This is a genomic window from Blautia sp. AM29-29, assembly GCF_003480555.1.
Classification (GTDB): domain Bacteria; phylum Bacillota; class Clostridia; order Lachnospirales; family Lachnospiraceae; genus Fusicatenibacter; species Fusicatenibacter saccharivorans.
Window position 1 is genome coordinate 405 of record NZ_QUJD01000015.1, and the last position, 96,165, is coordinate 96,569.

The following is a 96,165-nucleotide window of genomic DNA, read 5'->3' on the forward strand; positions in this document are numbered from 1 at the left end:
TCGAACTTCTTTGCTGTTCTCTCGATCAGCAACTCGTTTATTTTATCAAACTCGTTTGCTTTTGTCAAGAACTTTTTTCAGGTTTTTTTGAAGCAGTTTTTCCAACCCGCGGCAGCCACCCGGCTCCGAACTAGGTTTTTCTGTTTCAAAGAAACTCATTCGCATCAGCTCTCGCTGACAGCTTAGTTATAATAACACCGCCCAAAGCAAAAGTCAACACCTTTTTTCGAATTTTCTTATTTTTAGAAAAATATAGTTAATTCTGCATATTTTATATTTTATCTGACTATTTGCAATCTATTCGAAACCGTCCAAAAGAAAAGGCGCCTTCCGGCGCCCTTTCCCTTTCAACTCTTATTTCTCACGTTTACGATAAACAACTGCTCCGACCACTGCTGCTGCAGAAACGCCGAGCAGGATCACCCACAGCATCACCTGTGTGCGGTCTCCCGTGTCCGGACTTTTTGTTGCTTTCTTCAGATAGAATACGGTATCCGCCTGGCCCTTGCTTGAAACGATCGAAATCGTATGCTTGCCTTCTGCCAGACTCTTTGTATACTCTGCCTTCAGCGTAACCTGCGTATTCTCTTTTCCAGCCGTCACATAATTCTTCGCATCAACCTCTTTCTGGTCGATGAGAACCTTTTTGAGATCCTTTGCTTCAAAATCTGCGGTGAAGGAAAGCTCCTTGCCCTGCATACCTGACTGATTGACTCCTTTGGTAATCTTCGGAAGATTCTGCGCAGTCATCGGTTTCTGTTTCAGGCCGGCAATCGCTTTTTCCAGCGCTGCCGCATAACCATCCACCGTCTTCTGCTCCGTGATATTCTTTCCGCGTACAATCGCTGCTTTTGCATCATTGACTGCTTTTACGCTCTCGTCCGTGTATTTCTTCAGATCGTTTGGAATCTTCTTCACTGCGGCATCTACTTTGCTGTAGTCCGCATCTTTATACGTAAGGCCGGCAATCGCTGCCTCGATCTTTTTTGCGTAACCGTCTACGCTCTCCTGCTCTGTGACCGGCCGCTCGGTTACGACGCTGTTCTTTGCATCTTCCAGTGCTTTTACAGACGCATCGGTATACAGACTGAGGTCCGCCGGAATCTTTTTGATGGCTTCCTCTACTTTGGAATAATCTGCTTTCCGAACCTGCAGTCCTGCCAGTGCATTTTCAATTGCTGCTGCCCAGCCGTCTACTTCTGCCTGATCCAGAATGGTTTTTCCGCTTTCTACGCTGTTGATCGCTGTCTGAAGCGGCTGAATGCTTTCTTCCGTATAAATACTCAGATCATTCGAAACTTTGGCAAGAGCCGCGTCTACGGAGCTGTAGTCCGCCGGTTTCAGGGTCAGTCCGTCAAGAGCTGCTTTCAGGTTTTCTGCAGACTGATCGACTTCCTCCTGTCTGCTGTCATCCAGATCCCATACAATGGCTTCTTTTGCCGCATTCAGTGCTTTTACACTCTTTTCGGTATAAATGGATAAGTCTTTCGGAATCTTTCCCAGGAGTTCTTCCACTCCCTGATAATCTGCCGGAACCGGTTTGCGTACCAGTGCTGCAATTGCATTCTCCAGTGCTTCCGCATAAGCATCAACTGCCTGCTGCTCTTCTACCGTTTTGGTGCGGTCGATGGATGCGATGACTGCATTCAGTGCTTCCACGCTTTCTTCCGTATAGATAGAAAGATCTCCCGGAACTTTGGCAAGTACTGCATCAACTTCTGTGTAATCTGCGCCAAGAAGCGTCAGTGCGTTTACTGCTGTCTGAATGGCTGCCGCATAACCATTTACGGTTTCCTGTTCAGCTGATGGCAGGTTCTCTTTTACCGCATCTTTTGCTTTCTGAACAGCTGCCGCGCTTTCTTCTGTATACCGGCCCATGTCCTCCGGGATCAGCGCCAGCGCTTCTGTTACTTTGGTGTAATCTGCGGCTTTTACAATCACAGTGAATTCCTGTGTGAAGTCAACGCCGGTTTTCTTTCCGTCTTTGATTGTCGCCAGAAGTTTTACGGTTCCGGCATTCGTTACTTTCAGGTTTGTGCCGTCTAAAACAGCACCTGTCATTCCGGCATCCGTGATTTCCCATGTGATCTGTTTCTGATCTGCATTTTCTGGAACTGCTTTGCCCGTCAGTGCGGTGATTCCCGGGATTTCTTTCGGTATGCCCTGGATTTCTGTTACAGCTACGTACTCATAGGTTCTTATCTGGATTTCAATGGCATCTTTTGTTTCCGTTTCTGCGATCTTTGTTACAATCCAGCTTCCGTTCCAGCTGTCTGCCTTTTTAAGCAGATAATCTGCCGGAGCCTTTTTGGCCTTTTCCGTAAGATCCTTCAGATTCCAGGAAGCCGCCGCTGCGATCACAGCCTCTTTTTCTGTTTTTATTCTTTCTTTGTCATCTTTCTTTTCATCCAGATTTGTTTTTTCTGAAAGTATTCGGATTTCTCTGTTCTCTGCATCATTTTTAATCTCCGTATCTTTGCCGAGAACGTCGCCTGCTTTCAGCGAAAGCTCTCCGAACTTCCACGTTTTGGCTTCCTCTTTTGCGAATGCCATGGTTGGGAACATCGTCACGATCAGAAGCATGGACAGTACAAACGAAAGCATTTTTTTCGTTTTCTTCATAACACAAATCCTCCTTTCCTTTTGATTGTTTTGCAGCCGCCAGGGGCCGCAGTTTCTCTTGTTACTTTCATTATACGTGTGTCAGAAAAAGAGTCAACGGGCCGTAAAAATTCGTAAGAATTCTTGTGCATTTCCGCTAAAATACTTTCAACGTTTTTTCACAATACTTCCATGAATTTTTACGGCCCGTCAGATTTTCTTAAGATATTCCTTTATTTGTGATGAAGCACATATTTCACATACGCAATTCTACGGCTGTCCGGTGCCCAGGAGTTGACGTTGATACTGCCCTGGCCGCCGAAAAGATCCAGCAGTTTTTTCTTATTCTGTCCGTCATAATCCATCATTCCAAGCGATACATACATGTTCGGCAGATGCTCATTCGGTTCCAGCTCACCTTTAGCGAAGGTCAGGTAAATGACGTGTTTTCCATCCGGCGAAACGTGGCCGAACCAGTTGTTGGCATCGGAATCGGTCATCTGGGTGAGACCGCTGCCGTCACGGTTCATCCGCCATACCTGCATCAGACCGCTTCTGGTGCTGTTGAACCAGATGTGCTTTCCGTCCGGTGAATACTCCGGACCGTCGTTGTAGCCTTTGCCGTCCGTCAGGCAGGTTTCCTCGCCGCCGTCTGATGGAATCGTACAGATCTCAATGCGCATAGTCTCCTCCTCCGGCTTTTTGCGGAAGGCACAGTACGCAAGCTCTTTTCCGTCCGGCGACCAGCCGTGCAGATAGCTGAGACCCGGTCCGGTGAGGTCTTTTGGTTCACCGCCTGTCATCGGGAGCACGTAGATGTGGGATTCATACGTTCCATCTGTGAGTTCCGGCGGCATGCAGCTTACCGCCAGCAGCTGGTTGTCCGGTGACGGAACGTGGTCATTGTTGCACTGCACGCAGAAACCGGTATCAACCTGCTCCACATGGTCTTTGTCGATCTCATAGCGGTAGATTTTTCCATCCGCATTATAAAGCAGGGTGTTTCCATCGTTCAGCCAGTTCGGTGCCTCGATGATTCCCGGAAACTCATGCAGCACGGTTTCTTCTCCGGTCTCAACATCCATCGTGCAGAGAATGCTGTCGGTGTTGTCTCTGTCTCCTGTCCATCCGGAGAGCATTTTTCCGGCGCGGCAGGTATCCTCCAGTGTTGCCGCATCCATATCCACAATCTGCAGTGCACCGTTTGCGCGGGCGAACTGGAAGCAGGCTTTCAGATCAACCATGCCTTTTCCAAGCGGCGCTTCCTGGCCGGTGATTTTCATATCTTTATAATGAACGGCTTTGACTCGGTCCGCATGCGCCCAGAGGAACTCTTCCGGGTCGACGCCGCCGCAGTACATCCAGCCGGCATCTACTTCTGCTCCGACTTTTTCACCGCAGGCTTCCAGGAGATATTCGTACGCTGTTTTTCCATTCACGCGGATACAGATATCTTCTTTTTCGTTGTGGATCAGAAGACCTGCTCCGGCTTTTTCCAGTTCTTCTGCCAGTTCGCGGTATCTTGCAGCGGTTTCATCCAGAACATCTTTTGTCAGGCGTTCCGGGCTCTTTACGACAAACCAGGAAATATGGTATTTCTGCGCCAGTTCTGTAAGAATGGCAAGTTCTCTTTCATAGTGGTATTCATCCAGGAAAATGTGGACCGTATGAACCTCAATGTGGTATTTCGCAAGCAGCGGCATTGCCTGCTCCAGATCCTCCGGGATCCAGAAACCGTAGTCCCTGGCATCAACACGGAATCCGAGACACGGCTCGATCTGGCGGTAGCCTGCCTCATAGATTTTCTTTAAAAATCCTTCGGGATCCTGTTTCCATTCTTTGGATACCCCATACATTTGTACACCAAAATACATATTTGTTTCCTCCTTCTCCAGATCCGCTGTTTCCCCATTTTCAGCGGATTTTCTTTTCCTCCATTTTACCACATTTCTTCTATTATAGATATGATTTTTCCTGTCAGTTATAAGAAACACGCTTTGCGTAAAAAAGGCGCCCCGTATGTGTTTTTTCCACATACGGAACGCCTTTTTCCGCCATTTTTTTCAGGGCCTGGTTATTCTTATACAAACTGGTTCGTTTTCTCATCGTACTCATAGTCGATGAGCGCCAGTTTTTCCCGCAGATCGGATTCCTCTGTCTGCATGGCCGCGCAGAATTCTGCGAGCGACGGGTAAAAATCTCTTAACTGCGTATTGACATAGCTCAGCAGCATTACGGGATCTTTCGGCATCATTCGTCTACTACCTCCACACCTGGTTTGATCATTGCCTTCAGGCCGCCGTTTTCCACATCCAGAAGGATCGTATCGCCCTCGCTGACCTGACCGCCAAGGATCAGTTTTGCGGTGCTGGTTTCTACCTCTTTCTGTACGAAACGTTTCAATGGACGGGCGCCGTAAACAGGGTCGTAGCCGCCCTCAATGACAAACTGTTTTGCAGCCGGGCTCAGTTCGACGGTAAGCTCCTGGTCTGCCAGACGTTTGTTCAGTCCTTTCAGCAACAGATCTACGATATGACCAATGTTGTCTTTTGTCAATGGTTTGAACATAATTGTTTCATCCAGACGGTTCAGGAACTCCGGACGGAAGTGTGCACGCAGATCCTGCATGACCAGGTTTCTCGCCTCTTCGGAGATGCTGCCGTCGTCCTGAATGCCGTCCAGCAGATACTGGGATCCGATATTGGAGGTCATGATCAGGATCGTATTTTTAAAGTCTACGGTACGGCCCTGGGAGTCGGTGATACGGCCGTCATCGAGTACCTGCAACAGAACGTTGAAGACGTCCGGATGCGCTTTCTCGATCTCATCGAACAGAACAACAGAATATGGTTTTCTGCGCACTGCCTCGGTCAGCTGGCCGCCCTCCTCGTAGCCTACATATCCCGGAGGCGCTCCGATCAGACGGGAGACGGAGTATTTCTCCATGTATTCACTCATATCGATTCGAACCATGTTGTTCTCATCATCAAACAGCTTTTCTGCCAACGTTTTCGCAAGCTCTGTTTTACCGACACCGGTAGGTCCAAGGAACAGGAACGAACCGATCGGTTTTGTCGGATCCTTGATTCCGGCTTTGGAACGGATGATCGCATCCGAAACCTTGGTGACTGCTTCATTCTGGCCGATAACTCTCGTGTGAAGTTCATCTTCCAGGCCGAGGATCTTAGTTCTCTCACCTTCGGTCAGTTTTGCAACCGGGATTCCGGTCCAGCGGGAGACAATTCTGGCAATCTCTTCATCCGTTACACTCTCGTGTACCAGGGAGAGATCTTCATTTTTAACTTTTTTCTCTTCTGCTTCCAGCATCTGCTGTAATTTCGGGAGTTCACCGTACTGCAGTTCAGCGGCGCGGTTCAGATCGTAATCATTCTTTGCTTTCTGGATCTGGCGGTTCATGTCCTCGATCTGCTCACGCAGTTTGGACAGTTTCTCAACGGAACTCTTTTCATTTTCCCACTGTGCCTTTGCAGAATTGAAGGTATCCTTTAACTCAGCCAGCTCTTTCTGCAGTGTTTCCAGACGCTCGCGGCTCAGATTGTCGGTCTCTTTTTTCAGTGCGGCTTCCTCGATCTGCATCTGCAGAATCTTACGGCGCTGCTCATCCAGCTCGGCCGGCATGGAATCCAGTTCTGTCTTGATCAGGGCGCATGCCTCGTCGACCAGGTCGATTGCTTTATCCGGCAGGAAACGGTCGCTGATGTAACGGTTCGAAAGGGTTGCGGCTGCAACGAGGGCACCGTCGGTGATTTTTACGCCGTGATAAACTTCGTAGCGCTCTTTTAAGCCACGCAGGATGGAAATCGTATCCTCTACGGTCGGCTCATCAACCTGAACCGGCTGGAAACGGCGCTCCAGGGCGGCATCTTTTTCGATGTACTGGCGGTACTCATCCAGCGTTGTGGCACCGATGCAGTGCAGTTCGCCTCGTGCCAGCATAGGTTTCAGCATGTTTCCGGCATCCATCGCGCCGTCGGTCTTTCCGGCGCCGACGATCAGGTGCAGCTCATCGATGAACAGAATGATTTTTCCGTCGCTCTTTCTGACTTCCTCCAGAACGGCTTTCAGACGCTCCTCGAATTCGCCGCGGTATTTTGCACCGGCTACCAAGGCTCCCATATCGAGGGAGAAAATGGTTTTATCTTTCAGGCTCTCCGGTACATCGCCGTTGGCGATTCGCTGGGCCAGGCCTTCTACGACTGCGGTTTTACCAACACCAGGCTCACCGATCAGAACCGGATTGTTTTTTGTCTTACGGGACAGGATACGGACAACGTTCCGAATTTCGGTATCACGGCCGATAACCGGGTCCATTTTCTGGTTTCTGGCTTTTTCTACGATATCCTGGCCATATTTTTCCAGGGTGTCGTATGTTGCCTCCGGGTTGTCGGTGGTAACTCTCTGGTTTCCGCGCACGGTGCTTAATGCCTGCAGGAAACGTTCTCTTGTGATGCCGTACTCCTGAAACAGTTTTTTCATGGACGGGCTTGGGTTTTTCAGCATTGCCAGGAAGAGGTGTTCTACGGAAACATACTCGTCTCCCATGGCTTTCGCCTCATCCTCAGCATTTATCAGTGCTTTATTCAGATACTGACCGATATACGGCTGACCGCCGGATACTTTGACGCGGTCGTTCAGCGCCGTCTCGACACGGTTCAGAAAATGATCTTTGTTGATTTCCATCTTTTCGATCATTTTCAGAATCAGGCTGTCGTCCTGATGCAGGAGGTTATACAACAGATGCTCCTGCTCTATTTCCTGGTTGCCGAAATCGTATGCGGTCTTTTCCAGGTCCTGTACAGCCTGCAGCGATTTTTGTGTGAATTTACTAATATTCATAATCGGCTTCCTCCTTATCTATTTGGGTGCTAACATTCGCTCCGAACAAAAAGAGCGTTGATGTGAATTTTCTTTTCTTTCTTTGTTCTAGTCGTACTATAACACTAGTTGTTAGCACTGTCAAGAGGTGAGTGCTAATTTTTTTTTATTTTTCCCGACGCTCCTTTTCTCCCTCCCCCCTAAAAGATTTTTATTCATCGCCGTACACAGCAATAAAATGAATCAGTGCCTCTGTTTCGGAACTGGCATACTTTTTGGCAGATGCTTCCAGCGGCTGTGATTGATATGCTTCAAACGAATCGCCCTCGTCGCGTCCAGATATGTAGCGATTATCATTTAGTTTCCACTTCCTCATTTCTTCAAAATAAGCAGTATTCGCCATTTCCGAATTCCAGTCCATTCGCTCCAGCAGATAATACTCCATTCCATGATAACATTCTTCGCAAATTCCCGTAAAAAATTCTTCTGCTGTCTGAGATGTTAAATGCTCTGGAGCATACCATATTTCGTTCTCTTCATTATTATATAATGCAACGCAATTCGATGATCCTGTCTCTTTCACATACAGCGGAATTTCGGGAATTCCAAGTCGTTCTGTTTCAAGCCGTACCATCTTCTGCGCTGCAATTGTTCTTTCTTCCAGTGTTTTTTGCCTCCATTCGCTCTCCTTTAAGCTCAGCAGAAATTCTTTATTTTCCTGAAAAATGTTCTCCTGATTCTGGACGAGATTATAGTCCTTTTTTCGTTCGTAAAGTTCTGCCACTCCGGACGGAGACTCAAGCTTCCAATATATCATCATACAAGTCGGTACCATACTCACGCATACTGAAACAAACAGAAATGCGTTTAAGTCACTTCTTTTTAATCTCCAGAATTTTTTCGGAGAATATTTTCGTTTTTTTCTATGTAAATCTCTTAAAACCGTAACAAGAAATATCCCATCCAGCACTGCAAGAAACAACACAATTTTCAGTGAATATTGGGCAAATAAAAACAGCATCAGTATGCTCGGCGGAAATGTATAGAATAAAACTTCATTTGCAGTTCCATCTGCGCAGTAGCTTCGAATGGGTGAGGCCAGCCACAAAATCAGGCACAGCGCATAGGCAAAAAGCATTGTCCCCGACGAAATATGGACGGAACATTCTGTAATATATACCTCAACCTGTTTCACATACATCACATACAAGATACAGATCGGATATAAAATCGAGCTTTTGCTCAACCAGTATGCCGCTGATTTTCTTTCCCGTCTTCTTTTCTGTTCCTCCATATCAGATCCCCCCTGATTTTTCTTTTGTTTTATTTGAAATACTTGTATGTTTATTTTAGCGTAATTTTTCGTTTTTGCCTATCCTTCGTTTTTCAGTTGAATCTTTCTGTAAAAACCAAAATTGCGAAACCCTGTTTTGGCAGGACTCCGCAATCTCTTTTTCCTATTTACTTTATGATACATGACGGGCAGCATATTTCATTTTCTGGTTTCCGGCGCATTTCTTAAAATACTGCCGGATCGCATCTTCGTTCATATCGTTTCCGATAAACACAGCCTGGCCGGCGTTTTTCTGTTCTGTGCCGGTGATGCTGTAGCGGTGATCGGCGACATCAAATTGGAGAAACTGGTCTCCGGCTGCGAACTGTCCTTTTGCACGGATGATATTTCCAAACGCTCCGCGAATGATCTGTTCCAGAAAACACCACAGGGTTTCCGGTGCCTCCATTCGGATATTTTCGAAGGAGAAGGTCTCCGGCATCTTTTCGCCGCTCTGCGTATCCTGTACTTCTTTCTCATATCGGCCGCCCAGCAGCAGGCTCTGGTAATCTTCCCATGTCATCGTGGATGCATAATCCGTGATGATTTTTGCCTGCGGGTTAATTTCCTGCAGAAATTTCTGGATGCGCTGTTTTTCTTCCGCCTGGCATGCTTCTGTTTTGGAAACAATGATCGTATCCGCGCTTCGGATCTGATCCTGATACAGCTCGGGATATTCCGCCATATAGCGGCGGTAACTGTAAACATCCACAATAGTGACCGGCGAGAGAAGCTGAATTCTCTCGTACTCGATCTGACGCAGATTTTCTATAATCCGGGCGAGACTTCCGACGCCTGTCGGTTCTACGATCAGGTATTCCGGGTCTACCACATTGGCAATGGTCAGCACGGATGCTGCAAAATCCTTTTTCCCGATGCAGCAGATGCACTGCTCTGTCATTTCCCATACATTTTTCTGCGTTCCTTGCCGGTTCTGGCCAAGACGTGCGCCGTCGATTCCTGCGGCTCCATATTCATTTTCCAGTATGGCAAACCGCTGATCGACGTTCCTGGCCAGCCGTTTGATAAATGTTGTTTTTCCCGCGCCCAAAAAGCCGGATACGATCAATATTTTCATACGTTTCCTTTTTCAGTCAAATTTTCAAATCATCAGTCAGCCAATTTAACGACTGGTTTGATTAAATCCTTCGGTTTATCTCTCATGAGGAACAGTGCTTCTTCCAGATGATCCCATCCATCAAACACATGTGTGGACAGCGGGCTGACATCCAGCTTGCCTGCCGAAACAAGAGCTCCCAGTTTTTCCATGCGGAGTCTTCCGCCAGGCATCAGGCCTCCGTTAATCTGTTTGTGACCCATTCCAACGCCCCACTCTACACGCGGAATATCAATGTTGTCACCGGATCCAAGATAGTTTACATTTCCGATCTTTCCGCCCGGTTTCAGGCATTTTACTGCTTCTGCAAAGGTTTCTACACCACCGCCGGCGATGACTACTTTATCAACACCTTTTCCATCTGTCATATCAAGTACCTGCTGGAAAATCGGTCCGTTCTTGTAGCTGACAAAATCCGTTGCGCCGTATTTTTTTGCCGCTTCTACGCAGACCGGTCTCGTTCCGACAGCAATGATTCTCGATGCGCCGCGCATATTCGTTCCGGCTACCGACATCAGACCAACTGGTCCGATTCCGATGACAAGAACTGTATCACCAAACTGTACATCGGCAAGCTCTACGCCGTGGAATCCGGTCGGCACCATATCGGAAAGCATGCACGCGTCGACAACATTGATGTTTTTCGGAAGCAGCGCAAGGTTTCCATCGGCATCATTTACATGAAAGAATTCAGAAAAGACACCATCTTTGAAGTTGGAGAATTTCCAGCCTGCCAGCATTCCGCCGGAGTGCATGGAATAACCAGCCTGTGCTTCCAGAGAATTCCAGTCCGGAGTGATGGCCGGCACAAGAACCCGGTCTCCCGGTTTGAAATCTTTTACGAGCTCTCCGACTTCCACAACCTCTGCACAGCACTCATGGCCCAGAATCATGTTATGACGGTCACCGATGGCCCCTTCCCATAAAGTGTGGACATCTGATGTGCAGATGGCAACTGCCAGTGGACGGCAAATGGCATCCATCGGCCCGCATTTCGGGCGTTCTTTCTCGATCCATCCGGATTCACCGATTTTCAGCATTGCATAACCTTTCATATCTTTTGCTCTCCTTTCAGATTGTTAATGATTTATCGATTCCTATGATTCGAATATATCACTAATAGGTTACTAATTCAACAGAAAAGTCACGGAATATCGTAGAATATTCCGTGACTTTTTTATAGCTTTTGCACAATAGATTACTTATAGATACTTTTTATCAAATTCTGTACCGACCGCATTCCCATACCGAAACGGCTACAGCCGGCTTTCTGCATTTCCTGTATAGTTTCCAGACTGCGGATTCCACCGGCGGCCTTGATCTGAATGCGACCGGCGGCTTCACGGCTCATGATTCGAACCTGCTCCACGGTGGAAGGACAGCCGGGATACCATCCGGTGCTCGTCTTTACATAATCCGCACGGCCTTCCACACACAGATCCACTGCCTGGCAGATTTCCTGCTCCGTCAGCTGCGGTGCCTCGATGATCACCTTAAAAATCGCCGAAGGCACCTGCTCCCGGATGGCCAGAAGTTCTTCTTTTACATAAGAAAATTCGTGGCTTCTGAATGCCGTAAGATTCATCACCATGTCGATTTCCCGGCAGCCAGCCTCCCACAGTTCTTTTGCCTGCCGCTTCTTCTGTCCGGTCGTATCTCCGCCGCCCGGAAAGCTTACCACGCCTCCCGCATGGATTTCTCTGGTGTCCTGCAGCCGTTCTGCCACATGGGCGCTGAACGCCGGCAAGGTAAACACAGCAGCCAGACGATATTTCTTTGCCAGCTCCACCATCGCATCAATTTCATCCATTGTATGAAATGCCTGTACACAGCTGATATCAATCTGCCGCATCAGTTTCTTCTGTTCTTCTGTCTCATCGCTCATTTACTCCGTCCTTTTCCCGAAATCTCCACCTCGTACTTGCTTCCGATGATCCGCACGTGGTCAATGCTCACCGGCCGGTTCTGCCAGTAGGTGACTCTGTGCACCACAAGAAGCGCATCCTTCGGCTCCGTTTTCAGAACCTGGGCTTCCATAAAGGTCGCGGATTTCGCTGAAATTCTGTCTCGTGTCTCATCAATCTGCAAGCCGAATTTCTCCTCCAGAAACTGATACAGCGCTACAAACTGATTCTCATACGCCTCGATGCCAGGGACTTTCGCATATTCGATATAATTTTCCATCAGCGTAACAGGCTCTTCATCCGCAAGCTGCAGCCGCTGAATCCTCGCCACGCTGGTTCCCTCCGGAATTTCCAGTTCATCGGCGAGCTGTTTGTCCGCCGAAATGATGTCGATCATCATATCTGACGTCGTTACCCGATATCCTTTTTTCATCAGGGATTCCGTGACCGATGTGACCTTGTTATAATTCTGAATTGCCTTATGATTCAGCACCCTCGTTCCAGAACCCTGGCGAACCTCAACCAGTCCCTCCTGCACCAGCATCTTTACTGCATTCCGTACCGTAGTACGGCTGACCTGATAGATTTTCTCCAGTTCACACTCCTTCGGCAGAAATCCCCCGACAAGATATGTTCCCTTATTGATCTCGTTTTTCAGTCTGCTGTAAACCTTCACATAAGCCGGTGCATTTTTCATCTTCTTCCCCTCCCGTGAAATATCAATATCCGCTTTTTGATCCTTTTTGCAGTATACCATATTTTGACGGCACAATCGAGTCCCAAAGAAGAGTTCCTGTTTTCTGCTTTGTCACCGACACATACTCTGCCAGACGCACAGAAAAAAGGCAGACGCATGTCATTTCTTTATGACTCACATCTGCTCTGCATGAATCTTCTTTTTTCTGCTGTCTGCGAAATACTTCCATTCTCCAGAAGCAAATCTCTCTTTCTGCGGTGTAAATTTTTGTTACAAATTTTTTATTGTTCTTTTCTATTTTTTCGTATCAAACCGCATCACCGCCATGTGCACCACGTACGGCACCAAGATGACCGGGATTGCCAGGTATGCCAGGATGCTGTACACCTTCTGGATCAGCGTCAGCAGACCAAACTGTGCGATAAGGAAGTCCGCGATGCAGCAGACAAGCGCGGCAAGGATCTGGGTGCGGCTGATTTTGCCTGCGGTTTCTGTTCTGCTGCTTCGTTCAGCGAGACCGGCGTGGATTCGTTTGACCATGGCGGCAACCATGTTGACGGCTGTGGATACGGCACCGAGGATGATCAGTACGGAAATCAGCGGTGTCATGAATTTACTGCCGACGCCCTGCTGAACCATAAATAATGTCGGGACGCTCTGCTGGATCATTTCCGGGTTCTGGTATACGGTCATGATTCCGAGGACGACCATGATCATCAGAAGGGCATTTAATACGGCACCGACTGCCATGCTCTTTCCGGCATCCTGCGGTTTTTCGAAGGATTTGGCATGCTGGACGAAGACTGCGACATTGGCAAGCTGGAAGGTTCCGTAGAGGAATGCGGCGTACAGGGCTTTGCCGAATGGGAGGTCTGCGGTTTTCATGGCGTTTACAGTATCGCCGATCTTTCCGGCTCCGGCGATGATGTTCGGGACGTAGACGATCAGCAGACCGGCGATAATGCAGATGGACAGCACTGACGCTACTTTCCGCACCAGATCCGTTCCGAATACCGAAACGACGAAAATAATTTTCCAGTTTCATAACGATTCTCCCTTCTTCCTAACAAGCAAAAGGGCATACTGACCTTCTGTTGGTCAATACGCCCTTGTATCTCCGATGTGCTTTAGTATATCACAGTTTTAACGCGAATGCACTCAATTTTAAGCAAAACGCAAAAGATCCCGGGATTTTTCTCTCCCGGGATCTGAAAATTCTTACTATGTAATTCTTTTTTAAACCACACGTCTTACCGCAAGAATCGTGGTATACGCTGCGTTGCTGCTGATCTTGATACCGTCGCGCTCATTGCTTGCGTGTACGATTGCACCGCCGCCGATGTAGATGGCTACGTGGCCGCTGTAGCAGATAATATCGCCCGGCTGAGCCTCTGCATAAGATACACCGCGTCCTACACCACGCAGTGCACTGGAGGAATGCGGAAGGTCGTATCCGAAGTGTGCGTAAACGCTCATGATAAAGCCGGAGCAGTCAGCTCCGTTGGTAAGGCTTGTGCCGCCCCATACGTACGGGTTGCCGATGAACTGGGTTGCATAGGATACGATGGCGCTTCCTGTTGCACTTCCGGTGCTGCTGGAGCTGCTGGTATCATCCGAGCTGCTGGTATCGCTGGACGAAGAATCATCGTAAGAGCTTCCTCCGTTAGACGGTGTTGTTGTCGTGGTGGAGCTTCCTGTGCTGGACGGTGTGTTGTCTGCCGTTGTTGTATTATTTGCAGCACTGCTTGCGGCTGCTTCTGCTGCTGCCTGTCTTGCTGCTTCTGCCTGGCGGGCTGCCTCGGCTGCTTCTGCTGCCTGACGGGCCTCTTCGGCTTTTCTTGCTGCCTCTTCGGCTGCAATCTCCTCCTGGATCTGCTGGATCTTTGCGTTCTGCTCTGCCAGTACTGCGTTGTACTGTGCAGCCATGTCGTTCAGGTCTGCGATCTGGTTTTCGTAGTCATCGGAAACGGCTTTTTTCTGCTCAAGCATTGCCTCAAGGGACTGCTGCTGTGCTTCCTGCTCTGCCTCACTGGCTTCGAGATCTGCTTTTTCATCTGCAAGCTGATTGCTGTAGTCTGTTACCTGCTGTACAAGATCCATGTACTCCTGCAGGCACTCTCTGTCGTATTTGTATAACTTCTGGGTGTACTCAGCCTGGTTGAGAATGCTGCTTAAATCTTTTCCCTCCAGAAGAAGTGCTGCCCAGCCGTTGTCTCCGCCGCTCTCATAGAGGAACTGGATTCGTTTTTTCATCAGCTCGTACTGCTCGTCCTCTTCAGCCTGGGACTGTGCCAGTTTTTCCTGTGTTGTTTCAATCTCTGTCTGTTTCTCTGCAATTTCATTTTTCAGATTTTCCACGGATGCCATGGTTACGACAAGCTGTGCGTCCAGGTCATCAATCTCGCCGGTAATCTGATTCTTTTTGGTTTCCAGATCGTCGATTTCTGCTTTTGCGTTGTCAAGCTGTGCGCTGGTCTCTGCCTGTGCTGCCTGCTGCTGCTGTAACTGCTCCTGTTTCGAGGCGCTTACTGTCATTACCTGAGCTGCACTTACGATCACTGCTAAACTTAAGGCAAGAAATTTTTTTCTCATTCTTTCACTCCCAAATTGATTCGTTGTATGTAGGTTTCTTTGTTTCAGGTTTCCCTGTTTCTTAGAAATTCAATTATTCTGTAACAATTTTGAAATATTTTTCCCAATTCTTTTACATAATATCACAATTCACAAATGGATGCAAGGAAAAATATCCCGACTTTTTGTAAACAATTCGTGAACAGTAACGATACATGTTATTTTACCTTCTGTACACTCACACAACTCAATTTGTATTGATCCGGCGAGGAAAGCGCATCGCCGTCAGGGATTGAAAAGTCCTCTGCGGAGAATTTCGCACAGAGTGCCCGGTACTGATCCTCTGTAAAGTACGGCACCGCATCCTGATTCCATTCCAGACTGATTTCCTGATCGGTCACGCCGCGCGTTACAATTTTCCCGCCTTCAAAATCCTTTTGTTTCATTTCTTTTAACGCATTGTAAACTGCAGTTCCATAATCCAGACGTACTTTCAACACGGCATTGGCGTACTCCTCCACGCCGCCGTTTGCGATCAGTGCTCCGCCTGCCGCAGATGCTGCTGCGCCAAGTACATTCTGATACGATGCACCGTCCGAGAAGAGAATCTGTCCGCCCTCACCATACCAGCTTTTGATTTTTTCCAAATACGACGGTGATACGCTGCTGCTTTTCCGATACGTATAATCCAGCGTGATGCTGTTTTCTCCAAGTCCCAGATCCGCAGCGGCCGCCTCTGCACCGAGTGCATAACCTGTCCCGTACTTTGTTCCGTTCTCTTCGTTTTTCTGTCCGATATAGCCCAGGTGCGTGTAGCCGGCCTGTACTGCCGCATATCCTGCCAGGTAGCCGGCCTCTGATACATCAATTTCCAGGCTTTCTGTATTTCCGCGGAGACGGCTGCGGCCGCTCTCACTGACCGGTTCTGCCTCCAGCAGCAGAAAACGGACGTCCTTCCAGTCGCGCTGTGCATCGTAAACGGCGCGGCTCATGCTCGTTCCGGCACAGACGATAACGGATGCTCCCTTCTGCGCCGCCTCTTTGATGGTGTTTTCATAGTCCTCTGTTGTCCGTCCTGCCGGAACACTTGCTTCATATTTCAGACCGCTCTCGTCTCCATACTGCGCAAGACCGTTCCATGCTGACTGATACACGGCATCGGAAGCTACCTCACTGCCGTCGGTTACCAGCACCAGATCCACTGGTTCCGTCTTTTCTTTTCCGCAGCCGCCCAGCAGCAGCAACGACACTGCGCCAAGACAGAGCGCCCATTTCCAGCTCTTTCGCATGTTTACTCCCCTTGTATTTTTATTTTCCAGATTTTTTCTTTTGTATTTCTGATCTGCGTCTTTCACGCACCTTCTAGTATAGACAATTCCAGCGCAAAAAGAAAGAGAGAATACACGAACTACAAAGTTTTTTTGTATTCTCTCTTATTTTTTATAGAAGATATTTTACTGGAACAGATCGTTCAGGATTTCTGCCGGTTTCTTCCTGCGGTAGCCTTCACTGTCACTTAAGATACTGCTGCTCCAGGTGAAATGATTCACACCGGTCAGATAGGACCGGTCAAGAACTTTTACACCATACCGCTCATACGCAACCGGATAATACATTTTCATGTATTCATTTGCCAGCTCAATAGCTTCACTGTTAATGCTTCCTGTTGAAGAAACGGTTCCGCCAAGCTGAATATACGGCGGTGTCGAATGAATGACAACCACGCTGCCGTCCGAGCACTGGCCAATGACAATCCAGACATGACCGCTCTTGCTGACCACATCACCCGGCGTAAATTTCTGGGACGTATCGCCTGTCACGCAGGTTCCCCAGCCTTTTCTTGCAAAGTAGGCCGGCATTCCAGTGGAGGTTGTCGTTGCATACTCTTTCGTCACCTGATGTGCGGTCCATCCGACATAGCCGGAACAGTCAAGACCTTTTCCGTACTCATACAGATGATCGGAATAGTTGTAGGTGGAATTCTGTGTATTGAAGAATTGTTTCCACTGCGCATTGACGCCGTAACTCTCTGCCTCTGCGTCTGTGTGGCCGCCTCCCCAGATATACAGGGTGTTTCCAAGCGGAAGCAGTGCATTTTTCAGAAAGTTCCGTACGGTGCGGACACCGATCTGCGCGGACGGTTCAAATCCGTCCGGACTCTGTACCAGCTTGCCGTCCTCATCGAACACATACGTTTTTCCGTCGATCACCTGTTTTCCGGTTATCATGCCGCCCCAGTTTCGGAAATAGTATGTATTTCCGCCAATCGACTGCCAGCCGATTGCCATTTTCGAGTCAGATCCAAGGTAATAGAGGTTATTATCATAGGTAATAAACGCATTCTTGTACATGCCGCCCCAGCTTCTCGGATAATAATAGTTATAATCCCAGTATACCCAGCCGCTTGTCGCCATAACGCCGTTTTTGTCTACATAATAATAGTTTCCGTCGTACTGAAACAGCTCGTCATCTCTTCTGGTTCCATTGGCGTTGATCCAGTAATGCGTTCCGTCCAGAAGCAGCCAGCCCGTATGGCTTGTGCCGTCCTCATCGAAATAATACGTTTTTCCGCCGTTCTGCACCCAGCCGGTGGCAAATGTTCCATCTGAATTGGCATAGTATGTTTTACCGCCGATGGTAAATGTCTGATCATGGTACAGACCGCCCCAGCTCTGGAATGCGTATTTTGTTCCGCCGATGGTATGAATTCCGGTGTACATGCCGCCCCAGCTTCGGAAATAGTAGCGGTTTTTGTCGTAGGTGATCCATTCAGACGATGCCATCGTACCGTCTTCTTTCATCCAGTACCAGTTGTTGTCATATTTCACCCAGCCGGTCTGAAGCGACGTATCCTTGTTGATCCAGTAATACGTTCCGTTGGTCAGATACCAGCCCTCTTTTGTAATCTGCTCGCCGTCTTCCAGAAAATAGTATTTCTTTCCATTGATATCGCAGACACCTGTATAGAAGGTTCCGTCATCCTTTGCCCAGTATTTCTTTCCCTGCCAGGTAAAAGATTCGTTATGGTAAACGCCGCCCCAGCTGTGGAAATAATATCTTGTTCCGTCAACCTCTTTCATTCCGGTGTACATCACACCGTCACCATCAAAATAGTATCGGTTGTTGTCATACGTGATCCATTCAGATGCAGCACGTGTGCCGTCCGCTTTCAGCCAGTACCATTTGCCTTCCAGCTTCAGCCAGCCGGTCTGAACAGAACCATCCTGATTGATCCAGTAAGTCTGATCTCCCAGCTGAACCCAGCCGGTCTGGCTGGCATGATAGATCGATCCGTCATTCTGCGCTATGTAGGTTTTTCCTTTTACGGTAAAGAAGGTGTTTCGATATACACCACCCCAGCTCCGGAAATAATACTCGTTTCCTCCGATGCTCTGGAAACCGTTTTTATAAATGCCGCCCCAGCTCCGGAAGTAATACAGATTGTTGTTGATTTCTTTCCAGCCGGATGTCATCATGACACCATTATCATCAAACCAGTACCAGTTGTCATCGTACAGCAGCCAGCCGGTCTGCAGGACGCCGTCTTCTCTTACCCAATAATATGATGTGCCTTTTTTCAGCCAGCCTTTTTGTGTGATCTGCGCTCCCGTAGTATCATCAAATGCGCAGAGATCACCATGTCCATTCATTGTTCTGACTATTCCACGGGCAACGATACCATTTTCCTGTACATAATACATTTTTCCGCTGATGCTGAGATACACATTTCTCTGAATGCCGCCCCAGCTCTGGAAATAATAAAGGTTTCCATCTACTTCCTGAAAACCATTTTTATAGATTGCTCCGTCTCCCTTGGCATAATAAAGATTATTATCGTATGTGAACCAGCTGTTTTCTGCCATGCGGCCGTTCCGGTCCGGATCCAGCCAGTACCAGTTTCCATTCCGGTAAAGCCATCCTGTTTTCAGCTGTCCGTTCTCATAAAAATACCAGCCGCCGTCGCCTGCCTTAACCCAGCCATTCTGACTGGCCCGCACAGCAGCACCGCTGTCCTGTGAAGCCTGTGTCTGCGTTTCACTCTGTATCCCGCTCTGCTGATCCTCTGTCTCCACAGACTGGTCCATCACCGTGCTGCTCCCCACAGCACTCGCGGAAACAGTCGTCGGATGTACGCTGAGCATCAGCACCATAAAAAGTGTACCGCCCAGAAGACTTCTCAATTTTTTCTTCGATGTCATTGGCAAGTAACTCCCTTACTATATTATATCTGCTTTTCTCTCCATGTTATCATTAGAAATTATATTATCTTTTGTAATATTTTGCAATAAAAACGTAAAAAAAGAGACATTCACGAAGGAATGTCTCTTTTTTTCTGTGTTTTATTTCACGCTTTATTCTGTCTTTTCAAGACAATATCCTGTGTTATTAGAACAATCCTGTAATCTTTCCAGTAGCGTCTACATCGATACGCTCTGCTGCCGGAACTTTCGGCAGACCTGGCATGGTCATGATGTCACCGGTCAGGGCTACGATGAAGCCTGCACCAGCGGAGATTTTCAGGTTACGTACGGTAACTTCGAATCCGGTCGGTGCGCCGAGTTTGGTCTGATCATCGGTCAAGCTGTACTGGGTTTTTGCCATACAGATCGGGCAGTTGCCAAATCCGAGAGCCTCTAACTGTTTTGCCTGTTTCTGTGCATTTGCGGTCAGGACAACTCTGCTTCCGCCGTAGATCTTCTGAACGATGGCGTTCAGCTTCTCTTCGATGGAGCCTTCCAGATCGTATGCATAGGTGAAATCGTTCGGCTGCTCGCAAAGACGGACAACTTCTTCCGCCAGAGCCATACCGCCCTCGCCGCCTTTTGCCCATACCTCGGACAGAACAACGTTGACACCGAGCTCTTTACATTTCTCCTCAACCAGCTTCAGCTCTGCTTCGGTATCGGTCGGGAATGCGTTGATGGCAACGACACATGGCAGTTTGTATACGTTTGTGATGTTGCTTACGTGTTTCAGAAGGTTCGGCATACCTTTCTCCAGAGCTTCCAGGTTCTCGCCGTTCAGTTCTGCTTTCGGAACGCCGCCGTTGTATTTCAGGGCACGAACAGTTGCTACGACTACAACTGCATTCGGTTTCAGGCCTGCCATACGGCATTTGATGTCGAGGAATTTCTCAGCACCAAGGTCAGCACCGAAGCCTGCCTCTGTGATAGTGTAATCTGCTAATTTCAGGCACATCTTAGTTGCTGTTACGGAGTTACAGCCGTGTGCGATGTTTGCGAATGGTCCGCCGTGAACGATAGCCGGAGTTCCTTCCAGTGTCTGTACCAGGTTTGGTTTCAGGGCATCCTTCAAGAGTGCTGCCATAGCGCCCTGCGCATGCAGATCTCCTGCTGTTACCGGTTTCTGCTCTGCTACTTTTCCGTAGGTATATCCGATGATAATTCTGGAAAGTCTTTCTTTCAGATCTGAGATGTCGCTTGCCAGACACAGAACTGCCATGATCTCAGATGCTACGGTGATATCGTAGCCGTCTTCTCTCGGCATTCCGTTTGTTTTTCCGCCAAGGCCGTCTACAACGCTTCGAAGCTGACGGTCATTCATATCTACGCATCGTTTCCAGGTGATCTTTCTCGGATCGATATTCAGAGCATTGCCCTGGAAAATGTGGTTGTCGATCATAGCTGCCAGCAGGTTGTTTGCTGCACCGATTGCATGGAAGTCACCGGTGAAGTGAAGGTTGATATCCTCCATCGGAACAACCTGTGCGTATCCGCCGCCTGCTGCTCCGCCCTTTACGCCGAATACCGGTCCAAGGGATGGCTCACGAAGTGCAACCATTGCTTTTTTGCCGATTTTGGAAAGTCCGTCTACCAGTCCTACGGATGTTGTTGTTTTTCCTTCTCCTGCCGGTGTCGGGTTGATCGCTGTAACAAGGATCAGTTTTCCATCCTCCGCATCGGTGTCTTTTAACAGGTTGTAATCAATTTTTGCTTTGTACTTTCCGTACTGCTCCAGATATTTGTCATCAATACCTGCTTTTTCTGCGATCGCTGTGATCGGCTGCATGGTACATTCCTGTGCAATTTCAATGTCTGATTTGTAACCCATTGTTTTCAAATCCCCTTTCTTTTTTCCGCTTTGTCCGCCGATTGATAGCCATATTTTACCATGTTTTGTAAGATGATTCAATTGATAATTATTTATTTCACAATCTTTATACGTTTTGTACCAAAAAATGCAGAAAATTCCGCCAAAAGGCGGAGCGGAGAATTTTTCCCTGGAATTTGTCTTTTTATGTAGAAAAGGAACCTGCTTTTTCTGCCCAGGTTCCTTTTCTTTCAGCCTTTTATGCATGTTCCAGCATAATTTCTTTTAAATACCGCTGTACTTCCAGTTCTTTGATTTCTTTGCATTCTGTCTTTTCCGAAAATACCATGTTCTGAGGATTCTCCGGCTGATATGGCTTCCATTCCGGTACACCCTCTCCATTTGGATTTTTCTGTTTTGCAAAATTCGCCCAGCTTTTTGTCATAACTCTGGAAATATCATAATCCGTTCCCGTCATTGGACGCCAGCAGCGTGCAACAGTTCCAAATACATACCACAGCTCGGAGGAATGGAAGGATCCTGCCTCGTTCCCTGGAAGATCGTGGTCAAACAGATACAGATAGCACGGTTTATGATCATGTCTGATATTCAGCTCACACAATACTCTGTTTTTTACCATCCAGGAATGGCTTTCCTGAATCGCGCGCATAATGTCTTCTTTTTTCTCTACCTGCAGCAGTTCCAGGTATTTTTCCGCTGCAGGTCCCATCATCTGACGCTGCTGTTCTTTCCAGACTTCCGGGTCTTCCGGTACGCCGAATACCAGAGTCCATTCCCCGGCGGTGTTTCCAATCATCATCGGCAGATCCGGGTAATTTCCCTGATAATAACTGTCGGATACTGCCTCATCCAGCAGATAATGATCGATCACCGTTCCCATCGGATATTTCATAAATCCCTTCATCATAACTGCCATTAGCTCATCTGCACTCTTGCCGCGCAGTTCGTCTATGGAATGGCATCCTGCATCTTTCATAAATTCAGCGCCCTGTTTTTCTGCTGTTTCCATCGGTTTCTGCCCCATGCCTGGATCCGGCCAGTTGATATCCGCACAGCTCATAATAATACTTCCGGCAATATCTCCTCTGGTAAGCGGTGACACAAGCATTGTCTGCACACTGAATGCACCCGCAGACTGTCCAAAAATTGTAATATTATCCGGATCTCCGCCAAACGCACCAATGTTTTTTCTTACCCATTTGAGTGCGGCAATCTGGTCAAGATGACCATAGTTTCCAGAAACACCATGCTCACTTTCTTTTGCCAGATCCTCGTGGCAGAGGAATCCAAGAACGCCCAGACGATAATTAAACGTTACCAGAATCACGCCTTCTTTGCAAAAAGCTTCTCCGTCAAACTCCGGTTCAAATCCATATCCACCTGTGAGTCCGCCGCCATGTACCCAGAACAGAACCGGCAGTTTTTTCTCCTCCTTCACTTCCGGCGTCCAGATGTTCAGGTACAGACAGTCTTCACTCATATCTTCTGCGGACTGGAAAAATTCATCACCATACAAACTGCCTTTCGGGTGGCGCATCTGCGGCGCAATCGGTCCGAAATGATCTGCATGATAAACGCCTTCCCACTTTTCTGTTTCCTGCGGCTCTCTCCAGCGGAGCTCTCCAACTGGGGCTTTTGCATAAGGAATCCCTTTAAATACCGTATACTGTGGAATATTTCCCGGAATCCCCTCAATTTCTCCTTTTTCTGTTTTCGCAATTCGATTGACTTTTTCGTAAAATTCCATGATCTTCCTCCTTAGCCTTTGATTGATCCTACCATAACACCCTTTTTAAAATACTTCATAACAAACGGATAAAAACATAAAATTGGAACAGATGCCACCATAATGGTGCAGTATTTTATAATTTGCTTATAAGAATCCGCAAGTCCTGCAAGTTCTCCTGAAGATGCGGATGTTGCCGAACTTGTATCGTTTCGGATCAGTACTTCCCGCAGAATCAGCTGCAGTGGATATTTGTCCCGGTCTGTCAGGAAAATGGATGCATTGAACCAGGAATTCCAGTTTGCAACTACATAGTACAGCGTTACTGTTGCAAGCGTTGCTTTTATCAATGGAAGAACAATCTTAAAAAGTACAGCAATTGGTCCTGCCCCATCCAGACGCGCAGATTCTTCCAGTTCTTTCGGAAGCGTTGCCATTGCCGTTCTGACCAGAATAAGGTTAAATGCGCTGACACACGTCGGAAGAATAACCGCAAGGCGGGTATTGTACATTCCAAGGCTTCTTACTACCATATAGAACGTGATAATTCCTCCGCTGAACATCATGGTAAAGGAAATAATCAGCATCAGTGCATTCGACCAGAGCAGATCGCTTTTCGAAAGCGGATACGCTCCCAATACAGTAATCAGCATTCCAAGTGCTGTCGATGCAAACACATAAAAAAGAGTATTTCCATAGCTTCCCATCAACTGTCTTGTCTGAAATACCAGCTTATATCCCTCCAGCGTAAAACCATGTGATTTTAAAATCAATCCGCTCTGGTTCATGACCCAGTTGGGATCAGAAACCGATGCAAACGCCACATGAAGAATCGGCAGCAAACATACAACTGCAAGAAAAATTAGAACCAGATAGTCAAATACAATAAATATTTTTCGCGCCAGAGACGTTTTTGTTTTTTTCATGTTTTTTCCTCCTAAAACAGACTTGTTTCCGAGTACTTCCGGCTGATAACATTTGCACTTACAAGCATAATGAAGTTAATCACAGAGTTGAACAGACTGACAGCCGTACTGTATCCATAGTTAAACTCTTCCAGACCTTTTCGGTAAACAAAACTGGAAATAATATCTGCGGTTTCATAAACCTGAGGGTTATATAAAAGAATGGTCTTCTCATATCCAACCGACATGATGGAACCGATTCGCAGAATCAACATAATAATAATGGTGGAGGAAATTCCAGGCAGTGTTACATGCAGTGTCTGTTTCCAGCGGTTTGCTCCGTCAATTTTTGCTGCCTCATACAGTTCCTGATCCACGCCGGAAAGTGCTGCTACATAAATAATACTTCCAAAGCCAAGTCCCTGCCATAAATCCGAAACAATGTACAAAGGACGCCAGCACGCCGGATCGGATAACAGATTTACCTGTTTTCCACTAAAAAAGGTAACGATCTGCGACAGGACACCTGTACTTTTGGTAAAGTCTACAATGATACCTGCCAGAACGACCATGGAAATAAAATACGGCATATAGGTAATCATCTGTACACCTTTTTTGAAAATGGAATCCTTCAGTTCATTCAGAAGCAGCGCAAAAATGATCGTGAGCGGAAACTCAATGATCAGCTGCAACATACTCAGCACAACCGTATTCCGAATGACACGCCACGCAAATACCGATTGAAAAAAGTCTTTAAAATTTTCCAGACCTACCCATTGGCTTCTGAGAATTCCAAGTTTTGGCTTGTAATTTTCAAATGCCATCAGGATGCCTCCCATTGGAAGATATGCAAATACGATAAAAAATGCAATCAACGGAACCGCCATAAGATACAGCAGTTTGTTTTTCTTCCAGTCTTTTACGATTTCCTTCCTTGTAAATTTTTTTGTTTTCATATGTGCTCCTTTCTTCCCGCCGGACTTATCATTAATCTGATTGTATCGTCTTCCCTGCCGGTTCGAAAGAACCACTTTTTGTGGCTTCCCTCCTTTTTCTGCTGCTTTTTTATGGCCTTTTCTTGTGGTGGTACTCATTTTCTGCTATTTCTGCACCATAGTTTCCCGATATTGGCCCGGAGTCACTCCTTCATACCGTTTAAACGTACGAATCAATGCTCTGGATTCCACATATCCTACCTTTTCCGCAATTTCCTGCACGCTCATTCCCTGCATCAAAAGTTCTTTTGCCTTCGCAATCCGCACGATATGAATGTTGTCTCTCACACCAATTGACGTTACTTTTTTATAGTTTCTGCTCAGATGTGATGTTGACAGATGGAACTTTTCCGCCAGATACTGCACATCCATCTGCGGGTCTGCATAGTTTTTCTCAATGTAACTCTGCACTTCCCATACCCATGGAAAGCCTTCTTTCTCCGTTCCCTTCTGATAGGAAATAATTTTTTCAAACAGAAGATCAATTTTTTCCCTGATCTCCTGCAGTGATCTTACATTAGAAAGTGATTCCAGAATCTCACCGATCTGTCTTGCTTCTTCCGTGCTGTTTTTCTCGAGCTGATCCACATGTGGAATTCCTTCCAACAGATTGCTTACCAAACCATAAATTTTGTATCGCTCCAACTGAAAGTTTTTGATTTCTCCCTGTTCCACCATATTTAACTGTTCTGTCAGCAGTTCATACGCATTCGTGTAGTCTTTGATGGACAGCAGATTTAAAAAGCGTTTCTGAATATCCAGCGAAATAGAATCTTCTTCCAGCGCTTTCCTGGATTTGCTGTCACGATAGTCTAAAATATTCGGAATATCCTTTTCCCAGAAAGTCTTATAGTTTGCCATTTCCTCCGCATTTAAAAACAGCTCTGGAATATCGCTTAGCTCACTGCCCTGGCCTCCGCGGAACACACACAGTTCTGCATGAATAACATCCTTGTGGAAATCAACGATCTGGTTCAGCAGCTGATTGAGTACATCAGCCTCTTCCACCGGCTGACAGATACACAAGATCATTCTGTCATGACGAAATGCAGCCCCTCCGTTCTTACAAAGCAACTCCTCAATAACATTTTGACTTACAAACAACAGCAGATCATAATCTACCGTACCATTCACACAAAATGTAGATTCTTCGATCTCCCTGTATTGGAACATCATAAATTCGAACGGAGCATTTTTTAATGAAATCTCATATTTACTCAGTTTTTCCTGTACTTTTTTCTCATTGATATTACCTCTGCACATGGAAAACAGAAACTCATCTTTTTGCTGCTGCATACTTCCTCTTAACTGTTTCTGTATGTCATGCAGCCTATACTCATAGACAAGCATTGTTTTTTCCAAGGATTTCATCATTTCAGGATAACTGTCTGCTCCATCCATCCGAAACGTATCCAGAATCTCCTGGATTGGTTCTGAAAATGCTTTACTGTAATGCCATGCCAGAAAAACGCCTGCCAACAGGCTCATCAGAACAGCACCCGCAATAATGATAAAATATGTTCTGTTCTGCTGATAAAAAATCGACATTGGAATAGAAAAATAATAGTTCCATACTCCGCTTTGGGAAGATATTCCCATTGTAATATATCGTTTTCCCTGTATTTCCTGCATCACAGGTTCGGAATTGCACACAATCTCTTCATAACTGTTCTGCTGCAGCACATCCTGTCCCTCCGGAACGGTACCAATCATCAGGGAGCGATCTCCGTTTGCCATGCAGCAAATACTCTGCTCAATATAGTCACTCAGGTTTAATATTTTTTCAAACTCTCTGACAGAAACAAACGTAATAACTACACCAGCCCGATGATAGCTTTTATCCAAAATTGGGTTTAAATGGATCAGTACCGCACTTTTTGTGCCCGATTTTAAAATCTGATATGCTCCCTTATTTCTTTCCAGGGAAACCAGATTCTGAAATTCTTCTTCAGAAATTCCTTTCTTTTTCAAAAATGCATCCAAATTTTCGTCCTGGTACCGATAGTTTCCAGTAAACACAGCGTTGCTGTTTTTAAAATACAATACCGTTTCTGCTTCACTTTGCTGCATCGTATTTTCATTGCGCAGAACCTGATTCAATTCTGTATACTTCAGCTGATACTCCGGCTGCTCATCTTCCAGTTCCGCTATTTCCTGAACAATCGGATGATCCGCCAGAAGCTGGCTGATCTTTGAAATATTTTCCAGCCGAATGTCCATCTCATGCTGTACCTGATTTAATAATGCAACCTGCGCATTTTTCGTATTGCTCTTAAAACTCTGATAGGAATAAAAAGAACAGCCAATCAGTACAATCAACAGGATCATCACCAACACCAGATACGTTTTCATCACGGATAAAAATATTTTTTTCTCTTTCATCTTTTGCATCCCCCATGCATTTTCTTCCTTAAATTATAGCACGCACCCCCGGAAAAGTCTCAAAATTGCCCAAGGATCACGCAAAACGGCAATCAAAACACATTCTGGCAATTCTGATTCTGACGGCAAACTGCACCTGACGCAAAAACTGGTTCTTTTCTTTTTTCCCACCTTTCTCTTATAATACAGGTAACGTGCACGAACATTAGAACGAAAATCAAAAGAAAAGGAGATTTCAAGTATGAAAAAAAGAATACGACAGGCTATACGCATGGGCGCCTTATTACAGAGCGTTGTTCTTCTGGCAGGATGCGGTGCTAACGGCAGCACTTCTTCCGGCAGTTCCACCTCTGCTTCTTCTAATACTTCTTCTGCAGCTTCTTCTGTAAGTTCTGACACTTCTGCTGCAGATACTGAAGTTTCTCTTCCATTAGTGGATGAGAAAACAACATTAACTCTCTGGACTCCTATGGATGCCAATGCTGCAAGTATTGTAGATTCTCTCGGTGATACAGAATTTTTTCAAAAGCTGGAAGAAAAAACGAATGTACATATTGAATTTCAGCATCCCGCCATTGGAGACGAAGCATCTGCTTACAATCTTATGATCGCAGGCGGCGAACTGCCGGATATGATCAAAAACAGTGGCCCTTCCTATGTTTATCCTGACGGTCTTGATGCCGCTGTAGACGATGGCTATTATATGGACCTGACAGATCTCATCCAGAAGTATGCTCCTCATTATATGGCTGCTCTCGAAAAGGCCGGAGAAGAAGATGAAAATCTGAAGCGCAGTGCTTATACCAATGACGGACGTATGGTCGGTATCTATCAGATCATGTCAGAACAGCAGGGACCATATGCCGGCATGTATGTCCGCAAAGACTGGCTCGATGACCTCGGTATGGATACTCCGGTCACCTACGATGACTGGGAAACCATGCTTACTGCTTTTAAAGACCAGGAAGGTGCAACTGCTCCGCTGACGCTTTCTTATACTGGATATGATGTATTTGCCAATGCCTTAAATGCCGGTTATGGAGTTTCCAATACTTTCTATCAGGAAAACGGCGTTGTTAAATACGGACCGATTGAAAGCGGCTGGAAAGATTATGTTGAAATGATGCATCGCTGGTACAGTGAGGGATTAATTGATCCTGACTTTATGTCTACAAACGCAGTCCTTCCGGACAATGCAATGGTTACCACAGGAAAAACCGGTGCATTTTGCTCTATTTACACATTAATCGCAGCATACGAAGGTGCAAACTCAGATCCAAATGCCGAGTACGTTCCTGTTCCTGCCCCGAAAGTAAATGCTGAAGATACTGTAAAATTAAATATGTATTATCTGCTCGGTCCGTGCATCACAGTTTCCGCAGATTCTCCAAATGCCGAGCTCTGTGTAAAATGGCTGGATTATCTCTTCAGCGAGGAAGGTGCTCTTTTAGCCAACTATGGTACCGAGGGCGATACTTTTGAATATCAGGAAGACGGAACTCCAGTTTTCACCTCCAAAGTAACTGCCAACGAAGATTATACTTTTGCACAGGCAATGGCTTATTTCACTATGCCACCTTCCCGTGTCTGCCTGCAGGACTGGAAACGTGAGCTTGCCGCCGTTCCGGAAAAAGATCTTGTTTCCTATGATATCTGGGCAGAAGCTGGCACCGAAAACTGTCTGCCTGATGTCAGTGCTATGGGTATTTCTTCAGACGAAAACAAAGAATACAGCAAAATCATGACTGATGTTACGACAATTGTAAACGAAAAAACATCTCAGTTTATCACAGGTGTTATTTCTATGGATGAATATGATGATTTTATCGCTCAGCTGAAGCAGATGAATGTTGATCGTGCAGTAGAAATTGTGCAAACCGTTTATGACCGTTTCCAGGCAAGATAATCGAATCATACATCACTCTTTTGTAGTCTCTCTCTGAATTAACAAAAAACACCGGCCTTCTCCGGAAACAGATTTTTATCTGTCTCCGGGAAGCCGGTGTTTTTATATGTTCTATTTTTTAAGAATACTGCGACTCATCCACATCAAACGGTTCGTCGCAAGGTCCTTCAAGGAGGCGGTAGCTTCCCTTGACGGAGAAGTAGTACCACTTTCCGTCGATCAGCTTCCATCCCTTGACAGCATAGCCGTTTGCATCGATGTAGTATCTCTGCTCGGTGTCATTCGCATAGCGGTGCGGGTTCAGGGATACCCATTCGCCTTTGGCCCAGCGGTCTTCGTCTTCGATGTAGAACTTCCAGCCCTCATCGGTTTTGGTCCAGATGGAGGTTACCTGCTCTTCCATTTTCTCGAAGAATTTGGATTTCTGGGAGAGGTCATCATTGAACTGGTCAAAGGTCAGCTTCTCAGCAAGTGTCTGCTCGCCGGAGAACAGGTTGGTTCCAAGGCCGAGGCGGTCGCCCTCGATGGTGGCGCCGAGGCTGGCAAGCGTGGTCGGGAACATGTCCATGGTGGTGAAACTTCTGTTTTTCTCCTGCTGCGGCTGGATCGGAGAGTTGATGATCACGTTGTATACGGTTCTGGTGTAGTCCGGATCAATGTTCTCACAGAAATCGGAATCCATCGTCAGATGGTCGCCAGAAATTACGATCGTTGTGTTCTCGTAGAAATCCTGCTGCTGAATCCAGGAAACGAACTCGGTGACCTGCTTGCTGGAGCAGTGCAGAACCATTCCGTACTGGTTGTCACCGTCGTTTTCTTCATCGCAGAGCTCACACGGATATCCATCCTCAAAATGGGTGTCTGCGGTCAGCATGGTGAAGTTGAACGGCTCTCCCTCTGCTGCGATTTCGGTCAGGCGGTCTTTGGCAAAGGAAAAGAGTTTTTCATCCTCATAGCCCCACCATTCGTAATATCCTTCCGGGATCAGGCCTTTTTCCATAGCCCAGCTGTAATCGTCTACTTCGTAGTCACCGTGCTCTTTAAAGTACTCTTCCCGGCCGCCGAACTGTCCGATTGAACCGATGAAGAAATACTGCTTGTAGCCTTCATCCGCCAGGACATCACCCAGGGTATTGATTTCCGGGAAGAAGCTGGTCTGATATGCCATCTCATTTCGCTGGATTCCGATGCTGAGAGGCAGACCGGAGGTCTGTGCGAAAATTCCGGCAATGGTCCAGGTTGCGTTTACGGTAGGCTGGCCGCCGCCAAGCAGCTCCGTGTTGGAAAAGCTGATGTTGTCTGCGGCAAGCTGGGTCAGCTCCGGGATATAGTTTTTATCGAATGCTCCGCCGGAGGCTTTGTCTGCGTAGGTGCTCTCCATGGATTCCAGATAGAGATAGATCAGATTTCGTTTCTGTTCCGGGAACGTGATATTCACGCGGTCCGGATCTACGTAGTTGTCTTCTACCACGGTATTGTACGTGCTCTGATTTTTCAGATAATCTTTTACGTCCAGTGCTGCCCACACGTCATTGATGGAATAGACGATGCTGGCGGCTCCTGCCGCGATACAGATCATCCCGAACGCCACATGGGCTTTGCGTTTTTCCCGAAGAAAAATGCTGACCAGAATCAGAAGGATGAGTGCTGCCGCTGCGATCAGCGCACTTGAGCAGACATAACTCATCAGAAGATCATGGCTGGTTCCGGCAATCGGGGCCTTTAACTGGTAAACAAGCTCTTCCATGCTCAGATTCGGCCATGTTTTCCGCATCCAGCGCTCGGACGTAAACAGCAGCACGCCAAGCGTTCCGATCAACACTGCAAACACAGCCAGCAGAATGCGCCCTGCTTTTTTCGTTTTTTTCTGTTTCTTGTGTTTCATCTTCCTGCCTCCAAAAAGCATTACAGCTTACAAAATCTTAACTTTTTTTACAATCGCCTTACGTATTATAGCAAAGACCGTTTTAAAAAGATAGAAAATTTTTATAAAATTTTTGCACAAAAAGTACAGCCAAAAACATATTTTTTGCATGACACATAAAAACCCGCCCGGCACCGCAAATCTCTTCGCGGCCCAAGCGGGTTTTTCATCTCTATTCCGGGAAAGCCTTATCAGCTTGCCTTGTTCTTTCTCTGTTTGATGACCTTCAGTCGTGTGAACTCCTCGCGCTCCTTCTCCTCCAGTGCGTCCGCGATATCCTTGGACAGCTGGGTGTAATGCGGAATCGTGATGTTCTTCAGCGCGTTGGCACGCTTCTGTGTTTTCTTGATTGCCGCAGCAAGGCGGTACGCCGAGTTCTCTATCATGGAAAGGTTTAAGGTCAGGTCTTTTACTTTTTCAAAGGCCTGTCTTGCCTGATCCAGGGACTCCTTCGTGCTGTAGTAAGCATACGTCGGGGCCTGTCCGGACGTATCAGCCTCTACCAGCGGAATTTCCACGCCCATGATACTCCTTGTCTTGATCCGGATGGATTCCTCCACCGGAACGGTATAGGACACGGTCTGTACGTTGGTGATACCGATCTCCATGTTAGCAATCTGCAGCGCCGCATATGCTTCGCGGAACGTCACATCAATCTGACGCTGAATATCCTTTGCCTCATCGATCAGGCCCATGAGCTCGCGGATCAGAATATTCCGCTTCTTGTCCATCAGCTCGTAACCCATGTGGGCAAGTTTCAGAGAGTTCTTTGCAAGAATCAGGTTTCCCTTGGTAGGAAAGGTATTCGGGTCCATTCCGATCTCACTCCTCTCGCTTACTCATTCATGGCATCGGCTTCTGCCTTTGCTTTTGCTACTGCATCAATGGTGGTCGGATGATAATACTGATCCAGAACCTTGGTGTTGACACGGTCGAGCTCTTCTCTCGGAAGCAGTCCAAGAAGCTCCCATGCCTTGTTCAGCGTATCTTCCATGGAACGGTTTTCATCCATTCCCTGGCCGATGAATTCATGCTCGAATTCATTACCGAATACCAGGTACTGTTTATCGATCGGAGAAAGCTCATCCTCACCGATAACGGATGCCAGGGAACGCGCATCTCCTACCTTTGCATAGCAGGAGAACAGCTGGTTTGCTACGTCCTGATGATCGGCTCTTGTGTAGCCCTCACCGATACCATCCTTCATCAGACGGGACAGGCTCGGCAGTACGCTGATTGGCGGGTAAATAGACTGGCCGTGAAGCTGACGGTCCAGTACGATCTGACCCTCGGTGATGTAACCGGTCAGGTCAGGGATCGGGTGCGTGATATCATCGTTTGGCATGGTCAGGATCGGAATCTGTGTTACGGATCCCTCTACGCCCTGTACGATTCCGGCGCGCTCATACAGCGTAGCCAGCTCACTGTACAGGTATCCAGGATAACCTTTACGGGAAGGAATCTCTCCACGGGAGGAGGAAACCTCACGCATAGCCTCGCAGAAGGATGTGATATCGGTCAGGATAACCAGGATATGCATGCCTTTCTCGAATGCAAGGTACTCGGCAGCTGTCAGTGCTACCTTCGGGGTGATCAGACGCTCTACAACCGGGTCATTTGCCAGGTTCAGGAACATAACAACGTGATCCGATACACCGCTCTCCTCGAAGGTCCGGCGGAAGAACTCTGCTACGTCGTATTTAACACCCATAGCGGCAAATACGATTGCAAACTTCTCATCAGAATCTCCAAGGGATGCCTGCTGTACAATCTGTGCTGCCAGCTGGTCGTGCGGAAGTCCGTTTCCGGAGAAGATCGGCAGCTTCTGGCCACGAATCAGGGTGGTCAGACCATCAATTGCAGAGATACCGGTATGGATATAGTTTCTTGGGTATTTACGGGTAACCGGGTTCAGCGGCAGGCCGTTGACGTTTCTTTTTACTTCAGCATCAATCGGTCCCATGCGGTCGATCGGTTTTCCGATACCGTCGAAGGTACGTCCCAGAATTTCCTCGGAAAGTCCGATCTCCATAGGATGTCCGGTCAGACGGGTATGGGTATTGGTAAGAGACATGCTCGAAGTTCCCTCAAATACCTGAATAACGGCTTTATCTTCGTATACAGCAACGATACGTCCCAGTTTTTTCTCATTGCCGTCTACGGTAAATTCTACGATTTCCTCGTAGGAAGCATTTTTTACACCTTCCAGAACAACCAGAGGGCCATTGACCTCACTAAGGCCTAAATATTCAATTGCCATGATGAATTCCCTCCTTAACCATTCTTCTCGAGTACCTTATCGTAGAAGGTGTCGATATCTTTTTTGTATGTGTCAAACAGATCCAGACGGTCATTCGGTACATCGTATTTAATAGAAACGACGCGGTCGAAGATCTTGTCCTCTTTCAGTACGGACATTGGCATGCCCATCGTCACAAGCGCTTTGGATTTCTTGTACAGATAAAGAATAACTTCCATCATCTTGTACTGTTTTTCCAGAGATACGCAGGTGTCATCCGGATGGAATGCGTTCTGCTGCAGGAAGCCCAGTCGAATAACTCTGGCGATTTCCAGGGTCAGCTTCTGGTCATCCGGAAGAACATCGCTACCGATCAGTTTTACAATTTCCATCAGGGAGCTCTCAGAGTTCAGGATTCCCATTAACTGGTTCCGCATATCTACAAAGTTTTTGTTTACGTGATCTTTGTACCACGGCGACAGATCCTGCAGGTATTCACTGTAGCTGGTCAGCCAGTGGATCGCCGGGAAATGACGGGCGTAAGCCAGAGATTTGTCCAGTCCCCAGAAGCAGCGGACGAAACGTTTGGTGTTCATGGTAACAGGCTCGGAGAAGTCACCACCCTGCGGAGATACGGCTCCGATGATGGATACGCTTCCCTCTGCGCCGCAAAGGGTCTGCATCATGCCGGCACGCTCATAGAAAGCGGACAGACGGGATGCCAGATATGCCGGGAAACCTTCCTCGGCAGGCATTTCCTCCAGACGGCCGGACAGCTCACGGAGTGCCTCTGCCCAACGGGATGTGGAGTCTGCCATGATTGCTACATCATAGCCCATATCGCGGTAATACTCAGCCAGTGTCAGTCCGGAATACAGAGATGCCTCACGGGCTGCAACAGGCATGTTGGATGTGTTGGCGATCAGGGTGGTACGGTCCATCAGCGGGTTGCCGCTCTTCGGGTCGATCAGTTCCTGGAACTCCTCCAGAACCTGTGTCATCTCGTTTCCACGCTCTCCACATCCGATATAGATGATGATATCGGCATCAGACCATTTTGCGATCTGGTGCTGGGTCATGGTTTTTCCGGTACCGAATCCGCCAGGGATGGCTGCTGTGCCGCCTTTTGCGATCGGGAACATCGTATCCAGGATACGCTGTCCTGTGATCAGCGGAACGGATGCCGGATATCTTTTCAGGGTTGGACGCGGTACACGGATCGGCCATTTCTGTGCCAGTGTGATCTCTTTTTCGGTGCCGTCTTCCAGTTTCAGTTTTACAATCGGGTCAAGGATGGTGTACTTTCCGTCTTTGGCAGCCCAGATAACCGTGCCGTTGACATCCGGCGGAACCATCGATTTGTGTACGATGGAACGGGTCTCCTGTGTCTCTGCAATGATTGCGCCGCCCATCAGCTCTTCGCCTTCCGAAACAGTTACATGGACATCCCATTTTTTCTCTGTATCCAGAGAATCTACGGTAAGACCGCGGCTGATGTATTTACCGGACTGCTTTGCAATCTCGGACAGCGGACGCTCAATACCGTCAAAAATGTTGTTCAGGATTCCAGGTCCCAGTGTAACAGAGAGGGCATCTCCGGATGCGGTAACTGTTTCGCCTGGTTTCAGTCCTGTGGTTTCCTCGAAAACCTGTACTGTAGTGGTATCCTTTGTCAGGGCAATAACCTCGCCGACCAGACGTTCTTTACCAACGTAAACCATCTCGGACATTTTAAATCCGGTGTTTCCTTTCAGATATACGACCGGACCGTTGATTCCATAGATAACTCCGGTTTTATTCATGCTCTACACCTCCGTGAAAGATGAAATTCTCCCGCTCTTCGTTCAGAAGGGTCTCGAAGGAATTATCGATCAGAATATTTTTCTCCGGAATGACCGCGCGCACGCCGCCAAGGAACGGCATGGCCGAAATGGTAAGGGTTACGGAGAGTTTCTGCTCCAGGGAAGCCTTATGAGCTTCGTCTGACGGATCCAGATATAAGGTCAGTTTGTCGTTTCCGGCAAATGTAACGGCTTCGCGGATTTTGCGCTCCAGATACTCCTCATAGGATGGATCCTTTTTATAAGCGGTAAGTTTTTCACGAACTTCTTTAAACAGTTTTTCTTTTAATTCCAGATTTTTACGGGACAGCTTCCGTCTGATATGAAGCTGATCCGCTGACAGTGTCTTGTTGACATCACGTTTTGCTTTCTCGGTCTCGGCAGCAACTTCTTCTTCTGCCTGACGTCTTGCGGTTGCTTTATGCTCCTCGAAGATCTTATCCAGAGCTTTCTGGTGATCGCCGATCACACGTTCTGCTTCACGGTTTGCACTGTCCAGGGAATGATTATAAAAATTCTGAAGTTTTTCCTCAGTAGTCAATGTGTGTCACCTCCAGGGCATTCTTACAGTTTTAATCCAATAGATTCATTTACAAAGGAAGTGATAAAGTCCGGCGCTCTTCCGGTACCGTGACGGTCCGGAATTTCAATGAGCAGCGGAAGCTTATGGTTGAGGCGGACATCCTCCAGAATGTCCGGGAATTCCTTCCCGAACTTTTCTGTAAGGAGAATAATTCCGATCTCTTTGTCTGCCAGTGTTTTCTGCAGTGTATCATAAAGCTCCTCGCGCTCATGAACGACAACGCCTTCCACTCCGGCCAGGCGCATGCCCGTCTGAGTGTCTACGTTATCACTGATCAAGAACATTTTCATTTATGATTCCTCCAACTTAAGGTGAAGATCAATACCTTCCGGTTTTGGAATCAAAGTTTACCAAGAATCATGAAGGAGATGATCAGACCATACAGAGCGATACCTTCGGCCATAGCTACGAAGATCATGGATTTACCAAAGATGCTGCCGTCTTCGCTGATTGCTCCAAGAGCTGCGCTTGCGGAAGATGCAACGGCGATACCGGAACCAATACCGGAAAGACCTGTAACAAGAGCTGCACCGATGTAACCAAGACCGGTTGCAAGACCAGCGCCTGCTTCTGTTGCAGCAGATGCAGTTGTTGCGCCTGCGAAGGAAACAACGGTTGCGATCAGCAGAAGGCCGAAGAAGCCGCTTACATTGGCTGCCAGAGATTTTTTGTAACGATTTTTGTTGTGCTCACCTTTGAAGTAATAAGTCATAGGAACAACGATGGTTAATACCATTGCGATTGCAGTAAGTACCTGTACAAATGCTGAGTTCATAATAGTTTTCCTCCTGAAGTTAATTCATTAAATTTACTCTTTGCTGCGATCCGGAGCCATTTTCACTTTTTCCCGATACAGCTTCCCGCCATATTCGCTTCCATTTTGCATGGCTCTGAATCCTCTTTTATTTCTCGCCTTTTTTCAAAAACGGAACAAACGGTTTTCCGTCTCCTTCATAGAACCGGCTGAACATCTCGTAATACTCCAGACGCAGTACCTGGATCGCTACCAGCAGTGCCTCAAGGCAGGCAACGAAGACATTTCCGAGAACAATAACCGGCCAGCTGATGCTGCCGCCGCCTGTTGCTCCGCCGAGCATCAGGACAACCTCCATCATAGCCGCATGGCTGACTGCATATGCGCCGACACGGACAAAGGAAATTGTGTTGGAGAAGTAGCTCAAAAGTACATCGAAGAGTTCGAAGAATGCCTGTACAAAGAACATTCCCTTTCCGGTATCCGGAAATGCATTGCCCTTCTTCTCTACCATACGCTCCAGTGGCTCTTTTAAGAAGATCGCAAGAAGCGGAATACCGAACATGACTACCATCACGCCGACAGCCGGAGCTTTATGGCCGCTGAACAGGAGAACGAGTGTAACGGCAAGGGCTCCGTAGAAAATGAAGCCTGCCAGGGAGTTCTGGCTGAACAGAAGCTCGCCGAGCTTATGGTTTCTTGCTGCATTAATCATATGCAGAACCATTCCTGTCAGAATCATGAACATACCAAATGCAACCGCTGCGACAAATACGGTGTTCATCGAACCGATGAACGGAAGCGTTGTCATCGCTTCCTTCGGATGCAGCCAGAGGGCCGGTATGACATTCTCAAATCCGAAGAAGCTGCCGAACAAGAATCCGAAGATCACAGAGAATACCGCGCAGGTACTCATGATCGCTGCCAGATCCATCTTCTTGTAGTGGTACAGCAGTGCGCCGCCAATCAGCAGACACAATCCCTGTCCTACATCGGCAAACATGATTCCGAAAATAAAGGCATAGGTGAGTCCTACGATAATCGTAGGGTCAATTTCATTGTAATTTGGCAGTCCGTACATCTTCACGTACATCTCAAACGGACGGAAGATTTTCGGGTTTTTCAGCTTTGTCGGCGGCTGACGCAGAACGTTGTTTGCATCATCCTCGATGAAGCAGAAGAGATTTGTGTCGTTTTCGATGTCCTTCTGGAAGGAAGCGGCATCTTTTTCCGACATCCAGCCGCACAGAATATAGAAGGTTTCCTTCTTGGATTTTGTGCAGGCTGCCAGGCGACGGACATCAAAGTTGCCGGAGAGCTGCTCTAACTGCTCTTTTGCTGCAACCAGATCCTCTGCGGAATCCGAAAGGCATTTTGCCAGTTTCCGTGAGCACTCGCTGAGTGCATCGTCTGTCTTTTTGATTTCTGCCTGAAGTGCTGCGTAAGCATCCTCCGGCGTTCCGCTGTACTCGTCCGGAACGTAGATTCTTTCGAAGTGCAGGGATGAGAATACGGCGTCCACTTTCGTGACCTGATCTCTCGGGCAGAAGTAAATGCCCCATACATACTGCTCATCGGAATGGCAGCGGTAGAATACCGTATCGCTGTTCTCATAGCAGTAGCTCTCAAACTTGTTGTAATACTCTTTTGTGATCTTTCCGAATCTGAATTTGATAAAGTGGAAATCCAGAATGGAGGAAAGATTGCAGTGCAGATCCTGGAACGGCTCGATTTTCTGTGCTTTTTCCATCAAGTCTTTCTTTTTTGCTTCCAGTTCTGTACGCTCCTGGTTCAACTGGCCAAGGGTGTGATCCAAACCATGGACACAGTTGATGGCATCTTCCAGGGAAAGTCTTTTCGTGGTGGTACGCTTGTCTTCCGGCAGAAGTGCTGTAAAATCTTCCGCCTGTTTTAAGGTCTCTTTGTATGGGTTGATCTGGATATACGGTGTGATATTCTGCATCGTAGACAGCTCCGTCAGAGCGTTTTCCAGATGTATCTCATATTTTGAGAGATAAGTGTTGACCACACGGTCAATGTCGGCTTTCGGCCCGGTGATGCTCAAAAATTTCATCTTGACAATCAATGAGTACACCTCCCCGTGTATTAAGTTTTTGCGATATGCTGCATTGCCTCGTCAGCGCTGATACGGTAACGTACGCACTCGAGTGCAATAATAAGCCGGTTTACCTCGTGCTCTTTGTGATAGAGGTATGAGTATATGGTGGCAACGGAATAAGGATCCTGTCTGGATTCACTGGAAAGTATGTGCTTCATAATGGCTGCATACATGGATTCCAGCGTATCGACTTTGAAGGAATCATACCGTTTCGCATAATAGGTTTGTTCCAGCAGCTGGGAAAATGCACTCATATTCTCGGCTTCTACCAGTGCCTTTACCACATCCTTTTTCAGCCGGTGATGAACCGGAATCAGCAGGGCGTAGATTTGTGCGCTGGTCATGTGATAATAGCGTTTGGAACGGTAGATCCACTGAAGGTTCAGCATGTCAAACTTGCTTCCCCATGCAGCGGTCAGCTCTTCCAGATCCCGCTTTGTCACTACTTTTGATCTGTCTTTCCACATCTGTGCAAAGTAATACAGATCCAGGGTCATCTCATAGTCGAACAGGGTCGGACGCTCGATATCCGCGAGCTGCGACAACGGGGCATAATATTCTGTCCCTTTCAGGTTCGCAATCAGTTCTTCGATCGTCCTGGAGGACGCCAGAAGATTGATGTCCAGCTGGGAATGCTTGTTAAAGAACTCGTCGAATATGGACAGGTTCAATACCACATCACGGTGATCAAATACCGTGTTCAGGCATTCTTTGATAACGGACACTTCGTATCGTTTAAAGTAGAGCGCAAGGAACTTTCTCTGCTCCACATTTGCAAAACGGTACAGCTTGGAAAAATCCCGGTATACCGTCAGGCGCAGCATTTTCTCGATCTGACCTCGGTGAAGGTCAGCTTCGTTGTAGCCCTCAAACAGATCCTCATAGCCTTTATGCTGCTTGAGGTAAGAAACTGCCTGCGGTACACTCTCCAGTTCCACGATTTCCCGAAAATTCTGGTCGTTTAAAAGATGGCTCTGCATGGCTCTTATCTTTGTGGTAAGGCCGCTGTAGGATAATAGACCGCTCATCGTTTCACTTCCTTATAATGTTTTCGTAAATCTGCGTGGACAGTGTTCCGTGATTCTGTTCGTAATAAGCGTCCAGTGAAGATAGAAGTTCGGCGGCAGAGTCCCGCTGCTTTTTCTGATCCGCATCTGTAGTAGAATGAAGTTTTGTTGTGATCTCTTCAATCCGCTTTGCCGTTTCCGCTTCCAGATCTGCATCGAATTTTGCAATCCGCTCTTCCTGCTGCTCGTCCTGGAGCTTCTTCTGATTCTCGGCAGCCTGCATAATCTTAGTAGCAGCCGTTTCGATCTCTGCAAGTTTGTTAATTACAGATTCCATAGCATCGCTTTCCCTCCTTATTTATTTAAAAGACAACAAAGACGAGGAAAACTCCCCGCATCTTTGCTGTTAGTATTCTACACCTTTTTTTCCAAAGTTGACATATTGAAATCGTAAAAAAAAGTGGGATTTCGATCGACTTTTTGATTAAAAATAGACAATGGGTCATATTTTTTCTTCCAATCTCAATAGCCAAAAGATGGTCCCTCATATGATTTCGATATGGTTCCAATCCGATTGTCATATTGCTGATAAGAAATGCTATGTGCAGGTTGATATTGTATATAGTATTTTGAAAACTTCGAAAATTTGAAAACGGGATTTTTCTGTTTTGCTTTTTCGGGAGCTATGATATACTGGATATGATTGGCTTTTATTCTAATATTTATCACTTAAGAAAGGAATTTTACGCATATGCGCCTTAGAAATATCAGAGGATCAAAAGATGTGATTGCTTCCTGTCCGTTCGTTGTGCAGGAGCCGGAGAGCTGCCGGGGACGGTGGGCTGAAATTTTTGGAAATGAAAATCCGATTCATATTGAGGTCGGTATGGGAAAGGGCCGCTTTTTGATGGATATGGCGGTTCTGCATCCGGAAATCAACTACGTCGGCATTGAAATGTACGACAGCGTGCTGCTCCGCGCAGTACAGAAACGGGAAAAACTGGAGACGGAAATCAAAAACCTGTTTTTCATCCGCATGGATGCACGCCAGCTTCCGGAAGTGTTTGCTGAGGGCGAGGTAGACCGCATTTACCTCAACTTCTCCGATCCGTGGCCGAAGGACCGCCATGCGAAGCGGAGACTGACGTCACATGAGTTTCTTGCACGGTACGAGAAGATTTTAAAGAAGGACGGAACACTGGAATTCAAAACCGATAATAAAGATCTGTTTGACTTCTCTCTTGAAGAGATGAAAAATGCAGAGGGATGGGAACTCACTGCATTCACATACGATCTGCACCACGATGTGGTTCTCTCAGAAGGAAATGTAATGACGGAATATGAGGAGAAGTTTTCCTCAATTGGAAACCCGATCTGTAAGATGGAGGCACGGTTTCTGTAGCGGAATGCTTTCGCAAATGATTTGATTCCCATCCAAAATACAAACCGGCAGCAGAACGGTCTCTTGAAAAGTAAGACCGCTCCGCTGCCGGTTTTTCTCTGTTTCTATCGCAATGTAAAAAAGTTGATACACAGACTTTTGGTATTTTGCTTGTAAAACAAGAAAAACACCGTCCCCGCAGCTCTCAGGTCTGCAAAAACAGTGCTTTCGATGCGCCTTCAGGGACTCGAACCCTGGACAAATAGATTAAGAGTCTACTGCTCTACCAACTGAGCTAAAGGCGCTTACTTTTGTTTTTCTGTGTTTCATTGGATGATCCACTCGCTGAACACAAATAAGATTATAAAGGATTCTGCCGAAAAAAGCAACCTTTTTTTCACTGTTTCTTTACTTTTGTTAAAAACAGCGAAAACAGGTCTTATAATTCTATTAAATTTCACAATTTTTTCGTATATTTCCGTTTGTTTCGATGACGGCTCCAATGGCAGCCGAACCTACTTCCGTTTCTTATCTTTCTTTTTCAAAAGCTTCTCCAGCTCCTGCATGGATTTCTGGATTTTATAAAGACAGCCGCTGCCGGCATATTTATTCTGATAGCAGAAATCCTGGAGTTTCTGCTGAAGGAAACCTGATTTTCTGATCAAACTTCTTCTCCGCTTTCCGGCGTACCGGACACGGGCACCGGAAAAGTTCTTTTTCTTCTATATTATACAGGGAATGTCAAAAATGACCAGAAAATAGCTTGTTTTAGCCATTGTTTTCCCATTTCCTTTCCGCTATAATACAGCAAAAACTACTATTTATACTTTGGGGGAATTTTTATGAAAACACGAATGAATTTTAAGGATGAATTTTACCAGAAACTAAAACTCCTCGTCCTTCCGATTGCGATCCAGAATTTTATGCTGGCTCTCGTCAGCGCAACGGATGCGATCATGCTGGGCTGGATTGATCAGACTTCGTTGTCTGCTGTTTCACTGGCCGGACAGGTGCAGTTTGTTTTGAGCCTTTTTATCTCAGGCATCGCGGCGGGCGCCGGTATTATGGCAGCGCAGTACTGGGGGAAACAGGATGCCGCTTCGATCGAAAAAGTGATTCCGATCGCACTTCGCACCAACCTGCTGTTCTCCGGCCTGTTTACCATCCTTGCCGGTTTCTGTCCCGAAATGCTGATGCGCATCTTTACAAATGATGCGGCCCTGGTTGCAAGCGGAAGCCAGTATTTACGCGCTGTTGCACTCTCCTACGTACTCTGCGGTATTTCGCAGGTCTATCTGATCCTGCTGAAAAACACCGGTCATGCAGCAGTCAGCTCCCGCATCAGTTCCACTGCGGTTGTACTGAACATCATTTTAAATGCCATCCTCATCTACGGTCTTTGCGGTGCTCCGGCACTTGGGATCCGCGGAGCAGCTTATGCAACGGTAGCTGCCCGCGTTGTGGAACTGATCTGGGCTTATCTCGAGACAAAGAAACCGGAGCGTGTACGGATTCTCTGGAACCGCCTCTTCTCTTCCGCAGGGAAAATACTTTCAGAAGACTTCTGGCGCTACACGCTTCCCGTGCTTGCGGCCTCCCTCGTCTGGGGAATTGCCTACGTTCTGTACTCCGTTATCATGGGCCACATGGGAAGCGATGCTGTTGCAGCAAACTCGATTACCTCGATTGCAAAGAGCCTCCTCTCCTGCCTGATCCGCGGTGTGAGCGGCGGTGCCGGTGTTCTGATCGGAAACCTGCTCGGTGCAGATGAACTCGAGAAAGCACGCGAATACGGCGGCCGCCTGACGCATCTTGCAATTGCCATCGGCGTTGTGACCGGCGGTCTTCTGATGTTGATCTCTCCTGCAATCGTCCACTTCGCTCCGCTTACCGATACCGCGGCAGAATATCTGCAGTACATGCTTCTCTTCTGCGGTCTGAACTTGATGGCACAGTCGGTCAACACCACCGTTCTCGACGGCATCTTCTGTGCCGGCGGCGATGCGAAATTCGATATGCAGGGAAATATCGGCGCGATGTGGTGCTTTTCCGTACCGCTTGGTTTCCTCGCCGCGTTCTGGCTGAAGCTGCCGGTCATGGTTGTCTACTGTATCGTAAACCTCGATGAGATCGTGAAACTGCCTGCGGTTTATCTTCATTATAAAAAATACGTCTGGGTACGCAACATCACCCGCGATATCGAAGAATAATTGCCGAACTATAAAATCCCCTGCGGAAAATCCAAACCGAATGGATTTCCCGCAGGGGATTTCGTTCTTTTATCGTATTACAAATATCGCAATGATTTTACATCGATTTTCTCTCTGCAATTTCCGCCATCTTTGCTTCATTCAGACGTGTGTCGCCATGGACACGGCTGTAGGAAAGATAGCCGTTCATACGGTCGATCTTTGTCAGGTTCTTGGAACCGCAGACCGGGCAGACATCCATGTCGAGTTCCTGGTGGCCGCAGTCATCGCAGTAAGCCAGGGACAGGTTGACGCCCTCGTAGTAGCCAAGCTCCATCGCACGCTCGATCAGTGTCTTGATCGCGCCTTTGTTGTAGCCGACCGGATAGCGCACGTACTGGATTTTTCCGCCGTTGCAGAGCTCCCAGAAACGTCCCTCGAGATCCTGTTTCTGGATCGGGGTAATGTCCTCGGTTACGTGGCAGTGGAAACTGTTGCTCACATACGGGCGGTCCGAAACGTTGCGGACGATGCCGTACTGTTTGCGGAACTGCTCTATCTGCAGGCCGCACAGGGATTCTGCCGGTGTGCCGTAGATCGCATAGAGGATGCCGTCCTCTTTCTTAAACTCGGCAACCTTGTCGTTGATATATTTCAGCGTGTCAAGTGCGAACTGTCCGTCCTCAACAAGAGATTTTCCGTTGTACAGCTCCTGCAGCTCGTTCAGCGCCGTGATACCGAACGATGCGGTCATCGGCTTTAACAGCGGGCGGATCTTGTCGGACGGTTTTAAGTGGCCGCCGTAGAAACCTCCCTCACAGTAAGCCAGCGGGTTCGTGGATGCACGCATCTCGCCGAGGTAATCGTAGGTCCGTTTGTGCAGATCGCGGATCATCTCGAGGTAGAAATCAAGCACTTCGTGGAAATCGCGGTTCTCGGAACGGGATTTTGCCAGGATCATCGGAAGATGAAGGGAAACGGCTCCGATGTTGAAACGTCCGACAAAGACCGGTTTGTCGTTCTCATCTGCCGGCTCCATGCCTCCGCGCTCGTACCACGGGCTAAGGAAAGCACGGCATCCCATCGGGCTGATGACTCTCTTGTATTTCTTGTACATCTCGGCGATGTAGCCCTCGCCGCTCATCGACAGCCAGTCCGGATACATGGTTTTAGAGGAACAGTCAAGTCCTGCCTCAAAGACATCTTCTGCGATGCCGCCCTCTCCGTGAATTGCCTTGTCATATAAGAAGACGATTTTCGGGAAGAGCACCGGCTTTTTGTGGCCTTTCTTGCCCTGTCCGTTTTTGTGGACCTCAAGAAGGGAGATGGAAATCATCTTCTCGAACATGCTCGTTCCAAGGCCGAGGGTCACGGTAACGAACGGATAATCACCGCGGGAAGATCCAACAGTGTTCAGTTTATACTCAATTCCCTGCCATCCCTGATCGCACTCTCTTCTTACTTTGTCGATCGCATACTCGATGGCTTTCTCCTGTGCACCCTCCCAGGATGCGTCGGTATATTTCAGGAACTCTTTTACGTAGTAATCGTAGCTCTTCTGTGCGTACGGAGCAAGGATCTTGTCCACCTCCGGCACGGTAAAGCCGCCGTACTGCTGTGCAGCGGTGCTGAGGACGATATCGCCCATGACATCAAATGCGGTGTCGAGTGTCTTCGGCTCGTTGTACCAGACATTTCCCATCTCGAAACCGCCTTTTAAAACGTTTCCGACATCGAACAGACAGCAGTTCATGGTATCGAGACGTGCGGACTGGTCGTGGATGTAGATGTAACCGTCCTTACAGGCCTGCAGCTCGTTGCGGTTCATGAAGAACTTGCGGTACAGCTCTTTGTTCAGCTCGTTGAAAATCAGGCTTCGCTTCGTTGCAACGAGGGCGCTGTCGGTGTTGGCATTGCTCTTGTCGCCGATGTAGCGGATGGACTGGCTCTTCGTGTAGACCTCGTCCATCATATGGATAAAATCAGTTTTGTAATTGCGGTAATCGCGGTAGCTTTTTGCCACAGCCGGGTTTACTTTTTCGAGTGCTCCCTCCACGATATTGTGCATATCGCTGATCGGAATTTCGGTCTTTCCAAGGGAATATACGTGCTCGGTTGCGAACTTACAGATAAAGTCAATCTCCTGCTGTGAGAAGGTATACAGGATTCTCTGTGCGGATTTATTTACGGCACGGACGATCTTCTGCGCGTCGAATTCTTCTTTGGTGCCGTCCTTTTTGATAATATAAACCATTGTGGTGTCCTCCAATTCAAACACTATATCTTGTGTGTCCCCCACCCTTTTCTTGTAGCGGGCACCACATATTGTAGCATGTTTCTTTTGAAAAGAAAAGGCATTTCCTGTAAGTTTTTATTTTCAGAATATTGCATACTGCTCTTTCGTGCAGACAGAAATCTGCATTTTTCAAATTCGTTCTGCAAGCGTTCCTTCAAAAACGGTCTCGGCCGGGCCGGTCAGAAGGACCTTATTTTTCGTCCGGTCCCATGTAACGAAAAGCCTGCCGCCGCGCAGTTCTACGGCAGTTTCTCCCTCCGAAACACAGCCGGAAAGCATCGCCGCGACGGCTGCCGCACACGCTCCCGTTCCGCAGGACAGCGTTTCACCGCTCCCACGTTCCCAGACTCTCATTTTTATTGTGTGTTGATCTAAAGTCTGGATAAACTCTGTATTGATACGGTCCGGGAAGCAGGAAAGGTGTTCAAAAGCGGAACCGGTCTTTGCAATGGATATTTTTTCCACATCTTCCACCGGAATCACCGCATGCGGATTTCCCATCGAAAGGCAGGTCATCGTATAATTTTCCCCGCACACGGTAATTTTATGCTCCAGCACATATTCCCCCAGAGAAACAACGGGGATCTGTGCGGCGCGGAATTCCGGCGTTCCCATCTCCACTGTCACCTGACAGATCTTATTCGGATTCTCCCCCGTCTGCAGATGAATCACACGGTTTCCGCTGCCGGTTTCGATAGTCAGCGTCGTTTTTCTCGTCAGCCCATGCTCGTACACGTATTTTCCCACACAGCGGATGCCGTTGCCGCACATCGCGCCCTTCGAGCCGTCGGCGTTGTACATTTCCATCGAAAAATCTGCTGTTTTGGATGCCCCGATCAGAATCAGCCCGTCCGCGCCGATGCCGAAATGGCGGTCACTTACCGCTTTTGCCAGCCGTCCCGGACTCTCCACCCGCTCCTCCATGGCATTTACATAGATATAATCATTTCCGCAGCCCTGCATTTTTGTAAAACGCATACACAGCCTCCTCCCAGACTTCTGCCCTTTCCAGTTCCTTACTAAATATGTATTCCGTACCGCGCTTTTGAAAAACCATTTTTCTCAAATCCGCTTCAGACATTGGAAAACGAAGCGGAATGTGATAGAATAGGGGGAACTGATATCGTTACTTACATGAAGTAACTCTCAAATATTTTTAACCATTTATTATGAGGAGGTTTTGATGAAAAAATACCGTTGGGTTTTAACAGCAGTATTTGCCGCTTTCCTCGTGGGAACGAGCGGCTGCGGAAAGAAAACAGAAACGATTCCGATCACAACCATCAGTCAGAGTACCGACGATGACGACCCCAAAGACAATCTGGCGGCCTCCGGCGATTCCGATGAGATTCCGGAATACGATGTGGATCTCTCGAAGAACCTGAACAGTTTTCAGCTTGCCATCTGGGGCGATACATACGAAGTTCCGGAATCCTACGCGGATTTTACAGCGCTTGGCTGGGTCTACAGCGGCGACGACACAAAGGAAATCCAGCCGGAATCCTTCTCAGAGGGCGAAAGCTTTGAAAAGGACGGAAACCAGATTACCGTCGATATTGCCAATCCGGACACCACGGCAAAGCCAGTGGCGGAATGCCTGATCGGAGGCATTCACATCGATACCTCGACCGCTGAGGGTCAGAATATCTATGTCGGCCTGCCGAACGGCGTCACCCTGCAGCAGTCGCTGATGGAGGATGTGGAAAGCATCTACGGTGCGCCAAAGGACCGTTATGAGGCCGATACCTCTGTGCAGTTCACGTATGAATACGGGCTGTACCAGACGATCACGCTCGGCTTCGATAACGAAACGGGAATTCTGTATTCCCTCGATATGCAGAACTTTACGACCACGGCTGATGCAGAAGCGCTCGATGGTGTCAGCGATGCCACAACACCGGAAGTGGAGGCCTACCAGGCACCGGAAGCCGACAGCAGTAAAATCAACGACTGGACCGTCCGCTTTGACGATGTACTCTATCATCTTCCCGTTCCGGTCAGTGAACTTCTGGACCACGACTGGACCGTCAATACGAAAGAGTCCGATACGGCCGTTTTAAACGGAAAATACGGCTACGTCACGCTGGAAAAGGGCGGTCAGAAGCTTTACTGCACCGTACATAATTACGGCGCGGAGGCGACGACAGTACGCAACTGTTTTGTTACTTCGCTGTACGGCGATCTCGATACGACAAAGATTCCGATTTCAATCACAAACGGCATCACGCTCGGCACTTCCGAGAGCGATTTTCTGGCGAAGGCAGGGGATGCCAAATCAGAAAAAACGGAAAAAGAGGATAGTAACCTGACACTCTACACATTCTATAGTGATGACGAAAAGCTGGACTACACTGAAATCGGCATCGACAACGATCTGAAGCTGGTACGCAGCATCAAGGTGGTTCACAACCAGCCGGAAGCGCCGGAAGAAGAAGCCAAAAAAACTTCCGCGGAAGATTCATCTTCCGTTTCCGACAGTCAGGAACCGTCCGAAACACCGGCTCCGTAACGATACTTTCAGAAAAATGGCTGCATGGCAGCTTACTACAGACGAAAACGAGGATTTTTATGGAAAACTTATACGACGTTATCATCATCGGCTCCGGCCCGGCGGGTCTTTCTGCCGCGATTTATGCGAAACGCGCAAAGCTCTCCTCTCTTACGATTGAGGCAAACTTTGCAAGCGGCGGCCAGGTGCTGAATACCTATGAAGTAGACAACTATCCCGGCCTTCCGGGCATCAGCGGCATGGATCTCGGAAGCACGCTGCGCGCACACGCTGAAAAAATGGGCGCGGAATTTTCCCGTGAGCGTGTGAAGGAGCTTGTTCTTGACGAAGAGATCAAGATTGTCCGCACGAGAAAAAATGAGTATCATGCCAAAACGGTCATTCTTGCAACCGGTGCGGAGCACCGCGCGTTAAATGTACCTGGTGAAAAGGAGCTCTCCGGCATGGGCGTCTCTTACTGTGCAACGTGTGACGGCGCATTTTTCAAAGACAAAACCGTTGCCGTTATCGGCGGCGGCGATGTCGCCGTGGAGGATGCGATTTTCCTTGCCAGAACGTGCAAAAAGGTTTACGTGATCCACCGCCGCGATGAACTGCGGGCAGCCGGTGTTCTCCAGGATGCACTGCTGGCACTGCCGAATGTGGAAATGGTGTGGGATACGGTTGTGGATTCCATCGAAGGAAACGAGATGGTGTCCGGCGTGAAGGTAACGAACAAAAAGGCAGGGGAAGCCGGTGTGATCACGGTAGACGGCGTGTTTATTGCCGTCGGCATCGTTCCGGTCTCCGCACTGATCGCAGGCATCGTAGAAACCGATGAGGCTGGCTACATCAAAGCCGGCGAAGACGGTGTGACGAGCGTGCCGGGCGTGTTCGCCGCAGGCGATGTCCGCACGAAGCAGCTCCGTCAGATCATCACTGCAGCCGCCGACGGCGCGAACTGTGTGACTTCGGTAGAGAAATATCTGATCAGCCACTGATGGCTTCTTTCGAATAGAATACGGCAAAAGCAGGCATTCTTCGTATTGTACGGAGAACTGCCTGCTTTTTTCTGTTTTTCCGTAGTTTCTGAAATCTGAAAAACCTTTCATGTCAGTCGTGTAAAACTTTAAAACCTCTTTTTGTCGAAATTGCACAAAGAAACCGGTTTTTTCCCACACGGGCCAATTTTATAAACATCCCGTCCACAAGTTATCCACATAGTTAACCACCGAAAACATGCCTAAAAACAAGTTATACACCGAGTTATCCACATTATCCACGAAAAACGGTGTGGAAAGCATGTGTTTAAATCTTGCGAAATCAGAACGCGTGTTTTGGTCATAACAGAGAAAACCGTTATTTCGCCAAAAGATTTTATAAAGCACTTGACTTTTTAAGTGTCAATCTCTGTTGGTTTTTGACTTGAATTGTGTGAATTTTTCGTACAATTTAATATTACATTTTTCGTGTTCTTTTGCTGTTTTTACAATGGCTGCAAAAAGAAAATCTCCTGTTCGGAAAACGATTGTTTCGTTCCCAGACAGGAGATTTTGATTGGATTTTTCTTTGTTTTACTCTGCCAGCTTTCCAAGCCGCTTTGCTTCTGCCCTCAGCTCTTCGATCCGGCGGTTGCACATGCCCACCGGGACGCCGGTGTCGATGACACGTTCACAGCTCTTCATCAGCTCGCAGGCGCGGGCAAATGCCTCGTCGCTGATCTCCTGGAACGGTGCTTCGGTTACCGTCTCCATCGCCAGAATGCGGGCGAGCTGGTAATCGATATCGTTCGTATACAGGACGCCTGCCGCAAACGGGACATTTTCCTTCTGCAGTTTCCGGAACACCGGGATTCCCGTTCCGCCGCCTGCGAGGACAAAGACGCGCGGTGTTCCCTCCGGCCGCGGCAGCTCGATGCTTCCGAAGCACGGGTCAAACGAACCATTGTCAATCTCGTATAGTTCGCGGATGATATCCTCGCGGAAAATTGTCTCCGGTGCGCCGAAATGGGAAATAGCATCGCCCTTGACGCAGATGATCTTATCTGAAATTTTCTGTGCCAGATCGATCTCATGCAGCGACATGATGACGGTGATGCCCTTCTCCTTTGCCATGCGGCGCAGAATCGCGAGCAGTTCCAGCTTGTGGCGGATATCGAGGAAAGAAGTTGGCTCGTCGAGGATGATGACCTCCGGCTCCTGACAGATCGCACGCGCAAGAAGCACTCTCTGGCGCTGGCCGTCGCTGATGGCGTTGAAATCGCGGCCGCCGAGCTCTTCGGCATGAACGGCGCGCATCGCCTTCTCGACCTTCTCCTCATCCTCGCGGGTCAGCATGCCGAGTCGTCCGGTGTACGGATAGCGGCCCGTTGCCACAATATCGTGGCAGGTCATCAGCTCCGGCTTCATGCGCTCCGTCAGCACAACGGCCATCTTCGTGGACAACTCGCGGAACGAAAGCTCATGCAGGTTTTTCCCGTCAAACTCCACATTTCCGCCGACCAGCTTTAACTGGCGGGTGATGCTTTTCAGAATCGTTGATTTACCGGAACCGTTCGGTCCGATCAGCGTAACGATCTCGCCTTTTTCGATGCCGATGCAGATATCTTTGATCAGCGGCTTCTTATCATAGCCGACCGTCAGGTGGTCCAGATGAAAATAATATTCATTCATATTCTCTTACCCCCTTTTCCGGCGCAGCATCATGAAAATGACGACCGGCGCACCAAAGATTGATGTGACCGTACTGATGGACAGCTCCAGCGGTGCAAACGCCATACGCGCGATCAGGTCGCACATCATACAGAAGACGGCTCCGCCGAGGAACGTTCCCGGGATTACGACGAGCGGACGCGATGTGCCGAGGCTCTGTTTAACGAGGAACGGGACGGCAATGCCGACAAACGAAATCGGACCGGCAAATGCGGTGACGCATGCGGAGAGAATACTCGAAAGCAGAATCAGCGCGATGCGGAATACTTTGATGTTGACACCCATGCTCTGCGCATACGCCTCACCGAGCTGATATGCACCGATCGGTTTTGCCATCAGGAACGTGATGACAAAGGTGATGCCGATCACAGCCGCAGAGATCGCTACGTTGCTCCAGCTCATGCCGGAGAAGCTTCCCTGTGACCAGCCGTGGAGGTTGACGATATCGGAATCCTCCGCGAAGGTGACAACAAAATCCGTGACCGCCGAGCAGATGTAACCGATCATAATACCGCCGACGAGAAGTCCTGCCATATTTTTGATCCGCCGGGACATCAGCAGAATGAAGCTGACGGAGAGAAGGGATCCTAAGAATGCTGCAACAATCATCGTGTAAGATGTGATATTGCGCGCCCGCTCCAGATAAAAGATCATGGTCAGCGCCACGACCATTTTGGCTCCCGAGGAAATTCCAAGAACAAACGGACCGGCAATCGGGTTTTCAAAGAAAGTCTGTAAAAGGAAGCCCGACAGGGACAGAGCACCGCCCAGGATTGCCGCCATCAGAATACGCGGAAGGCGGATTTTCCAGATAATATTGTACGCTTTCCCCTCTCCGGTCCGCCGCAGCAGAATCCGGAAAATTTCCGGAATCGAAATATTTACGTTTCCGGAATTGATATTCAGCACGGTGATGGCGGCGAACGCCAGAATCAGCACCAGGAACACAGCGGCATACCGCGAACGGCGCCGGAAGTTTTCCATATGGAAACTGTTCTCTTTTCCTGTCATATTTTTTTTCTCTGACATACGTTCCTCCATCAGGATAATTTTCTTAAGAATACCATCTGATCCGGATCGCCGCCCGTTACCAGAAGGTTAATGTCGTTGGTAAACTGTGCAATTTTATCGGTTGCCTGATACATGGATTTCTCGGTTGTCCAGACGTTGCCCTCTTTGACTGCTTTGTAATCGGCAAACATGGAATCCTTTGCCAGCAGGTCGTCCAGGGTTTTGACGGTGGAATCGATGCTTGCGTTGTAGATCAGGTAGTCCGCATCTTCGGCCGTATCGTAGAACTGCTCCATCGTGATCGGCACGGATGTTTTTCCGCTGTCGTCCTGGAGATCACGGAAGGCGTTGCGCGCACCGCCAAGCTCGATCATGTTGGAAATGTAGTCCTCCGGGTTCCGCACAACGGCAGCTCCGCTCGTATTAATATAGAAGAAAGCGACCGTTTTTTCGGTATTCTGGAAATCCTTCAGATTTTCCACAACACTTGCCTGATTTGCAAAGAAGTCGGCTGCCTCCTCCTCTTTGTCCAGCATGGCACCGTAGAGTTTGATCCATTCGGTTCTGCCAAGAGGCTGGGATTCGTAGCTGGAACGGTCGATGAAGACCGGAATATCGAGCATCTCGATCATCTCCTGTACCTTCGGGGAATGGAGGATCATCGTGGATTCAATGGCCAGATCACAGTTCTCACTGACCAGAAGTTCGTAATCCGGCTCACTGTATTTTCCGGCGAAGATCATCGTTCCGGCATTCATCGCGTCAACGGCATCCTGTACGTACCAGTTGTCTGCGGTTTCACCGGAGAGACGAATCGTATCGAGGGAGTCGATGGCATCGAACAGCGCCATCGGAGAGGTTGCTGCCATGTAGATGCGTTCCAGCGGCTGATGGATTACAATTACGTCGGAATCGAGGTCATCCGGCGCCTCTTTTCCGTCCGGGACGAGCAGATACTGCGCGCCGTCTTTGACATCGATCAGTTTATAGCCGTCTGTGCAGTAGTATACGTTAAAGCACTCCGCGTAATTCAGGACCATCTTGCTCTCGATGGTGATTCCGGTGATGTCCGGTGCGTCGCTGACATCGTCTGTCGTTGCGAAACCATCCGCGGATGCGGTATCACTCCCGGAGGTGCTGCTCGCAGCAGTGGCTTCGGAGGTGCTTTCACTTTCAGCCGTACTTTCCGAGACGGATGTGCTCTCCGTCTGGCTTTCGGAAACGTCTGCTGCGGATGCTGTGGATGTGCTGCTCTCAGAAACTGCCGAAGTGCCCGACGCGGACGATGTGCTGCTTCCCGTTGATGCGGTGCTGCCGCAGGCCGTCAGTGACATCGCTGCTGCAAGAAAAAGTGCGGCCCATTTTTTCAGCTTTCTTTCGTTTTTTCCTGTCATTTGATATTCCTTTCTGAAAGAAAAAGCCGCTGCCATACGGCAGCAGCCCTTTCTCATTTTTTGCTGCAAATTATTGTACTTATTTATTCTCTTCTGCCTTTACCATCTGCTGGAACAGCTCGTTTGCCTGATCCTCGCATCCGAAGATCACGCCGTAGACTTTCAGCCACTCTGCTTTCGCAAGATCGGTCTTCTCGTCTGCGGAACGGTCAACCAGCATCGGAATGGTCAGGGTTGCCAGACGCTCTGCGGTGTCGGACAGACGCTCATTTTCCTCTTTCAGAAGTTCTTCCGTAGTCTTGTCTTCGTCTGCTTTCTCATCCGTTGTCTTATCGTCTTTATCGTCCTTCTGATCCTCAGCTTTGGTATCTGCGGTCTCGTCGGCTGCATCAGCATCTTCCTCATCTTTTGCATTTCCCGGAAGGAACTCAGACGGAAGAATTGCAAAATCGATTTCGTCTTTTACCAGAGCTTTGTAGTCCAGATCATCGAATGCTCCGTCGAAGGAGATTTTTTTGTCTTCCATTGCTTTTGCAATGTTTTCGATCTGGCAGTCTTTCTGCTCCATGCCGACTGCTTTGATGCTCTCTGCTGCGTCTAACTGCTCATCGAGAAGTTTCAGGGCATCCTCAGATGCTACGTATGTTTTCTCAACCGGAAGCTGGATCACGATCATATCTTTGTCCAGTCCTGCCGGAATCTCAACATCTTTCGGAACGATCAGATATTTGACAACATTGCCTTCGTACAGCTCTTTTGTCTTTTCGGTCAGATCTTTCGCTTTCTCAGTGCTGGTCTTTTTGGAATCGGATGCTGCTGCCGCTTCTTCCTCGTCGGTTGCTGCTGCGGTATCCTCCGCTGCTGCGGTATCGGTATCTTCTGCTTTCTTGTCGTCCTCGTTCTGTTTCTCCGGATCACGCTCGGTATCTTTTGTCATATCGATCTCCAGCAGGGTGATGCCTTCGTCGTAATGATACATCTTGAAGTACTCTGCGTAAGCAAGTTTTGTCTCTGCTTTGTATTCCAGTCCCATGATCTCTGGAGCGGTGGTATCCAACTTGGAGTTATCGGTGCTGATCGTGGAGATTGTTCCGTCTGCTTTTACAAATCCTGTGCTGGAAGAAGTGCTGCCGCCCTTCTTTGCTGCTGCCAAGGAGATGAAGATGTTGTAGGAAATCTCATGGGCAACGGACATTCTGGTGGTCATACCGATGATGGTATTGTTCTTGTTCAGCTCAACCGGAATGGTGAAGATGCTGCTTCCGCCGCTGACATTTGCCATGTATTTATTTCCGTTTGCTTTTACATATCCGTAGTACGGACTGCTGAATGCGATCGTTGCATAAGCCTGTCCGTTCGTTACAGTAATCTTGCTGCAGGAGATGGTTACCTTTCCGGATCCGCCGGAGAAGGAGAATCCGTCTGGTGTGTAAACGCCGTCTGCCAGTGTGGTTGCACTGTCTACTTTGGATGTGCCGCCGCTTAAGTCAGACTCATATTTGGATTCCTGCTCCGGTTTGGTATCGGCCGGTTTCTGGGTCGGTGCCGGAGTCGGGGTGCTGGTGGGTTTTACAACCGGTGTCTCAGATGGAGATACGGTTGGGGTATTGGTCGGAACGAGGGTTGGTTTCGGAGTATCGCCCTTGTTGTCATCCGACGGAAGGTCTCCGGTCTTTTTCAGGCTGGAAGATGCAATCGTGATGGCTCTGTCGTACCATTTGCCGCTCTTTACTGCATGAGCTGCTACAGCAAATTCCTGATCAAGTGCCTCTACCGGGATTTCAAACTGCATTCCGGTTTTGGTTTCACCGTCTAAGGTGTAGTCCACTTTTCCGGTGGAAGCGATCCATGCGCCGCTCTCTGCTGCCGCATCTTTTCCGGTTCCCATATACAGATAATCATAGCCGCTTCCGCTTAAGGTGATAACTGCTGTCATTTTTCCGTTTTTCGCGGTCAGTTTTACGCCGACTACCTTGAACATTGCTGCATTAGTTGTTGCCTCTGCACTGTAAATACCATCTGCTACTTTATTGGTCTCATCTGCCGGAAGATCTGCGGTCTTTTTCAGACTGGAAGATGCAATAGTAATGGTTCTTGCATACCATTTATCCCGTTTTGCAGAATGGGAAGAAACAACAAGTGCCTGATCGAGTGCTGCTACCGGAATATCATACTGCATTCCTGTTTTCGTCTCGCCGTCTGCTGTTGTGTAATCAACGGTGCCGACGCCTGCAATCCATGCACTCTTGTCTGTGGCAGCTGCCTCTTCCGGTGTTCCCATGTACAGATAATCGTAGGCAACACCACTTAACGTGATGCGTGCTTTCATGTCGCCGTCTTTTACGGTCAGCTCTACGCCGACTACTTTGAACATAGCTGCGCCGGTCTCCGCGGTTCCGCTGTAGATACCGTTTTCTACTTTCGCCGGTTCCGGAGTTGGAGTTGCGGTTGGAACCGGAGTCTCACTCGGAGTCGGGGTTGCAGTCGGGACCGGAGTCTCGGTCGGCTCCGGTATCGGAGTTACTTCCGGTGTTTTGCTTCCCGGAACTGCAAGATAAAGCTGCTGTTTGGTGTACCAGGTTCCGTCTTTCTTTCCAAGAACGATCGGAACGGTTGTGCCGGCTTTGTCCGCATCTACTTCAAATGTAAAGGAATAACCGCCGTTTGCTTCCTGCATTCCCTGGATAGCCGGTGTTTTTGCAAGGTCATCGTTCTTTCCAAGATACAGTTTATCAAATGATACGTTGTTTGTTTTCAGTGTAAGAACGAGTTTATCGCCCTTGTTGATCATTGTTGCCTCGGAGATGACGAACATTTTGAATACGCTGCCGTCCTCTTTGGTAACCGGTGCTTCTACACTGGCTGGCTTATTCGAGGAATCCTCACCTGGATTTTCGCTTGGAGTCTCGGTTGGTTCCGGTGTTACCGTCGGGATTGCATCGGTGCTGTGGATCGTAACGGTTTTATCAGCCCATGTTTTTTTCTTGGCTGAGCGAACGGCAACATCCATCTGTTTGTCAAGCTCTTCCACCGGAATTTCAAAACGATATCCGGTCTTTTCTGCACCGGTCTTCGTATCCGTATAGGTTTCGCTTCCTGTCGGAGCAATCCAGCTCTTTTCATCTGCTGCGGCAGCTTCTGCTGCTGTTCCCGTATACAGGTAATCATAGCCGGTTCCACTCAGCAGAATGGATGCTTTCAGTTTTCCATCTTTTACGATGAGTCTGGAAGAAATCACACGGAACATGCTTCCGGTTGCTTCTGCAGAAGTCTCATACTCACCATCTGCCGGTTTTGCTGCTTCCGCTGCTTTTGTTTCTTTCTCCTCGGCTGTATTGGATGCCTCATTTTTGGTTGTTTCTTTTACTTCCGTTTTCGGCTGTTCTGCCGCCGGACTGGTATTCTCTTTTACAGCATCTTTGGTTTCTTCTTTTGCCGGTGTTTCTTTTTCAGCATCCTGGGAAGTCTCATCTGCTGCTTCCGGCTCTTTTTCTGTGGTATCGGCAGTCTCTTCACCGTCTTTTGCAGTGTCCTCTGCAGTATCTTCCGAAGCATCCTCATCTGCGGATGGTGTCTCGGTCTCGTCAGATCCTGCCGGTGTCTGATCCTCTGCAGGCGCGGCCGGTGTTTCCGTCGGCTCTTCTGCCGGAGTCTCTGCAGTGCTTTCACTGCTCTCGGTTTCTGCCGGTGTTGTTTCCGGTTCTGCCATCTCTGCTGTTTCTTCGCTCTGCGGCGCTTCCTCTGCGGCTGCGCTGCTTTCTGTCTGTGCTGCTTTTTCCTGCGTATCTGCTAATACGCTGGCAGTCGGGCTCATGATCATGGACGCCGACAGCAGCAGTGCCAGAAATTTGCTTGAATTTCCTTTCATAACTTCTCCTTTTCTTCGGATATCCTTCGCGCATCTGCTCCGGATTCCGTCTGACTTTTTCAGGCAGCTGGGCGGTGCCTGTCCCCGTCAATGATGTCTCCCTGCAAGTAATCTTGTTTTTGAGGACACATTTTTTCTGCGAAAAGACAAACAGACATCTGCTTTTTCTGCAAAAGAGTTTCTCCACCGAAGCTCTTTTTCGGACGCATGGCGACAAAAAAGCAGATGTCCGATTTTGCTTCGTACATCTTTCCATGAATATATGCTTTCATCGGAAGCGATTCACTAACCTTTCCAGCAGGTTTCCTGACTCGCAGATCTTCACGGCAGCCGCGCCTTCTCATGCGTTTCGCACAATGGCATTTCTGCAGCTAACACTCCCTGCTTACAGTGACCGGATCGCTCAGGATTTCCACCTGATTCTCTTTTACCTTCGCGGATTCTTTTTCAAATCCGTTCCGCACTGAAAAGTCCCTTATTTCATTCGTTACTGATTATAGCAAAGCCGTTTTGGAAAGTCAAATGAAAGGCCACGGAAAAAGCGCATAAAATCAGCATTTTTTACATACTTTATGATAACTGTCCGCACCGGAGCCTATTCTATGAAACCAGCTTCTCTGCACCGCCGCATCCTGTTCCCTCTGCTTCTGTGCGGCGGACTTCTTTTCGCCCTGCTGTTCTGGTATTTTTCCCCGTTCTTTTCCCCTGGTGAGAACCGCCGGTTTTCCGCGTATGTGGAGGAACGGTTCCACTCCGAGGTAACCTCTTCTGCCATCACGCTCCACTATACCCTCGCCGATCCGGCTTCCCGCGGAATTGCCCCCGGCACCGCCTCGTTCGGCACGGTTTCCATCCCTGACCGCACCTCGTATGATGCCCTGCTGCAGAGTGTGGAAACAACGCTCACATCCTTTCATCGAAACCGCCTCTCCGCGGAAAATCAGATCACGCTCGATCTTCTGCTCTACGAGCTGGACTGCGAGAAAATGCCGGGCAGCACCAGCCTTCTTGCGGAACCGCTCGGTCCGTCGCTCGGGATTCAGGCACAGCTTCCCATTCTGCTCGCAGAGTACCCGTTCCGCACACAGCAGGATATCGCCGACTACCTCCATCTTCTGCAGGATCTCCCGCGCTATTTCTCCGACCTCATCGCACTCGAACAGGAAAAATCCCGGCAGGGCGTGTTTCAGAATGACCTTGCGGTCGATGGCATTATCCACCAGTGCAGTGCTTTTCTCGCCGACGCGGATACACCGGAAAGCCATCTGCTCCACACCGTTTTTCAGAATAAACTGCAGGCGTCTTCACTGTTTTCTGAGGCGGAAAGGAATCTCTGTCTGCAGACGCATGAAAAACTCCTTACCTCCTGTGTTTTTCCCGCCTACCGCTCTCTTTCCGATGCGCTTTCTTCACTCCGCGGCAAAGGAACACAGAACGCCGGTGGTCTTTCCCGGCAGGAAGGCGGACTTTCCTACTATGCATATCTTCTCCGCAGCCGCGTCGGTGTTGATGCTTCACCGGAGGAGCTGACCCGCCTTTTAACACAGCAGCTTGCGGACCAGTGTGCCGAAATGCAGATCATTCTCGATCAGAATCCGTCGCTCTCCCTCTCCGAGCAGGCGCTCGTGCTGCCGTTCTCCACGCCGGAGGAAATGCTTGCCGATCTGCAGAATGCCGTTTCTGAAGATTTTCCCGTTCTTTCGGGTATCGCATACGAAGTAAAGACCGTGGATGACTCCCTCAAGGATTTTTTAAGCCCCGCCTTTTATCTCACACCGCCCGCCGATATCAATTCACCCAACTCCATTTACCTGAATCCCGCGGATGAGATGACCGGCATCGAACTGTATTCCACACTTGCCCACGAGGGCTTTCCCGGCCATCTGTACCAGACCGTCTCGTTCTCGCGCTCCGACCCGCTTCTGATCCGCCATCTCTACGCGCCGTCGGGTTATGTGGAAGGATGGGCAACCTACGTTGAATCATATGCCTGCCGCTACGCCGCACGTAATCTCGATGCAAACACGCAGGCGCTCTGCCGTCTCTGGTATCTGAACCGCTCGGTGCATCTTACCCTCTGCTCGCTGCTGGATCTCGGAATCCACAGCCAGGGATGGCTCCTCTCGGATGCGTCAGCCTTTCTGGCGCAGTTCGGCATCACGGATGCGTCGGCCGCTGCCTCTTTATATCAGTATATTCTCGAGACACCGGCGAACTATCTGAAATACTGTGTCGGATCGCTCTCGTTTTCGCAGCTCCTCTCGGAAGTGCGGGAACAGGAAGGTGACTCATTCTCATTGATCGGTTTCCATGAAAAACTGCTCCGTCTCGGGCCTCTGCCGTTTCCGCTCGTAGAAAAATATCTGTAAACGGTTCGCCCTGCTGAAAAAAAGATCCCACAGACTTTCTTCTATAAATAATAGAAAGTTCTGTGAGATCTTTTTCATTTTCAAAATTCTTTAACCTAAATTGTAAAGAGATGGATCTGTCGGCCGCTGCGGATCAATAACAGAGGCAGAATCAAACAGATCGCTTGTTCTGTCCTCGCCGCCTCCGTAGAGGTTCTGGTACAGACGGTATCCATCCAGGTTTCTTCGTCCCATACGCAGGTAATTGTCTCTTACCTGAACGAAATACTGGGAGGAATCTACGTTGCAGTAAATGTTGAAGCCCTGACTCTTTAAGTAAGCAAACTTCTCATTGTCCATCGTGTAATCGTGCCAGTCGGAAAGATCCTGTCCATGTGCAAAGATGATGATATCGCTTCCGCCGATGAGCGGTGCAACATACGTCAGCCATTTCTCGGTATCCGCCTGGATCGTCTCGATCGGTTTGTCGCCGACACGGATATGGCCCCAGGTATGGCTTGCGAATGTCCAGCCGTCTGCTTTGATCGCATCGGCTACTTTTTTCGCCTCCTCGCACTCTTTATCCCAGTCGAAATCCGGGTGTGCATCAAGCCATGCTACCTGATCATCCGTCAGATCTTCTCTCGTCTTGTAATCACCGTCGGTGCGGTATCCGAGGATTCCATCGTAGCCGGTCAGTGCTACGGTTCCGCGCGCATTGTGGTATACGGCATCCGGATGCGCTTCGATAAACTGATCCATCAGCGGGATGCAGTCGTAAGCACCGGTCACAACAGTTCCGTCATCCTGAATGTATTCGCAGGTCGGTTTTCCGTCGTCGCCGACTACCATCTTGCTGGCAATGCCGCGTCCGTCGTAAGAGTGGTAATAGGAAAGGTCATCCAGAGAAAGAACGAATGCTTTCTTGCCCTCCGGCAGGTAAATGTCCCCTTCCTCGTAATGAACGGTTCCGTCATCATCTACGGTCTTTTTCACGAGATCGTTGATCGAAACCATGACATATCCTCTGTCGTACATCTGCTGGGTAATCGCGTTGAACTCATCCACGGTGGTCATCCACTGGCAGAAGCCTGCGGTCTGTGCGTTGTCCTGATAGAACGCTTTCTGCGGATCGACTACAAGAGAATGATAGAAAATGTGGGTTACTTCGTTGATGTTGACGCGCACACAGGCATCTCTCGTGCTGGTGTACTCTGCTACTTTTGTGATGATATCCGCGTCGGTTGCTGCGCCCTCTACGCTCTGGAGCTTTTCAATGGCTCCATCGTAATCGTATGTCTGCGCAAGTGCATCGGCTTCCGCCATAATCTGTGCTTTCGTTGTCGGCGCTTCAGCACTTCCCGTGCTGTCCGACGATACGGAACCGTCCACCTCTGCTGTTTTCTGATCCTCTTTTTCCTGTGCTTTCTGCTGGATTTTTTCTGTTCCTCCGGCCAAAGCCCATATTCCAATGCCGAAGATGACAAGCAGAACACATAGAATTCCTGTTTTGATCATCAGCGCACGCTTCCGCTTTCTTCTTCGGAGCTCCTTTTTACTGATGTTTTTTTTCTCACTCATTTTTCCTTCCTCCCAAAACAGCTTTTGCTTTTCTGGCAAATATTACAGTTTTACCGGACTGACAGAAATTCAGCCCGGACTCTGCTCTTTCTATTTTAGCTCAAAATACCGGTTCTGTCGAGTAGGTTTCCGGCAGGTTAAGAGAAATGTAAGAAAACCGGTAACGCTCTTTCTTTTATGCGCGCTGGCCGTGTGCCTCATACATGAGAACGGCGGATGCAATCGCTGCGTTTAACGACTCCACTTTTCCTTCCATCGGAATACGGATCAGGCACTCGGCGGCCTCTGCCATTGCATCGGTCAGGCCGTTTCCCTCATTTCCGATCAGGAATGCCGTTCCTTTTGTGTAATCCTCCTCGCGGTAGGAATGCACGCCGTGCAGATGTGCCGCGTACGTACAGATCTTCCGCGCTTTTAAGCCTTTTACAAATCCGACCGCATCGTCGACGATCAGAAACGGCATACGGTAAATCGAGCCCATCGTCGAGCGAATCGTTTTCGGATTGAAGATATCCGCGGTACCGCGGCTCATGATGATGCCGGTGACTCCTGCGCCCTCTGCAGTGCGGATGATTGTTCCGACATTTCCAGGGTCCTGCAGATCCTCAAGTACCATCAGAAGCGGTGTCTTTCCGTTGTCCATCACCTCCTCTTCGGTGTAATGCGGCATGCGGATCACACTTAAAACACCCTGCGGCGTCTTCGTGTCGCACATGGACTGGAACACGCGGTCGTCCACTACTTCGTATTCTGTCCCGTCGGACGGCATTTCATGCATTTTGCTGCCGCTCTCAGACACATATACTTTTTTCAGCCATTCCCGCGGCGCTTCCTGGAACATTTTCCAGCCCTCCGCCACGAAAACGTCCTGCTCCCGGCGTTCTTTTGCTTTTTTGTTCAGCGCAATAATGTTTTTTACCTGTGCATTGCTGCTGCTTGTAATCATGAATGGTCCCCTCATTTCCTGTTTTTCATCAATTTGGCAAGTTCTTTGTTTTCGCCGATCAGAATCAGCACTTCCTCTGCGCGGAGCAGCGTCTTCGGATTGACCGTGACACGGATGTCTTCCCCGTCCTTGACGGCGATTACGTTGATACTGTATTTCTTCCGCAGATCCAGCTCCTCGAGGTTATGCCCCGTCCACGCTTCCGGCACGGGAAGCTCTACCATGGAGAACGAATCCGACAGCATGAAGAAGTCCTGGAAGCCGCCGGAAATCAGGCTTTTTCCGAGGCGGATGCCCGTCTCACTCTCCGCCATCACGACGCGGTCCGCGCCGACTTTTTTCAAAATATTGGCATGCATCTGGCTCATGCACTTTGCGATGACGAGCGGCACGCCCGCCTCTTTTGCCTGCAGGGTGGCGAGGATGCTCGACTCCATATTTTCAGCGATGCCGACGATCACGACATCCATGTTGCTGATGCCAAGCGATGCAAAAACACGGCTGTCGGTGATGTCCGCGCGCGCCGCATATGTGACGAGATCGGCGATCTCCTGTACCAGCTCCGGGTCTTTATCGACCGCGAGCACTTCTTTTCCTGCCTGCGCCAGCGTCGTCGCCACGGCGAAGCCGAATTTTCCAAGTCCGATGACTGCGTATTGTTTACTCATGTTTTTTCTCCTCTTTTATCCAATCAGCACCCGCTGTTCCGGGCGCTGGATATCCACATCTTTTCTTCCGCTTCTCCGCCGCAGTGCAATGGCCAGCGTAACCGGTCCAAGACGTCCCATGAACATGACCAGAATTACGATGATTTTTCCCGCCGCCGGAAGTGTCGGCGTAAGCGACCGCGTCAGTCCCACGGTTGCCACAGCGGAAACGATCTCATACAGGCAGTCCAGCAGAGGACTTCCGGTGACAGAGATCAGAAGCACCGTCGCGGTGAATGCCATCGTCAGTGCGAAGAAGAAAATAACGACCGCGGTGCGGATGTTTTCTTCCATGACCTTCCGTCCCCAGACCACGGTGTCGGAATCGCCGCGGATGTAGGATGCGACGACCACGAGCAGAATCGCAACAGTCGTCGTCTTGACACCGCCCGCCGTTCCCATCGGAGAGCCGCCGATGAACATGAGGATCATACTTACCATCGCGGAGCCGTCCGAGAAGTTTGCCTGCGGGATCGTCTCAAAGCCGGCGGTTCGCGTCGTCACGGACTGGAAGAAGGCCGCCATAGCCTTCTGCGCCGGTTTTAAGCTGCCAAGCGAGGATGCGTTGTTCCAGTCCAGCGCGAGGATCAGAAGCGCCCCGCCGAACAGAAGAATGACGGTTGTCGTCAGAACCAGTTTGGTGTGGAGCGTGAAGCCGCGCACGAAGTTTTTCCGGGTCCGTTTTCCTTTTACAAGATCCTGCACGCGCTCCAGCACTTCCCACCAGACCGGAAAGCCAAGGCCGCTTAAGAAAATCAGGCCCATCGTCGTAAAGTTGATGAGAGGGTTCGTCACAAACGGGGCGAACGAGGATTCCCCGACGAGGTCAATTCCGGCGTTGCAGAAGGCGGATACGGAGTGGAACAGGCTGTAGCCGATTCCCTTCCAGAAACCGTATTCCGGCACAAACCAGAAGCTGTAGAAAAAGGCTCCCGCCAGCTCCACCGCCGCCGTGCCGATCAACAGCTTCCGCACAATACCGACGCTGCCCTTTAAAACCGGCAGATTGTAAGTGTCCTGGATCAGTTTACGGCTCTGCAGACTGATTTTCCGGCGCAGGATCAGAAACACCATCGTCAGGCACGCCATGATGCCAAGACCTCCGAACTGAATCAACCCGAGGATCACAATTTTTCCAAAGGTACTCCATGTCGTCGCCGTCGGAACGGTGACAAGGCCCGTCACGCAGACAGATGTCGTTGCGGTAAACAGGGCGTCGAGCCAGTAAACGCTTTTTCCGTCCGCCGCAGAAACCGGCAGGCAAAGAAGAATCGTTCCCAGCAGGATTACCGCCGCAAATCCCAGCATCATAATCCGCTCCGCCGGTGTGTGCCATTTATTTTTGCTTTGTTTTTCGGCCATCGCTCCTCCTATTCTGCCGCTTCATTTTCTGCTTCACTGCTGTAGTAGAACTTTCCGGTCTCACTGTCCGTCACGGTAATATCCGCAAAATATTCCCCGCAGGAACCCTCACACTGGTAATAGACGTCAAACGAAACCGTCATGTCATCTTCTCCTTCCAGGTATTCCGCGTGAACCTGATTTTTCGCGGCCCCCGTCGTTCTGCTCCACACTTTATCATCCGCAAGAAGCTCCTTTTTGATCTTCACAGGAAATTCACTGGATGCAATTTCGTGCTGATTGGACTCGTTTTTGATCCGGTAATAGAAATTCATGTACAGCCCGTCATCTTCCTCATGGAAAAACCAGCCGTAGATATCATCCTCCGCAACAATCGTCGGCTGGATCAGCTCAGCGTTTGTTTTGGTCGTGAATGCATTCATCTCATGCGTAAACTCATTCTGCATCCGGCGATGCTTCATCAGCCAGCTGCCTTCCTTCACACCGGCCGCAGCCACGGCAAGAACGACAGCGCCGATGCAAAGGCCAATGATTTTCTTTTTTGTCATTATTTAATTTCCCCTTTTCTTTTTGAAATACAAAAATAAGATACCCATAAGAACATACTTATGAGTATCTTATCAGTTTGCACATATAAAGTCAACGGAGCCGGGGGAGACTTTCCGCGACCGGTTTGCATGGGCAGAGTTGGACTCGAACCAACGGTGTTTCTATTGTAACGGATTTACAGTCCGCCGCCTTCGCTGCTAGGCTTACCTGCCCTTGTTATGTCTTTATTATATCTCATCGTATGTGGTTTGTCATTCAACCTGCGGTATAATCCTGCGTTTTTTGCGCACCGGGCGGATTGCTTCCCCCCTTCGGGCTTTGCCGCTCCGGCGCGCCGGATCAGAACCGGACTTCATGCACTCGCAAGCACAAGCTCTCTTGTCTCCACAATCACGATCTCATCAATCGACACATTCAGTACCGCTGCCAGCACGACCAGGTTGTCGATTGCCGGCATGGCGGTGCCGTGCTGCCACTTGTAGATTGCCTGCGGGGTGGTGAAACCGAAAATTTCCTGCAGGTCGCGGACGGTAAGGCCTGCCTGCTGCCGCAGTCTTGTAATGTTTCTTCCTGTTGCTTCCATATCAATTGACGGAATTGCCATCATTTTTTCTTCCTCCTTCTTGCGGAGGAATTTTACTGGTTTCCTCCGCCTCTATTCTGATGCTTTGAAATTGTAAACGGGACGCAACACCTCCACGACATCGACCGATGCACGGACTATATCGAGAATGTCATCCAGCGATTTGTACGCCATCGGCGCCTCGTCCAGGGTATGTTCGTTGACGGAAGTCGTATAGATTCCCTCCATGCTCTTCCGGTATTCCTCCAGTGCCAGGGTTTCCTTCGCTTTTTTGCGCGACATCAGCCGTCCGGCTCCGTGCGGGGCAGAATCGTTCCACTCCGGATTTCCTTTTCCGACGGCGAGAATACTGCCGTCGCGCATATTGATCGGAATCAGCACTCGTTCTCCTTTGTGCGCTGCGATTGCGCCTTTTCGTAGTATCATCTCGTTTGTGTCGATATAGTTATGAATCGTGTGGAACGCATCGGTGCCGGTAAGGCCGGTTCGTTCCAGCAGGATTTCCGCCATTTTTTCCCGGTTCCGGCGTGCAAACTGCTGGCAGATCTCCACGTCGTTCAGATAGGCTTCCAGATATTTTCCGGTCAGATAGCAGAGATCCTCCGGCATCTGCGCTTCGTCCGGTTTCCACTGCAGCTGTTTTAACGCCTCCTGGATTTCCTTTCTGCGGCCCTGCTCTTTGTAGGTGCGTATGAGCTCCTCGCGTTTTTCCAGGTACTCGTCATAACCGCGGTCCAGCCGCACTGCCAGATTCTGGTAATACTCTGCCACCTGTTTTCCGAGATTCCGCGAGCCGGAATGGATGACGAGATATTTTGTGCCGTCGGCGGCTTCATCGATCTCGATAAAATGGTTGCCGCCGCCTAAGGTTCCAAGCGACCGCTCCAGGCGTTTTGTGTCTTTTAATTCCCGGCTGCAGGCAAGTGTCATCAGGTCAAAACGTTCCTGTCTCCCCTCCCAGACATTCATGCCGGACGGGATAACATGTGCCGCCTCGTCGATTTTTGCAAAATCAAGTTCGGCTCTTCCAAGATTTACGGTGTACATGCCGCACCCGATATCCACGCCGACGACGTTCGGCACTGCCTTGTCGCGGATGGTCATCGTTGTTCCGATCGTACATCCTTTTCCCGCATGCACATCCGGCATGATGCGGATCCGCGAGCCTTCCGTCATCGGATAATCGCACATGCGTCGGATCTGCTCGATGGCTTCCTCCTCTACGATCCTGGCATAGCAGATGGCTGTATTTACTTTTCCTTTGATTTCGATCTGATCCATTCCGGGTTTCTCCCTTCTCAATTTGTTCTGATATAAAATTTTAATAGAAAAAGCCACCTATCCCATGTGTTCAACATAAGATAAGCGGCTCCTCTTCGTTCGTATCCAGTTGTCTGATGCGGTCGTCTAATTTGATCCTCCCGTATCATATTCCACAGAATCCGTTCTGTCGCTTTTCTCAATTGAACATATCAAAACAAAGCCACGCTGTTTGACGACAAACGTTGCTTCTGGGGTATGTTCTAAATTGCGGTAGCCAAAACGTATTCCTGCTGACATCTGTTTTTCCTTTCCAAAACCTTTTTAACCGGTTCTTTTTCTGTTTTTTCTTCACTGTATCACAAAATAACGATTTTGTCATTATACCAGCGGTTTAATCTTTCTCGGATTTTTCTGTATTTGCTTCGGAAACGAGGAATATCCCCGTCAATGACGAGGATATCTTCGATGCTTGTGTTTAATAATCTGCTTAAAATGAGAAAGTTGTCCAGACTTGGCAGGCACTTGCCGGAAATCCATTTATAGACCGCCTGTGGATTTTCAAAACCCATGGCATTCTGAATGTCTCTCACGGTGTATCCGCTTTCACGAAGAAGGGATTTGATGCGGCTGCCAGTTTCTTTCTGCTGGATTGACAAATAAATTGGTTCCATCCTGCACCTCCATATGTTTAAGCCATCCCGAAACACAGTTTTATCTTATCATCCGGTACTGGAAAAATCCAGTTTTTTCTTCCTGTTTCTACACAACCCGAATGATCTGTTCGTACAAAAGGATTTTCTTTTCATCTACATTCCGATTGTCGTGTGCTGCAAGATTGTTCCGTCCCTCTTCCATCTCTTCTTCGGATGCAAGCTCCTCTTTCCACCAGCTCAGGTGATTGATCCGGTACGGCTTCCAGCCGCGGTCAAAAATCTCATCTCAACGACTCTCTTGCATATGCGCTTTCCTTTTTACCGGAAGAAGATGTTTAGCTCTCCTGTTTCTTTTCTTCTATCAAATGATGATTCAGCCATTTTCCTGATTTGAACCGGATGGTAAAGAGAATGGACCGCAGGCTCCAGTCTGCCGCCATACCGATCCAGACGGCGATCGGGCCGAATCCCCATATGCGGCACAGGTAAATACAGAGACTCACACGACACAGCCACATCGTACAGCAGGATGTGATCATGGAGAATTTCACATCCCCGGCAGCCCGCATGCCGTATCCCGGGACAAACGCCATGACCCAGCAGAGCGGCTTTACAATCGTGATAAAAATCATCATCTGCATGCAGAGCTTTGCACTCTCTGCCTCCATACCGCCGATCATCGTAATCGGTTTTGTCAGCACAAATACCAGCAGACAGCTTGCAACGATAACCATTTCTGACAGCCAGCACAGTTTTTTAATATAGTAGATTGCTTCATCCTTCCGGCCCGCGCCGAGACACTGACCGACTACCGTCATCAGTCCGATGCCGACACCAATCGCAGCGACACCGTTCAGGTTCTCAAGGATGTTCGTCATCGCCTGCGCGGCAATGGCAACCGTGCCAAGTGTGGACACAGTGGACTGAATCGCCAGCTTTCCAAACTGGAACATACTGTTCTCGATTCCCGATGGGATACCGATGAACAGTATTTTTTTGATCAAACCAAAGTCCGGCCGAATGGAAAGATACTGCTTCACAAAAATCGGTTTGCTTTCATCCCGAAGCTTCCACAGTACGACAACCGCACAGAAAATACGCGAAATTAAAGTCGAAATCGCGGCTCCTTCGACACCCATATGGAAGCCGAAAATAAGAATGGCATTTCCGCCGATGTTCATAAAGTTGGAAATCACCGAAATCACCATCGGACTGCGGCTGTTGTTCTGCGCCCGCAGAATGGATGCGCCCGCATCGTAAAGACCGATAAACGGGAATGACAGCAGCGTAAACAGGAAATACACCTGTGAATTTTTCATAACATCCGCTTCCACTGCCCCGAAAATCACACGCAGCAGCGGAACACGGAAAATCAGGCAGCCCGCGGATAATGCGACGGACAAAACTGTCATAACAAAAAGCACCTGCTGTGCCGAACGGATTGCTCCATCCCGTTTTTCGCTTCCAATATACTGCGAACAGAGAATCGCTCCTCCTGCCGCCAACGCAGAAAGCGCCTGAATGACTAAGATATTAATGGAATCCACCAACGAGACTGCCGAAATTGCGGCAGACCCGACATTGCTGACCATCATCGTGTCGACAGTTCCCATCAGGGAAGAAAGCAATTGTTCAATGATGATCGGAATTAAAAGCTTGCGAAGATCCGTGTTACTGTATAAATGAGTTTGTTTTGTTGTAGTTTTCATTGTTTTTGTTTCTGCATGACCTCATCTGCCGGATATGCTTTGCCAGCCCTGCCTTTTCCACACCTTTCTTTTTTCTCTCCATTCTATTCCATTTGACGATCCATTGCAATCATTTCGCGAATTTTGCTCTTATCTGATTATTTTTATCAAGCACAACATACTTTTCTATCTCATAATGACTTTTTCAGTCTTTCCAAATCTTCGCTGTCCGGGTGTGACAAAGCACGGTCAAAATTTTGAATCAGCAGATCAAGATTGGCCGGATGTTCCGGGTTTTCTTTCATTTTCACATACCGTTCACGCACAGACTGCGGCATCTTTCCCTGGCACATATACTCACCGATGACCGTATTGCTTGCATCGATCGACTGTTTGACTTGTCCGAGAATCTTTTCAAAATAGGCATCACTTCCGCCAAATCCAGCTGTTCCAAACAGAAAAATCTTTTTATTTTTTAATTTCGACAGCAATTCTAATGTCTTTTGGTCTGCATTCCCTTTGTCCGTCCAAAATCCGATATAGCATACGTCGGATTGCGGTACCTGCGAATCGTTTGTGCCAAAATAATCGCATTTGTCCTTTGGCAACGTTTCATAGATTACATCAGCCAGCTTCTTTGTATTACCCGTTAAGCTGCAAAACAGGATCGAATAATGTTCTTTTATCATAGCCCATACACCTCCAGTTCAGGTATTTATGTGGAAAATCCACTTTTTCGTAAATTGTATTATCTCTTCAGATCACATCTCGATTTCGCTTACGCTGCATCCCGATGTTGCTTCTCACTATTTCCTCTCAGGCTTTTAAGTCAAGCGGATATTCGCAATCCGCTTCGCTACTTGCTCATAACCGAATAGCTGCTTTGCAGCTTCAGTTAAACTTAAAAATATTAAGTCCGGTTTCTTCATCATGAACTCTGTCCACTCTTCCGTCAATTACCGTGATGACCAGCTCACAGGTTGCACTGACAATCGCTCTGTTCAGATGTCCTCCAAACACCTCGCCCTTCTGATTTCCGGCACTCATATGAAGATGTGCATAATATTCTCCATCCATTGTATTGATTGTACCTGTCAGTGATGTAATTTCATAATACCCCTGGAAGCTGTTTGAATAATATTTCTTTTCGTCTGTCTTGTATACTCCGACTGTGAAATCATTGATCGCTCCAAGAGCCTGGACACTGGCAAGCTTTATATTCTCCTTTATGGCAATTACCCTCAGCTGCTCCAATATTTCCTCGTCTTTGTCAATCCTTGCTACTATAACATTGTCAAATTTTCTGTATTCCATTTTATTCTCCTTTCTCTTTCCGCCTGCCACTTTTCAGACATTACTGCAATAAATTCAATATTTATTCAGAAAATGCTCCCTGTTCGGATACTCCTGCCGATATGCCCGGAGGGCGGCTTCCCGGAGCAGGGTGAATTCTTTTTCCATGTGAAGCAGGCGTGGCGCCTTGAACGCGATCACACTGATTTGTTCGGCGATTTTTTTCGCGATTCCTTCTTCGGACAATTGTCCCATGCCGAATACCAGAGAGGTAAATCCTCTGCCTCCTCTGCTGACCTGAATAAATTTCAGGAATACATTGTACAGTTCATCTGCAAGAATTTTCCGGTATCCCTCCTCTGACTGCATGGCTTCCGCCAGGCACAACGTAGAGAAAATCCGGGCTCCCATCTTTCTTCTGTCGCCTCCCAGATCCAGAGAGGTTCCTTCCGCCAGATACTTCAGTTCCATCAGGCATTTGACAAATTCATCCTTCTGGAGCCTGCGTTGTCCGTATCGGGCCTTCCAGAGCCGAGCCCGGTATTCTTCTTCCCAGGCTTCCTCCTCTCCGATATGTTCTTTTAAGATCTGCTGCCGTTTTGCCGGATCTGTCTCCTGATAAAAATCTTTGGTCCATGTATGTTCCATCTGTTTTTCCTCATTCTGTCAGGCGGATATTCGCAATCCGTTTCGCTGCTTGCTTGATTCAGTTAAAATAAAGACACGTCTTCTCTTACTCTTTCTGCCTGCAAACGCAGTCTTCCTGCTTACATTCCGGAGTGGGAAATCGTCTCTTCTGCGTTCAGGTACTCATCGATGTTGCTGCCGTCTACCTTCTGATATTCTGAAAAATAATACCGGCCTTCTTTCAGGCTTTCCTGGTCAAATTCCTCTCCCTCGAACAGCTCCACTGCCATTTTCGCCATTTTCTTTGCCTGATCCACTCTGTCATTTAGGATGCTGCCCTGCATCTCTCCTGCCTTTACGGCTTCCAGAGCCTCTTCCAGGCCATCAATTCCGAAGATCACCGGCCATTCTTCACGGACATAGCCTGCTTTCCGATAGGCCTCCACAGCCCCAAGTGCCATCTCATCGTTGTTGGACATAACAAGTTCAATCTTTTTTCCGTACTGGCTGATCAGACGGTTCATGCGGTTTTCCGCCTGTCCCCGGTTCCAGTCCGCTAACTGATAGCTTAGCTTTTCCAGTATAACATCATTCTTCATCAGTGTCTTTACGGAATACTCTGTTCTGCTGATGGCATCCTGATGGCCTGCTTCTCCTTCCAGAAGCACGTATTGGATCTTTCCATCCTGATTTTTATCGACTTCCGGATGGCTCTTGATGTATTCTTCTGCAATCTCGCCCTGCATAATCCCGGACTGTTCTGCATCACAGCCCACATAATACAGCTTTTCCCACTGCATCAGGTCTTCCCTTACCGGTTCCCTGTTAAAAAAGATCACAGGAATGTCTTCATTCCTTGCCATTCGGATGATCCGGGACGGAGCTGTCCGGTCCACAAGATTGATACAGAGCACATCACAGCCGGCATCAATCATCTCTTCCACCTTTTCGTTCTGTTCCTGCTGATCGTCGTTTCCGCTTTTTGTCGATACGATAATCCTTCGTTCTTTGTTTTCCATGGCTTTCAGCTGCGCCTTCAGTTCATCCGTCAATCCATTGATAAAAGGATCATCCTGAGTGTAGGTTATCACTCCGACCCGCAGGGTTTTCTCTGTCTGGTCCGACTTGCCGGAACACCCCGACAGCACAAGCACCGCACTCCCTATCGTGGCAGATAATAATACTGCCACCCTTCTTTTCTTTTTATTCATAGGAATATAAAAACCTTTCTAAATCTTCGTCCATAGAGAAATTTTCCTTGCCAAGTACCTGATATTCGGTTATATATCCTTGCATTTTATAAGACCTGTGCTCGATCCTTTTGGTTATTTCTTCCACACTTTTATAGCCGATTTCATATCCGTCCGGCACAGCCAGCCCCTGAATGTTTCCGTTATCCAGAAGTGCAATCGTCTTCAGACTGTAACCCACTCCATAGAGCTCCGCGCCCTCGTATGTTCCATTTTCTGCCTGCTCTCCAAACTCTTCCAATATTCCTGCATCCAGGATGACAAGAGCATCCGCCTCTGTTTCCTTCTTCATCCGCTCCACAATGTCCTGTTCTTTTCTCCGGTAAATACACCAGCTGATCTTGCTTTCGCTGCCTTCCAGCGCCTCGTTCAATCCACAAATCTCCGCCTGTACAGCCTCGGACATTTTCCAGTCGGCGATAATTCCGATCTTCTGCTTTTTTGTTCTCAGCCGTTCTCCCAGCCATCTTCCGATCTCCCGGTAATCCGGCTGGATCGTGGGACTGGCAGTTTTCCCTTCTTTTACCGCCAGACCATCTGCAATCAGCAGATACGGTTTATTTCCACACTCTTTTTTCAGCATATTTTCCGTCTCATGACCGGGTGCCGGATATATGATAAAGCCATCAATATCGTTGTCCTTCTGTTCCCTGATAAATTCTCTTTCCGCCTCCGGCCCGTCGATCTCTTCCGTATTGCAGATGATCATATGAACGTTGTTCTCTGCCGCAGCCTGCTTCATTCCCTTGATCAGGGCATCCCAGCGTTTGTCACCGGACTCCGGAAGAATCACCGCAATCCGGGGCTCTGCTACGTTCTGATCGAAAATCTTCCATACAAAGAATACTGCCAGCAGCAGCAAAAGAAACTCAATTATAAGAAATTTCATTCTGTTCTTTTTCATCCGCCCGGTCTCCTCTGTATGTATTTTTGTAATTCCAATGCTTCTGCGTTTTCCGGTGTATATGGGATTGCCGGAATACGGATCGTAACCCTTGTTCCTTCGTCCGGTTCGCTTTCTATGGAAAGTCCGTATTCTTCGCCAAACATCAGCCGGATTCTGGAATGCACATTGATTACGCCCACACCGGAACCATGCTTCGGAACCTTGCTGTTATCCGTCAGAATATTTTCCAGGACTTCTTCCCGCATGCCCATCCCATTGTCTTCGATGGTGATCAGAATGTCCTCGTCTTTCTTTTTTCCGCTGACGATGATCATGCCGCCATCATCCTCATCCATATTGCCAACGCCATAATAGATGGCATTTTCCAGGATGGGCTGGATCACCAGCTTTACGATGCAGCAGTTTTCGATCTCTTCCTCGATTCGGAATTCTGTTTTAAACCGCTCTTTGTACCGGGCCAGCTGGATATTCATATAGCTTCTGCTGTGCTGCAGCTCATCCTTAATGGGAATGATGGTCTTACCGCGGGATAGACTGACACGAAGTAATTTTGCCAGTTCAGAAATCATACGAACCGCTGCTTCATTTTCCTGGGCTTCCACCATCCACGTGATGGATTCCAGTGTATTATACAGAAAATGGGGGTTGATCTGGCTTTGCAGGGCATCCAGTTCACTTTTTCTTCGTTCATTTTGCTGCCGGATGATCTCGTCCATCAGTTTTTCGATCTGTTCATAGGACTTCTGCACAGAATGTCCCAGATGGCGGATCTCCGAGGAGCCGCCGATATAGATATCCGGTTTTCCTCCTGCCTCGTGGGCCTTGACGGAAGCATCCAGCTCCCGGATCGGTTTGGATATCTTCCGGGAAACCAGCTGGTTTCCCTCCAAAAGCATGACCATAAGAACCAGAACAGTAGCAAATACATAGTAACGGAAGTTCTTGTAGTTTGCCGCCTGCACACTCTCCGGCACAACACCGATCATTTTCCAGCCTGTATAGGCTACGCTGCCGACGATCACGGTCTCGTTCTGACCGCCGGAACGGATCTCGTAGGTTCCGTCCTCGTATTTTGCCGCTTCCAGACTGTTTTCTTCAAATAATCCGCGGTTTAATTCCGTTCCCCGGGGATGGTAGATCATTTCTCCGTCCTGACTGGTCAGATAATAGTAGATTCCGCCGGAACAGTCATTGATCTGCTTCATCACGTCCCTGATCACAGAATATTTCATATCCAGTAAAAGAATACCGGTTTCCGGTGTCTCTCCCTTGTTGACATCTACATACCTGCTCAGGGAAACGACCCATTGGTACCGATAAGAGCCGTCCTCAAACAGCTCCTGGATATGCGGTGTGGAAAAGTGTATATTTTCAATGGCATCTTCCGCATTTTTATACCATTCCTGCGTCTGCACCTTCACATTTTTCTTTTCTGCCGCCACCGGCTCCGATGCAATCAGATTTCCTTTGGGGTCATACAAAGCCAGGCTCTGAATCTTATCGGAGTTGGTCTCATAGAGCAGACTGAACTGCTCCGAGAATTCCCGGCTGGATATATCAAACTGCTGGACCACGTTGTAGTTTGCCCCGTTTATAATCTGCCGAATATCCAGCAGGTCTGCATTTAACCGATCCACGGTAGCCTCTACAGTAGCTTCCGTGTTGTCCACTGCTGTTTTTTCCAATGCCAGCTTGAATCGATGGTAAAGCAGCAATCCCATTACAATGATCGTAACCAGTGAAATCGCCATAAGGACAGACAGGATAATCGACTGTATGTTAAATACGATGTTCTTCCGGGAATCCGGCTTTCTTTTTCTATCTTTCATGTATTTTCCCTTTCACCTGTTCCCTATTTTCCGGAAGCTCTGTATTTGGAAGGGGAAACACCGAATTTCTTTTTGAATACATAGCTGAAGTAGTTCGCATCCTGATATCCCACTTTTTCTGCGATCTTATAGCTTTTTTCATCGGTGTTCAGCACCATTTCTTCTGCCCTGTCCATTCGGTAATCGGTAAGATAGGAGACGAAGGACTGACCGGTTTCCTTTTTAAAGATGGACGAAAAGTAAGAATTGGACACACCAAGATCTGCGCACACATCATCCAGCGAGAGCGCCGGTTCCATATATCTGTCTTTTACGATGTTCTGTGCATCGGTGATGATCCGTCTGGAGGTACTGTTTCTGGTACTTCTCAGTTTTTCGCTGATCGCCATAGACATATTGATAATCCAGTTTGTCATAGAGCTTTCATCCAGCTGAGTCACTCTTTCGTAAAGATTCTGTACATTTCCGGAAATTTCATTGAAATCCATGGAATTATTGGCACAAAATTTGAAAAAGCCGCTGACAATCTCCATGGTGGCCAGATTGTACTGGCTGATGGTGGCTGCATTCTTATGGAGCTTTTCTGTCTCTTTGATGGCTTCTTTCCGGATCTTTTCCTGATCCCCTACATGGATGGCACGAAACAGCTCCTGCATCTTTGTTTCTTCTAAGGGAACCGCCTTTTTTGACTCTTTGGGAACGATCTCTGCGATATTGATGGCTCGTTTCGTTCCGTACAGGACACGGTAGGATACCGCCTCTCTGGCTCCCTCGTAGGAAATACTGATATCGTACAGATTGTTGCAGACGGTTCCGACCCCTGCGGTAACCGCCGCCCCCATAATTCTCCATGCCCAGCGGCAGAACCGGTCACACTTGTCCGTCAATTGAGCTATCTCATCTTCTGAATGGAGTTCCATAATCAGAATGGTATTACCCATATAGATGAATTCCTGGCAATTACAGTTCTCCATCAGCCGCTGTTTGATCTCCCGTTCCACGGACATGGATAATAATAAGGGATTCATCCCATCCGGCACATCATTTTCCGAGGTATGAAAAATCATGCAGCAAAACAAAGGTCCCTTCATATCCACCTGATAATCCAAAAGGAATCGTTCATAGTCCTCTTCTCTGACTCTTCCTTCAATCAGGGAAATGAAGAAATTGGACTGCAGCTTTGGTAAAACCTCCTGGAAATAGTCTTCCAGTTTTTTTACATTTAACTTTTCTTCCCGTTCCCTGTCCAGTGTTGTTTTCAGCTTCATCAGGCTCTCTGACAGCTCGGTGGCGCTGATGGGTTTCAGCATATATTCCTTAATCTCCAGATGGACGGCCTCTTTCGCATACTCGAATTCGTCAAAGCCGGTGCAAAGCATAATGTAAATATTAGGATAGTCCTGGTTCAGCTTTCTTGCCAGCTCCAGTCCATCCATATAAGGCATCTTAATGTCCGTCAGCACCACATCAGGCTGAAGCTTTTCCACCAGCTCCAAAGCCTTCACGCCGTTGGTGGCACTTCCCACTACGTCAAATCCCAGATCATTCCAGCGGATCTTTTTTTTCATAACATCGATGACCTCTACTTCATCATCGACAAGAATCACTTTATATTGTTCCATCCTTATCCTCCTGTTTTGCGGAGCATATTGTTGTTCCTTTATTATAGCAGAAGATTGCTCTCTGCTGAATGAATAGTTACAAAAATTTTTGCCAAAACAGAACAAAAGACCGCCCTGGTCATCCATCGGACGACCGGGCTGTCTTATATTCTATCTGTTTATGAAGATGTTGGAATCAAAAGTTTTTCTGACCCCTTTGATACCAGATTGCTACGTGCTTTGCACTCCTGGTATCTTTATGAATGTTTCATTATTTTTTCTGTACATATTTCAGACAGTCAAGTGTTACGGCTGCCAGGATAATGATACCTTCGAAAATGAACTGAAGGTTAGTATCAATACCCAGAATCGTCAGGGCATATGTCAGGGAGGTAAAGATCAGTACACCGGTTACAACTCCGGAGATCTTACCGATACCACCGGTAAAGGATACACCACCAACTACGCAGGCTGCGATGGCATCCATATCCCATCCCTGTCCGTAAGCTGCACTACCGGAACCAACCATACGGTTACATTCCAGCCAGGAACCGAAGCCATACAGGATACCTGCCAGCATAAATGCTCCCATTGTTACTTTAAATACAGAGATACCGGATACTGCTGCCGCTTCCGGGTTTCCACCTACCGCATACAGGTTTTTGCCAAAAGTTGTTTTGTTCCAGATAAACCATACAATGGCAACTGCTGCAACAGCCCACAGAATGATGGTCGGGAATTTTCCGATCTGCGGAATGAAAGTATTCGGGATGGCAGAATCAATCGCACCGAAGGATACACCCTTGGTCGCATAGGTAACCAGACCGAAGATGATCAGCATGTTCGCCATGGTAGAGATAAACGGATGCATTTTGAATCTCGCCATGAAGAATCCGGCAATCATGGCAAATGCTGTCGTAAGGATTACACACATTAACAGTGCAAACAGTGCTTTCGCTGTAGCAGGCATAGCGGAGAAGTCAAATACATGTCCGAATACGGCACCTGTATTGATTCCGTTATGCATGATGATGGTTGCTGTAACCATACCCATACCAACCATACGTCCCACGGAAAGGTCGGTACCTGTTAACAGGATCAGACCGGCAACACCAAGTGCAAGGAACATACGCGGGGATGCCTGCTGTAAGATATTCAGGATGTTGGTAACAGTCAGCAGCTGTGTATTTTTAACGATCGGTGTGATGATACACAGTGCGATGAAGATCAGAATGATTACGATATACAGACCGTTTTTGTACAGGAACTGAGATAAATCGAAGGTATATCTGTAATTTTCCAGTTTCTGTATTCTCTGCTGCGGGAATGTAAATTTGGAAGCCCGCAACAGGTCGATCAGGTGATATTTATGCATGAATGCTTCATGTCTTCTGTCCTTGATCTCCTGAAGCTTCGATTCGTGAGCCATCTGTGCATCAAACAATTTATTTTTGAGCACATATTTCTCAGCCTTGATCTCTTCTGCATCCTTCAGAGAAGCAACCTTTTTCTGATGCTCGCTCTTCAGATCTGCTTTGACCTTCTCATATCTGCTGTTTTCTTCTGCTTTTGCAGCTTTGCAGCTTTTGTTTACTACGTCGTAATAATCCTTTTTGTAATGCGCTGCCAGATAGCTTTCTGCCTCTGCGATCAGCTTTTTGATTTCTTCTTTGTTGTCTGCTTCTACTTTTTTTGCATTTTCCAGCTCTTTTTTGCTGTTTTCAATGATCTTATCTCTCTGTGTTGCGGATAAGTTCTTGTTTTCTTTTGCGATCGCGATCTGTTTTTTCAGATCGCTCACTTTATCAAAGCCGTCTGCACGTAATGCATCGATTTTTTTCTGGATTTCTTCCACATATTCATCGATCGGCTTCAAAAGCTTTGCTTCTTCTTCCGACGAAATAATAACGCTGTTTTCTGCCATTTCCAATTTTCCTCCTGTTACAGGTATTTAGCACTGAGTCTCAATAATTCTTCCTGGTTTGTTTCTTTGGTATTTACGATTCCGGCCAGACGTCCGTTAGACATAACACCGATTCGGTTGGTAATACCAAGAATCTCCGGCATTTCGGAAGAAACAACGATGATTGTTTTTCCCTGTTTCGCCATATTGATAATCAGTTCATAGATTTCATATTTTGCTCCAACATCGATTCCTCGTGTCGGGTCATCCATCATGAATACGCTCGGTGAACGCTCCAGCCATTTACCAAAGATGACCTTCTGCTGATTACCACCGGAAAGGTTGGCGATCATATCATCCGGTCCCATACATTTTGTATGCATGATCTTGATTTCTTCAGCCGTTGCACGCACCATCTTGTCATGCGACAATGCGATTCCGCTCTTATAATGTTTCATATTCGCAATGGTAGTATTGAATGTAATATCGCCCTTCAGGAACAGACCATTGGCTTTTCTTTCCTCTGTAATCAGAGCAAATCCGTGATCCATGGCATCCTTCGGGGAGGAGAAGTTCAGTACTTTTCCATCATATACGATATTTCCTTCTGCTTTTGTACGAATTCCGAAGATTGTCTCCAGAAGTTCCGTACGACCGGCACCGACCAGACCATAGAATCCGAAAATTTCTCCTTTTTTGATATCAAAAGAAATATTCTGCAGTTTCGGTGCATATTTTGTTGATATATTCTGTACGGAAAGAATCGTTTCTCCCGGTGTATTGTCTACAGGCGGAAATCTGTTGTCCAGAGAACGTCCAACCATGGCGGCGATCAGTTCGTTCATATCCGTTTCTTTACTTGGCTTGGTCATGACCAGGCTTCCGTCTCGCAGTACGGATATTTCGTCACAGATTTCAAATATTTCATCCATTTTATGTGAAATGTAGATCAGAGCAATTCCCTGCGCCTTCAGCTGACGCATCATCTTAAAGAGTTTTTCAACCTCTGGTGCAGTCAGGGATGATGTAGGTTCATCCAGTACAATGACTTTGGAATGATAGGAAATCGCTTTTGCGATCTCACACATCTGTCTCTGAGATACAGACATTTTCTTCATTGGCTGCGTCAGATCAACTGTAATTCCCAGTTTTCTGAACAGGTCTGATGTTTCTTTTTTCATTCTTCCTTCGTCGATCACTCCAACGGAATTCTTTGGGTATCTTCCAAGGAACATGTTATCTACAACACTTCTTTCAAGACACTGGTTCAACTCCTGGTGTACCATTGCCACTCCGTTTTCCAGTGCATCCTTCGGACCGGAGAAATTCACTTCTTTTCCGTCCAATACGATGGTTCCTTCATCTTTCTGATAGGTTCCAAAGAGGCATTTCATCATTGTCGATTTTCCGGCACCGTTTTCACCCATCAGTCCCATAATGGTTCCAGGTTTGACATTCATGCTGATATGTTTCAGAACCTTATTTCTACCGAACGATTTGCTCATGCCGTTAATCGATAAGATATATTTATTCTTATCATCTGTCATAGCTGCGCTTCCTTTTCTTAATAAAGAAGGGTATCATTGCTGACACCCCTCTATAATTTCATTCATTTACGGTAACAATTCAGAGACCTCATCTCGATTTCGCATGGCTCCGAATCGTTACCATTTACACTCTTATTCTGTCTCAAATTATTTGGAGAGAAGTGATGTATATGCTGCTGCATTATCGGTCTTAACCATGTTAATTGCAAAAGCATCATACTCGCTCGGGTTTCCAAGACGGTTTGTGATATTGGACTCTGTCTGTCCGTCTCCACCGATGTAATCTACCTTCAGGTTCAGCAGATCATCATATTTCTCCAGCAGTGGCTGATAGGTAGAGCTCAGGAAGTTATCCGATGCGTTGTAGATATTCAGCCATACTTTTTTGGATGGGCTCTTGCTTTCATCCAGCTGTTTTGCAACTTTATCGTAAACTTTTGTGGAATCTGTGAAATCGTTGTAGTTATCGGCTGTTACAGCAATATTTAATGCGTAGTAAGATCTCTCTTCTTCGCTGTATCTGTAATCTTCACCCTCTGTCAGGCAGTTGCCGGCTTCATCTGCTGTACCGATACCGGTATCAATGTCTACACCGTCCAGTGCGTTACGCAGAACTCTCAGTGTCAGATAAGCCTGAACGTCTGCATGCTGAGAAATTGTTCCGCCGTATCCTTCAGCGATTGCTGCTACAGCATCGCTGTTCGCATCGTAACCGAAGGTAGGAACTTTGTTGTCTTTCGCCCATGCATTGAACATTGACATTCCCATACCATCGTTGTTGGAAACTACAACATCGATCTGATCACCGAAGGAAGCTGTCCATGTTCCGATCGCGTTACCAGCTGTTGCAGCATCCCATGTTGCACCTGCTGAGTTTTTCATTTCCTGAGAAGCCAGCTCACGGATGGTATATGTTTTTCCGTCTACATCCAGAGTTGCATCCTGCACAACCTTTGCTTTTCCGTCTACGTTTGTTCCGGCCGGTGTAGAATCTACTCCGCCGTCTGCATCTACACCTGTTCCAAGTGCGGAACGAACACCACGTGTACGGGCGATAGAATCGTTATGTCCGATATCACCGATTGCCAGAACATATCCGATTACGCCGTCACCGTTTCTGTCGATCGTGTCTGCGTTTTTCTTGATGTAATCCAGAACCATCTGTCCCTGCAGTTCAGCACCCTGGTTTGCATCGAAACCTACATAATAAGTATTTCCGTTGAAGTTCAGAGCATCTTTGTCCAATTCGCCGGTAGCACTGCTGGATGGCTGACGGTTGAACCAGCACAGAGGTTTGTCCTTGTTTTCTACGCTTCCGCCCGTTGATGCCGTAGAATCTGCTGTTTCTGTTTTCTGGGTAGAATCTTTAGACTCTGATGGGGATCCTCCACAGCCAGCCATGGATACTGCCATAGCTACTGCCATAATTGCTGCTAATGCTTTTCTTTTCATTTTTATTCCTCCCGTTTGGTGATTTTGCTAGATTCGCTTCGTTCCTAGCTGATGAATTCATTATAATCACAAGCGGTCTGAAAAAAAATAGAATATTTTTGGATTAGTTATTGAAATTTTTGGTTATTTCTTGTCGTAATTCCCCAAAACTCCAAGAATCATGCAAAAAAGCAGTCCCACAGAGCGCAAATTACCGCATGACAGATTTTTGTCGTACCTCGGGTACGCCTTCCCATCTGTTTCCTGTAGTTTGCGTTCTGCAGCACTGCTTTTTTTGTATTATTTCTTACTTATGCTTTAAGCGGGGTAAGAGCTCTAAAATCCTCTTGCAGGCGAGACTGCATCAGCTTTCTGACGTTTTAGCATCTTTATATTTTCGCATCAGAATCATATAGCTTATGATCAGTAAAACAGCTGCACTGCTCCATGCACAGATCTCGGCATAGTATATTCCCTCTTCGCCGATCCATTTCGGCAGCAGCAGCGCAACGCTGACACGCATCACAAATTCCGCAATGCCGCTGGCAAGCGGAATCAAAGTATTGCCCAGCCCCTGGATCGCGGAACGATACACATGCAGCAAATACAGTATCCACAAAAAGACAGCCATGATAAACAAATACTTATATGCAATATCTAACACCTGTCGGATCTGCTCCGGTTCACCGGATACAAACAGAGACAATATATTACGCCCAATCAGCACCATCATACCGGAAATGAAAACAGAAGTGAGCACTGCCATATACGTACCGCTGCGCACACCTTTTCGGATTCTCTGATATTTCTTTGCGCCAAGATTCTGCCCTACATACGTTGTAATCGCATATCCATAGGAAACGGCTGCCATCTCCAAAATTCCATACAGCTTGTTCGTTGCCGTAAATCCGGCTACAAACAGAAAGCCAAAGCCATTGATCACATACTGCACCGTAAGTCCTCCCACAGAAATGATCACGTTCTGTATGGCAAGAGGAGTTCCCAGCTTCAAAAGCCGCAGACTCATAGACGGCTGCCTGTAAAAATCCTCCTTTTCCAGTCGGATATCCCTGATTTTCCGTAATACAAGCAGACAGTACAAGGCTGAAAATCCCTGTGCAATAACAGTCGCCACGGCTGCTCCGGCTACGCCCCAGCCAAAAACTGCCACAAACAGCAGGTCAAGTCCCACATTGATCACTGCTGCCACTGTCATTGCAATCAGTGGAGATCTGCTGTTTCCAAGTGCCCTCAGGATCGCCGCAAAGATATTATAGGCAGCTATAATCGGGACTCCCGCAAAAATCAGCCGTAAATATAGCATCGTCAGATCAATAACATTATCCGGTGTCTGCAAAAATAAAAGAACGTGATAAACTGCTCCTTCACTTACTGCGAGTACAATCACAGACAGTAATGCTGTCATAATATAGCTTTTCGCCACCGCACATTTCAGATTTTCCTTTTCCCCTGCTCCATAGTACTGCGATACAAGAATCGAAAAGCCCTGTGTGATACCTGTCATGATGCCCAGCACCAGCCAGACCAGCCAGTCTCCGGCGCCTACTGCCGCCAACGCTTCTACTCCTACCACCTGGCCAACAATCATGGTGTCCGCCATCGTATAAAACTGCTGGAAAATATTTCCGAGCATCAGTGGTATGGCAAACGTTATGATCAGTTTTCCGGGGGATCCCGCAGTCATATTCTTTTCATTTGTTCCCATAAGATTAAGAAGCTCCTTTTCTCTCTTTCTCCTCCTGCCGCTATTTTACAGGGGACCCTTGCGAAACACAATTCTATTTTTTCACAAAGTTTTTCCGATATTTTTGGTGGCTATTACTTTCTTTTGAGGTAAAAAGAGATTTTCGTTGGTTTTCCATTACAGAGTATGAAAAAGAAGCAGCGTATTTGAGACGCAGACATAATATGCATCCAATTACGTATCGGATTCTACATCTTAATTCCGCAGTATTCCCATGTCACTGTATCGAGCAAGAGGAACTCCTCTGTTCCAATTGGCTTTCCATCTCTGTAAGTTGAAAACACATCCGTGCTAATCAGATTTCCCTCTTTCGTAATTGCATCCATAGGTGTATGGCCTACAACCTGCAACAACTTACGTGGCTTATATAATCTCATTTTTGAATGCTGTGGTCTCAGCCAGATCGGCGATGCATCATTCCACATCTCGATTCTTCCGAGCTGATTAATCGTCTCCAGCACAGCATCCACATCATTATATTTTGCTCGCGGAACATATTCCTCTACAAAGAAATTCAGTACGCCTCCATGAGAAAAGAGAACATTGTCTATTCTCTGAACATATTTAATGGGATTATCTTCTGGAACAGCCTCTCGCAAATCCAACAACTTTCTTTGCACTGTCATTGAAGCCATGGAGCTATAACCGCTCTCCAGACAATGCCACAGATAACTCAAATCGTGATTCCCGTAGCACCAGGCTGTTTCCGGAAATGCTTTTGCAAACCGAACAGCCTCATCATAAGTTTCTTCATAAAGTCCGACATTATATTGCTTGTCCCAATCATCAGGGATGTCCATCAGACATACCGCTCGATCGGCAATTCCCTGATGCATAAGAGCTGTAGCCTGTTTAAACATCTGCGGTTTAAGATGAACATCAGGAATTACTAATATCTTCATACCATCATACCTTCTTATACTAACCTTCCTTTTTCGCTACAGAAGCAAAATAGGTATACTTATTTCTTGCCTGTGATTCCCCTGCAAATGCCTCCTGTAAATTCTTCTCTGTCTGTGTTCCTGCATATTTGTTTGCCGCCATCTCTTTTACCTCCGTTTTCTTTACTACTTTTTCAAAATCTGATGCCGGGTGCTTGCACAAAGGACATATAAAGTCATCTGGTAATTCCTCGCCTACATATTCATATCCGCAAATTCTGCAACGCCATATTGTCTGACCGTCCTCTGTTTTTCCAACCTCCTGTGGCTTAGGCTTAATATTATTCTGATAATAATCATATGTTACTGAAGGAACATTGCTTAAAACTTCCATATCGGTTATCTCACCGATAAACATCGTATGTGAACCCAAGTCCTCTGTTTTAGTAACTGTCACAGAAATGTATGCATTTGTACCTTCTGTAATATAATAAATACCATTTGTGCCCCTGGCACACTGCTCAAAGGCTTCAAACTTATTGGTATCTCTTCCTGATTGGAAGCCAAAATGTTTGAACAATTCAAATTGTGCCTTCTGACTTAAGACTGATACAGTAAATTTTCCGGTTCTTTGAATCATATCATGCGTATAATTTGCCTTATTTACACAGATACTTAACTGGTTTGGTTCCGAAGCTGCCTGAATGGCTGTATTAATGATGCATCCGTTATCTTTTTCTGCTTCTTTAGCGGTCAATATAAACAGTCCATAACTCAACTTATACATTGCTTTCCTATCCATGCTGTTCCTCCTTTACCTTCTCCCTGCATTTCGGGCAAATGCCTTTAAATGAAATATCATAATCCACAAATTCAATTCCATGAGTGTTATGAATTCTTTCCAGTAAATCCGGTATTTGATCCATATCCACATCAAAAATTTCACCGCACTTTATACATCTTACATGGTAATGATTTTTCAATGTAAAATCAAATCGGTTCGGTCCATTCGGAACTTCAACCTTTCTTAATGCACCTTCCTCTACCAATATATCAAGATTTCTATATACAGTTCCTTTTCCAATTGTTGGATATGCTTCTTTTATAAATTCATACACTTCATTCGCCGTAACGTGTCTTCTCATTTCGTATACGGTATTTCTTACGAGATCTTTTTGAATGGTATTTCTCCTACTTGTCATTCGTCCTCCTTATTAGGATTAGTTCTTAATAAGGATTATATACCACCATCATCCTGCAGTCAATAAAAATAGTAATAATTCTCATTATTACAAAAACTGTCAAACTGAGCATCTTTTACCTGAATAACTATTTTATTTTGCGTTCAAATACATATTCTGAATCTGAAGATAAATCAGACCTAAACGAATATCCGAGTCTGTCAAATTTCTGAATCTCCACCGGATTTTCAATATTATTTTCCGCTATGAATCTGACCATTTCACCACGAGCCATCTTGGCATAGGTACCTTTTGTTACCAATTTATCTCCGGATAACTCACAAAATACAATCGTAATATATCTGTCCTGTGATGTCAGATACTTTTCTATACATTTTGAGTATTCTTTTGATGCAAGATTAATGATAATCCTCCTGTCATCGATTATTGAGCGGTATAACAATTCTCCCCAGTACTCATACAGATTTTTTGCATCTCCAATTCCAACCTTTGCCTGCATTTCAAGACGATAAGGAGTCACACCATCCATTGGTTTTAAAATGCCATAAAACGCGGACAAGATTCTTAAATGATTTTGCAAATACTCAAACTGCTGGATTTCAAACACAGATGGTGCCATATATTGAAATGCAATCCCTTCATATGCTAAAACAGCCGGAGTAAGCCTGTTATAAAGATCCATATTTTCCAATCTGTTAAAGTTCTGCTCTGCAATCTTGTCATTACATTTCCAGATAGCTTTCAGTTCTTCTTTTGATTTGCTTTTCATCCAGTTTAATACTTCTGCTGTCTTATCAATATAGACAGGCAGTTCAACCGGTGCTAAGTTATCGGTATCTACAATCATCTTTTTTGCAGGTGATAAAATAATCTTCATTATGCCAATTCCTTAAGCATATTTTCAGGATCATCTGCCGCCTTGACTTTATCATTTGCCTTTATAATGATTCCCTGCTCATCAATAAGATATGTAGTTCTTACTACACCCATAGATACTTTTCCATAATTTTTCTTTTCTTTCCAGACATCATATGCTTCAATAACTTTACGCTCCGGATCTGCTAATAGCGTAAATGCCAGTCCGTATTTTTCTTCAAATCTCTTGTGAGACGCTACAGAGTCCTTGCTTACTCCGAGAATAACAGCTCCCTTCTCAGTAAACTGTGGATAACGCTCAGAAAAGCCACATGCCTGCTTCGTACATCCTGGTGTATTATCCTTTGGATAAAAATATAAGATCACTTTTTTTCCTGCATAATCGCTTAATTTATGCATTTCTCCATTCTGATCCGGCAATTCAAAGTCCGGTGCTTTTTTTCCTAACTCTAACATTTACTATTCCTCCGCTTTTGTATTTTCCACCTGTTTTCTTGTTCTTTTATTACCTGAAATCATTTTATGTCCCGTATACATAGACATGATCATACATATAAGAGTGCTACACGCAAAATACCTATGACCTGATTTGGATCCTTTATATCCAGTATAAAAAGTTCCAATCATAGTAATTAACGCTCCGATTGACCAATACTTATGTGCTTTCATTTTATACCTCCAAATTGATTAAGCTGTTTCCAAAATAAATATCTCTGGATCATTAACAATATTATACATTCCATCCATTACTTTTGACAAGCAGGGAAAGAAAAATACTCAATCCAAATACAAAAGGATGTATCACGATAATTCTTGCATTACCTTGACGCATCCTTTCGTGTTGTATTTTTTTATTCTTCTTTTCATTATTTTTTAATTTACAGATACCCTGCGTCATTGTTCCCATTTGGCAGAATGTATACCAGGTTCGTGGCTTATATGCCTTAGACACTGTGCTGTTTGGCTCATAAACCTCAACCTCCTTGTGCTTAGAGTATATGAAATTTTAGCTTTATCTTGTAAGTTTGCGAATATCCGTATAAACAAAAAAGCCCTTTGAGAAAAGGATTTTTCCTCTCTCAAAGGGCAAGTTGGCAAACAGGAAGTTTTGCATACGTTATTCTTCTAATATTTTTGTAGGGTTCGCATAGAAAAAGTGTTACAGACTTTTTCTCACAGTCTCCAATCCCATGTAACCATCACCAGTGTTAAAACCTTTCATTGCCAACTCCTCCATTTCTTTGAATTTTATGATTTAATCTTCTTTGATGGTTACAGTGTATATCAATAGGTGGGGTATAAAAATCCCTGCTCTTTTATACTGCTATCCTTCTAAGACAAAAGGCCCAGAATACTTTTTCCTGAGCCTTTCCATCCTGTTGTTTTCAATTATAGATAAAGCTATTATGCAACATTCTGATTCTCATCATCTAGTTGAGGTAAATCTTCATCGCTACCAATTGCTTTTAAACCTAACATTGTTACCGTCACTCCCAAAGCTAATGTTACAACTCCCCCAATCGTCTTGAACACTCGCTCATGAAATTTCTGCTGCTGTAAATATAATTCCGTTATTTTATCAGCTTCTTCCATCATTTTTTCAGAAAATTCCCTTCTTTCCTCCTCTGTTAAGTTTTCTTGTTCCAGCTGATTTACGAAGGTCTCAAGAACATACTGATGTGCATGAACTGCTTGTTCATATTCTTCTTTATTTGTTTCTAAAATTGTTTTGCATAACTGTGTATAATTTTCTATTGCTGATTCCACAAACTCTACATATACTGGGAACTGCTTTATTATTTCAAGCGCCACTTCCTTTTCCATATATGGAATCATAGATGTAAACTCCATCACTTTATCCTTTGTTAAATTTCGAAATGATTCAATTTTTAACGCTTTTTTTACAGCTTCTTCTGAATGATATCTTTTTCTTATTTTCTTTTCCATGATTATGTTCCTACTTTGCTTCTTTGCGAATGGTGCCAATTTTTTTGTCACTTCTGGTATCTCTTCCATTTTTGTTTCTAATAGTCCCCGGTGGAAGACCATGCTTCTTTTCAAATGTTCCTACTCTACAATCACTTCTAGTTTTCCTCATGTTTTTTCTTCCTTTCATAATTCCGTATCAACAATGCACTTGTTGTTTACTGATGCTTCAAGTATAATAAAATCTATAAAGAAAATACACGCACAGCATGTGGACTTAACACCTGATAATTCTCATGTTCGGCGATATACGGGGAGGTTATTCTCATGGGGAAACAATCTACAAGAGAAAATAAAACAATTTATCAGATTTGCCGGGAAGAAGCCGGTCTTACCAGATTAGAAGCCAGCGAAAAAATGACTGCTGTTTCTGATTCTAAAATTGAAAAATTTGAATATGAAATGCAGGAACCTACACCTTATGATATTATCCAGATGGCAGACGCTTACGGGCGACCAGATCTCTGCAATTATTACTGCTCTCATAAATGCGAAATCGGTCACCGTTATGTCCCGGAAGTCGAAGTTTCTGACTTGTCCAATATAATCCTGGAAACCATTGCCAGTCTGAATGAGATTAATCCTCTTACCACACGCCTGATCCAGATTGCCCGTGACGGTAAGATCAGTGATGATGAGATCAAGGATTTTGCTTTTATCAGCAACAAACTGGATGAAATTTCTCTGGCAATAGATTCTCTGAATCTCTGGGTTGATAAAACAGCCGGAGAGCAGGGACTAAACATCGAATTGCTCAGAGAAGAAAAAAAGAAACAGAAATAAGTATGAAAAAACAAGGCAGCGAACCTATTTATGGTTCACTGCCTCTTTCCTTTACATATGCTGTAACTGGTTTATGATGTATTCCGTTCTGCGGATAGCTTCTTCCACCTGATGTCTAGCATTATTGATTCGATCCTGCACCATCCAATCCACAACAAATCCATCAAAAAAATAATCTGCAAAGGATAAGAAGTCTCCAGTATTGATGTTTAAATTACAAGCCACGTTCACATCATTTAATTCCCTACTGAAATTACGAAGATCATATTTCGCCTGTTCCATATTTTGTCTTGCCTGATCCATCTTGGAGTGTTTCAACATTGTAGAAAAGAATCCACCGCCAAACATATCCACCAAGCCCCAATTCTTTGCACTGTTCAGGTTCTCTTTTGCTGTCCGAAGACTACTTAACGCACGTTGTCCTGCTTCAATCGCTTCTCGTTTCTCTTTTTCTATATCATATCCCATAATTTCTTCCCTCCTCGTATTTTTATGAGTTAGATGATATAAGTGCAATGATTCCGCCGATGATCAACAATGGAAGTGCAATATAAATCAGTCCGCCAACAACCATTCCTATCAAAATCACCGGGAAAAATACAACTGTACAGAGCAGCTTTAAGATTCCCCAGGATGCTTTTACACCAAATATAAAAAATTTTCCAATAAACCAAATCATGCATATAGCAAATAATAACGATAACATATTCTACTCCTTCTGACTCCTGTTATGATTTGAATCATTCATTTTTTTGATTGTTTACTTGATATAAACTCAGATGTATTTCTCACACCGATTTTACTACTGAATTCTGGGTTCTTCTCTATTTTTTCAATCATCCGAATTATCCTTATTCTCTGTGCTGTATCCATCTGCTCACCTCATTCTAACAGTTCTGCCTTTTGATATTGTCAGTATAACCGGATAACTTTTCAAAATATATACCTAATACAAAGAATTGAACATATGTAATTCTCAATTTTCGAGGAATAGTTGTTCCTCCTGTTCTTTCATCAAAATTCTTCATCACGGAATGCTTCCAGATATTCATCAATAAGATCCAGATTAACTAACACAATTCGTTTGACATGGTATACTGCTCTGGCATCTTTCGCTAACTGTTACATATTAGATAAAAGCATGTAAAATTTCTTTTACATAGCTTAATTGCGGTCTATTTAGCTTGTTTCTTGACTACTCAGGAAAAATATTTCTACCCTCGCCCCACCTGTATTTTCAGAATTTGAAAGTTTAATACCTCCACCATATTTTTCAGCCACAGTTTTTGCAAAAAATAGTCCCATCCCATAATGGGCTTCGCCATTTCTACTTGTGTCATCCATAAAAAACTGCTCTGTGCCATGCAATAATGCTTCTTTTGTAAATCCTGATCCGCTATCCTCCACAATGAATGTCAGCCGGCCATCCTGCTCCTTTGCGTCAATATAAATGATTCCATTTTCTTTTGTATGCTCCACTGCATTCTGAATCATATTCATTACGGCCCGGAACATTGGATCATAAGCAATCGTTACCTTTTTATCACTTTGTCCCGCCTTCCAATCTATTTTCTGGTGATAGATTTCTACCAGTCCGAGTGCCTGTTCCTTTATATCTGCGAAAAAATCTTCTAACCTCACCGTTGTATAGGTAACATCACTGCAATTCCATGATTTTGTGACATCTATCAACTGTTTTACATAACTTTGTATCTGTGTTGTGCCGTTCAAAACATAAGTGATATTATTCTTCTGTTCTGTGGTCAGTTCAGTCTCTGAAAGTAGTTCTGCATTTCCCCGTACAATCGTAAGAGGTGTTTTAATATCATGCGCCAAAGCAGACATCTGTTGTTTCTTTTCCTGCTCTGTTTTCCACTGCTTTTCTAAAGATTCTCGCAATGCATCTCGCATATCATCGATTGCCGATAAACAGTCATCAAACTCTTTGATACCGGAACAGGATGTCTCATATTCCAGATTTTGATCCTTTATTTGTCTGATTGCGTCTAATACAGGCTGCATCTGCTTTTTGATTCTTTTTCCAAAACGTATGGACGGAATGATGATAATCGCTACCGCTCCAATCACAGACATAATAATCATCACATTCTGTGGTCCTATAAAATGCTCCCTCAAAAAAGCTGAATGATATTGAGGTGTCAGGCGATATTGCAATACAACATATTCATTTTCCCTTACAATTACTTTATAAAAATATTTCCCGGATGCGTTTCCGTACTTTGCAACATTCCATGCTATCTGTTCGTATTGTTCTGACAGATCTCCACCTATTTTCTCTCCATTCTCTGAAAAGATTACATAATCACAAAGTGCGGGAATCATCTCAGCAGTCACTTTATCTGCACGTAGAATCGTATCATATGCTTCATTAATCTTTTGCTCTGCATAATTTGCCGGATAAATACAGCCCACACTAATCAAAAGGTACAGCAGCAGATAAGCAACAATCACCAAACCAACTAATGATCCAAGCATGACCAGTACATATCTCATAAAAATCCTGCTGAGTGCATTGCTTCTCTTTACTCTTCCCATTTATATCCAATCCCCCAGACTGTTTTTATCGGTGTATAATCATAATCCGCAAATTTTGCTCTTATATTTTTGATATGCGTGATTATAGTACTGTCATTACTCTCATTGTCAAAGCCAAAGACCGCTTCCAATATCTGTTCCTTCGAGAAAACCTGTCCTCTGTTTTTAGCCAGAAATTCACAGATTTCGTACTCCGCTTTCGTAAGAGGAAGTTCCTTATCATCAACCAATAGTTTCTTTTGAGATATTTGAATACAGACCCTCCCCAAAACCATCCGGACAGAATGTTCCCTGTGCTCTCTTCTAAGATGTGCATTGATCCTTGCCCGAAGTTCCATCACTCCAAATGGCTTTGAAATATAATCATCTGCTCCTAAAGAAAGTCCGTTTACAAGACTGTTTTCCTCGGTTTTTGCCGTAAGAAACAAAATCGGACAATCCACAAGTATCCTAATTCTTTTGCATAATTCGAAGTCATCAATTCCAGGCATCATAATGTCCAGTAAAATCAGGTCATAACGATGTAATTCTTCCATATTAATTTTTAGTGGATTACTTACTTTGGTAACCAGATGTCCATCCTTATTCAAAATGCTTTCTATCATTTCCAAAATTGCCGGTTCATCATCAACTGCCAGTATTTTTGCCATAGTTTCCCTCGATTCTATTCCGATATTCTGTTTCCTTCCCAGTGGTTTACCCACCAAAAATAGTATACCATACTAATCCCTGTAAATATTAAGCAACCTGGTATGAATGACAACCATTCACCTACACTAGTTTCTCCCAATACAGATTGCAGATAAGTATATGGTACTCTACCCGTCCAGCAGACAAATACATATTTCCACACATAATCTCCAAGTCCGGTAAGCATCAATGCACTAATTAGTCCTGATATAATCCCTGCTCCAATGGATACCCCTTTTCCAAACTGAAAAGCCAGAATCAGCTGCCACAGATAAAGTGGAACACTGCTTCCCCACAGCAGCAATGCTGCAAATATACATCCTTTCATGATTTCGATATCGCTTGATGCGATTCTTCCAAATCCAATTCCGAATATGATTGCTGTCAATAGGATAGAGCACAGACACAAAACCAGTAGCATCAACAGTTTCGATAAAAATGCTGCAGGTTTATCCGGTAAAGACAACAGATTTTGAAAATCACCTGCATTTTGTTCCTGTTCCATCACACTTGCTGTAAAAATTCCAATAAGTACCGGAAGTCCTGCTCCTATTGCCTGATAAAATGCAATCACTTTCATATTTTCATTCCATGGTGAAAAAAAGTAATATATTAAAAATATAACGCTGGTTATAATCGGAATCAGTAAGTGTGCCAGAATCACAGATGTTCCTTTCATCTTTCGCAAGTCTGCATTAAGAGATCTTCCAATCATCTTATTTCACCTCTCTTCTCTCAAACCATTTCAAAAACAGAACCGTTACAAAAACAAACCAGATGATTGAGAGACACATTCCCGGAACAATGACTCCCGTATCCAAAAGAGGATTCCCTGCTTCTGCGGCAAGTCCATTTGGTAAAACATGAAGCAACGGGCACATCATTCGCATAGGGATTGCAGAAACAAGTACATACCAGATTCTGGTTTGTGATATTACCACACCGCTGACGGTAATAAATAAGCAGACGAACAGGTTTACAATCATTCCAAATCGTTCACTTAAAAATAAGGCTACCGGAATCTCCCATAACTCAGAAACCGTCAGAAACAATACTGCAATCAACGCTCCTCCAACTGGAACATGTGTCGTTAGAAGAAAGCCTCCAAGCGTTGCTCCTGCAAACACAATCACATTAGAAAACAAAATCATATACCCAATATAAATAATTTTCCCCAGCACCAATTTTCTTCTGTCTGTGGGAATAGTCATTAAATGATAGTATTTTATCTTTTTCTCCTGCGCCACAGAAAGATAACAAAATAGAGCAATCATCCCCGGCAGCAAAAGTGTATACCACCAGTTCCAAACACTTTCTGCATAAGCATTTGTCATCCCAAGAGTAAATATAAATGCCATGACAAATGTAAGAAGAGGAAATCCCCAGATAAACTTTTTTCGCATGGTTCTTTTGGCTTTTTGATGTTCTGCTTTTATAATATTAACCATGGATTTCACCTGCTTTCTGGTTTTTTCTTACCACATTCATAAACAAATCTTCAAGATTATCTCCCTGCTTTAATGCTCCTTCGTATCCTAAGATTCCACCTGAAATAATCCCGACTTTATCTGCAAGTAACTGTACCTCTGAGAGAATATGACTGGAGAGAATTACAGTGATTCCCTGTTCCGGAAAAGACCGGATCAGCTCTCGTAATTCCTCGATGCCTATTGGATCTAATCCATTCGTAGGTTCATCCAATATCAAAAGTTCCGGTTCTCCAAGCAATGCCATTGCAATGCCTAGTCTTTGCTTCATTCCCAAAGAAAACTGTCCTGCTTTCTTCTTTCCGGTGTTTGTAAGTGATACAATCTGCAAGACCTCATCAATTCTGTTTTCATCTGTACCAAGCAATAATTGTCTTACCTTCAAATTCTCTCTGGCGGAAAGATTTTCATAAATAGGCGGATTCTCAATTAGCGCTCCTATTTTTGATAAATCTTTCCTATCCCAAAGTTTTCCATCAAAGTAAATCTTTCCTGCAGTGGGTTTCATCATACCGGTCAACATTTTCAATGTGGTAGATTTTCCCGCACCATTCGGTCCAAGCAGTCCATAAATCTGTTTCTTTTCTATATTAAGTGAAACATTATTTACCGCTTTCTGCTTTCTAAAATATTTACACAAATTTTGTGTCTGCAACATCATTTCCATCTTTACTATCCTTCCTTCCATATTTCATTTCTTACTGAAATATAACCTAACAGAAAAAAATAAAGATTTGATGAAGATTGCTAAATAATTCGTCTACTCTATTTTTATTCTCGTATGGAATAAACCATCATTAATAAGAGTAAGATCACTGGTGCAGTTGACATTGACAATATGTATGAATTTGCTTCTTCACACTGCAATGATTTCAAGGATCTCCGCGATGATGAGGACATTGTTATCAATCGGGAGTGGATCCTTAACAAACTTGCCGAAGCAGAAAACGAATAGTATATTTGGTGGCTACACTCCCAAGCCCCTGTAGAATCAATAACGCCGGTACTGGATATCAAAATCCCGCACCGGCGTTATTAATTGTAATTCTTTTTTCTACTCAAATAAACAGCTTATCTGCCCTACAAACTTGAAGTTAACGATTTCTTTTTCCGGTATTCTCTGTCCCACGGATTTCCTCATGATAGAAATAATCTACAATCACCGGATGCCCCTGCGGGACTCTGCCATAAGGCATTTCATTATCCACAAAGGCACAATCATACTTCTTAGCCATTTCCTCAGCTTTTACTTCAAGTGCTTCAAAGTAGCTGCGGTTATGCTTGTTATAGATCTCGTCGTAAAGTGGTACAAGATCAGGATATTTTCCGGCGATATAATCCATAATTGTCTTTTTGAAACCGCCTCGAAGATTGAGATTTTCGAGCCAGAACAGATCGCACTGATCCTTTACCCGCTCAAAGATTGCTTCAAAATCCGTGATACCGGGGAATACCGGGGATACGAAACAGACTGTACGGATACCTGCTTCATATACCTGCTTCATAGCAGAGATACGGCGCTCAATGCTCGAAGCAGAATCCATATCGTTCTTGAAATTTTCATCTAGTGTGTTGATCGACCATGAAACGGTTACATGTCCAAGCTTCTTCAGCAGATCAATATCCCGTACCACAAGATCCGACTTTGTGCAGATCAGAATATCTGCGTCACTGCCGATCAGCTGCTCCAGAAGTTTTCTGGTATTCCCGAATTGCTCCTCCTGTGGATTGTAGCCATCTGTCACAGAACCGATGACCACCCGCTGTCCGGCATATTTCTTCGGATTTTTAATTTCCGGCCAATGCTTCACATCAAGGAAAGTGCCCCATTCCTCCTTGTGCCCGGTAAAGCGCTTCATAAAAGAAGCATAGCAATACTTGCAGGCATGTGTACAGCCCACATAGGGATTGACCGAGTAACCGCCTACCGGCAGACTAGACTTAGTCATGATGTTCTTTGTTTCCACCTCACGAATGAGGATTCCATTTATTACTTCTTCCATGATTTCTGTACCTCTAACACTTTATTAAATTCTTCCGGCATTTCCTGAATCATATTTTCATCCCCTATGATAGGGACAAGGTCTTCCTTCATAAACACCGGAATGCCGAGTGCGTGTGCCTGATCCGTCAGAGACCATGCCCATTCCGGCTCCGTATGAATCTTCCTGCTCTGAGCCCCGGTCATAGTGCCGACAACGATCCAGTTGATTCTGGAAAGGTCAACTGTACCGGGATCGTCGAATAACGGTTCAAAGCTAACATGGTAATGCTTTGCTCTGATGTTTTTCCGAAGGGCGTCGATACGCCACAGTTCGGCTTTCCTCGTCACCGTAACGCCAAACCATGCGTTTTCCAGATCGGTATCAAAATCCAGCAGATCAGGTCGCTTGGTAAGGAACAGGAACTGATGCTGTGGATTTTCACGGATCTTTGCAAATACCTCGTCTCTCCATTCCGGCTTCCATCCGGAGAGATCGCTCATCCCAGTAAGAAGAAAGTTCTGCGGACGTTTCTTTTCCATCATCTTGAGCTTACCCGGAAAGAATTCAGGGTCAGCGAAGTCATCAATCATATGCCAGCGTTTCACGTTGTTGCGGGCATAGCAATATGTACACCCCACTGTGCAGCCAATGACGATATTCATGTTCTGAATCTGATCTTTGATACAAATACTCATGACTTCTGCCACTCCTCAAGATTCTTTCTGATGCGGTCGAGACATTCCTCAAACCGGGTAATTTCTTCCTCTGAAAAACCTTTGTAGTAAATACTGCCCATCTCATCAGATACAGAATCGTACTCGCCCTTTAAGGCATGTGCTTTCTCAGTCAGAAACAGGAGTGTTTTCCTTTTGTCCGTTTCAGACTGAACACGGCTTATCAGCCCTTGATTTTCCATTCTTTCCAGCATCGTAGTAAGAGATGTTATCGCTAATCCGCATTTAGTCGAGAGTGACCTGATTGAGATACCATCCTCCTGCCACAGCACATAAAGAATACGTCCCTGGGCTCCATTAAA

The 96,165-nt window shown here is 46.7% G+C and carries 79 protein-coding genes, 2 tRNA genes, 2 pseudogenes and 1 riboswitch; of the genes and pseudogenes, 7 read left to right on the forward strand and 76 right to left on the reverse strand.

What is annotated here, in order from left to right; genetic code table 11:
• Nucleotides 1-354: 354 nt before the first annotated feature.
• The 18 genes from DW769_RS11385 to DW769_RS11475 form a co-directional block, all read right to left on the reverse strand.
• Nucleotides 355-2,622 (reverse strand): hypothetical protein, encoded by a 2,268-nt coding sequence (locus DW769_RS11385; protein ID WP_118750391.1) that lies wholly within the window; start codon nucleotides 2,620-2,622, stop codon nucleotides 355-357.
• A gap of 212 nt (nucleotides 2,623-2,834) precedes the next feature.
• Nucleotides 2,835-4,475, reverse strand: coding sequence for a TIM barrel protein (locus DW769_RS11390; RefSeq protein ID WP_158579820.1), 1,641 nt, complete (start codon nucleotides 4,473-4,475; stop codon nucleotides 2,835-2,837).
• Nucleotides 4,476-4,681: 206 nt separating this feature from the next.
• Nucleotides 4,682-4,855: a DUF4250 domain-containing protein gene (locus DW769_RS11395; RefSeq protein ID WP_022461670.1), complete on the reverse strand. Its 174-nt coding sequence runs from the start codon at nucleotides 4,853-4,855 to the stop codon at nucleotides 4,682-4,684.
• Entirely contained in the window at nucleotides 4,852-7,458 is a 2,607-nt protein-coding gene (gene clpB, locus DW769_RS11400; protein ID WP_055220290.1) for an ATP-dependent chaperone ClpB, read from the reverse strand. The genes DW769_RS11395 and clpB overlap by 4 nt, the downstream gene beginning before the upstream one ends.
• Nucleotides 7,459-7,648: 190 nt before the next feature.
• Entirely contained in the window at nucleotides 7,649-8,731 is a 1,083-nt protein-coding gene (locus DW769_RS11405; protein ID WP_117510090.1) for a hypothetical protein, read from the reverse strand.
• Nucleotides 8,732-8,903: 172 nt separating this feature from the next.
• A complete protein-coding gene (locus tag DW769_RS11410) occupies nucleotides 8,904-9,848 on the reverse strand; it encodes a CobW family GTP-binding protein (protein WP_118750393.1) in 945 nt (314 codons plus the stop codon).
• A gap of 32 nt (nucleotides 9,849-9,880) precedes the next feature.
• Nucleotides 9,881-10,942 (reverse strand): NAD(P)-dependent alcohol dehydrogenase, encoded by a 1,062-nt coding sequence (locus tag DW769_RS11415; protein ID WP_022461674.1) that lies wholly within the window; start codon nucleotides 10,940-10,942, stop codon nucleotides 9,881-9,883.
• Nucleotides 10,943-11,085: 143 nt separating this feature from the next.
• Nucleotides 11,086-11,772 (reverse strand): deoxyribose-phosphate aldolase, encoded by a 687-nt coding sequence (gene deoC / locus DW769_RS11420; RefSeq protein WP_055220244.1) that lies wholly within the window; start codon nucleotides 11,770-11,772, stop codon nucleotides 11,086-11,088.
• Nucleotides 11,769-12,488 (reverse strand): GntR family transcriptional regulator, encoded by a 720-nt coding sequence (locus tag DW769_RS11425; RefSeq protein WP_118750394.1) that lies wholly within the window; start codon nucleotides 12,486-12,488, stop codon nucleotides 11,769-11,771. Before DW769_RS11425 ends, deoC begins: the two co-directional genes overlap by 4 nt.
• A gap of 294 nt (nucleotides 12,489-12,782) precedes the next feature.
• Nucleotides 12,783-13,484, reverse strand: coding sequence for a hypothetical protein (locus tag DW769_RS11435; RefSeq protein WP_173816457.1), 702 nt, complete (start codon nucleotides 13,482-13,484; stop codon nucleotides 12,783-12,785).
• Between the two features lie 240 nt (nucleotides 13,485-13,724).
• A complete protein-coding gene (locus tag DW769_RS11440; protein WP_118750395.1) occupies nucleotides 13,725-15,080 on the reverse strand; it encodes a C40 family peptidase in 1,356 nt (451 codons plus the stop codon).
• A 197-nt stretch (nucleotides 15,081-15,277) separates the two neighbouring features.
• Nucleotides 15,278-16,348, reverse strand: a complete 1,071-nt coding sequence (locus tag DW769_RS11445) for a BMP family ABC transporter substrate-binding protein (RefSeq protein ID WP_147343055.1) — start codon at nucleotides 16,346-16,348, stop codon at nucleotides 15,278-15,280.
• Nucleotides 16,349-16,513: 165 nt separating this feature from the next.
• The gene (locus DW769_RS11450) at nucleotides 16,514-19,258 is read right to left on the reverse strand and encodes a hypothetical protein (RefSeq protein WP_118750396.1); all 2,745 of its coding nucleotides are present in this window, start codon (nucleotides 19,256-19,258) and stop codon (nucleotides 16,514-16,516) included.
• Between the two features lie 187 nt (nucleotides 19,259-19,445).
• On the reverse strand, nucleotides 19,446-21,131 hold the full coding sequence (locus DW769_RS11455) for a formate--tetrahydrofolate ligase (protein WP_118750397.1): 1,686 nt from the start codon (nucleotides 21,129-21,131) through the stop codon (nucleotides 19,446-19,448).
• Between the two features lie 238 nt (nucleotides 21,132-21,369).
• The gene (locus DW769_RS11460; protein ID WP_055267694.1) at nucleotides 21,370-22,878 is read right to left on the reverse strand and encodes a carboxylesterase/lipase family protein; all 1,509 of its coding nucleotides are present in this window, start codon (nucleotides 22,876-22,878) and stop codon (nucleotides 21,370-21,372) included.
• A gap of 11 nt (nucleotides 22,879-22,889) precedes the next feature.
• Nucleotides 22,890-23,783, reverse strand: coding sequence for a carbohydrate ABC transporter permease (locus DW769_RS11465; protein ID WP_117801541.1), 894 nt, complete (start codon nucleotides 23,781-23,783; stop codon nucleotides 22,890-22,892).
• Nucleotides 23,784-23,794: 11 nt separating this feature from the next.
• Nucleotides 23,795-24,718 carry an ABC transporter permease gene (locus DW769_RS11470; protein ID WP_055267750.1) on the reverse strand — a complete coding sequence of 308 codons (924 nt, stop codon included), beginning with the start codon at nucleotides 24,716-24,718 and terminating at the stop codon, nucleotides 23,795-23,797.
• A 144-nt stretch (nucleotides 24,719-24,862) separates the two neighbouring features.
• Nucleotides 24,863-27,139, reverse strand: a complete 2,277-nt coding sequence (locus DW769_RS11475; protein WP_158579602.1) for a helix-turn-helix transcriptional regulator — start codon at nucleotides 27,137-27,139, stop codon at nucleotides 24,863-24,865.
• 241 nt (nucleotides 27,140-27,380) lie between these two features.
• Here DW769_RS11475 and DW769_RS11480 point away from each other — a divergent pair, with 241 nt between their 5' ends.
• Nucleotides 27,381-29,045, forward strand: coding sequence for an extracellular solute-binding protein (locus DW769_RS11480; protein WP_055267699.1), 1,665 nt, complete (start codon nucleotides 27,381-27,383; stop codon nucleotides 29,043-29,045).
• Nucleotides 29,046-29,163: 118 nt separating this feature from the next.
• Here the strand turns inward: DW769_RS11480 and DW769_RS11485 are convergent, their stop codons facing one another.
• The 10 genes from DW769_RS11485 to DW769_RS11530 all read right to left on the reverse strand — a co-directional run bounded on the left by DW769_RS11485 (nucleotide 29,164) and on the right by DW769_RS11530 (nucleotide 39,849).
• Nucleotides 29,164-30,930 (reverse strand): sulfatase-like hydrolase/transferase, encoded by a 1,767-nt coding sequence (locus DW769_RS11485; protein ID WP_118750398.1) that lies wholly within the window; start codon nucleotides 30,928-30,930, stop codon nucleotides 29,164-29,166.
• A gap of 230 nt (nucleotides 30,931-31,160) precedes the next feature.
• The gene (locus DW769_RS11490) at nucleotides 31,161-31,784 is read right to left on the reverse strand and encodes a V-type ATP synthase subunit D (protein WP_117801544.1); all 624 of its coding nucleotides are present in this window, start codon (nucleotides 31,782-31,784) and stop codon (nucleotides 31,161-31,163) included.
• A 20-nt stretch (nucleotides 31,785-31,804) separates the two neighbouring features.
• The gene (locus DW769_RS11495) at nucleotides 31,805-33,229 is read right to left on the reverse strand and encodes a V-type ATP synthase subunit B (RefSeq protein WP_118595941.1); all 1,425 of its coding nucleotides are present in this window, start codon (nucleotides 33,227-33,229) and stop codon (nucleotides 31,805-31,807) included.
• Nucleotides 33,230-33,243: 14 nt separating this feature from the next.
• Complete coding sequence (locus DW769_RS11500) at nucleotides 33,244-35,010, reverse strand: V-type ATP synthase subunit A (protein WP_022461685.1); 1,767 nt, start codon at nucleotides 35,008-35,010, stop codon at nucleotides 33,244-33,246.
• Entirely contained in the window at nucleotides 35,003-35,590 is a 588-nt protein-coding gene (locus DW769_RS11505; protein WP_055220230.1) for a V-type ATP synthase subunit E, read from the reverse strand. Before DW769_RS11505 ends, DW769_RS11500 begins: the two co-directional genes overlap by 8 nt.
• A 23-nt stretch (nucleotides 35,591-35,613) precedes the next feature.
• The gene (locus tag DW769_RS11510) at nucleotides 35,614-35,922 is read right to left on the reverse strand and encodes a V-type ATP synthase subunit F (protein WP_055220228.1); all 309 of its coding nucleotides are present in this window, start codon (nucleotides 35,920-35,922) and stop codon (nucleotides 35,614-35,616) included.
• A 50-nt stretch (nucleotides 35,923-35,972) separates the two neighbouring features.
• The gene (locus DW769_RS11515; RefSeq protein WP_022461688.1) at nucleotides 35,973-36,407 is read right to left on the reverse strand and encodes an ATP synthase subunit C; all 435 of its coding nucleotides are present in this window, start codon (nucleotides 36,405-36,407) and stop codon (nucleotides 35,973-35,975) included.
• A 127-nt stretch (nucleotides 36,408-36,534) separates the two neighbouring features.
• Nucleotides 36,535-38,481, reverse strand: coding sequence for a V-type ATP synthase subunit I (locus DW769_RS11520; RefSeq protein WP_416388396.1), 1,947 nt, complete (start codon nucleotides 38,479-38,481; stop codon nucleotides 36,535-36,537).
• An 11-nt stretch (nucleotides 38,482-38,492) separates the two neighbouring features.
• Nucleotides 38,493-39,533, reverse strand: a complete 1,041-nt coding sequence (locus DW769_RS11525) for a V0D/AC39 family V-type ATPase subunit (protein ID WP_022461690.1) — start codon at nucleotides 39,531-39,533, stop codon at nucleotides 38,493-38,495.
• A gap of 4 nt (nucleotides 39,534-39,537) precedes the next feature.
• Nucleotides 39,538-39,849 carry a hypothetical protein gene (locus DW769_RS11530; protein ID WP_022461691.1) on the reverse strand — a complete coding sequence of 104 codons (312 nt, stop codon included), beginning with the start codon at nucleotides 39,847-39,849 and terminating at the stop codon, nucleotides 39,538-39,540.
• A 414-nt stretch (nucleotides 39,850-40,263) separates the two neighbouring features.
• Here DW769_RS11530 and trmB point away from each other — a divergent pair, with 414 nt between their 5' ends.
• Nucleotides 40,264-40,914, forward strand: a complete 651-nt coding sequence (gene trmB / locus DW769_RS11535; protein ID WP_117801545.1) for a tRNA (guanosine(46)-N7)-methyltransferase TrmB — start codon at nucleotides 40,264-40,266, stop codon at nucleotides 40,912-40,914.
• A 211-nt stretch (nucleotides 40,915-41,125) separates the two neighbouring features.
• Here trmB and DW769_RS11540 read toward each other — a convergent pair.
• Together DW769_RS11540 and DW769_RS16455 are read right to left on the reverse strand one after the other, a co-directional pair.
• A tRNA-Lys gene (locus DW769_RS11540) sits at nucleotides 41,126-41,198 on the reverse strand.
• A gap of 210 nt (nucleotides 41,199-41,408) precedes the next feature.
• Nucleotides 41,409-41,558 carry a hypothetical protein gene (locus DW769_RS16455; protein WP_156327623.1) on the reverse strand — a complete coding sequence of 50 codons (150 nt, stop codon included), beginning with the start codon at nucleotides 41,556-41,558 and terminating at the stop codon, nucleotides 41,409-41,411.
• A gap of 177 nt (nucleotides 41,559-41,735) precedes the next feature.
• Here DW769_RS16455 and DW769_RS11545 point away from each other — a divergent pair, with 177 nt between their 5' ends.
• The gene (locus DW769_RS11545) at nucleotides 41,736-43,103 is read left to right on the forward strand and encodes an MATE family efflux transporter (RefSeq protein WP_117510099.1); all 1,368 of its coding nucleotides are present in this window, start codon (nucleotides 41,736-41,738) and stop codon (nucleotides 43,101-43,103) included.
• A gap of 97 nt (nucleotides 43,104-43,200) precedes the next feature.
• On the opposite strand, the gene nrdD is transcribed toward DW769_RS11545, so the two are convergent.
• Nucleotides 43,201-45,336 carry an anaerobic ribonucleoside-triphosphate reductase gene (nrdD, locus tag DW769_RS11550; protein ID WP_022461695.1) on the reverse strand — a complete coding sequence of 712 codons (2,136 nt, stop codon included), beginning with the start codon at nucleotides 45,334-45,336 and terminating at the stop codon, nucleotides 43,201-43,203.
• A gap of 171 nt (nucleotides 45,337-45,507) precedes the next feature.
• Nucleotides 45,508-46,356 carry a diaminopimelate epimerase gene (gene dapF / locus DW769_RS11555; protein ID WP_117805222.1) on the reverse strand — a complete coding sequence of 283 codons (849 nt, stop codon included), beginning with the start codon at nucleotides 46,354-46,356 and terminating at the stop codon, nucleotides 45,508-45,510.
• A 205-nt stretch (nucleotides 46,357-46,561) separates the two neighbouring features.
• Here dapF and DW769_RS11560 point away from each other — a divergent pair, with 205 nt between their 5' ends.
• The gene (locus DW769_RS11560) at nucleotides 46,562-47,887 is read left to right on the forward strand and encodes a hypothetical protein (protein WP_117801548.1); all 1,326 of its coding nucleotides are present in this window, start codon (nucleotides 46,562-46,564) and stop codon (nucleotides 47,885-47,887) included.
• A gap of 59 nt (nucleotides 47,888-47,946) precedes the next feature.
• Nucleotides 47,947-48,867, forward strand: a complete 921-nt coding sequence (trxB, locus tag DW769_RS11565; protein WP_117510103.1) for a thioredoxin-disulfide reductase — start codon at nucleotides 47,947-47,949, stop codon at nucleotides 48,865-48,867.
• Nucleotides 48,868-49,440: 573 nt separating this feature from the next.
• Here trxB and DW769_RS11570 read toward each other — a convergent pair.
• The 5 genes from DW769_RS11570 to DW769_RS16315 all read right to left on the reverse strand — a co-directional run bounded on the left by DW769_RS11570 (nucleotide 49,441) and on the right by DW769_RS16315 (nucleotide 57,122).
• Nucleotides 49,441-50,538, reverse strand: coding sequence for an ABC transporter ATP-binding protein (locus tag DW769_RS11570; protein WP_055220215.1), 1,098 nt, complete (start codon nucleotides 50,536-50,538; stop codon nucleotides 49,441-49,443).
• 6 nt (nucleotides 50,539-50,544) lie between these two features.
• Nucleotides 50,545-51,606, reverse strand: a complete 1,062-nt coding sequence (locus DW769_RS11575) for a FecCD family ABC transporter permease (RefSeq protein WP_243001844.1) — start codon at nucleotides 51,604-51,606, stop codon at nucleotides 50,545-50,547.
• 11 nt (nucleotides 51,607-51,617) lie between these two features.
• On the reverse strand, nucleotides 51,618-52,982 hold the full coding sequence (locus DW769_RS11580; protein ID WP_243002113.1) for an ABC transporter substrate-binding protein: 1,365 nt from the start codon (nucleotides 52,980-52,982) through the stop codon (nucleotides 51,618-51,620).
• Nucleotides 52,983-53,061: 79 nt separating this feature from the next.
• Nucleotides 53,062-56,850, reverse strand: a complete 3,789-nt coding sequence (locus DW769_RS11585; protein WP_118750399.1) for a hypothetical protein — start codon at nucleotides 56,848-56,850, stop codon at nucleotides 53,062-53,064.
• A gap of 59 nt (nucleotides 56,851-56,909) precedes the next feature.
• Nucleotides 56,910-57,122, reverse strand: a complete 213-nt coding sequence (locus DW769_RS16315; protein WP_055267713.1) for a hypothetical protein — start codon at nucleotides 57,120-57,122, stop codon at nucleotides 56,910-56,912.
• A gap of 7 nt (nucleotides 57,123-57,129) precedes the next feature.
• A riboswitch (cobalamin riboswitch) is annotated at nucleotides 57,130-57,333 on the reverse strand.
• Between the two features lie 119 nt (nucleotides 57,334-57,452).
• On the opposite strand from DW769_RS16315, the gene DW769_RS11590 reads away from it, so the two are divergent.
• Nucleotides 57,453-59,219, forward strand: a complete 1,767-nt coding sequence (locus tag DW769_RS11590) for a DUF885 domain-containing protein (protein ID WP_158579821.1) — start codon at nucleotides 57,453-57,455, stop codon at nucleotides 59,217-59,219.
• Nucleotides 59,220-59,309: 90 nt separating this feature from the next.
• On the opposite strand, the gene DW769_RS11595 is transcribed toward DW769_RS11590, so the two are convergent.
• The 28 genes and pseudogenes from DW769_RS11595 to DW769_RS11735 all read right to left on the reverse strand — a co-directional run bounded on the left by DW769_RS11595 (nucleotide 59,310) and on the right by DW769_RS11735 (nucleotide 87,703).
• Nucleotides 59,310-60,779, reverse strand: a complete 1,470-nt coding sequence (locus tag DW769_RS11595; RefSeq protein ID WP_118750401.1) for a polysaccharide deacetylase — start codon at nucleotides 60,777-60,779, stop codon at nucleotides 59,310-59,312.
• A 175-nt stretch (nucleotides 60,780-60,954) separates the two neighbouring features.
• A complete protein-coding gene (locus tag DW769_RS11600) occupies nucleotides 60,955-61,725 on the reverse strand; it encodes a TrmH family RNA methyltransferase (RefSeq protein ID WP_055228546.1) in 771 nt (256 codons plus the stop codon).
• An 11-nt stretch (nucleotides 61,726-61,736) separates the two neighbouring features.
• Nucleotides 61,737-62,393, reverse strand: a complete 657-nt coding sequence (locus DW769_RS11605) for a potassium channel family protein (protein WP_118750402.1) — start codon at nucleotides 62,391-62,393, stop codon at nucleotides 61,737-61,739.
• Between the two features lie 15 nt (nucleotides 62,394-62,408).
• Nucleotides 62,409-63,794 carry a TrkH family potassium uptake protein gene (locus DW769_RS11610; protein ID WP_055267718.1) on the reverse strand — a complete coding sequence of 462 codons (1,386 nt, stop codon included), beginning with the start codon at nucleotides 63,792-63,794 and terminating at the stop codon, nucleotides 62,409-62,411.
• Between the two features lie 8 nt (nucleotides 63,795-63,802).
• Nucleotides 63,803-64,342: a hypothetical protein gene (locus DW769_RS11615; protein WP_118750403.1), complete on the reverse strand. Its 540-nt coding sequence runs from the start codon at nucleotides 64,340-64,342 to the stop codon at nucleotides 63,803-63,805.
• A gap of 130 nt (nucleotides 64,343-64,472) precedes the next feature.
• A tRNA-Tyr gene (locus tag DW769_RS11620) sits at nucleotides 64,473-64,556 on the reverse strand.
• A gap of 139 nt (nucleotides 64,557-64,695) precedes the next feature.
• Complete coding sequence (locus DW769_RS11625; RefSeq protein ID WP_117510109.1) at nucleotides 64,696-64,950, reverse strand: helix-turn-helix domain-containing protein; 255 nt, start codon at nucleotides 64,948-64,950, stop codon at nucleotides 64,696-64,698.
• 48 nt (nucleotides 64,951-64,998) lie between these two features.
• Nucleotides 64,999-66,207, reverse strand: coding sequence for an RtcB family protein (locus DW769_RS11630; RefSeq protein WP_118750404.1), 1,209 nt, complete (start codon nucleotides 66,205-66,207; stop codon nucleotides 64,999-65,001).
• Nucleotides 66,208-66,545: 338 nt separating this feature from the next.
• Entirely contained in the window at nucleotides 66,546-66,860 is a 315-nt protein-coding gene (locus DW769_RS11635; protein WP_055267727.1) for a helix-turn-helix domain-containing protein, read from the reverse strand.
• Between the two features lie 317 nt (nucleotides 66,861-67,177).
• Entirely contained in the window at nucleotides 67,178-68,551 is a 1,374-nt protein-coding gene (locus DW769_RS11640) for an MATE family efflux transporter (RefSeq protein WP_118750405.1), read from the reverse strand.
• Nucleotides 68,552-68,721: 170 nt separating this feature from the next.
• The gene (gene bilS, locus DW769_RS11645) at nucleotides 68,722-69,219 is read right to left on the reverse strand and encodes a flavodoxin family protein BilS (protein ID WP_055267731.1); all 498 of its coding nucleotides are present in this window, start codon (nucleotides 69,217-69,219) and stop codon (nucleotides 68,722-68,724) included.
• Nucleotides 69,220-69,421: 202 nt separating this feature from the next.
• A complete protein-coding gene (locus DW769_RS11650; RefSeq protein WP_055228550.1) occupies nucleotides 69,422-69,844 on the reverse strand; it encodes a PPC domain-containing DNA-binding protein in 423 nt (140 codons plus the stop codon).
• 54 nt (nucleotides 69,845-69,898) lie between these two features.
• Nucleotides 69,899-70,471: a DUF6553 family protein gene (locus tag DW769_RS11655; protein WP_118750406.1), complete on the reverse strand. Its 573-nt coding sequence runs from the start codon at nucleotides 70,469-70,471 to the stop codon at nucleotides 69,899-69,901.
• 119 nt (nucleotides 70,472-70,590) lie between these two features.
• Nucleotides 70,591-71,640: a galactose ABC transporter substrate-binding protein gene (locus tag DW769_RS11660; protein ID WP_319638367.1), complete on the reverse strand. Its 1,050-nt coding sequence runs from the start codon at nucleotides 71,638-71,640 to the stop codon at nucleotides 70,591-70,593.
• 13 nt (nucleotides 71,641-71,653) lie between these two features.
• On the reverse strand, nucleotides 71,654-72,604 hold the full coding sequence (locus DW769_RS11665) for a substrate-binding domain-containing protein (protein ID WP_055267736.1): 951 nt from the start codon (nucleotides 72,602-72,604) through the stop codon (nucleotides 71,654-71,656).
• A complete protein-coding gene (locus DW769_RS11670; protein WP_117805225.1) occupies nucleotides 72,601-74,436 on the reverse strand; it encodes a cache domain-containing sensor histidine kinase in 1,836 nt (611 codons plus the stop codon). Before DW769_RS11670 ends, DW769_RS11665 begins: the two co-directional genes overlap by 4 nt.
• Before the next feature lie 23 nt (nucleotides 74,437-74,459).
• Nucleotides 74,460-76,058 carry a response regulator gene (locus DW769_RS11675; RefSeq protein WP_118750407.1) on the reverse strand — a complete coding sequence of 533 codons (1,599 nt, stop codon included), beginning with the start codon at nucleotides 76,056-76,058 and terminating at the stop codon, nucleotides 74,460-74,462.
• Nucleotides 76,059-76,308: 250 nt separating this feature from the next.
• Nucleotides 76,309-77,961, reverse strand: coding sequence for a galactose/methyl galactoside ABC transporter permease MglC (locus DW769_RS11680; protein ID WP_117510117.1), 1,653 nt, complete (start codon nucleotides 77,959-77,961; stop codon nucleotides 76,309-76,311).
• Nucleotides 77,962-77,978: 17 nt separating this feature from the next.
• Nucleotides 77,979-79,487 carry a sugar ABC transporter ATP-binding protein gene (locus DW769_RS11685; RefSeq protein ID WP_118750408.1) on the reverse strand — a complete coding sequence of 503 codons (1,509 nt, stop codon included), beginning with the start codon at nucleotides 79,485-79,487 and terminating at the stop codon, nucleotides 77,979-77,981.
• A gap of 147 nt (nucleotides 79,488-79,634) precedes the next feature.
• Nucleotides 79,635-80,939: a substrate-binding domain-containing protein gene (locus DW769_RS11690; RefSeq protein WP_118750409.1), complete on the reverse strand. Its 1,305-nt coding sequence runs from the start codon at nucleotides 80,937-80,939 to the stop codon at nucleotides 79,635-79,637.
• A 343-nt stretch (nucleotides 80,940-81,282) separates the two neighbouring features.
• On the reverse strand, nucleotides 81,283-82,644 hold the full coding sequence (locus tag DW769_RS11695) for an MATE family efflux transporter (RefSeq protein WP_118750410.1): 1,362 nt from the start codon (nucleotides 82,642-82,644) through the stop codon (nucleotides 81,283-81,285).
• 227 nt (nucleotides 82,645-82,871) lie between these two features.
• A complete protein-coding gene (locus DW769_RS11700; protein WP_117510120.1) occupies nucleotides 82,872-83,585 on the reverse strand; it encodes a metallophosphoesterase in 714 nt (237 codons plus the stop codon).
• Between the two features lie 160 nt (nucleotides 83,586-83,745).
• Nucleotides 83,746-84,366: pseudogene (locus tag DW769_RS17070) on the reverse strand (flavin reductase); the annotation flags it as partial.
• Nucleotides 84,359-84,766, reverse strand: a complete 408-nt coding sequence (locus DW769_RS11710; RefSeq protein ID WP_055225693.1) for a Fur family transcriptional regulator — start codon at nucleotides 84,764-84,766, stop codon at nucleotides 84,359-84,361. The gene DW769_RS11710 and the pseudogene DW769_RS17070, both read right to left, overlap by 8 nt.
• A gap of 127 nt (nucleotides 84,767-84,893) precedes the next feature.
• Nucleotides 84,894-85,643, reverse strand: coding sequence for a peroxide stress protein YaaA (gene yaaA / locus DW769_RS11715; protein WP_055267392.1), 750 nt, complete (start codon nucleotides 85,641-85,643; stop codon nucleotides 84,894-84,896).
• The gene (gene bcp, locus DW769_RS11720; protein WP_021737556.1) at nucleotides 85,643-86,098 is read right to left on the reverse strand and encodes a thioredoxin-dependent thiol peroxidase; all 456 of its coding nucleotides are present in this window, start codon (nucleotides 86,096-86,098) and stop codon (nucleotides 85,643-85,645) included. Before bcp ends, yaaA begins: the two co-directional genes overlap by 1 nt.
• Before the next feature lie 3 nt (nucleotides 86,099-86,101).
• On the reverse strand, nucleotides 86,102-86,311 hold the full coding sequence (locus DW769_RS16910; RefSeq protein ID WP_021737557.1) for a DUF6219 family protein: 210 nt from the start codon (nucleotides 86,309-86,311) through the stop codon (nucleotides 86,102-86,104).
• Nucleotides 86,312-87,046: 735 nt separating this feature from the next.
• Nucleotides 87,047-87,703 (reverse strand): hypothetical protein, encoded by a 657-nt coding sequence (locus tag DW769_RS11735; RefSeq protein ID WP_199688480.1) that lies wholly within the window; start codon nucleotides 87,701-87,703, stop codon nucleotides 87,047-87,049.
• Nucleotides 87,704-87,895: 192 nt separating this feature from the next.
• Between DW769_RS11735 and DW769_RS11740 the strand changes: the two genes are divergently transcribed.
• Nucleotides 87,896-88,411: a helix-turn-helix domain-containing protein gene (locus tag DW769_RS11740; protein WP_055182202.1), complete on the forward strand. Its 516-nt coding sequence runs from the start codon at nucleotides 87,896-87,898 to the stop codon at nucleotides 88,409-88,411.
• Nucleotides 88,412-88,462: 51 nt separating this feature from the next.
• Here DW769_RS11740 and DW769_RS11745 read toward each other — a convergent pair whose 3' ends face one another.
• The 11 genes and pseudogenes from DW769_RS11745 to DW769_RS11790 form a co-directional block, all read right to left on the reverse strand.
• Nucleotides 88,463-88,879, reverse strand: a complete 417-nt coding sequence (locus DW769_RS11745; protein WP_055225697.1) for a hypothetical protein — start codon at nucleotides 88,877-88,879, stop codon at nucleotides 88,463-88,465.
• A 22-nt stretch (nucleotides 88,880-88,901) separates the two neighbouring features.
• A complete protein-coding gene (locus tag DW769_RS11750) occupies nucleotides 88,902-89,117 on the reverse strand; it encodes a hypothetical protein (RefSeq protein WP_055221652.1) in 216 nt (71 codons plus the stop codon).
• 308 nt (nucleotides 89,118-89,425) lie between these two features.
• Nucleotides 89,426-89,521: pseudogene (locus DW769_RS16915) on the reverse strand (DUF6462 family protein); the annotation flags it as partial.
• Nucleotides 89,522-89,590: 69 nt separating this feature from the next.
• Nucleotides 89,591-90,967 carry a sensor histidine kinase gene (locus tag DW769_RS11755; protein ID WP_106493119.1) on the reverse strand — a complete coding sequence of 459 codons (1,377 nt, stop codon included), beginning with the start codon at nucleotides 90,965-90,967 and terminating at the stop codon, nucleotides 89,591-89,593.
• The gene (locus tag DW769_RS11760) at nucleotides 90,955-91,617 is read right to left on the reverse strand and encodes a response regulator transcription factor (protein ID WP_118750412.1); all 663 of its coding nucleotides are present in this window, start codon (nucleotides 91,615-91,617) and stop codon (nucleotides 90,955-90,957) included. The genes DW769_RS11755 and DW769_RS11760 overlap by 13 nt, the downstream gene beginning before the upstream one ends.
• A gap of 14 nt (nucleotides 91,618-91,631) precedes the next feature.
• Nucleotides 91,632-92,372 carry a lantibiotic immunity ABC transporter MutG family permease subunit gene (locus tag DW769_RS11765; RefSeq protein ID WP_005330844.1) on the reverse strand — a complete coding sequence of 247 codons (741 nt, stop codon included), beginning with the start codon at nucleotides 92,370-92,372 and terminating at the stop codon, nucleotides 91,632-91,634.
• Nucleotide 92,373: 1 nt separating this feature from the next.
• Nucleotides 92,374-93,105, reverse strand: a complete 732-nt coding sequence (locus DW769_RS11770) for a lantibiotic immunity ABC transporter MutE/EpiE family permease subunit (protein ID WP_118085451.1) — start codon at nucleotides 93,103-93,105, stop codon at nucleotides 92,374-92,376.
• A complete protein-coding gene (locus tag DW769_RS11775) occupies nucleotides 93,098-93,811 on the reverse strand; it encodes a lantibiotic protection ABC transporter ATP-binding protein (RefSeq protein ID WP_055225704.1) in 714 nt (237 codons plus the stop codon). The genes DW769_RS11770 and DW769_RS11775 overlap by 8 nt, the downstream gene beginning before the upstream one ends.
• Before the next feature lie 427 nt (nucleotides 93,812-94,238).
• Nucleotides 94,239-95,147 carry a radical SAM mobile pair protein B gene (locus DW769_RS11780; RefSeq protein ID WP_118750413.1) on the reverse strand — a complete coding sequence of 303 codons (909 nt, stop codon included), beginning with the start codon at nucleotides 95,145-95,147 and terminating at the stop codon, nucleotides 94,239-94,241.
• Nucleotides 95,135-95,824: a radical SAM mobile pair protein A gene (locus tag DW769_RS11785; protein WP_117509300.1), complete on the reverse strand. Its 690-nt coding sequence runs from the start codon at nucleotides 95,822-95,824 to the stop codon at nucleotides 95,135-95,137. Before DW769_RS11785 ends, DW769_RS11780 begins: the two co-directional genes overlap by 13 nt.
• Nucleotides 95,821-96,165 (reverse strand): MarR family transcriptional regulator (locus DW769_RS11790; protein ID WP_118610230.1); only part of this gene is annotated, 345 nt, incomplete at its 5' end. The genes DW769_RS11790 and DW769_RS11785, both read right to left, overlap by 4 nt.

Coding starts and splice junctions, on each gene's coding strand:
- DW769_RS11710 (WP_055225693.1), bottom strand. CDS start 84,766: ATGACAAGTAGGAGAAATACCATTCAAAAAGATCTCGTAAGAAATACC.
- DW769_RS11635 (WP_055267727.1), bottom strand. CDS start 66,860: ATGGAACCAATTTATTTGTCAATCCAGCAGAAAGAAACTGGCAGCCGC.
- DW769_RS11595 (WP_118750401.1), bottom strand. CDS start 60,779: ATGAGTGAGAAAAAAAACATCAGTAAAAAGGAGCTCCGAAGAAGAAAG.
- DW769_RS11675 (WP_118750407.1), bottom strand. CDS start 76,058: ATGGAACAATATAAAGTGATTCTTGTCGATGATGAAGTAGAGGTCATC.
- DW769_RS11785 (WP_117509300.1), bottom strand. CDS start 95,824: ATGAGTATTTGTATCAAAGATCAGATTCAGAACATGAATATCGTCATT.
- DW769_RS11525 (WP_022461690.1), bottom strand. CDS start 39,533: ATGAGCGGTCTATTATCCTACAGCGGCCTTACCACAAAGATAAGAGCC.
- DW769_RS11570 (WP_055220215.1), bottom strand. CDS start 50,538: ATGAATGAATATTATTTTCATCTGGACCACCTGACGGTCGGCTATGAT.
- DW769_RS11765 (WP_005330844.1), bottom strand. CDS start 92,372: ATGATTGGAAGATCTCTTAATGCAGACTTGCGAAAGATGAAAGGAACA.
- DW769_RS11745 (WP_055225697.1), bottom strand. CDS start 88,879: ATGGGATATGATATAGAAAAAGAGAAACGAGAAGCGATTGAAGCAGGA.
- DW769_RS11510 (WP_055220228.1), bottom strand. CDS start 35,922: ATGAAAATGTTCTTGATCAGTGATAACGTAGACACTCAGACGGGCATG.
- DW769_RS11770 (WP_118085451.1), bottom strand. CDS start 93,105: ATGGTTAATATTATAAAAGCAGAACATCAAAAAGCCAAAAGAACCATG.
- DW769_RS11640 (WP_118750405.1), bottom strand. CDS start 68,551: ATGAAAACTACAACAAAACAAACTCATTTATACAGTAACACGGATCTT.
- DW769_RS11590 (WP_158579821.1), top strand. CDS start 57,453: ATGAAACCAGCTTCTCTGCACCGCCGCATCCTGTTCCCTCTGCTTCTG.
- DW769_RS11495 (WP_118595941.1), bottom strand. CDS start 33,229: ATGGCAATTGAATATTTAGGCCTTAGTGAGGTCAATGGCCCTCTGGTT.
- DW769_RS11390 (WP_158579820.1), bottom strand. CDS start 4,475: ATGTATTTTGGTGTACAAATGTATGGGGTATCCAAAGAATGGAAACAG.
- DW769_RS11410 (WP_118750393.1), bottom strand. CDS start 9,848: ATGAAAATATTGATCGTATCCGGCTTTTTGGGCGCGGGAAAAACAACA.
- DW769_RS11630 (WP_118750404.1), bottom strand. CDS start 66,207: ATGGATCAGATCGAAATCAAAGGAAAAGTAAATACAGCCATCTGCTAT.
- DW769_RS11560 (WP_117801548.1), top strand. CDS start 46,562: ATGAAAAAATACCGTTGGGTTTTAACAGCAGTATTTGCCGCTTTCCTC.
- DW769_RS11625 (WP_117510109.1), bottom strand. CDS start 64,950: ATGATGGCAATTCCGTCAATTGATATGGAAGCAACAGGAAGAAACATT.
- DW769_RS11455 (WP_118750397.1), bottom strand. CDS start 21,131: ATGGGTTACAAATCAGACATTGAAATTGCACAGGAATGTACCATGCAG.
- DW769_RS11775 (WP_055225704.1), bottom strand. CDS start 93,811: ATGGAAATGATGTTGCAGACACAAAATTTGTGTAAATATTTTAGAAAG.
- DW769_RS11450 (WP_118750396.1), bottom strand. CDS start 19,258: ATGACATCGAAGAAAAAATTGAGAAGTCTTCTGGGCGGTACACTTTTT.
- DW769_RS11680 (WP_117510117.1), bottom strand. CDS start 77,961: ATGGCAGAAAACAGCGTTATTATTTCGTCGGAAGAAGAAGCAAAGCTT.
- trmB (WP_117801545.1), top strand. CDS start 40,264: ATGCGCCTTAGAAATATCAGAGGATCAAAAGATGTGATTGCTTCCTGT.
- DW769_RS11665 (WP_055267736.1), bottom strand. CDS start 72,604: ATGAAAAAGAACAGAATGAAATTTCTTATAATTGAGTTTCTTTTGCTG.
- DW769_RS11780 (WP_118750413.1), bottom strand. CDS start 95,147: ATGGAAGAAGTAATAAATGGAATCCTCATTCGTGAGGTGGAAACAAAG.
- DW769_RS11445 (WP_147343055.1), bottom strand. CDS start 16,348: ATGCGAAAGAGCTGGAAATGGGCGCTCTGTCTTGGCGCAGTGTCGTTG.
- trxB (WP_117510103.1), top strand. CDS start 47,947: ATGGAAAACTTATACGACGTTATCATCATCGGCTCCGGCCCGGCGGGT.
- DW769_RS11485 (WP_118750398.1), bottom strand. CDS start 30,930: ATGAAACACAAGAAACAGAAAAAAACGAAAAAAGCAGGGCGCATTCTG.
- clpB (WP_055220290.1), bottom strand. CDS start 7,458: ATGAATATTAGTAAATTCACACAAAAATCGCTGCAGGCTGTACAGGAC.
- DW769_RS11545 (WP_117510099.1), top strand. CDS start 41,736: ATGAAAACACGAATGAATTTTAAGGATGAATTTTACCAGAAACTAAAA.
- DW769_RS11470 (WP_055267750.1), bottom strand. CDS start 24,718: ATGAAAACAAAAAAATTTACAAGGAAGGAAATCGTAAAAGACTGGAAG.
- nrdD (WP_022461695.1), bottom strand. CDS start 45,336: ATGGTTTATATTATCAAAAAGGACGGCACCAAAGAAGAATTCGACGCG.
- DW769_RS11670 (WP_117805225.1), bottom strand. CDS start 74,436: ATGAAAGATAGAAAAAGAAAGCCGGATTCCCGGAAGAACATCGTATTT.
- deoC (WP_055220244.1), bottom strand. CDS start 11,772: ATGAGCGATGAGACAGAAGAACAGAAGAAACTGATGCGGCAGATTGAT.
- DW769_RS11740 (WP_055182202.1), top strand. CDS start 87,896: ATGGGGAAACAATCTACAAGAGAAAATAAAACAATTTATCAGATTTGC.
- DW769_RS11500 (WP_022461685.1), bottom strand. CDS start 35,010: ATGAATAAAACCGGAGTTATCTATGGAATCAACGGTCCGGTCGTATAT.
- DW769_RS11490 (WP_117801544.1), bottom strand. CDS start 31,784: ATGGACCCGAATACCTTTCCTACCAAGGGAAACCTGATTCTTGCAAAG.
- DW769_RS11425 (WP_118750394.1), bottom strand. CDS start 12,488: ATGAAAAATGCACCGGCTTATGTGAAGGTTTACAGCAGACTGAAAAAC.
- DW769_RS11480 (WP_055267699.1), top strand. CDS start 27,381: ATGAAAAAAAGAATACGACAGGCTATACGCATGGGCGCCTTATTACAG.
- DW769_RS11690 (WP_118750409.1), bottom strand. CDS start 80,939: ATGAAAAGAAAAGCATTAGCAGCAATTATGGCAGTAGCTATGGCAGTA.
- DW769_RS11610 (WP_055267718.1), bottom strand. CDS start 63,794: ATGGCCGAAAAACAAAGCAAAAATAAATGGCACACACCGGCGGAGCGG.
- DW769_RS11385 (WP_118750391.1), bottom strand. CDS start 2,622: ATGAAGAAAACGAAAAAAATGCTTTCGTTTGTACTGTCCATGCTTCTG.
- DW769_RS11405 (WP_117510090.1), bottom strand. CDS start 8,731: ATGGAGGAACAGAAAAGAAGACGGGAAAGAAAATCAGCGGCATACTGG.
- DW769_RS11605 (WP_118750402.1), bottom strand. CDS start 62,393: ATGAGTAAACAATACGCAGTCATCGGACTTGGAAAATTCGGCTTCGCC.
- DW769_RS11585 (WP_118750399.1), bottom strand. CDS start 56,850: ATGAAAGGAAATTCAAGCAAATTTCTGGCACTGCTGCTGTCGGCGTCC.
- DW769_RS11515 (WP_022461688.1), bottom strand. CDS start 36,407: ATGAACTCAGCATTTGTACAGGTACTTACTGCAATCGCAATGGTATTA.
- DW769_RS16315 (WP_055267713.1), bottom strand. CDS start 57,122: ATGAAAGCATATATTCATGGAAAGATGTACGAAGCAAAATCGGACATC.
- DW769_RS11575 (WP_243001844.1), bottom strand. CDS start 51,606: ATGTCAGAGAAAAAAAATATGACAGGAAAAGAGAACAGTTTCCATATG.
- DW769_RS11580 (WP_243002113.1), bottom strand. CDS start 52,982: ATGACAGGAAAAAACGAAAGAAAGCTGAAAAAATGGGCCGCACTTTTT.
- DW769_RS11750 (WP_055221652.1), bottom strand. CDS start 89,117: ATGTTATCGTTATTATTTGCTATATGCATGATTTGGTTTATTGGAAAA.
- DW769_RS11760 (WP_118750412.1), bottom strand. CDS start 91,617: ATGGCAAAAATACTGGCAGTTGATGATGAACCGGCAATTTTGGAAATG.
- DW769_RS11755 (WP_106493119.1), bottom strand. CDS start 90,967: ATGGGAAGAGTAAAGAGAAGCAATGCACTCAGCAGGATTTTTATGAGA.
- DW769_RS11655 (WP_118750406.1), bottom strand. CDS start 70,471: ATGGAACATACATGGACCAAAGATTTTTATCAGGAGACAGATCCGGCA.
- DW769_RS11685 (WP_118750408.1), bottom strand. CDS start 79,487: ATGACAGATGATAAGAATAAATATATCTTATCGATTAACGGCATGAGC.
- DW769_RS11700 (WP_117510120.1), bottom strand. CDS start 83,585: ATGAAGATATTAGTAATTCCTGATGTTCATCTTAAACCGCAGATGTTT.
- DW769_RS16910 (WP_021737557.1), bottom strand. CDS start 86,311: ATGAAAGCACATAAGTATTGGTCAATCGGAGCGTTAATTACTATGATT.
- DW769_RS11415 (WP_022461674.1), bottom strand. CDS start 10,942: ATGAAAGGTTATGCAATGCTGAAAATCGGTGAATCCGGATGGATCGAG.
- DW769_RS11475 (WP_158579602.1), bottom strand. CDS start 27,139: ATGAAAGAGAAAAAAATATTTTTATCCGTGATGAAAACGTATCTGGTG.
- DW769_RS11440 (WP_118750395.1), bottom strand. CDS start 15,080: ATGAGAAAAAAATTTCTTGCCTTAAGTTTAGCAGTGATCGTAAGTGCA.
- DW769_RS11460 (WP_055267694.1), bottom strand. CDS start 22,878: ATGGAATTTTACGAAAAAGTCAATCGAATTGCGAAAACAGAAAAAGGA.
- yaaA (WP_055267392.1), bottom strand. CDS start 85,643: ATGAAGATTATTTTATCACCTGCAAAAAAGATGATTGTAGATACCGAT.
- DW769_RS11615 (WP_118750403.1), bottom strand. CDS start 64,342: ATGACAAAAAAGAAAATCATTGGCCTTTGCATCGGCGCTGTCGTTCTT.
- dapF (WP_117805222.1), bottom strand. CDS start 46,356: ATGCGTTTTACAAAAATGCAGGGCTGCGGAAATGATTATATCTATGTA.
- DW769_RS11465 (WP_117801541.1), bottom strand. CDS start 23,783: ATGAAAAAAACAAAAACGTCTCTGGCGCGAAAAATATTTATTGTATTT.
- bilS (WP_055267731.1), bottom strand. CDS start 69,219: ATGATAAAAGAACATTATTCGATCCTGTTTTGCAGCTTAACGGGTAAT.
- bcp (WP_021737556.1), bottom strand. CDS start 86,098: ATGTTAGAGTTAGGAAAAAAAGCACCGGACTTTGAATTGCCGGATCAG.
- DW769_RS11530 (WP_022461691.1), bottom strand. CDS start 39,849: ATGGAATCTGTAATTAACAAACTTGCAGAGATCGAAACGGCTGCTACT.
- DW769_RS11600 (WP_055228546.1), bottom strand. CDS start 61,725: ATGATTACAAGCAGCAGCAATGCACAGGTAAAAAACATTATTGCGCTG.
- DW769_RS11695 (WP_118750410.1), bottom strand. CDS start 82,644: ATGGGAACAAATGAAAAGAATATGACTGCGGGATCCCCCGGAAAACTG.
- DW769_RS11395 (WP_022461670.1), bottom strand. CDS start 4,855: ATGATGCCGAAAGATCCCGTAATGCTGCTGAGCTATGTCAATACGCAG.
- DW769_RS11650 (WP_055228550.1), bottom strand. CDS start 69,844: ATGGAATACAGAAAATTTGACAATGTTATAGTAGCAAGGATTGACAAA.